Source organism: Streptomyces sp. NPDC001700, assembly GCF_053596435.1.
In genome coordinates, this window is record NZ_JBSFGE010000003.1 from 393291 (window position 1) to 507847 (window position 114557).

The window sequence follows — 114557 nt, forward strand, 5'->3', positions numbered from 1 at the left end:
TCGGTGACCCCCATCGAACCCGGCGACCTCTGGCAGCCCCCGGTCGTCCACCTCGACGACCCGCTCACCAAGGCGGCCGCCCGGCTGGCCTCGGACGGCGCCCGCTGGGCCGTCGTCCTGGACGACGCGGACCATCTGCACGGCTGGATCCCGGCGGACGCCGCCGACGGATCGCAGGGCACCGTCCGGGACCACGCCCGCCGGATGGAGGCGTGGCTCCCGGTGGGGGCGCCGCTCAAGCAGGCGTTCAGCACGATGCTCCAGCACGACGCGGGCTGGATCGCCGTCCTGGACGGCGACCGCTTCCTCGGCGTCCTCACCCCGGCCCGCCTCCACGAGGCCCTGCGCCGCTCGATCGACGCCGACGCGGGCGGCATCGCCCGAGGCGACGTAGACCTCCAGACGATCACCGACGCGTAGCGAAGCCGCCTGCGGCGGGCCATTCCCCACCCCGCCGCTCCGGTAGCCGGTCCCGGTCCGCGGAGCGCGTGCGCCGCGCACCCCACGACCGGGGTCCGCGGCGGAGTCCGTCACGCGGCGGAGCCGCAGATCGGATGCTGCGGGAAGGGGCGGGGCTGGGGAAAGGTCAGTCCGCGTGGAGGCGGGTGCTCAGCCATTCCAGGGTGGGGGACACCTCGCGCTTCCAGGTGTTGAAGTTGTGGCCCCCGGTGCCGAGGATGATCGACGAGATGCGGGTCGGCTCGCCCCGGTGGTTCAGCTCGCGGACCTTCTCCACGAACCGCATCGTCGCCCGGTAGTTCTTCTCACCGCGCTCGCTGCTGCTCACCAGCAGCGAGACCGGCGGGGCAGGGCGGTGGTCGAGGCGCCACATCAGGTTGTTCTCGCGCTCCAGCCGGCGGCTGCCGCCGAAGAGGTCGCCCGTGGTCGCGTCGAGGGGGGCCTTGTAAAAGGGGGACAGCCCGGCGGCGGCGGAGAAGGCGTCGGGGTGGCGCATCGCCATCTTCAGGGCGCAGTAGCCGCCGGTGGAGTTGCCGACGACGCCCCAGTTACGGGCCTCGGTGCCCACCCGGTAGTGCGCGGAGACGGCCTTCGGCACGTCCTTGGTGAAGAACGTCTCGGTCTGCGGCCCGCCGGGGACGTCCATGCACTCCGTGTCCCGTGGCGGCGCCACCGTCGGCCGCATCATGACCAGGATGGTCGGCCGCATTCTCCCCTCTTTGACCAGCTTCTGGGACTTCTGGGGGTATTTCAGGCCATTGATAAGGGCCTCGGTGGTGCCCGGGTAGCCGGTCAGCACGAGGGCCGCCGGGAACCTGCGTTCGGCGTACCGGGGCTGGAAGTACTCCGGCGGCAGATAGACGTAGCCGGGGCTGGCGATCCGCGAGACCGGCCCCCGGAAGTGCACCTTGTCGACGCGCCCGCCGGTCTCCGGCGACGAGCCGCCCGAGACGTTGAGCTTGCGGCTCTCGGTGACCTTCACCCGGGTGCCGGGGTTGTCGTGGTCCACCACCACCCCCATCTCGTCCTCGGTCCCGAACAGGTCGGCCCAGGAGCCGTAAAAACCAAAAGACTGATTGGCGAACAATCCAAAAGCGGCGAACACCGCCACCTGAGTTGCCGCTAGCATGCCGACCCGGCCGAGCACGGCGGTCACCCCGCGTCCGGCCAGCCGCGGCCACAGCCATATCGTGGCCGTGAACAGCAGCAGCGCCGCGACGACAGCCATGATCACGACGTTGTTGCTCGTGAGACCCATCACTATCTTTCTGCCGGGCGGCCGGTCCTCCGTACCGCGGGGACGCCTCCCGGCGGGAGCCGGGGGCGGAACCCCGCCGCCTCGAACTGCATCTAGATAGACGCAAATCGTGCGGAAGCTGCGTCAGAGAACCAAAGATCCTTTGACCGAAGCGACGGGAATGCGAATGTCTGACAGTCCAGATGCCGAAAAGTCCGGAGGGGTTCCCAACCGGATACGGCGTGTACTGCGCGGGCCGCGTCCGGAGACGGTGCCCACGGCCGTCGGCACGGCCTGCACACTGATCGGGCTCGTGGACATCGTTTTCCCGCGGCTGCGGCACAGCAAGGTGCACGCGCTGGCGGAGGTGCTGCCCGGCGCGGTCAGCTCCCTGGCCGCCGCGGCGTCGATCGTGGTCGGGCTGCTGCTGCTCATGCTGGCGCACGGCCTCAAGCGCCGTAAGCGCCGCGCCTGGGTCGCGGCGGTGGTGCTGCTGCCGGTCGGCGCGGCGGCTCAGCTGCTGTACCGGCACTCCGTCCTCGGCACCGTCTTCTCGCTCGTCCTGATGGGCGTGCTGCTCCGCTACCGCCGCGAGTTCGCCGCCCTGCCCGACCCGCGCAGCCGCTGGATGGCGCTGGCCAACTTCGTGGTCATGGGCGGGGTGAGCCTCGGCGTCGGACTGCTCATCGTGCGCTCGCACCCGGACACCATCGAGGGCGCGCCGTCGCTGGCGGCGCAGCTGGAGCACGTGCTGTGGGGGCTGATCGGCTTCGAGGGGCCGGTCGGCTACCGCGACGGCGCGGACTACACGGTCGGCTACTCGCTGGGCGCGCTCGGTCTGCTGACCGTCGCCACCACCGCGTACCTCGCCTTCCGCCCCGAGCACCCGGCCGCCCGGCTGACCCCCTCCGACGAGGAGAAGCTGCGGGAGCTGCTGGCCACCCACGGACGCCGGGACTCGCTCGGCCACTTCGCGCTCCGCCGCGACAAGGCGGTGATCTTCTCGCCCAGCGGCAAGTCCGCCGTCTGCTACCGCGTGGTCTCCGGTGTGATGCTCGCCAGCGGCGACCCGGTCGGCGACGTGGAGGCGTGGCCGGGCGCGATCGCCGCGTTCATGGAGGAGGCGCGGGCGCACTCCTGGACCCCCGCGGTGATGGGGTGCAGCGAGACCGGCGGCGAGGTGTGGACCCGGGAGACCGGTCTGGACGCGCTGGAGCTGGGCGACGAGGCGATCGTGGACGTCGCCGACTTCACCCTCTCCGGGCGCGCCATGCGCAACGTTCGCCAGATGGTCAAGCGCATCGAGCGGGCCGGTTACGAGACGAGGGTGCGGCGCGTCGCCGACCTCGGCCCGGACGAGCTGGAGGCCGTCCGGCGCGCCGCGGAGGACTGGCGGGGCACCGACACCGAGCGCGGCTTCTCGATGGCGCTGGGCCGGATCGGCGACCCGGCGGACGGCGAGTCGGTGATCGCGACCGCCCACAAGGCCGCCGCCTACGACACCGCTGGGGACGGCGCCGAGGAGGGTCCGTACGGGGACCTCAAGGCCGTACTGCACTTCGTGCCCTGGGGCCCGGACGGCATGTCGCTGGACCTGATGCGGCGCGACCGGAGCGCCGACCCGGGCATGAACGAACTGCTGATCGTCGCCGCCCTGCAGGCCGCCCCGGCGCTGGACGTCACCCGGGTGTCGCTGAACTTCGCGATGTTCCGCTCGGCGCTGGCGCGCGGCGAGAAGCTGGGCGCGGGCCCGGTGCTGCGCGGCTGGCGGGGGCTGCTGGTGTTCCTGTCCCGCTGGTTCCAGATCGAGTCGCTGTACAAGTTCAACGCCAAGTTCCGGCCGCGCTGGGAGCCGCGCTTCGTGGTCTTCCGCAACACCCGGGACCTGCCGCGCATCGGCCTGGCCGCGATGCAGGCCGAGGGGTTCGTCTCACTCGCCCTGCCCCGGCTGCTGCGCCGCGGGCGGCGCGCCGAGCCCCGGCCCTGCGCACACCAGGCCCCGGCCCGCCGCCGCGAACTGGAGCAGGCCGCCTAGGGGGTGCCCGCACAGTCGCGTCGGGTCAGCCCGCGGCGCCTGGTGCGTGCGATCGCAAGGCGGAGGGTCGTCCTCGCGGGGGCACCTCCCGGACGGAGTCTGGGGGCGGGCCTACTTGGACGGGCCCGACAACGCAGCGAGCGTGCGTGCCAGGCGTCGCGGGCCCGGCGGGACTGTGCGGGCACCCCCTAAGAGCGCCCAGCCCCCCGCGTCCCGCGTCCGGGCTGCCGGTACGTCTAGCCTTAAGGTCATGAGGACGTTGCGCGAGCGGGGCCGAGTGACCGGACTGCCGGAATGGGACCGGTGTGCGGTCATGGGCGTGGTGAACGTCACGCCCGACTCCTTCTCCGACGGCGGCCAGTGGTTCGACACCGAGCTGGCCGTCAAGCACGGGCTTGACCTGGTCGCGGCCGGGGCCGACCTGGTGGACGTCGGAGGCGAGTCGACCAGGCCGGGCGCGGCGCGCGTCGACGAGGCCGAGGAGCTGCGCCGGGTGGTCCCGGTGGTCCGGGAGCTGGCCGCGGCAGGGGCCCTGATCAGCGTGGACACCATGCGGGCCACGGTGGCCGAGCGGGCGGTCGAGGCGGGCGCGCGGCTGGTCAACGATGTGAGCGGCGGCCGCGCGGACCCGGCGATGGTCCCGGCGGTGGCCGCCGCCGAGGTGCCCTTCGTGGTGATGCACTGGCGCGGCCAGTCGATCGACATGAACAACCGGGCGGTGTACGAGGACGTGGTCGGCGAGGTCGTCGCCGAGCTGCGCACCAGCGTGGAGGCGGCCGTCGCGGGCGGCATCGCCCCGGAGCGGATCGTGCTCGACCCGGGGCTGGGCTTCGCCAAGGACGCCGACCACGACCTGGCGCTGGTCGCCCATCTGGCCGCGCTGCGCCAACTCGGCCGCCCGCTGCTGGTGGCGGCCTCCCGGAAGCGGTTCCTCGGGCGCGTCCTGGCCGGGGACGGAAGCGCCCCGCCACCCGCCCGGGAGCGGGACGCCGCGACCGCCGCGGTGACCGCGATCGCCGCCCGCGAGGGCGCGTGGGCGGTCCGGGTGCACGAGGTGCGGGCGAGTGCGGACGCGGTGCGGGTGGCCCGGGCCATCGAGACGGCCGAGGCCGGATATCTCGACAACGCGGCGAACGCGGCGGGAGCGCTGTGACTTCCCTTACGGACAACGAGCGAGTGGCGCTGGTGAACACCGCGCTGTACGAGGCCATGGAGCAGGGCGACCACGGGGCGCTGGACCGGCTGTGGCTGGACTCCGCCGAGACCGACGTGTCCTGTGTGCACCCGGGCTGGCCGGTGCTGCGCGGCCGGGGCGAGGTGCTCCGTTCGTACGCGCTGATCATGGCGAACACGGACTACATCCAGTTCTTCCTGACCGACGTCGAGGTGTCGGTGATGTCCGACACCGCGCTGGTGACCTGCACCGAGAACATCCTCAGCGGCGCCCCGGCCGAGGAGGAGGGGCAGCTGGGCCCGCTGGTCGGCCAGCTGGTGGTGGCGACGAACGTGTTCCGGCGCACCGACGACGGCTGGAAGGTGTGGTCGCACCACGGCTCCCCGGTGCTCGCGGAGCGTGACGACGAGGGCCCGGAGGGTCCCGAGGACGACGACCGGCTGATGCCGGGCTGAGTCCCTGAACCCGGCCCCGCGATGGCTCGAATGGGGTCCGTTCGAGCCGCGCGAGGTGCGGGTAGGTGAAGGTGGCGCGGGGCTGAGGGAGGCATCCGCCGCGACCCCGTGGGCATGTGCCGCCGACATTCGCAGGTAGATTCGAGGAGGTTCCCCGCCGACGGCAGGGGGTCACTGGTGCGTTCCGGACCGGCCGGGGCGTGCCCGCGTAACCGACGACCAGCAGGAGTGATTCGGGTGGATCGTGTCGCGCTGCGCGGCCTGAGGGCTCATGGGCACCACGGTGTGTTCGCGCAGGAGCGCGAGGAGGGCCAGACGTTCGTCGTGGACCTCGTGCTCGGCCTGGACACCCGTCCCGCCGCCGCCGACGACGACCTGACCAAGACCGTCCACTACGGCGTGGTGGCGGAGGAGGTCGTGGCCGTGGTGCGGGGCGAGCCGGTCGAGCTGATCGAGACCCTTGCCGAACGGATAGCGGACACCTGCCTGAAGCATGATGTGGTGCGCGAGGTCGAGGTCGTCGTCCACAAGCCGCAGGCCCCGATCACCGTTCCCTTCGACGATGTCACCATCACCATTACCCGGAGCCGAGTATGAGCAGCAGCGACCCGACCGTGCAGCCCGTTCCCGCCTCCGTGGTGGAGAAGGTGGACGCCGCCGATGTGACCCTGTCCAACCCCAAACGGGCAGTGATCTCCCTCGGCAGCAACCTGGGCAACCGCCTGGAGACCATCCAAGGCGCGGTGGACGCGCTGGAGGACACCCCGGGCCTGCGCGTCAAGGCCGTTTCCCCGGTGTACGAGACGGAGCCGTGGGGCGTGGAGCCGGGCACCCAGGCGACGTACTTCAACGCGGTGGTGCTGGTGAAGACCACGCTGCCGCCGTCCTCGCTGCTGGAGCGCGGCCACGCCATCGAGGAGGCGTTCGAGCGGGTACGGGACGAGCAGTGGGGTCCGCGCACCATCGACGTGGACATCGTGGCGTACCAGGACGTGGTCTCCGACGATCCGCTGCTGACCCTGCCGCATCCGCGCGCCCACCAGCGGGCCTTCGTCCTGGTGCCGTGGAACGACGTGGACCCGCAGGCCGAGTTCCCCGGGCGCGGCGCGGTCTCGGCGCTGCTGGACCAGGTGGGCGAGGACGGCGTCCAGGTCCGCGCGGACCTGGAACTGCGACTGCCCGAATAGACGTTGACCAGTAGACGTTGACCAATAGACGTTGGCCAGTTGATGGTGACCAGGTGACCAGTTGATGCGTGGAGGGGCGACCTCTCGGTGAGGCAACTTCGGATCGGGGTGCTGGTCGGGCTGTTCGCCGTGGCCGGTGTGGTGTCGTGGGCGGGATCCCGGCTGTGGGACACGCTGGGCTCGCTGCCGAGCGTTCCGGTGGCGGCGCCGATCGTGCTGGCCCTGATCGCGGTCGTGCTGGTCGCGACCGCGATCTCGCTGCGGTCGCGGCTGCGCGCCCAGCGGGACCGGGAGCCGGACGCGAAGGGCGTGGACCCGATGGTGGCCGCCCGCGCGGTGGTTTTCGGCCAGGCGAGCGCGCTGGTGGCGGCGCTGATCTCGGGGATGTACGGCGGGGTCGGCGTCTTCCTGGTCCTGGAGCAGCTGGACGTACCGGCCCGCCAGGACCAGGCCATCTACGCGGGCGCTTCGGTGCTGGCCGGGGCGGGTGTGGTGGCCGCCGCGTTCTTCCTGGAGCGGGTCTGCAAGCTCCCGGAGGACGACGAGGAGAACGGCCGGGGCCCGGGCGCCTCGGCCCGCGCCTGACGCGCCTGAAGAGGCGCTGAGGGCGCTCTGAGCGCCCTCAGCGGGCCATGATGAGGCTCATGGCCTCGGCCCGGGTGGCCGGATCGCGCAGCTGGCCCCGGACGGCCGAGGTGATGGTCTTGGCGCCGGGCTTGCGCACCCCGCGCATCGTCATGCACATGTGCTCGCACTCGACCACGACGATCGCCCCGCGCGGTTCCAGTATCCGCATCAGCGAGTCGGCGACCTGGGTGGTCAGCCGCTCCTGGACCTGCGGGCGGCGGGCGAAGACGTCCACCAGCCGGGCCAGCTTCGACAGCCCGGTGATCTTGCCGTCGTGGGACGGGATGTAGCCGACGTGGGCGACCCCCACGAAGGGCACCAGGTGGTGCTCGCACGAGGACATCACCTCGATGTCCTTGACCAGCACCATCTCATCGTGGCCGAGATCGAACGTCGTGGTCAGCACGTCCTCCGGCTCCTGCCGCAGCCCCGCGAAGATCTCCTTGTACGCGCGGGCCACCCGCCCCGGCGTCTCCCGCAGCCCCTCCCGGTCCGGGTCCTCGCCGACGGCGATCAGAAGCTCGCGGATCGCGCTCTCGGCGCGCTTCTCGTCGAACACGCCGAGGGTGCTCTCGCCGTCCAGCGTCACCGGGTCCGTCATGGAGCTGCCTCGTTCCTCACGTGCACAAAATGCGGAATGCCGCGTCCCCAAGGCTAAAACCTGGGTGACGCGGCATTCATTCCGGGTCCTTCCCGAGGCCCGAGGGCCCCGGGAAGGCCGGGATCAGCTCTCGGAGCCGGAGCCCGACTCCTCGGGCTGCTCGGCGCCGTCCTCGGGCGTGGTGGCCTTGGTGAGCGAGGCCGCCGAGGTGGGCTGGGCACCGTTCGCCGGGGCCAGCTCCCGGGGGGAGAGCACCGGCGGGCGGGTGGAGGGCGTACGCCGGGAGGAGCCGGTCCACGCCGGGCGGGCCGGACGCTTGTGGATCGCGGCGAAGATCTCGGCGATCTCCTCCTTGTTCAGCGTCTCCTTCTCCAGGAGCGCCAGCACCAGGTTGTCGAGGACGTCGCGGTTCTCGACGAGGATCTCCCACGCTTCGTTGTGCGCGGCCTCGATGAGCTTCTTGACCTCCTCGTCCACCAGTGCGGCGACCTCTTCCGAGTAGTCGCGCTGGTGAGCCATCTCACGGCCCAGGAACGGCTCGGAGTTGTCGGAGCCGAACTTGATCGCGCCGAGCCGCTCGGTCATGCCGTACTGCGTGACCATCGCGCGGGCCGTCGCGGTCGCCTTCTCGATGTCGTTCGAGGCGCCCGTGGTCGGGTCGTGGAAGACCAGTTCCTCGGCCGCCCGGCCGCCCATCATGTAGGCGAGCTGGTCCAGCATCTCGTTGCGCGTGGTCGAGTACTTGTCCTCGTCCGGCAGGACCATGGTGTAACCCAGGGCCCGGCCTCGGGAGAGGATCGTGACCTTGTGCACGGGATCGCTGTTCGGAGACGCCGCCGCGACCAGGGCGTGACCGCCCTCGTGGTACGCGGTGATCTTCTTCTCCTTGTCGCTCATGATCCGGGTCCGCTTCTGCGGTCCGGCCACGACGCGGTCGATCGCCTCGTCCAGATAGTGGTTGTCGATCAGCTTCTTGTCGCCGCGGGCCGTCAGCAGGGCGGCCTCGTTCAGCACGTTCGACAGATCGGCACCGGTGAAGCCGGGGGTACGGCGGGCGACGGCCGACAGGTCGACGTCCGGCGCGACCGGCTTGCCCTTCTGGTGAACCTTGAGGATCTCCAGACGGCCCTGCATGTCCGGGCGGTCGACGGCGATCTGCCGGTCGAAACGGCCGGGACGCAGCAGCGCCGGGTCCAGGATGTCCGGCCGGTTGGTGGCGGCGATCAGAATGACGCCGCCCTTCACGTCGAAGCCGTCCATCTCCACGAGCAGCTGGTTCAGCGTCTGCTCGCGCTCGTCGTGACCGCCGCCCATGCCCGCGCCGCGGTGCCGGCCGACGGCGTCGATCTCGTCGACGAAGACGATGGCCGGGGCGTTGGTCTTGGCCTGCTCGAACAGGTCACGGACCCGGGAGGCACCCACACCGACGAACATCTCGACGAAGTCGGAACCGGAGATCGAGTAGAACGGGACGCCCGCCTCGCCCGCGACAGCGCGCGCGAGCAGGGTCTTACCCGTACCGGGCGGGCCGTACAGCAGCACACCCTTGGGGATCTTGGCTCCGACGGCCTGGAATTTCGCCGGCTCCTGCAGGAACTCCTTGATCTCCTGGAGTTCCTCGACCGCCTCGTCCGACCCCGCCACATCGGTGAAGGTCGTCTTCGGCGTGTCCTTGGTGATCAGCTTGGCCTTCGACTTCCCGAAGTTCATCACCCGGGAGCCGCCGCCCTGCATCTGGTTCATCAGGAACAGGAAGACCACGACGATCAGCACGAACGGGAGCAGCGAGAGCAGAATCCCGACGAACGGGTTCTGCTTCGAAGTCGATACGTTGTACCCGTCGGGGATCCCGCTGTCCTTCTGGGCATTCGCCTGAAGGGTCCTGGCGAGATCGACACCCTGGTCACCGATGTAGGTCGCCTGGAGCTTGTTGCTCCCCGAGACCTTGGCGACATTGTCCTTGAGTTCGACCTTGATCTTGTGCTCGTCGCCGGTCGTCAGCTCGGCGGACTGGACCTGGTTCCTGTTGATCGCCTTGACGACCTGGCTGGTGTCCACCGACTTGTAGCCGCCGGACGAGCCGACGACCTGCATCAACACGACCACGGCGAGGACGGCCAGCACGATCCACATGACCGGCCCACGGAAGTAGCGCTTCACGTCCATCCATACGGGGCGAAACCGCCCCGTCCCTCCTGCCACAGTGAGGCACGGCAGCCCTGGAGGGGCGCCTGTGCGTGCGGTGTATTGCGGTGTATTTAGTGGTGTATGAGCTGTGTAATCCTCAGTCTCGAAAAAGACTGACCTTCGGACGGTACCCCAGCATTGTCACCCGACGCCGCCGTGGAGCGTTAACACATCCGCCTTCCCCTGCTCCAACGGCGGAAGACCGCGCCAGGTTCCCAGGGGGAGGCGGCGTGCCTCAGCCGCCGTAGACGTGCGGGGCCAGGGTCCCGACGAACCGCAGGTTGCGGTACTTCTCCGAGTAGTCGAGGCCGTATCCGACGACGAACTCGTTCGGGATGTCGAAGCCGACCCACTTCACGTCGATGGCGACCTTGGCCGCCTCCGGCTTGCGCAGCAGCGTGCACACGTTCAGTGAGGCGGGCTCGCGGGACCCCAGGTTCGACAGCAGCCAGGACAGCGTCAGACCGGAGTCGATGATGTCCTCGACGATCAGGACGTGCTTGCCCTTGATGTCGGTGTCCAGGTCCTTGAGGATCCGCACCACGCCCGAGGACTGGGTGCCCGCGCCGTACGACGACACGGCCATCCAGTCCATCGTGACAGGCGTCGAGAGGGCTCGCGCCAGGTCCGCCATCACCATCACCGCGCCCTTGAGGACGCCGACGATGAGCAGGTCCTTGCCCTCGTACTCGGCGTCGACGCGGGCGGCCAGCTCGGCCAGCTTCTCGTTGATCTCTTGCTCGGTGATGAGGACCGACTTGAGGTCGGTGCCCATGTCCTTGTCGTCCACCCGCGCCACTCTCGTTCGACGTAACCGGCTCATCTGGCTCGGGCGGATCAGCCCTGCCGGATGACCAGTCTGCCACCCTCCCGGCGGACTTCGACGCGGCCGGGGAGGTTGATGGCCCGCTGACCCCGCCAGCCGGTGATCAGCCGGTCGACTTCCTCGATGTGACGGGCGAAGAGCGAACCCGCGGGCGCGCCCGCGGCGATGGCGGCGCGGCGCAGCACCCGGCGGCGCACGGCGGGGGGCAGCCCGTGCAGCCCGACGGTGTCCAGCTCGACGGCGTCCGGCTCACCGGACCCGGCCCCGGGGGCGGGGGCCGGGGCGGTGCGCAGGACGTCGGCCTCCGCGCGGGCGGCCCAGGCGTCGAGGGCGTCGGCGTCGTCGCGGGAGAGCTGGGCGGTGCGGGCGAGGGCCTCGACGACGCCCTTGCCGAGGGCCTTCTCCAGGACCGGCAGGGCCTCGTGGCGGACCCGGGAGCGGGTGTAGGCCGGGTCCACGTTGTGCGGGTCGTCCCAGACGGGCAGCGCCTGGATCAGGCAGGCCTGACGGACGGTGTGCCGGTCGAGCTGGAGGAAGGGGCGGCGGTAGCGGCCGCCGGTGCCGGAGACGCGGGCCATGCCGGAGAGCGAGCGGGTGCCGGAGCCGCGGGCGAGGCCCAGCAGAACCGTCTCGGCCTGGTCGTCGCGGGTGTGGCCGAGCAGCACGGCCGCGGCGTCGTAGCGCTCGGCGGCGGCGTCGAGGGCGGCGTAGCGGGCGTCCCGGGCGGCGGCCTCGGGACCGCCGTCCCGGCCGACGGACACGGCGATGGACTCGACGGGGGCCAGGCCCAGTTCCCGCATCCGGTCGGCGACCTCGGCGGCGCGCAGGTCGGAGCCGGGCTGGAGGCCGTGGTCGACGGTGACGCCGCCGGCGCGCAGACCGAGCCGGGGGGCCTCGAAGGCGAGCGCGGAGGCGAGGGCCATGGAGTCGGCGCCGCCGGAGACGGCGGCGAGCACGAGGGGGCGGGCCGCACGGGGGGCGGAGCCGCGGGGGGCGGGCGCCTGGGCCGGGGAGCCGGGGGGAGCCGGGGAGGGCGGCGCGGTGGCGGAGGTGGCCGGGGAGGCGACGAGGACGTCGTGGAGGACGCGGCGGACCGCCAGGCGTATCGCGGCGACCGCTGGATGGGGACCCATGTCCGTTTCCCATCTGTCATGCGAGGGGGTGCCTCGGGGGGCGTACGAGAATGTCGTTACGCGGGGGGATTCGTCACGCTGTGTATGTCGATGGTGACAGAAGCGAGCTGTTCCCCGAGCATCGCACGCCTACCCGTCGCTAACGGTCCCTCGGACGAGTGATTAACGGGAGCATTCGTCCGTTCCCAAGTGAGCCGGTTTCACGACTCCGCCTTACGGTGCACCCGCGCGACCCACTCCGCGGGTTTGCTGATCTCCGATTTGGTCGGGAGCGTGTTCGGGGACGTCCAGACCCGGTTGAAGCCGTCCATACCGACCTGTTCCACCACGGACCGCACGAACCGCTCACCGTCACGGTACTGCCGCAGCTTGGCGTCGAGCCCCAGCAGCTTGCGCAGTGCCTGGTCGAGGCGGCCCGCGCCGCTCGCCCGCCGCTTCTGGAACTTCTCGCGGATCTCGGCCACGGAGGGCACGACGTCCGGCCCGACCCCGTCCATCACGTAGTCCGCGTGCCCCTCCAGCAGCGACATCACGGCGGTCAACCGGGCCAGGATCTCGCGCTGGGCCGGGGTCTGGACCAGCTCGATGATGCTGGACGCGCCGCCGCGCTCCGCGGCCTCCTCGCCGTCCGGCCGCCCGCCGCCCAGCGACTGGACGGCCTCCCGGATCCGCTCCAGCAAGGTGGCCGGATCCACGTCGGTCTCGCCCAGGAACGCCTGGATCTCGGACTCGATGTGGTCGCGCAGCCAGGGCACCGCCGTGAACTGCGTACGGTGCGTCTCCTCGTGCAGCGAGACCCACAGCCGGAAGTCGTGCGGGGCCACGTCCAGCTCGCGCTCCACGTGGACGATGTTGGGCGCCACCAGCAGCAGCCGCCCGCCGCCCGCGGCTCCTGCGGGCAGCTCGCGGGTGGCCGGGGCGAACGTCTCGTACTGGCCGAGCACCCGGGAGGCCAGGAACGACAGCAGCATCCCCAGCTCCACGCCGGTGACCTTGCCGCCGACCGCGCCCAGCACCGCCCCGCCGGGCAGTCCGCCGCGCCGGTCCTGCATCTTGCCCAGCAGCGGCGACAGGATCTGGCGGAAGCCCGCGACGTTGGCCCGGATCCAGCCCGCGCGGTCCACGACGAGGACGGGGGTATCGGCGGCCGGACCGCCGGGGACGGCCATCCGGGTGAAGGCGCGGACGTGCTCCTCCGAGGATTTCGCGTGCCGACGCAACTCCGCGACGACGGCGCGCGCCTCGTCCCGGCTGACCTCCGGGCCCGGGCGCACCAGCCGGGTCGCGGTCGCGACGGCCAGGTTCCAGTCGACCATCTCCACACCACCGATGCTCGTCATGGCTTCACGGTACGTGGCCCGCGCCGCATCCGGGAGGAGACGAGTCCCCCGCACACCCGGCCGCCCCCGGCCCGACCGGGCGACGCGTCACCCGCGGCCCCCTCGTCGCCCTCGTCTCACCGGCATCCGCAGTTGGCGAGCGCCGAGGCCATCGTGTCCAGGGCGCGCTGGGCGCCGGTGGGGTCCGTGGTGCCGTTGGTCATGAAGGCGAAGACCAGCAGCCGCCCGTCGGCGTCGACCACGCTGCCCGCCAGCGTGTTGACCCCGGTCAGGGTGCCGGTCTTGGCGCGCACCACGCCGCGGCCGACGGTGTCCGCGTCGTAGCGGGTGCGCAGGGTGCCGCTGAATCCGGCCACCGGCAGCCCGGTGAGCAGCGGCCGCAGCTCGGGGTGGCCGATGTCCGAGGCCTGCACCAGGACCCGGGCGAGCAGCGCGGCGGAGACGCGGTCGTCGCGGTCGAGCCCGCTGCCGTCCGCGATCCGGGCGCCGGAGACCGGCAGCCCGAGCTTCTTCAGCCGGGCGGTGACGGCCTTCGCCGCGCCGCCGAAGCTCGCGGTCTCGCCGGAGGCGACGGCGGTCTGCCGGGCCAGCGCCTCGGCGATGTCGTTGTCGCTGTTGGTCAGCATCCGCTCGACGAGCGCGGACAGCGGCTGGGAGCGGACGGTGGCCAGCGGCTGGGGGCGCTTTCCGGCCGTCTCGCTCTTCGGTTCCCCGGTCACCTCGACGCCTCGGTCGCGCAGCATCTCAGCGAACGCTCCGGCCGCGTCGGCGGCGGGGTCCTCGGAGCGCGCGGCCGGGCCGTGGTCGCTGTCGTCCAGCCTGCCCTCGTCGGCCATCAGCGCGGTGACGGGCGAGATGTTCTCGTTGGGGCCGATGGGGTGCAGCTCAGGACCGGAGTACAGCGAGGTGTCGTACCCGAGCCGGATGGACTCCGTGCCGCGCTTCTTCAGGGCGCGGGCGGTGTCGTCGGCGAGGCGGCGCAGCGAGGCGGGGGCCTCGTCGCCCTTGGCGTCGCGGGCGGTGAGGGTCGGGTCGCCGCCGCCCACGAGTACGACGCGATCGCCGCTCCGGACCACGGTGGTCTTGATCCGGTAGTCGGGGCCGAGGGCGGAGAGCGCGGCGGCGCCGGTCGCCAGCTTGATGGTCGACGCGGGCACCACGGCGCCCTTCGCGCCGGTCCCGAACACCTGCTGTCCCGTCGTCACATCCACGACGGACGCGGAGCGCTCGCCGCCCAGCGCGGGGTCGTCCAGCAGCGGTTCGAGGGCGTCGGCGAGCCCGCCGCCGGTCGGCGGCGGCACCGCGTCCTCGCCGCTGTCCGGCGACGGTACGGCGCCGGGCGCGCCGAGGGCGGCCAGCACGGGCGAGGCGCTGGGGGCGGGGCTGCCGGGGTGACGCTCGCCACCCGGGTCCGGGCCCCGGGCCGCGCGGGCGCGTTCGGCCGTACGCTGACCGGTGTCCCAGGGCCCGGCGGCGAGCACGGACCCGGCGGCGACGGCGAGGCCGACCGTTCCGGATACGGCCACCAGCCGCCAGGTGCGGCGCTGTTGGGGCGGGGTGCGCTGCCAGCGGTCGCGGAGCCCGGAGCGGTGCCACAGGTCGCGGACCCGGCCGTGCCACGGCCGTTCGCGGACCGGGCGGTTCCACCAGAGGTCGCGGAGCCGGACCCCGACGGCGGCGACGTGGCGCCACTGGTCCCGCACGAGGGTGCGCCCGCGCGCGAGCAACTCCCTGAACTGCCGTGATCTGGCTTCAGGCACGACGGACCAGCCCCTTTCGCCACCACACACCTGCGTGGGGGACACTTAATCACCAGACGTATGTGTTGATCATGGAGGAGCCACCCGTGGAGTTCGACGTCACCATCGAGATCCCGAAGGGTTCGCGGAACAAGTACGAGGTGGACCACGAGACGGGGCGCATCCGTCTCGACCGTCGACTCTTCACTTCGACCAGCTACCCCGCGGACTACGGCTTTGTCGAGAACACCCTCGGCGAGGACGGCGACCCGCTGGACGCCCTGGTCATTCTCGACGAGCCGACGTTCCCCGGCTGCCTGATCAAGTGCCGTGCGATCGGCATGTTCAGGATGACCGACGAGGCGGGCGGCGACGACAAGCTGCTGTGCGTGCCCGCGTCGGACCCGCGGGTCGAGCACCTGCGTGACATTCACCACGTGTCCGAGTTCGACCGCCTGGAGATCCAGCACTTCTTCGAGGTCTACAAGGACCTGGAGCCCGGCAAGTCGGTCGAGGGGGCCAACTGGGTGGGCCGCGCCGAGGCCGAGGCCGAGGTGGAGGCGTCCATCAAGCGCCTGGAGGCGTCGGGCGGCCACTGAGCCACCCCATTCGAACGGGCCGGTCACACGACCGGCCCGTTCGGCGTTTACGCAGGTCAGAAGCGGGCCAGCAGCGGGTCAGAAGCCGCGGGTCCGCTTGGCCGCGCGACGCCCTGAGGGGTCGTCCCCGCCACCCGGGACCTTGAGGAACAGCCGGGCCGCCTCGCCACCCAGGTTCACCCCGATGGCGATCGCCAGGGCCAGTGCCGCCGCCTGGGTGAGATGGGGGATGCCGCGGTCCAGATTTCCCTGGGCGAGCGCGAGCAGTCCGAAGTACGTCGCGCTACCGGGCAGCAGCGGCCCGATCGCCGCCGTGACGTACGGCAGCGCGGACGCGTAGCGGTAGCGGGAGAGCAGCTGCCCGAAGAGGCCGACCAGCCCGGCGGCCACGGTCGTGGCGGCGACGGGCGGGACGTCGGCGGTGTCGGTGAGCGCGCCGTAGACCACCCAGGCGACCCCGCCGTTGAGCGTGGCGAACAGCACGGTGTGACGTTCCTGCTGGAGCAGGATGCAGAACGTCAGCGCCAGCAGCATCGCCGCCAGTATCTGGACGATCGGCTCCGGCTGGCCCACCAGCGCCGCCTCCGGGTTCAGCTTGGCGTTCAGCTGGAGCCCGCCGTACAGCACGGTGAGCACGCCGCAGACGATGCCGACGATCAGGTAGCCGACCTCCAGCAGCCGGGCCGCGGCGGTGATGTAATACCCGGTCAGCCCGTCCTGGACGCTCGCCACCAGGGCCCGCCCGGGGATCAGCGCGAACAGTCCACCGGTGATCACCGCGGACGACTGGAGTCCGGCGCCCAGGAGGCTGAGCGCGATGCCCATCGCGGCGGGCGGCATCGCCGCGACCACGAACTGGTAGAACTCCGGCAGCCCGCGCCCCGACGCCAGCCACGCCAGCCGGTCGCCCAGCATCGCGCCGATCGCCGCCGCGAAGAAGACCGGCCACGCGCCGCCGACCAGCATGCTCGCCGCTCCGGCCAGCCCGCCCGCGGCCACGGTGAGCGCCCAGCCGGGGTACGGGTGGCGGTTACGGCGGATCTCGGCGAGCCGCCGGTACGCCTCCTCCAGCGTGAAGTCGTCCTGTGAGGTGATGTCGTCCACGAGCCGGAAGACGGCCGACAGCCGGGTGTAGTCGGTGCCCCGGCGGCGCACCGTACGGCTGGCGGTGACCGGGTCGTCCACCAGCGAGGGCTGGTAGCTGACCGACAGCAGGGTGAAGGTCACCGTGGGCTCGCAGCGGTCGAGCCCGTACGCGTGCGCCACGCCGAGCATCGCCGCCTCGACGTCCTCGGCGCCCTCACCGCCCGCGAGCAGCAGCTCGGCGATACGGAGGACGAGGTCGAGCACGCGCGGGACGGCCGGGCCCGTGTCGTCCTCCGGCTCGGAGCGCTGCTCCGGGGTCGGGCGCTCGCTGATCGGCATCCGCAGCATCGTGCGCATCCGGTCCTGCCAGGGCGCGTCCTTGGTCAGCCGGACCATGGGTATGCCGTTCGGCGGCGTGAAGGCCGGGAAGCCGCCGGTGGTCTGGTTGGACGAGGTGGTGACCCCGGCGGGCGGCACGAAGGCCGAGCTTTCCGGCTCGGGAGCGGAGCACTCGGTGGTCAGCCCCTCGGGAATGGCGAATTCCGAGGTCGGGTGCTCGCCATCAGGCGAGGGCCGCCTCGGTACCCCCTGCGGCGGCGTGAAGGCGCTGCGCGCCTCGTCGGACTGCGGCTTGCGGTCCGCCGCCGTGTCCGCCTCCTGCGTGCCCGCGCCACGCTGCCCGTACTGTCGCTCCGACCCCACTGCCTCGCTCCTCGACCGCCTCCCCGTGCACTTCTGTGGCAGCCACGATGCAACATCGGCGGCCACCGAAGCCCATTGTGCGGGGAGGTGGCCGCCGAGTGGGAGTGGGGGCGGCGTGTGCGACGGGTGTGTAGGGCAGTGAGCCCTGTGAAGTGACGGTGAAGATCCGCGGGGCGCGCGGGGCGGGTCGGCGCTGGGCGTACGGGCTCTAGCGCTTGGCGTGGCGGCCGCGCGGGCCCTGCTGGTCGGCCGCGGGCCCGGCCGGGGCCTCGGCGGCTTCCTTCTTGGACTTGCTACGAGCCCGCAAAAATTCGATCACAATCGGGATGACGGACAGCACGACGATGCCGATCAGGATCAGCTCGATGTGCTTGTGGACGAAATCGACCTTGCCGAGCGCCGCGCCCAGCAGGGTCACGCCTGTGCCCCACAGCACACCGCCGACGATGTTGAAGATGATGAACGAGCGGTAGTTCATCCGGCTCACGCCCGCGATGATCGGCGTGAACGTGCGCACGATGGGCACGAAACGGGCCAGGATCAGCGACTTCGGGCCGTGCTTCTCGAAGAACTCATGCGCCTTCTCCACGTTCTCCTGCTTGAAGAGCTTGGAGTCCGGGCGCTTGAACAGCGCGGGCCCGACCTTCCGGCCGAAGAGATATCCGACCTGGTCACCGACGATCGCCGCGACGGCGACGGCCGTGCACACCAGCCACAGATCCTGCTTGATCACATCGGTGGTGACCAGCAGACCGGTGGTGAACAGCAGCGAGTCGCCCGGCAGGAAGAAGCCGATGAGCAGGCCGGACTCCGCGAAGACGATGGCCAGCACGCCGAGCAGCCCGAAGGTTTCGATCAGATAGTCCGGGTCCAGCCACTGAGGGCCGAGCGCGAGGGTGGTCACGGGTCACAGGCTCCTGGGTCGAGGGATGCAGGCTCGTGCTCGTGCGAGGCCCGGCCGCAGGGTCGGGGTACGGACTGCTGCGGGGTACATCGCTTCGCAGTGTGCCGCCCAAAGCTATCAACGCCCTGTGGGTGCCCGTGGTTCCCGCTGGCCGCCCGCCGCCCCTCGCCCGCCACCCCTCGCCCAGAAGGCACCCGCTACCCGTGGCGCTCCGCGTTGGCCCGGATCGCGTCCCGGAGGTACGCGGCCAGCCCCGGCTTGGCCTTGTCGATGTTCTCGGTGAAGCGCTGGTCCGTCACATAATTCTCGGCGATGCAGGCGTGGAGCTGGTGGGAGCAGTCGTAGTGGTTCCGGCTGATCCCCTCCCGGTGCTCCTCGGCGAGGTCCATCGCGGCCTCGGACTCCGGCGCGGCGCCCGACTCCATCAGCGCGACGAAGCGGTCGTTGAGCGCGTCGGCCTCGGCCTGGATCCGCTGCCAGTCCTCCTTGGTGTACGTGGCCGCCTTGCGCTGGGACTCCCGGTACGCCTCGGTGTTCCCCCAGCGCTCCTCCACCTCGCCCGCGTACTGGTCCGGGTCGAAGTCGCCGAAGACCTCGAACTTCTCCTCGGGGGTCAGATTGATGCCCATCTTCCGTGCCTCCATGGCGCGTTCGACGGCGGCGGCCATCTTCTCCAGCTGCCCGATCCGGTCGGTCAGCAGCGCGTGCTGGCGCCGCAGATGGACCCGCGGGTCCACGTCCGGGTCGTCGAGGAGGACCGCCACCTCGTCGAGCGGAAAGCCGAGTTCCCGGTAGAACAGGATGCTCTGCAGCCGGTCGAGGTCGGCGTCGTCGTACCGCCGGTGCCCGGCCGTGCTGCGGGCGCTCGGGCGCAGCAGCCCGATCTCGTCGTAGTGGTGCAGCGTGCGCACCGTAACGCCCGCGAGGTCCGCGACCCGTCCCACCGAGTAGCTCATGCCCTGGTCCGCTCTCCCTGGTGGTGATGTACGGGGTGTTCCGTACGCGCTTCACGGTGGCGCCTCACGTCACGTGAGGTGCAAGTCCGCATGCCGAAATCATCCGGGCGGAATCCGCGCCGCCTGGCATCCTGCCGGGTGTGCTGGGGATAACCGATCTTTCGACGTATCTGGCGGGCCTCGCCCTGATCATCCTGCTGCCGGGCCCGAACTCGCTCTATGTGGTGTCCGTCGCCGCGCGCCGCGGTCCGCGTACCGCGTACCAGGCGGCGGCCGGGGTGCTGTGCGGGGACGCGGTGCTGATGGCGCTGTCCGCGGGCGGCGTGGCGTCGCTGCTGCAGGCGAGCCCGGCGCTCTTCGCCGTGGTGAAGTTCGCCGGTGCGGGCTATCTGACCTGGCTCGCGGTGGGCCTGCTGCGCGGGGCGCGGAAGCTGTGGCGCCAGGGGCCGGGCGGCGTGCCCGAGGCCTCCGACGGGCCTTCCGAGGGCGGTGCGGGGGCCGGTCCGTCCGGGGTGGTCGAGCGGCCCTACCGGCGGGCCCTGATCGTGAGCCTGCTGAACCCGAAGGCGATCCTGTTCTTCATCTCCTTCTTCGTGCAGTTCGTGGATCCGGAGTACGCCCATCCGGCGCTGTCGTTCGTGACGCTGGGCGCGTGGGCGGAGCTGTTCAGCATCACCTATCTGTCGATGCTGATCTTCGGTGGTACGTATCTCGCGGCCCTCTTCCGGCGGCGCAAGCGGCTGACGGCCGGGCTGTCGGCGGGCGCGGGGGCGGCGTTCCTGGGGTTCGCGGCGAAGCTGTCGGTCAGCAGCGCGGGCTGACGGCGCGGGCTGACGGCGCGGGAAGCACGCCGTTTGGGCTGTATGTCCGTAATTTAACGGGCATGGCACTTCACGGCGGCAGGCGCGGCGAGACAAAGCGGCCCGACATCTCGGTCAACCCCTTCTACGGCGTGGCCGATCCGGTCAGCGGCATGACGACGAACCCGCCGCGCCGCTGCCTCCCGGACGGGCCCATGGCGCCCTCCGCCGCGTACCAGCTGGTGCACGACGAGCTGATGCTCGACGGCAACGCCCGTCAGAATCTCGCCACCTTCGTCACCACGTGGATGGAGGGACAGGCCGGGCGGCTGATGTCCGACTGCCGCGACAAGAACATGATCGACAAGGACGAGTACCCGCGCACCGCGGAGCTGGAGCACCGCTGCGTGACCATCCTGGCCGACCTGTGGCACGCCCCCGACCCGACGACGGTGATGGGCTGCTCCACGACCGGTTCGAGCGAGGCGTGCATGCTCGCCGGGCTGGCCTTCAAGCGGCGCTGGGCCAAGCGGAATCCCGTCCGCTATCCGGCCACCGCGCGGCCGAATCTGGTCATGGGGATCAACACCCAGGTGTGCTGGGAGAAGTTCTGCGCCTACTGGGAGGTGGAGCCGCGGCAGGTCCCCATGGAGGGCGAGCGGTTCCACCTCGACCCGCGGGCCGCCGCCGAGCTGTGCGACGAGAACACCATCGGGGTCGTCACCGTGCTCGGCTCGACCTTCGACGGATCGTACGAGCCGGTCGCCGACGTGTGCGCGGCCCTGGACGACCTCCAGGAGCGCACCGGGCTCGACGTACCGGTCCATGTGGACGGCGCCTCGGGCGCCATGGTGGCACCGTTCCTCGACCCGGATCTGCTGTGGGACTTCCGGCTGCCCCGGGTCTCCTCCATCAACACCTCGGGGCACAAGTACGGCCTGGTCTACCCGGGCGTGGGCTGGGCGCTGTGGCGCACCCCGGAGTGCCTGCCCGAGGAACTGGTCTTCCGGGTCAACTACCTGGGCGGCGAGATGCCGACCTTCGCGCTCAACTTCTCCCGGCCCGGCGCCCAGGTGGCCGCCCAGTACTACACCTTCCTGCGGCTGGGCCGGGACGGCTTCCGCGCCGTCCAGCAGACCTCCCGCGACGTGGCCTGCTCGCTCTCGACACGGATCGCGGAGCTGGGCGACTTCAGGATGCTCACGCGCGGCGACCAGCTGCCGGTCTTCGCCTTCACGACGGCGGCGGAGGTCACCAGCTTCGACGTGTACGACGTGTCGCGGCGGCTGCGCGAACACGGCTGGCTGGTGCCCGCGTACTCGTTCCCCGCGCACCGCGAGGACCTGTCCGTGCTGCGGGTGGTGTGCCGCAACGGCTTCTCGGCGGACCTGTCCGACCTGTTCCTGGACGATCTGCGGACGCTCCTGCCCGAACTGCGGAAGCAGCCGGGGCCGATGGGCCGGTCCGAGACCGTCGCCACGGCCTTCCACCACTAGGTGCGGCGTCCTTCAGGGGTCAGCGCGCCTGCGCGGTGGTGCGGAGCAGCTCGACCCTGCGCCGTACGGCCTCCAGGGCGCCCGGTCTGCGGCCCGGCACCCGGCCCCGCAGATCGATCAGCATCGGCGCGAGGGCATGCGCCCGAGCCGGTTCCTGGACGAACTGCCACTGGTGGTGGGCCCGGTCCACAGCCCCCTCCACCTCGGGGTGCCCGGTCGCCTCGCCGTTGCCCAGCCGGGCGTCGGCCACCGACAGCCACAGCTCACACGCGCGGGCCGGGTCCCCGGCGATCCGGGCGAGGTCGGCGCGGACCTCCAGCCAGTGGATCGCCTCGGAGGAGCGCGGACCGGCCGCCCTGAGGGCCTCCTGCTCCCAGGCGGCGGCCATCGAGGCGGCCTCGCTGTGCCGCCCGGCGTGCGCGGCCTCGAATATCGCGCCGTGCGGATCGGGGGCGGGCGCGGCGGCCCCGGGCGGTGCGGCGGGCGGGGGCGGCGAGGCGGGTGGCGTGGCGTCGCCCGGTACGGCGGGTACGGCCGATGCCCGGAACTGCTGGGGGTGTTGGGGCTTCTGGGGCTCGCGGGTCCCGTGCGCGTGCTGTGGTTCGTACGCGCCGGGCGCGCCGGGCGCGCCGTACGCCCCCGACGCCTCGTAGGCGCCGGGCGCCTCGTACGCCCGCGACACGTCGTACGCCCGCGAGGCCTCGTACGCCGCGTAGCCCTCCACCGGGGCGCCCAGCAGCAGCCCAGGTCCGGCGCCCAGACCCGCCTCGGCGGCGGCCTGCTGGTGCAGCAGGGCGAACTCCGGGCCGTCCGCGGCGCCGCGCAGCAGCCCGGCGAGGGCGCGGCTGTAGACCGGCGCCGCGGTCCGCCGCTTGGGCGGGGCCGGGGCGATCGTCCCGTACAGGGTCAGCCCGGAGGCGAGCGTGTCGACCGCCAGCCGCCCGTCGGACAGCCGCGGCCAGGTCGTCTCGTCGGCCACCAGATCGGCGAGCACCGTGGTGCTGCCCGGCGGCCGCCCGGCCAGCTCGGCGGCCAGCCAGTGCCACGGCAGCGCGCTGTAGCGGGCGGTCCTCGGCGTCGTACGGGCCAGCGCGAAGTGCGGCAGCCGCTGCTTGTGATCGAGGGTGAGCTGACCCGCGAGGTAGATGAGCACCGGCCCCGGATGGGCGGCCGCCGTCCGCAGATGCGTCAGCACGGTCTGCGGATCGGCGGGGTCCACGAGTTGGACGACGCTGGCGCCGCCGGGCGTGCCCAGCAGCGCGGCCGGCGGCACGGCCGCGAGCTGTGGCAGCGCGGCGGCCGCGTCCATCAGCCGCTGCTTGCCCATCGGCCCGGCGGCGAGGAGCAGGGCGTAACCGGGCCTGCTCGTCCGTGCCGCCCCCATGCCCGCCGTGTCGTTCCCCATACGTGCACCGTATCCGCATCCGGCGACGGTGGGTGGGGCTGTGACATACGTGGCATCGGGGACGACCCGTCGGCCACTCAGCGGCTGAGCCCCCGGTAACGGCCCGCGGAGAGCGGGAAGAAGACCAGCGGGAGCGCCAACGGGCGGTGGACAGCGGTACGGAGAGAGTCTTACTCGCGGGAGTCCTCGGTGTCATCCGGGTCCGAGGGCTCCGCGTACGGGTTCGGCGCTCCCTCCGGCAGGACGTCCACCGAGCGCTCCCCCTCGCCCGCCATGACGTACGCCCCGCCCTCAAGGCGCTCGATCAGCCCGCGGGTCCACTCGGCTCCGCTGTCGGCCGAGTGGACCCAGAACTTCATGATCTCGCCGATGTGGCCCCACTCATCGGGGCTGTCCCCCGGCGGCGACCAGTGCCGGGTGACCTCGGCCCGCCACCCCTCCAGCGCGGCCACCCGCTCCTTCAGCAGCGTGATGGCCTCGGCGCGCGGCAGGTCGACGATGAAGCCGACCCCGGCCGTCAGCTCGTCGATCTTCTGGTCGTGCCGCAGCAGGGCGTCCCGGAGCAGCTTGAAGTACTCCGTCTCGCCCGCCGCGGTCAGCTCGTACTCGGTGCGCGGCGGGCCGCCCGCGGTGCTCGGGGCCACGTCGTGGGCGCGCATCAGGCCTTGCTTCGCCATCTGCTTGAGCGCGTGGTAGATCGATCCGGGCTTGGCGTTGGACCATTCGTGCGCGCCCCAGAACTCCAGGTCGTTACGGACCTGATAGCCGTGTGCCCGCCCGTGCTGGCGGACCGCCCCCAGCACCAGCAGCCGGATCGCTGACATGTGCCCGTCTCCCCATCCTGCCCCCGCTTGACCTGCGCTGGGGTCCAGATTAGGGGTGTCAGCCCTCCATGAGCGACCAATCGGGCTCGGGCATCGCACCGGTCTCGAAGACCAGATCGAACGCGCCCTTCCCGTCGATCGTCTCGCGGATGACGTCCGCGTGCCCCGCGTGCCGGGCGACCTCCTCGATCATGTGGAGGACCAGCCAGCGCCAGGTGCGGGTGCCGCCCTCGTCCCAGGGCATGCGGGGCGCCTCGAACGTCTCGTCCATCGAGGACAGCGCGAGCACGGCCTCGTCGGTCGCGCGCGCCGCCGCCTCGTACCGCTCCAGCAGCACCGGCACCGTCTCGTCGGCCGTGGGGACGAATCCGGCCTCGAATTCCGCCAGCGCCTCCTTCGACAGCCGCTCCGCATGGCCCTGGCCCGTGCGGACCCAGCCCAGTTCGCCGTCGGTCACATGCTTGATCAGCCCGGCCAGCGACAGCGCGCTGGCGCTCGGCGCGCTGCGGGCCTGCTCCTCGGTCAGACCGTGCACGGCGCGCCGGATGCCGCCGCGCTGCGCGTCCAGATAGGCCAGCAGCGCGGAGCGCTCGTCCTTACAGGCTTCGGAGTTCACGACGGTGGGCATGGCTGCCGCCTCTCATCAGGAGGACGCCCGGGGCGGGCGCCCTTCGATGAACACCACATTAGGAAGGCTTGCGGTCAGCTTCTGTCCGCAAGCCTTCCCGGGGTGGCGCCTCAGAACGGGAACTGGCTGCGGCCGTGCTGGATCGAGATCCACTTGGTGGTGGTGAAGTCGTCGACCATCGATTCCCCGTTGAGCCGCCCGAGCCCCGAGTGCTTCTCGCCGCCGAAGGGCACGATCGGCTCGTCGTGCACGGTGCTGTCGTTCACATGGATCATGCCGGTGTGGACGCGCTTGGCGAGCCGCACCCCGCGCTCGATGTCGCCGGTGTGCACGGCGCCGCTGAGGCCGTAGTCGGTGTCGTTGGCGATCCGTACGGCCTCTTCGTCACCGTCGAACGGGATCAGCACCACGACCGGGCCGAAGACCTCCTGCCGGAGGATCGCCGAGCCCTCGGGCACGTCGCCGAGCACGCTCGGCTCGACCAGGGTGCCCTCGGTGCGCCCCCGCACCAGCGCGGTCGCGCCGTCGGCGATCGTCTGGTCGACGAGCGCGGTGATGGCCTCGGCCTGGCCCTCGTTGATCAGCGGGCCGATGTGGGTGGCCGGATCGCCCGGGTCGCCCACCGTCAGCGTCTTCACCTTGGCGACGAACTTCTCGGTGAACGCGCGCTCCACCGACCGGTCCACCAGCACCCGGTTGGCCGCCATGCAGACCTGCCCCTGGTGGACGAAGCGGCTGAACACCGCGGCGTCCACCGCGTAGTCGAGGTCGGCGTCGTCCAGCACGATCAGGGCGCTGTTGCCGCCCAGCTCCAGGATGGACCGCTTGAAGTGCGAGGCCGCGACGGTGGCGACGTGGCGGCCGACCTTGTCGGAGCCGGTGAACGAGATGACCTTCGGGACCGGGTGCTCGACCAGGGCGTCGCCGATCTCCGCGATGTCGGTGATGACCACGTTGAGCAGCCCGGCCGGGAGTCCGGCCTCCTCGAAGATCTTCGCGACCAGACCGCCGCCGCATATCGGGGTGTTCTGGTGCGGTTTGAGGACGACGGCGTTGCCGAGGGCCAGCGCCGGGGCGACCGACTTCAGCGACAGCAGGAAGGGGAAGTTGAACGGGCTGATCACGCCGACGACGCCGACCGGCACCCGGTAGAGGCGGTTCTCCTTGCCGTCGTCGGGCGACGGCAGGATGCGGCCCTCGGGGCGCAGCGCCAGCTGGACCGCCTCGCGCAGGAACTCCTTGGCGAGGTGCAGTTCGAAGCCCGCCTTGACGTGGGTGCCGCCGCACTCCGCGATGATCGCCTCGGTCAGCTCCTTCTCGCGCTCCTCGATGACGCGCAGCGCGCGCTCGAAGACCGCCCGCCGGGCGTACGGGTTGCGGGCCGCCCACTCCGGCTGGGCCCGCTCGGCGGTGCGGTAGGCGAGGTCGACCTCGTCGACGGTGGCCACGGTGATGGAGGCCAGCTTCTCCCCGTCGTACGGGTTGAAGTCGACGATGTCCCAGGAACCGCTGCCGGTGCGCCACTCACCGCCGATGTACTGAAAGGCCAACTCGGAGAAGTAGGACATGCCATCCCTATCTGGAGGACGCGGGACCGCATCCGGGAACCCGCGCACGCGTGGGGGGTATTCCTGACAGAACGTCATCCTACTGATCGGTCAGACCTCGCGCAGGAGCCCCCCGAGCAGGTCGCGGCTCTTCTCCGGGGACAGAGCGTCCGCGCCGAGCCGCCCCAACACCCGCTCGTACTGCCCCACTTCATCGGGTTTGTCGAGGTAGAGGGCGCTGGTGAGCTGTTCCAGATAGACGATGTCCGGGAGGTCTGACTCCGGGAACCGGAGCAGGGTGAACGCACCGCTCTCCCCCGCGTGCCCGCCGAAGGCGAACGGCATCACCTGGAGCGTCACGTTCGGCTGCTCGGAGACGGAGATGAGGTGCCGTATCTGGGCGCGCATCACCTCCGGCCCGCCGTACGGGCGGCGCAGCGCGGCCTCGTCCAGCACCACGTGGAACGCCGGAGCCCGCTCGGAGACCAGCAGCTTCTGCCGCTCCAGCCGCAGCGCGACCCGCTTGTCCACCTCGGAGTCGCACGCCTGCGGCTGGCCCCGGGTGACCACGGCGTGGGCGTAGCCCTCGGTCTGCAGCAGGCCGTGGATGAACTGGACCTCGTAGACGGCGATGTGCGAGGCGGCGCCCTCCAGGCCGACGTACGTCTGGAACCAGCCCGGCAGCACATCGCCGTAACTGTGCCACCACCCGGTCAGGTTGGCCTCGCGGGCGAGCCCGAGCAGCGGCGCCCGCTCCGCCTCCTCGGTGACGCCGTAGAGGGTGAGCAGGTCCTCGATATCGCGCGCCTTGAAGCCCACCCGGCCCAGTTCCATCCGGCTGATCTTGGATTCGGAGGCGCGGATCGAGTAGCCCGCCGCCTCGCGGGTGATGCCCCGGGCCTCGCGCAGCCGCCTGAGTTGGGAGCCCAGGAGAATGCGGCGCACCACCGATCCGCTCGACTCGCTCGCTGCCATCTGTCCGTGACCCTCCCTGTACGGAATGCACTCTTCCGGCGTTGGGGCCCCCGCACCCGGCAGGCCGAAGTCTGCCACTTTCCGGGCTTCGGTCTGTGCCCATGCCGTTACCCGGGTGGGAGGACTACGCACATCTACGTAGGCAGAAAGTGCGGCAAAGCGTAATGCAGTATCCCAATTCTACTGCGTGCACGTGCATTTGCCCTTGCATCTGCCGTCGGCATTCGAAACCATGGGGGTCGCGCACGTGCAAGCTCGTACGAGATCTGGCCAGGATTCGTCAGGGCCACGGATGCAGGAGTGCTCGCATGGGGAGCGAAGGTTCGGCCCTGCTGGAACCGCAGTGGAGAGGGCTTCCCGCGATCGATCCTTCCGCCGTCTCCGGCGCCGTCTCCTGTGCGCTCCCCGCGCGCTACGACGCGGTCAAGGGGGCGCGGCAGTTCACCGGGACCACGCTGCGCCAGTGGGGTCTGCCCGAGCTGCTGGACGAGGTCGCCCTCGTCGTCTCCGAACTGGTCACCAACGCGCTGCGGCACGCGGTCGCCGGGGTGCGGCCGGGCGCCCAGCCTGAGGGCGACGGCCACGAACCGCCCCTGGTGCGGCTCCACTTGATGTACTCCGCCTCACGGCTGGTGTGTGCCGTACGCGACCCCAGCGAGGACGGGCCGGTCACCGGGGAGGCCGGTTCCTGCGCGGAGTCGGGGCGGGGGCTGTATCTGGTGGAGTCGTTCACCGACGGCTGGGGCTGGCACCCACTGGCGGGCACGCTGCCCGGCAAGATCGTCTGGGCCCTGTTCCGGCTGCCCCGGCCCTGACGTATCGGGGCCGCTCAGTGGGGCGTCGCCTCCGGTGGCGCCGTCGTGATGCCCAGCGAGTGCAGCTGGAAGAGGCGCGACACATCGTGGGCGGTGACGATCCCCTCCAGATGCCCGTCGTCCACCACCAGCACCGGCATCCCCGCGACCCCCGGCCGGGCCCGCTCCAGCACCTCGCTCAGCAGCTCGTCCGACGTCGCGACCGTGCACCGCGCGATCGGCGTCGCCACCTCGCGCACCCGCCGCTCCTCCCGCATCCCGGCCGGTACCGCCGCCAGCGCGCGCAGCGCCACGACACCGCTGGGCCTGCCCTCGAAGTCCAGCAGCGGCAGCGTCGAATGGCGGGAGTGCGCCGCCACCTCGTCGATGAACCGCCCCACCGGCAGCCAGTCGGCACCCGTCGCGACCGGGGACGACATCGCGTCGCCCGCCCGCACCCCGCGCAGCGCGGTGTTCACACCGGCCCGCTGCCGCTCCGCGTTGGCGATCACCATGATGAACAGCCCGACGAGCGCGAGCCACAGCCCGCCGCCCTCGCCGCGCACGAACGAGAACCAGCCGATCGCGATGAGCAGGATCCCGAAGATCTGGCCGCTGCGCCCGGCCGCCCGCTCGGCCCGCTCCCGGTCGCCCGTACGCCACCACAGCACGGCCTGCACCACCCGGCCGCCGTCCAGCGGGGCCGCGGGTACCAGGTTGAACACCCCGAGCAGCAGATTGGCCCAGCCCAGCCAGATCAGCACCGCCGCGGGCACCCCCCACCCGGCCAGCGCGTTGGCCCCGATCCCGGCGCCGACGGCGACGCCGCCGATGGCCAGGCTGGTGAGCGGGCCGCTGATGGCCACGAGCAGGGCGATCCGGGCGGTGCGCGGCCGCCCCATCTGGGTCATGCCGCCGAGCGCCCACAGGGTGACGTCCTCGACCGAGACGCCCTTGCCGCGCGCGGTGACCGCGTGCGCGGCCTCATGCAGCAGCAGGCTCCCCATCAGCAGAAGGGCGCCGATCACGCTCGCGACCACGTACACGAGTCCGGTCCGGCCGGGCGTCCAGGCGGGCAGCGTCTCGCGGCCGAGCCCATAGGCAAGCAGGACGATCAGCACCGGAGCGCTCCAGTGCATCCGGAGGGGCACCCCGAGGACATGTCCGACGCGGACCGAGCCGTTCATCGCTCACCCGCCGTCTCACATCAGTAGGACCCCCACCGATCACTACCAGTGTCGCTCACACGCGCTCTCTCACGCACGGCCTGCCGGGTCGTGCGCCAGGTGATCGAATTCCCCGTCCTTGACGCCGAGCAGCATCGCCTCGACCTCGGCGGGGGTGTAGACGAGCGCCGGTCCGTCCGGGAAGCGGGAGTTCCGTACGGCCACGTGCCCGCCGGGCAGCTTGGCGAACTCGACACAGGATCCCTGGGAATTGCTGTGCCTGCTCTTCTGCCAGACGACCCCTTGAAGGTCCGCGGCCGCCATGCCGTTGTACGGGTGGTCGCGCACAGGGCTCTCCACTGTTAGTGCAACTGTCAACTGACTCGGATCATAGCCGCATTCCTGTGCATATGCATGGGCAAATGCACGTGCAAGAGTCCCACCCGGATGATCATCGCGTCTTCTGCCCCGCGCGGAGCGCGTCAGTCGTCATGGGGCAGTCGTCATAAAAGACGATGAGGACGCCCCGCGGGTTGGCCCGCGGGACGTCCTCTGTCGTGCAGGTGGCGGCGGGCGGCGTCAGCGCCGGAGGGCCGCCGGGGTGCCGGAGGGCTCGGCCAGGGCGGTGGACGTGGAGGCGGGGACGCCGAAGTTCGGGGTGCCGTCCGCGTTCCAGTTCACCTTCTGCGCCCGGGTGGTACGGGAGCCGCTGCAGCCGTCCGTGGCCTTGGCGTTGGCGTGGTAGGCCATCCAGACCTCCTTGCCGTCGGGCGAGGGGAAGAAGAAGTTGTGGCCCGGCCCGTACACCCCGGCCGCGTCATTGCGCTGGAAGACCGGGTTGGCGAACTTCTTCCACGCGCCCGCCGCCAGCGGATCGCTCCCGGTCAGCTCCATCAGCCCGAGCTTGTAGTCCGGGGTGTCGCAGTGCGAGGCGGAGAAGGTGAGGAAGGTCCGGCCGCCGTGCTGCAGGATGACCGGCCCCTCGTTGACCGCGCTGCCCGACTTCTCCCAGCCGTAGGAGGGCGTGGCGATCCGTACACCGGCGCCGGTCGGGGTCCACGGGTTGCTCATCCGGACCGCGTAGAGGTTCTGCGAACCGCCCTCCCAGAAGGAGTACAGCATGTAGAGGCGGCCGTCCGGCATCGACAGATAGCTGCTGTCGATCATCCAGCGGTTGTCGCCGTACGGATCGACCTGGCCCTTGTACGTGTACGGGCCCAGCGGATTGGAACCGGCGCTCTCCAGCACATGGACGTGCTGGTGGTCGATGTTCGCCGAGACGCCCGCGCTGTACGTCAGATACCAGCGCAGCCCGTTCGGGCCGTTCAGCCGGTGCAGTTCGGGCGCCCAGAAGTTGCAGCAGCGGGACGCCACGGTCTCGCGGTACACGGTGGTGGGCGCCGCGCTCTTCAGCCCGCCGAGCGTGGGCGACCGGCGCATCTCCCAGTGGGAGGCCCAGGTGGTGCCCAGGTGGTAGTAGTACCCGGCGTAGCGGATGATCGTCGGGTCCGCGCCGTTCTGCGTCACGACCGGATTGGTGAAGCTCCCGGCCCTCACCTCTGGGGAAGCGGCCGGTGCGGCCAGCGCGGCCTTCGTGTCCGGTGCGGCCTTCGCCGCCGGTTCGGCCTTCGCGGCGGAGGCGTTGCCCGTCTGCAGCAGGGCGACGAGCGCGAGCAGCGCGGCCGCCAGCAGCGGCAGCGCTCTGGTGCGGATGCGGGTCATGGAAGGCTCCAGGGTTCGAGAGGCCCGGGCAGCCACGCGCTCCGCCCGGTCGATATTTCGAACACGATCCGTCATTGCGAACGGACCGTAGAGCCGCCCGGTCGAGGGGTCAACCCCTTTCGCAACGGTGGCCGTTGCTGCCCAAGCCGCTGTCGGGCCGTTGTCAGACCCCCCTGCCAGACTCACGGTCATGAGGTGGGCAGCGGCAGAGACGGGCGACGGGGGTGTCCGTCTCTGCCCGCTGGACGCCACGGGGAAGGCCGCCGGGCCGGTCACCGAGGTCCCGGCGGCGCGGGGCGGGATCGCCGAAGCCGTGCGGTCCCACCCGGAGGCCGACCGGTGGGTGTGGCGGTCCACCGCCGAGGTCTACCCCCGGCTGCTGAAGGCCGGGGTCCGGGTCGAGCGGTGCTACGACGTGGAGGCGGCCGAGGCCCTGCTGCTCGGCCACGAGGGGCGCTCGGGCGCCCCGCGCTCGCTCGCCGCGGCCTGGGCCCGGCTGCGCGGACTGCCGGTGCCCGAGGATCCGCCGGTCCGGGCCGCCCAGACCCAGCCGTCGCTGTTCGAGCCCGGCCCGCCGCCGCTGCCGCCCGGCACCGACCCGCTCGACGTGCTGCTCGCGGTGTACCAGGCGCAGCTGGCCCGTACCGAGGAGGCCGGGCACCCGGACCGGATGCGGCTGCTGACCACCGCCGAATCGGCCGGGACCCTGGTCGCCGCCGAGATGCGGCGCGCCGGGGTGCCCTGGCGGGCCGACCGCCACCGGGAGTTGCTGGACGAGCTGCTGGGCGAGCGCTATCCGGGCGGGCTTGAGCCGCGGCGGATGGCCGAGCTGGCCGACGAGGTGTCCCGCGCCTTCGGGGAGGGGGTGCGGGTGCGGCCCGATCTGCCCGCCGACGTCATCCGGGCGTTCGGGCGCGCCGGGATCGCGCTCACCTCCACCCGGGCGTGGGAGCTGAAGGAGATCGACCATCCGGCGGTGGAGCCGCTGCTGCGGTACAAGAAGCTCTACCGGCTTCATACGGCCCACGGCTGGTCCTGGCTCCAGTCCTGGGTGCGCGACGGCCGCTTCCGCCCCGAATACCTGCCCGGCGGCACCGTCTCCGGCCGCTGGACCACCCACGGCGGCGGGGCCCTCCAGATCCCCAAGGTGGTGCGGCGCGCGGTCGTCGCCGACCCGGGCTGGCGGCTGGTCGTCGCCGACGCCGACCAGATGGAGCCCCGGGTGCTCGCCGCGATCTCCCGCGACCCGGGGCTGATGGAGGTCGCGGGCACCGGCCGGGATCTGTACGCGGAGCTGTCCGACCGCGCCTTCGCGGGCCGCCGCGACCAGGCCAAGCTCGCGCTGCTCGGCGCCGTCTACGGGCAGACCTCGGGCGACGGCCTCAAGCACCTCGCCGCGCTCCGCCGCCGCTTCCCGGCGGCCGTGGCCTACGTGGACGACGCGGCCCGCGCGGGCGAGGAGGGGCGGCTGGTGCGCACCTGGCTGGGCCGCACCTGCCCACCGGCCGGTGGCGCCGCCGCCGACCCGGCCGACGAGGCGGGCCTGCCGCGCGATCTGGAGGAGGAGCCGCGTTACGGCAGCACCCCGAGCGCCCGCGCCCGCGGCCGCTTCACCCGGAACTTCGTGGTCCAGGGCAGCGCGGCCGACTGGGCGGTGCTGATGCTCGCGGCGCTGCGCCGCGCCCTGGCCGCCGCCGGGCTCCGCGCCGAGCTGGTCTTCTTCCAGCACGACGAGGTGATCGTGCACTGCCCGGAGCCGGAGGTGGCGGCGGTGCGGCAGGCGATCGCGGAGGCGGGCGAAGCGGCGGGCACCATCGCCTTCGGCCACACCCCGGTCCGCTTCCCCCTCACGGTGGCGGCGGTGGAGTGCTACGCGGACGCCAAGGGCTAGGGGTGGCGGCGCTCGCCCGACCGGCGCACCTCCGGAGGCAGCGACCGCGTCCGGCCGCACACGATGGCATATGAGCATCAGCCTTGAGCGGCTGCGTCGCTGCTCCATCGCCGTGGACCTCGGAGCGTCCAGGACCCGCGTCTACCTCAAGCGCACCGGCCTGATCGTCGACGAGCCCACCGTCGCCGCCGTCAACACCCGCACCGGCGCGGTGATCGCGGTCGGGGCGTTCGCCGAGCGCATGGCGGGCCGTACGCCCGCCCACATCCGGGTCGTGCGCCCGGTGGCGGGCGGCACCGTCGTCGACATCGCCATGGCGCAGCGCATGCTGCGGCTGCTCCTCGGCAGCAAGCTGCGCCGCGCCTGGCGCCGCAAACCGAGGCCGAGCGCCGCCGTCTGCGTACCGCACGACGCCGATCCGCTCGCCCAGCGCGCCGCCCTGGAGACCCTCGCCGGGCTCGGCGCCAAGCGGGTCGAGCTGGTGGACACGCTGATCGCCGCCGCCGTGGGCTGCGGGCTGCCCGTGGAACGGCCCGAGGCGACCATGATCGTGGTGTGCGGCGCGGCCACCACCCAGGTCGCGGTGTTGTCGCTGGGCTCGATCGTGGCCGCCGAGCGGGTCCCGGTCGGCGGCGAGACGGTCGACCACGCCGTCGTCCAGCACCTGCGCAACGCGCACGCGCTGACGCTGCCCAGCCAGGCCGTCCGCCCGCTGCACCTGGTCCTCGGCGACACGGCGCTGGCCTCGCTCGGCACCGAGGTGCACGGCCGCGACGTGGCCACCGGGCTCGCCCGGTCCGTCACGGTCGACGTCGAGGGCGTACGCAACGCCATCCGCACCCCGCTGACCGGCATCCTCGACGCGATCAGCGCCGTGCTGCGCCAATGCCCGCCCGACCTGGTGGCCGACCTCGCCGACCGCGGCATCATGCTGGCGGGCGGCAGCGCGGTGCTGCCCGGTCTGGACACCCTGCTGCGGGATGCGACCGGTGTCCCGGTGAACATCGCGGACAACCCGGGTGTGTGCGCGGTGGAAGGGCTCGGCGCAATGCTGGAGGGCAAGGTCCAGCCGCATGTGCTCAGCTCGGCCATCACCTGAGGCCCCTTCACCCACCTCCCCCTCCGGGCAACTCCAGGAACTGATCGGAACTTTCTTCCCGACGCGTTGAGTGGCCGCCCCCTCCCGTCCGTACGAAGGGAGGAAGAGGCCGACATGGCCACCCCACCCCCCCGGGGCACAGACCGGGAGTCGTCAGTTGATGTTGTCCAACTCAGGTCCTGTCCTGGAGGTTCTGGTGCACGACGACGCCGCCGTGGCCGATGAGCGTCCGTCCAGATCGCAGCGCGGTACACCGGACGAGCAACTCATGCGTGCGCTCTACCAGGAGCACGCCGGACCGTTGCTCGCGTTCGTACTGCGTCTGGTCGCGGGCGATCGCCATCGCGCGGAGGACGTCGTGCAGGAGACCCTGGTCCGCGCCTGGCGGAACGCGGACCAGCTGTCCCGGGCCACCGGTTCCATCCGGCCCTGGCTGGTCACGGTCGCGCGGCGCATCGTCATCGACGGACACCGCAGCAGGCAGGCCAGGCCCCAGGAGGTCGACCCGTCTCCACTGGAACTCATGCCGGCGGAGGACGAGATCGACCGGGCACTACGGCTGATGACACTTTCCGACGCGATGCACGACCTCAGCGACGCCCACCGCGAGGTGCTCGTCGAGACCTACTTCAAGGGTCGTACGGTCAATGAAGCGGCGGAAACGCTCGGCATACCCAGCGGGACGGTTCGGTCCCGGGTCTTCTACGCGCTGCGCTCCATGAAGCTCGCGCTTGAGGAGAGAGGAGTGACGGCATGACAGCGCAGGCGCACCACGCGGGACACGACGCCGTTGGCGCGTATGTGCTCGGCGTGCTCGACGAGGCGGAGGCCACGTACTTCGAGGAGCACCTGGCAGGTTGCGACCAGTGCGGCCGCCAGCTCGACGAACTGACCGGGCTGGAACCCCTGCTCGCGGATCTCGCGGCCGATATCCCCGGCATCCACGGGGCACCCGGCCGGACCGCGATCACGGGCCACACCCCGCACGCGTTCACCGCCACCCCCACCGCTATCGACACCCTGACGGCCAAGCCGGGACCCGCCCTGCTGAACCGCATGGTCGGCGAGGTCGCCGCGGCGCGCAGCAAGCGCAAGCGGCGCGGCCTCTACCTGGTCGCGGCGGCGGCCGCCCTGATCATCGGCGGACCGCTCGGCACGATGGCCGTCACCTCGGGTTCGGACTCCGGCGCCGAGCCGCCGGTCGCGTCCGCGGCCAGCGAGAGCCAGCTCTTCGCGGGCATGACGGACAAGGTCGAGGCCACCGACCCGGACACCAAGGTGACCGCGGCGATCGCCATGGAGGAGAAGATGTGGGGCCTCGACGGGATGCTCAGGCTGGGCAACGTCAAGGGCCCGCTGAGCTGCAGCCTGGTCGCGGTCTCCCACGACGGCAAGAAGCAGACCATGACGACGTGGTCCGTGCCCGAGCGGGGATACGGGATCAAGAACAGCCCTGACGCGGCCGCCAGAGCCCCGCTGTGGGCGCACGGCGGAACGGGCATGAAGCGTTCCGACGTCGACCACTTCGAGGTCGTGACGTCCGAGGGCAAGGTGCTGGTCTCCGTCGACGCGTAACCAGGCGACCGGTACCACCCGGCCCATCGGCTTCCCGTCGCTGTGCCACTCGGATCGCCGACCATCCCGTGCGGCGCTGTGAGCGAGATGTTACACAGGGTGTGATATGTCGCTTTCGCGTCCCCGGGGGGTCCGGATCCGAGGAGGCACACGTGGCTGACCCGGACGCCCATCAGCAACGCATGTTCACCCAGTACGTGCTGCCCGAGATCGAAGTGCTGCTGCGCGTGGCGATGTCTCTGACCGCTCAGCGCGCCGACGCCGAAGATCTCGTGCAGGACACGTTACTACGGGCGTACCGGGCAGTCGGCCGTTTTGACGGGAGACATCCTCGGGCCTGGTTGCTGACGATCATGCGCCACGCGGAGGTGAGCCGCCGCCGCCAGCGACGGCCCCGCCTGCTGGACGACCCGGACACCGAGCTGGAACGGCTCTCCCCGGCCCGCGGCGCCACCCCGGAGGAGCTGGTGGTGGACACCGCGTTCGACGAGGCCGTGGACGCCGCGTTCACCGCACTGCCGCTCCGCGACCAGCAGGTCGTACGGCTGGTGCATGTGGACGGGCTGTCGTACGCGGAAGCGGCGCAGGTGCTGGACGTCCCCAAGGGGACGGTGATGAGCAGGCTGCACCGGGCCCGCAAACGCATCCGGAACCAGCTGCTGGCCGCGGGGCGCACGGGACGGGAACCAGAGCGAGGTGAGGCATGAGCCGATGGACATGGTGGCGCGAGACCGAGCGGCGCCGGACGAGGGAGTGCCCGGTGGGCGCGCCGATGCTCCAGGCGTACCTCGACGGCGAACTGGACGCGTCGGACGCGGGACGGGTGCGGGCCCATGTGGCGGAATGCCACCGCTGCGCCCGTGAGCTGTCCCTCTACCAGCGGGTCACCAGCGCGCTGGCCTCCCGGGAGGTGACCGACGAAGCGGCGCTGGCGCGGCTGAAGGAGTTCGCGGCCTCGATCGCGTCGATCGCGGAGCGGGAGAGCGGCCGGGAGCCGGGGCCGGGCCAGGATCCACTGCCGGGTTCGGGGCCGGGCTCGGGGCCGGGGTCGCGTCCGGTACCGAAGGCCGGAGGCTGACGGACGGCCGCCGCACCGCCGCGCCCAGCAGCACGGCCGCGGTGAGCAGGGTCCCGGAGACGAGGGCGACATCGGCCAGGTTGAACACCGGGCCGCGCCCCGCCACCGTGATCCAGTCGACCACCGCGCCGCGCAGCGGGCCCGGCGGCCGCACCGCCCGGTCGGCGCCGTTGCCGACCGAGCCCCCGGCGATCAGCGCCATGCCGAACGCCAGGCCGCGGCTGTGGGCCCGCATCCCCGCGCAGACGGCGGCCCCGGTGGCGACCGCGCCGGTGAGGGTGATCATGGTGATCAGCACCGGGCGGCCGTGCCCCAGCCCGAAGGCCACCCCGGCGTTGTGCACCAGCAGCGCCTGGAACGGCCCCAGCCGGGCCTGCGGCCCGGAGGTACCGCTCCAGGCGGCCAGCGCGAGCGCCTTGGTCACCTGGTCGGCCGCGATCACCAGGAGCGCGACCAGCGGAAAGAGCAGGCGACCGGGGTGCTGGTGCGGGTTCATGGGCGGCCTCCCTGGATGCCGGGGCCGGTCCGCGGGCGCGGGCGGGGGCCCAGGGAGGAAACCCGGCGAAGGCACGTCCCGCTTCCCTCCATACGGGACTTTCCAGACTTTCCGGGCGGTCGGCGAGGGCGTGCGGACGGGCGCGCACACGACGGAGGGCCCGCAGGCGGCTGCCTGCGGGCCCTCGCTGTCACATCACCATGATCGGCTAGATGCCGGAAGGGGTCACTCCGACGCCTTCCCCTTCGGCTCCAGCATCGGCATCTGGTACTTGGACAGCATCTTCATCTTGTTCTTGTCGAGCGTCTTCCAGTCCTTGTTCAGCACACCGCCGGTGTCGCCCGAGTCCGGGTTCCAGGTCCAGTAGGTGTAGCTGATGCCGTTCTTCTTGAGGTAGTCCATCAGGGCGTTCTGCCAGATGGCTTCCTTGCTGTTACCAGCGGTCTTACGGCCACCGAACTCACCCAGCAGCAGCGGTCCGATGTTCTGCTGCTTGATGTAGGCCCAGTGCTTCTTCCAGATGGCGGGCATGTTCTTCGGGAAGTCCTTCGCCTGGAACCAGTTCTGGTTGAAGACGCCCGGACCGTAGTCATGGGCCGAGTAGACGACCTTGTTGCCCTCGTCCAGCTTCACCGGGTACTTCTTCACACCCTGGAGGTCGCCACCCCACCAGAACTGCTCGTTCTTGTGGCGGTCGGTGCCCTCGACGAAGATCAGCCAGTTCTTGTTGACCTTGTGGATCGCGTTACCGGCCTTGGTGGCCGCCATACGCCAGTCGGTCTTCTTGTTGCCGTCACCCCACGTGGCCTGGCCACGCGGCTCATTGTGAAGGTCGGCGCCGACCACTCGCTCGTTGCCCTTGTAGCGCTTGGCCAGCTTGACCCAGTCGCTCAGCCACTTCTCCTCGGTGAGGCTCTGGGAGTACCACAGCTCACTCTGGCTGTACTGGTCCGGGCGGTGCTGGTCCAGGATCACCATCATGCCGCGGTCGGTGGCACCCTTGACGACCTTGTCCATGATCTGCTGGCCGGTGAGGCCCTTGAGGTCGGGGTTCTTCTTGTAGTCGATCCCGTTGGGCTTGCTCTTGGCGTCGAACATCTCGTTCGCGTAGGGGAGCCGCATGGTGTTGAAGCCCTGCTTGGCCATCTGGTCCAGCATGGAGTCCAGGCCACGGGTCCACAGGCCGTGCGGCGCGAAGGTGCCGGTCTCGAAGCCGAACCAGTTCACACCGGTCATGACGACCTTGCGGCCGTTGGAGTCGACGATGTCGCCCTTCTTGGTCGACAGCGGGAACTTCACATCCGAGCCCGCGGGCTTGCCCGGGGCGGCCGAGGACGAGGAGCCCGCGTCGTCGGAGTTCATGGCGAACGCCGTGACAGTGCCGCCCACGGCAGCGACAGCGACGACGGCCGTAGCGATACCCATACGCAGACGGCGGGAGCGCGGAGCGCGCTTCGTCTCGGTGGTCTCGGGGTTGGTCGGGACGTTGTTCTGGTCCATGGGGGAATTCATTCGGTGATACTCCTGAGGAATTCGCGTACTTCGGTCTTGAGGATGCTGGGGGTGTTCGTCGGAGATTCCAGGCATTCCATTTGGGGGTCGGATACGGCGGTCAGCCGGACAATCCGCGCCTGTGGAAGGAGGTCGCCGATCAGGCGGTCCAGCCCCTGCGCTTTCCAGCTGGGCTCGTCCACATCGATCAGCACCACATCCGGTTGCGCTGCTCGGGCCAGAGAAATTGCCTCCCTGGCCGATCCGGCAATTCCGGACAACTCCAGTTCCGGCTCCTCGATCACGAGATCAGCGAGAGCACTCAACACCTGGGCGTGGTGCTCCACGACGAGAACTCTTTGCATCGATGGAGCTCCTTCGGGCTTTCTTGTCCTGTCACTCATCGACATTAGGAAAGCCCGGGGCTCGAAACACCGTACGCATGAGCGAAATCCAGCTACCTCAATTGCAGGAATTCAGGGCACACCAAACGGCCGAATTCCGGATACCTCAGTTGAGGTAGCGGAATTCGGCCGTTTTATATGGGTTATGTCCGTTTTGCGGGGGTGGTGGGGGCCGCTACAGGGGCCCTGGAGCGGGTCTCAGCCCGTCAGCCGGTACGCGTAGCCGGGTACGAAGACGCCCGCACCGGCCGCGCAGCCGTCCGCCTGCCCCGGCTGTTTGACCCACAGGAAGGCGTCGACCCCGGGGATGCCGGTGGCCGCGGTGGGGGCCCGGCCCAGCCTGCGGCCGGGCGGATCGCAGAACTGGTGCTTGGGCGTAGGGCCCGCCCCGTTGCGGCTGGTGTCGACCACGACTCCCAGCCGGGGGCGGCGCAGCTCGGCCAGGACGGAGAGGCCGTAGCGCACCTCGTCGCGGGTGGCGTTGAAGTTGGAGACGTTGACCGCGATGCCGTCCCCGTACCGGCCGATTCCGGCGTGCCGCAGCCGCGCGGCCATGGTGCGGGCGGGCTGCCAGCCGGAGTTCCCGGCGTCGTAGTAGACCCGGGCGCGCGGGGCCCGCTCCCGGAGCGTCCGGGCCGCGTACGCCAGGGCGGCGAACCGCTCCGCGCGCTGCCGCTTGCGCAGACAGCCCAGGTGGGCGAGGGCGTCCGGTTCGAGGACGACCAGGGCGGGCCGGTCGCCGATGCCCCGGGTGAAGGCGTCGATCCAGCGCCGGTAGGCGACCCCCGCGTCCCCGCTGCCGCCCGCGCTGTACTGCTCGCAGTCGCGCTGCGGGATGGCGTACGCGACCAGGACGGGCAGCCGCCGCCGGGCCGTGGCCGCGTCGACCAGCCCCCGGGCCCGCTCCTCGACCAGCGACTCGTTGGTCTCCGTGAACCACGCGGCCTGCGGCTGGTCGGCGATGCGCTGACGGATGGCCGCCGCCCGCCGGTCGCGCGGATGGGCGCGCGCCCAGGACGCGGCGGGGTTGTGCGGGTCGGTGTAGAAGCGCGTCGTCGCGGGATAGAACGGCTTGGTCACGGAGGGTGGCGTCCTGAAGGCATGGGTGGCCGCGGGCTCCGGCAGCGTGCCCGCCGTGGTGATGGCCATCACGACCTCGGTTATCAGCACCATGACCAGCACATGGGCCATGCCGCGGCTCAGCCGGGCGGTCCTGCGCGACCGCGCCGGCGGGCGGGCCCGGTCGGCGCGGTCACGCGGTCCGGTGAACATCCCCGCCTCAGCCGTTGTGGGAGTTGCCGGGCGGGGGGCGGCGGCGGCTGATGAGCACCACCGCCAGCACCGCGAGCACGACCAGCACACCGGCCACGATCCCTATCGTGACCAGGGCGGAGGTATCCCCGGCCGCCTGGGAGGCGGCGGCCGCCTTGGTGCGGTGCGGGGAGGGGGCCGCGGTGGGCTCGGCGGAGGGCGGTGGCGCGGCCCGGTCCGCGAGCGCCTTGGCGGGGGCGATCACCCCGTAGCCGTAGCGCGGATCGTGGCCCGCCGCCCCCTTCCGGTCGGCCGTGTCGATCAGCTTCCGGACGATCTGGCGGGAGTTCCAGCGGGGGTGCTCGGAGCGCAGCAGCGCCGCTCCGGCGGCGACCCAGGGCGCGGCGTAGCCGGTGCCGTCGCCGGTCCAGTAGTCGTTGTTACCGGCCGTGGTGAGGATCGCGACGCCGGGCGCGGCCAGCGTGATGGTCCCGCCGTGGTGGGACGAGGTCCATACGGCGCCCTTCTTGTCGGTGGCCACGACGGCGACCACGCCGGGGAGGGCGGCCGGGTAGGTGGGCTTGTTGCCGTCCTTGCCGTTGTCCCCGGCGCCCGCCACGACCACGGCGTCCTGGGCGGCGGCGTACTTCACCGCGGACTTCAGGTCGGCGTTCGGGCGCTTGAAGGCCACGGCGACGTGGATGATGTGCGCGCCATGGCTCGCCGCGTGGCGGATGGCCCGGGCGGTGGCCTTGGCCTGGGGTTTTCCGTCGCGGTACACCCCGAGCGGCATGACCCGGGCCCGGGGCGCGAGCCCGTACACCCCGTCGCCGCGGTAATTGCGGCCGGTGCCGGCGATGATTCCGGCGGCGTGGGTGGACTGCTCGTCGTGGTTTCCGTCGTCCCGGGTGACGGGGCTGCCGCCACCCGCGAAATCCTTTCCGGCGGCGACCCGGCCGCGCAGATCCGGATGGGAGGCGTCTACTCCGGTGCCGACGACCGCGACGGTCACTCCGGCACCCTTGCTGATTTTCCACGCACGTTTCGCGTCGAGCGCGGTGAGCGCCCATTCGGAATCGTGCAACCCACCGCTATCGGAATCACTTGCCGCAGCCGGCGTGGCCAGTGCGAGGGTCATCGCTGCGATGACCGCTCCGGCCCGGCCGGCGAATGGATGGCGTGACATCACGTGACCTGACATTACGTCACCTACTCTCGTCGCACGGGACGCAAGGCCGTCGGGCCCCTTTCATCTTGGGCAGCCCCCGGAAGTACTGGCACCCACGGGCGAGGGAGTGGCCGTTCCCCTCTTCGGGGGAAGCGGTCTGGTGCCCAAAACCCGGCGCTCCCCGAAATGGGGGAGGAAAGGGATCCGCCGAAGGTGCACTCACCGCTCCCCCGAGCGCGGGTACTACCTCCTTTGCGGGTGACGCACTCTGGGACTCGACGGCGATAAGAGCCTCCTGTCAAGGGAGTCGCGATGCAGCGTTTCCGAACGTTCAGTGAGCGCGCGGGAGAGCCGGGCGATCCAGCGGACGTCACCACTCACCGGCGGAACGGGACCTCGGTCCGGACCCGCTCGCCGCGGAAACGGATGGCGGGTATGACCGGTCTGGCGCTGCGCTTCGCCGTGGTCGGCGGGGCCGGTGCGGTGGTGAACTCGGCGGCGCTTTTCGCGCTCTACCACTGGGGCGGACTGCCGCTTCTGGTGGCGTCCGCCATCGCGGTGGAACTCGCCGTGGTCCACAACTATCTGCTCAACGACCGGTGGACCTTCGCCGTGCACACCCCGTCGGCCAGACGTTTCGTCAAGTTCAACGTAACCGTACTGGGCGGACTCGCGGTCAACGTCGTCATCGTCTGGTCGCTGGTCCGCGCCGGAATGTATCTCCTGCTGGCGAATTGCCTCGGCATCTCCGCCGCGTTCGCGGTCAACTTCGCCTCCAGTACGGGATGGGTATGGGGGAGGCGGAGCCGATGATTATCCCGATCATCTACCTGGTGCTGGTCCTGGTGTCGATCCTGCTCACCGTGCAGTCGACCCACGTCCTCTATCTCATGCTCTACACCTGGGACCGGGCGGACGCCGAACGGAAGGCGAGGGCGCCGGAAACCTTCATTCCGCCGCGGCTCTCCTTCAGCGTGCTGCTGCCCGCCCGGCATGAGGAAGACGTCATCCAGTCCACCATCGAGCGAGTGGTGCGCGCCGACTATCCGGCCGAATTGCTGGAGGTCTTCGTGATCTGCTCGCAGGACGACGACGGCACCATCAAGAAGGCCGAGGAGAAGATCGACCAGCTGGCCCGGGAAGGGCTGCACAACGTGCGGGTCGTGGTCTTCGACGACGAGCCGGTCAACAAGCCGCACGGGCTCAACACCGCCCTGCCGCAGACCGCCAACCAGGTCGTGACCATCTTCGACGCCGAGGACGACATCCACCCGAAGATCTTCCGGCTCATCAACACCGTGATGGTGAAGGAGCGGGTCCGGGTGGTGCAGGCGGGCGTGCAGCTCATGAACTACCAGTCCAACTGGTATTCCACGCTGAACGTCCTGGAGTACTTCTTCTGGTTCAAGAGCCGGCTGCACTACCACGCCCACCACGGCTCCATCCCGCTCGGCGGCAACACCGTCTTCTTCTCCCGCGAGCTGCTGCTGCGGCTCGGCGGCTGGGACGACCGCAACCTCACCGAGGACGCCGACATGGGCCTGCGGATCTCGGCCATGGGCGAGCGGGTGCGGGTGGTCTACGACGACCGGTACGTGACCAAGGAGGAGACCCCGCCCACCCTCGGCCACTTCATCCGGCAGCGCACCCGCTGGAGCCAGGGCTTCATGCAGACCCTGAAGAAGGGCACCTGGAAGAAGATGCCGACGCGCAAACAGCGCTGGCTGGCCTTCTACGTGCTGGTCTTCCCGCGCGGTCAGGCGCTGCTCGGCCTCTATCTGCCGATCTCGCTCGGCATGATCCTGATCCTCAAGGTGCCGGTGCTGATCGCGCTCTGCTCGTATCTGCCCGTACTGCTGCTGGTCGCGCACTTCCTGGTGCAGGTGGTCGGCCTGTACGAGTTCACCGACGCCCATGGCCTGGAGGCCTCGCCGAAGGAGGTCCTCCGGATGGCGATCGCCTGGTTCCCGTTCCAGATGGTCCTGGCGTACGCGGCGCTGCGGGCCATGCGGCGGCAGCTGGCCGGCCGCCACGACTGGGAGAAGACACAGCACGTGGGCGCCCACCGGGGCCAGACCGAGGAGGCGGAGTCGCGTGTCGCATGACCCCTCGAACCCGGTCGCCGTCGACCAGAACGCCGACCAGAACGCTGGCCAGGCCACCGACCAGGGCACGGCCGCCCCGCAGCGGCCGCCCGGACGGCGCCGCCGCCGGTTCTCCGTGGAGCGCGGCTGGTTCCCGCCGCTGGGGAACGTCGGGAAGATCGCCCTGGCCATCTCCCTGCTGACCGGCGCGCTCACCCACGGCTACCACCTGTTCCGCTACCCCCTCTACCTCACCGACGAGGGCATCTACATGCAGCGGGCCTGGTCGCTGGTACGCGAGACCAGCCTCTCGCCCTACACCTACGACTACGACCACGCCCCGGCGGGCTGGATCACGCTGGCGGGCTGGGTCTTCCCACTGCCGCAGCAGTTCGAGACGTTCGGCAACGCGATCAACACCGGTCGCTTCCTGATGCTGCTCGTGCATGTCGCGAGCGTCTATCTGCTGTTCGAGATCACCCGGCGGCTTTCGGGGTCCACGCTGGCCGCCACCATCGCCGCGTTCTTCTTCAACGTCTCGCCGATCGCGGTCTACTACCAGCGCCAGGTACTGCTGGACAACCTGATGATGTTCTGGCTGCTGCTGAGCCTGTTCGCCCTGCTGCGCCGGGAGACCACCATCAGATCGGTGTTCGGCGGCGGGATAGCGCTCGGGCTCGCGCTGATCACCAAGGAAAACGCGATCTTCTTCGTGCCGAGTTTCATCTATCTGCTCTACCGGCGGATCAAGGGGTCGGCGAGCCACCGGTTCCTGCGGACGCTCTGGCCGTTCGCCGCGGCGGCCCCGATCGGCGCCTATGTGACGTACGCGGTGCTCAAGAACGAGCTGCTGCCGAGCAGTTTCGACTTCGACCTGGACAATCCGCCCGCCGACCACGTCTCGCTGCTCTACACCCTGTGGTGGCAGCTCAACCGCAGCCAGGGCAATCTGCTCAGCCACGACGGGCTGCTGTACACGAGCTGGCTGATGCGCGACTCGTACATGCTGATCGCCGGGTTCGTGGCGATGCTGCTGTGCCTGTGGTGGGGGCTGCGGGACCGGCAGCGGAACCTGGGCTACCTGATCGTCGGGACCCTGGCCTTCGGCTACACCTTCTATCTGCTGCGCGGCAGCGTGGTGCTGGACTTCTACGTCACCCCGCTGATCCCCATGTTCGCGATCAGCATCGGGATGGCCGTGGACCGGCTGCTGAAGGCCTCGTTCAAAAACCGCTTCATGCGCGGAGCCCATTCCCTCGTCCGGGTCGGTGTGCCCTCACTGGTCGCGGTCGTCCTGCTGATGTCGCCGTCCTCCGGATATCTGGTGCACACCAATACCGAGGGCGTCGTGCAAATCGCGGACCAGTACCAGTCGCGGATCAACCTCACCAAAATGCAGCATGATCAGATCGCCTGGGTGCGCAAGCACGTCCCACCCAATTCGCGCATCATCATGGACGACGATCTATGGGGACAGCTGCACGATGTGCGCCCCTTCTATCCGTACGCGCATTCGCACTGGAACGCCGCGTCCGACCCCGATGTGCGCGACAAGCTCTTCAAAAAGAAATGGCAGAACATCGACTACATCATCATGTCGAACAAGATGCGCAAGTCGATGGCCACCAACAACTCCGATGGCCGCGAGAACTGGATTCTCAAGGCTCTGCAGAATTCCGACCGGGTCTGGTCGAGAATCCAGGGCAACATCAAGCTCGAAATCTACCGGGTGCAATAGCCGCGGGAAGAGGAGGTGAAGGCCATGCCTGAGTACGACGACTGGGATGATGTTCCGGAGGACAGGGATGTTCCCGAGTACGAGGAGAAATCCCCGGCCGGGGGCGACCCGGGAAACAAGAACAAGAAGAAGTTCACCTGGAAGACCGTCCTGCTCGCTCTCGTGGTCTTCGCGATCGTCGGATCGCTCGTGCAGGTGATCGCGCGCGGTGGCTTCGGTGGCGCCCTCGACACCACCGGCAACGGAGGCGGCGGCGCACCGAAGAAGGGGCATCCGCAGGAGCGGCAGGAGGTACGGCCGCCCAAGCAGCCCAAGACCATCAAGCTGGGCAACCAGCGCATTCCGCAGGCGTCCGGCCCGATCATCGTGCTCAACCCGGGCCTGGTGACCCCCGGCGGCAAGGCGACGGTCGAGGGCGGCGGCTTCGGCAAGAAGTCCACCGTGGACCTGCTGCTCAAGGCGCGGGCGTCGGACACCAAGGGCCGGACGATCGGCAGCGTCAAGACCGACCGCTACGGCTCGATCTACGCCCGGTTCACCGTGCCCGAGTCGAACAGCGGGCGGCCCGCCACCCTGGTCGCCCAGCAGCGCGGCAGCACCAACGCGGCCGAGGCCAAGGTGATCACCGGCGGCGCGGTCGGCACCGCGCGGATCAACAAGATGGTCGGCCGTCCCGGTGACATCGTCATGGTCAGCGCCCATGGCTTCCGGCCCGGTGAGTCGATCGACGTGTTCTGGGGCCGGACCACCGGCACCCCCGTCACCACGCTGCACACCGACAGCGGCGGCAGCGTGGGCCGCGCGGACATCAAGGTCGGGGTGGCCCCGACCGGCAACAGCACGCTGGTCCTGGTGGGCAAGCGCAGCAAGACCACGGCCACCGCGCCCTTCCAGATGCTGGCCATGTACCCGTCTATGAAGTCCAAGCCGTACGCGCTCAAGGCCGGTCAGCGGATCACGCTGTCCGCCAACAAGTTCGCGCCCGGCGAGCGGGTGCTGGTCTACATCAACCGCAACAGCGGGCTGCCCGCCTTCACCGCCCAGGCGAACGGCATGGGCCAGATCCGCGACGTGGCGTTCAACGTGCCGTTCGGGCTCAAGGGGCGCCAGACGCTGATGGCGATCGGCGACCAGAGCCGGGCCGTGGTGCGCTCCGGGTTCACCGTGCTGCCGTACTCCCCGTCCGCCGAGCCCAGCGCCTTCGGCGGCAGGGCGGGCACCACGCTGAGCTTCTACGTCGCGGGCTTCGCCCCGGGCGAGACGGTGGTCGCGTACGCCGGGTCCGGCTCCACCGGGCAGCGGAAGATCGGGACCTTCCAGGTGGACGAGCGCGGCAAGGCCTCGGCGGTGGGCTCGTACCGGATCACCGCGGCCGACGAGAACGGCGTCGCCTTCCAGCTCATCGGCCAGAAGAGCGGTGGCATCGCGAAGGCGAGCATCAACATGTCCTCGGGCCACGGACAGAACGACTAGGACAGACGCCCGAGCGGGAACGTGGGCCGGTCCGTCCGGCCGCCCCAAGAGGCCGGGGCCCACGTTCGCGATAGTCCGGAGATGTACCATGCGTCCTGGAGTGTCCTATGAGTATTATTTTCGGCCCGAACTCGCGAAGAGTCCTCCAGTTCCTGACCCATATCGAGGACCTCTCTCCCGAAGAAATCGACCGGGTGGCCGATCTGTGGAAGCAGACCTCCAGCCAGACCCGGGCCGAGGGATGGGCGGAGGTCCACCGCACCACGACCGACGAGGAGCGGTACCGCATCCTCGTGGCCGCCTCCGTGGCGCGCCGCGCCGCGCTGGACGCGGCCAAGAACCACCGCCGTCACGACTGGGCCTTCTGGGCCGCGGTGTGGGACGCCGCGGCGGCGGTCGCCGTGTGCGATCGCATCGGAAGCCACTACAACGTGCTGGTCGCGCCGCTCGCCGCGGTCATGCCGTCGCTGTCGCACTGCCGGCGCGATGAACTCAGCGTCCGCGAGCTGCAGGGTGCCGTCCTCAAGGGAGGTGGGTAGCGATGGGTGACGACCGCATCGACGTTGTAGTGGCCGATGACGACCCGGCGGTCCGGGAAGCCCTCGCCGACCTCATCGACTCCCACCCCGACCTGGAGCTGGTGGGGCTCGCCATCGACCACGAGCAGGCCGTGCACGAGGCGGTCGAGCACCACCCCCGCGTCGTGATCATGGACGTGCACATGCCCAAGGGCGACGCCCCGGGCAGCGTCCGCGCCATCCGTGACCAGGCCCCCGACGCCCGCGTGGTCGCGCTGTCCGCCCACGGCGACCGCGAGACCGTGCTCAACATGCTGGCCGTCGGAGCCACCGGCTACCTGGTCAAGGGCACCCCCGCCGAGGAAATACTCGAAGCGATCAACCGGGCCGCCCGCGACCAGTTCTCCATGTCCGCCGATCTGCTCACCGACTGCGCCGAGCCGCTGCGCCGCGCCGACCGCGCCTCCTGGCGCTTCGAGGACCTGGTGGGCGGGCGGCTGGAGGAGTCGTACGTGGACCTCCTCGGCCACGCCCCCTGCGGCGTGCTGGTCCTCGGCTCCCGCGGCCGGATCGAGTTCGCGAACGCCCACGTACGGCACATGTTCGGCTACAGCTCGACCGAGCTGCGCGACAAGCGGCTGCGGGACCTCGTCCCCGAGCGCTACCGCACCGCCTCCGAACAGCTCGTCGGCCGGGTCTTCAGCGCGCCCTCCGCGATGGCGGGCCGCCGCCGGGACGGCACCGAGTTCCCCGCCCAGTTCAGCGGCGGCCATCTGCAGGGCAAGCGGGCCCGCGGCGTCGTCTTCGTCGCCGACCTGAGCCAGCTGCGGGCCGCCGAGAGCCGGTTCCGCCAGCTCATCGAGTCCTCGCCGGACGCGATGATGATCGTCGACGCCGCCGGGCGCATCCAGGCCGCCAACAACCGCACCGAAGGCCTCTTCGGCTACGACCGCGACCACCTCATCGGCCGCGCCGTCGAGGCGCTGCTGCCCGACCAGCCGCTGACCGTCTCGCTGCGCGAATGGGACGAGGCCGAGGAGCCGCTCGGGCACAGCATGGAGCTGGTCGGCCGCCGCAGCGACGCCAAGCAGTTCCCGGCCGACGTCAGCGTCAGCCCGCTGCGCACCGAGGAGGGGCTGCTGTCCGTCCTGACCGTCCGGGACATCACCGAGGTGCAGCGCGCCCAGTTCGTCCTGGAACGCAGCCTGGAGCTGCTGGAGGTCACCGACCGGGACCGGCAGGCCCTGCTCAGCCATCTCGTCCACGCCCAGGAGGCGGAGCGCGGGCGGATCGCCGCGGACATCCACGACGACACCATCCAGGTGATCACCGCGGCCAGCCTCCGGCTCCAGCAGCTGCGGCGGCGGCTGCGGGACCCGGAGGAGCAGCGGGTGATGGACAAGCTGGACGAGACCCTGAAGCTCTCGCTGAGCCGACTGCGCCAGCTGATCTTCGACCTCCGGCCGTCCAGCCTGGAGCACGGCTGCCTGGCCGCCGCGCTGCGCGGGCTGCTGGAGCAGATCCGTACCGAGACCGGGCTCACCTACCGCCTGGAGGACCGGCTCGCGGCCAAGCCGCCCGCCGAGACCATGGCGCTGATCTACCGGACCGCGCAGGAAGCCCTGATGAACGTGCGCAAGCACGCCCGCGCGAAGACGGTGCACGTCCAGCTGCTCGGGCTCGACGAGGGCTGTCTCGTACGGATCGTCGACGACGGCAGGGGCTACAACCCGCTGGAGGTCGAGTCCCGCCCGGGCCACCTCGGGCTGTCCCTCATCCAGGAACGCGCCCAGATCGCGGGCGGCTGGTGCCGTATCGAGAGCGCGCCGGGCACGGGCACCACCGTCGAGTTCTGGGTGCCGCTGGGCGAACCGCCGGTCCCGGCCCTCGGCGCGCCGTCCATCGGCTCCCCCTCATCGGAAGGGGAACCGGAACCGTGACCGCCCCGGCGGAGCTGACCAAGGTCCTGATCGTCGAGGACCACCGGGTGGTCGCCGAGGGGCTGTGGGCGCTGCTGGCCGAGTACGGGGACCTGACCGTCGTCGGGTGGGCCGACTCGGTCGCCGAGACCGTGCCCATGGCCAAGGAGCTGTCGCCCGATGTTGCCCTGATCGACTTCCGGCTGCCCGACGGCACGGGGGCCGACGCGGCCGCGGGCATCCGGGCGCACGATCCGTCCTGCGCGATCGTGATCCTCAGCGCCGACGCCAGCGACTCGGCGCTGCTGGCCGCGGTCGAGGCGGGCGCCTGCGGCTATCTGCTGAAGTCGGCGAGCGGCGACGAGATCGCCTCGGCCATCCGCTCCGCCGCCGAGGGCGAGACCCTGATCCCGGCCAGCACCCTGGTCGAGGTGCTGTCCCGGAACCGCGAGTCCGCGCGCTCGACCGCCGAGCAGACCGGGCGGCTGGAGAGCCTGACCCGGCGCGAGCAGGAGATCCTCACCCTGATGAGCCAGGGCCTGGACAACCGGGCGGTCGCGGAGCGGGTGAGCATCAGCTACGCGACCGTCCGCACCCATGTGCGCAAGATCCTGGAGAAGCTTGAGGTGCGCTCGCAGCTGGAGGCGGTGGCCAAGGCCACCGAGTGGGGCTTCAGGCCCGTAGACCCGGAGTGAGGCTTTCGGCCCCTCGGGCCCCTCCGCCAACCGGGGGCGGACGAATGGGGGACAAAATCCCCCGACTGATGGAATTCCGGACACCGCTCACCGGGTTCCCTTCCCGTACGCCTAGCTGGACGCTCCGTTCCGTTGTTCCCGTCGTTCTCCTTCTCGTGGGCAGGTGAGTCAACGTGGCGCTTCGCGTTCTGATCGCAGACGATCACGCGGTGGTCCGGCAGGGCCTGCGCATGATCCTTGGGCTCGACGACGAGATCAAGGTGGTCGGCGAGACGACCAACGGCCGCGAGGCCGTACGGCTGGCCCGGGAGCTGTGCCCCGACGTCGTCCTCATGGACCTGCTGATGCCCGTGATGGACGGGGTGTCGGCCACGGCGGAGATCCGCCAGGACATCCCCGAGGTCGAGGTCGTGGCGCTGACCAGCTCCCTCGACGACGCGATGGTGATGGGCGCGGTACGGGCCGGGGCGATCGGCTTCCTGCTGAAGAACGCCGAGGCCGACGACCTGCGGAACGCGGTGAAGTCCGCGGCCGCCGGACAGATCCATGTCTCCCCCGCCGCCATCTCCCGGCTGATGGGCCAGGTCCGCGAGCCGAGCGGGCCCGAACAGCTCACCGAGCGGGAGACCGAGGTGCTGACCATGCTGGCCCGGGGCAAGGCCAACAAGGAGATCGCCCGCGATCTGCGGATCGGCCAGCAGACCGTGAAGACGTACGTGAGCCACATCCTGACCAAACTCGGCGTCCACAGCCGGACCCAGGCGGCGGTGTACGCGGTGCAGTCGGGCCTGGTACCGGCCGGTGAGCTGACCCCGCCCGAGGCGCTGGAGTCCACGACGAGGGAGCAGTGGTGGTCGGCGTGATCGCTTTCGGGATACACGGGCACGAGCACGGACACGGTGAGGGCCGCGGCTTCCCGTTCCGGTGGCGGCGGCGCCGCGCGGCGCTCGCCGAGGTCACCGAGCGGGTCCTGGCGGGCGACCCCGGCGACGAGGTGCTGCGGCTGATCGCCCACCGGCTGCGGGAGCTGCTGGGCGCCGACCTGGCGCGGGTGATGGTGCTGGAGCCGGGCGACGTCCTGGCCGTACGCGCCGTCGACGGCACCCCGGACGCCATCCCGCGCGGGCTGCTGACCCCGGGCGGGTCCGCGCCCGCCCGCAAGGCGATCCGCGCCGGACGGCCCACGGTCTCCGGCGGCCTCGGCCTCTTCCACCGCGTCCCGCACGACGCGGCCCTGGCCTCCGTACTGGACGCGCCGCTGCTGGTGCGCGGCCAGGCGGCGGGCGTGATCGAGGTGGCGACGCGGCGCGGCGGACGGCGGCTCACCCGCGCCGATGTGCGGACCGTCCGGATGTTCGCGGAGCCCGCCGGGCTCGCCGTGGCCCGGCTCCGCGGCCGCGAACAGCTGCGCCGGGTGGCCGCCACCACGGCCGCGGCCGCCGGGCAGGGTTCCGTACGGCGCACGCTGGACGCCCTGGCCGGGGGCGCGGTGGCCCGTACCACCGCCGCGAGCTGCACCGTCTACCTCCTGGAGCCCGGCCCGGGCGCCATCCTGCGCATGGCGGGCGGCGGCCACGGGCATACCCCGCCGTCCCGTAAGCCCGCGCTGGAGGCGATCGCGGGCGCCACGCCCGTGATCCACGAGGGCCTGTCCGGGGCCGGACAGACTCCGGCGCGGGGCGCGGTGGCCGCCTGGCCGCTGCTGCGCGAGACCACCGTGATCGGCGCGATGTGCTGCCACTTCCCGGCGGGCCGCCGCCCCGGCGAGACCGATATGACCGTCCTGGAGGTGATCGCGGGCCATGCGGCGTGCGCGGTGGAGCACGACCGGCAGCGCGCGGCGGCCCGTGAGACGGCCGTACGGGAGGAACGGCAGCGGGTCTCCCGGGAGCTGCACGACTCGGTCTCGCAGGCCCTTTACGGCATCGCCCTGGGCGCCCGTACCGCCCGCGAGCTGCTGGAACGCGATCTGGCCGAGCCGACTGGCGTGGCCGAGCTGGCCCAGCTCGCCGAGCCGATCGAGTACATCAGGCGGCTCGCGGACGTCGCGATCGCCGAGACCCGGACCCTGCTGTGCCAGCTGCGGCCCGAGTCCCTGGAGGCCGAGGGCCTGGTCGCCGCGCTCACCCAGCACGTGGAGACGCTGCGGGACCGGTACGGCATCACGGCCGAGGCCATGCTCGGGTCCGAGCCGGAGACCACGCCGGAGGCCAAGCACGCCCTGTACCGGATCGCGCAGGAGTCGCTGCACAACATCGCCAAGCACTCCCGGGCCCGGAACGTCACCCTCCACCTGCTCAGCGGCCCCGGAACGGTCACCCTGACCGTGGCCGACGACGGCGTGGGCTTCGACTCCCAGGGCACCTTCCCCGGCCATCTGGGCCTGCTCTCGATGCGCGAACGGGCCCGTGAGGTGGGCGGCACCCTGCTCGTGGACAGCCGCCCGGGACAGGGCAGCCGGATCCGTGCCACGGTCCCGGCCGAACCCTAAGGACATATGAGACATTACTGACCCCCTACGAGAGGACCCCCGAGTGACCGTCGCCGGAAACCACACGCTCCGGAACCCCACGCGGGAACCGGACCTGCGGGCCGCGCTGGCGGCGGTCGAGGACGCCCTCGTGGAGGCGACGCGCAGCGACATGCCGTTCATGGCCGAGGCCGCACGGCATCTGGCGCGCCCGGGCGGCCGCCGGTTACGGCCACTGCTGGTGCTGCTGGCCGCCCGGTTCGGCGACCCGGACGCGCCGGGCGTGGTGCCCGCGGCGGTCGTCGTCGAGCTGACCCATCTGGCGACGCACTACCACGACGACGTACGGCACGAGACGAACGCCTCGGTCGCCGTGCTCATCGGCGACTTCCTCTTCGCCCGGGCCTCAGGGCTCCTGGCCGGTCTCGGACCGAGGGCCGTACGGCTCCAGGCCGACGCGTTCACCTGCCTGGTCACCGGCCAGATCCTGGAGACGACCGGCCCCCGCGACGGCCACGACCCCGTCGCCCACCACCTGCGCACCCTGGCCGCCCGCAGCGGCGCCCTCACCGCCGCCTCCGGCCGCCTCGGCGCGCTGACCTCCGGCGCCCCCGAGGAGATCGCGGACGCGCTCGCGGTGTACGGCGAACGCCTGGGCGTGGCCCGCCACCTGGCCGCCGAACTGCGCTCCCCGGTCCACGGCGCCCCCACCCTCCCGGTCCTCCTCTCCGGCGACCCGACAGCCCCGGCCCTGGCGGAGGCCCGCCACGAGGTACACCGCCAATGCGCCGCGGCCCGCAAGGCGCTCACCTCCCTCCCCACCGGCCCAGCCCGCACAGCCCTGACGGAACTGTGCGAAGCGGTGACCCAGGAGATCTGACTCCCGAGGCACGCCCCGGGCCCCGTCACCCGAGCCCGCCTACGCCCAAAACGGCGGCCTCCGGAACCCCGACGCCCAAGCCCACCGACACACTGCGCCCCGCGGTCGACGCCCCGAAGCCGCCGAGCGTTCTGACGGCCGATATCGGAGACCGCCAACGCCCGGAACCCGTAATACCCGGGACTCCCAACGCCCGGGCGGCCGACCTCCCGGACAGTCCACGGCCAGGACGGCCGAATACCCAGCTCAGGCCCCCACGCTCAGGACGGCTGATCACCCCGCGACAGCGCCTCCCGGAAGCGCCGCAACCGGGCCAACACCCCAGGGGGCCACCGCCTCCCGCCGACATACCGCCCGCGCCATGACCCGCCGCACCGCCGCACCGCCGCGCCCCAAGCGCCCCCACGCTAGGACGGCCAACACCCGGGACCCTGGCACCCCGGCGCGCCCATGCCCAGGACCGCCGACACGCCCGCCGAGCAACGCCCAACGGCCGATACCCGGGCCCCCGACGCCCGGACGGCGACCTCCAGGGCCGCCCCAGCCAGGATGGCCGGTACGCCGCATAGGCCGACGCTCAGGACGGCTGATCACCACGCGACAGCGCCTCGCCGAAGCGCCGCAGCCGGGCCAGCGCCCCCGGGTCCAGCGCCTCCCGCCGACGTACCAGCGCCCGCGCCATGGCCCACCGCACCCCCGCGCCCGCGCACCGGCACTCGTCCACGCCCCCGCGAGCGCCACCGCACCGACCCTCGCCCGCGCCCCCGCACGGGTACCGGCACCGGCACTCGTCCACGCCCGCGCCCGCGCCACCGCACCGGCAGGCCTCCGCGCCACCGCTCCGTCGTCCCCTGTGCGTCCTCACCCCACGGAAACCCCCGCCCACCGCCGTCCGATTCCACCCCCGGGAAGCCGGGGCACTCCGGGGAAGCCGGGGCACCCAGGGACCCGGCCTACGGGGGCCACCAGTTGTGGCTGGCCATCAGCATCACCTGCAGCTGCACGCTCGCCGAGTAGTAGCGGCCCGGGTCCGGCGGGGACGCCGCCATCCACGCCCACAGCGCGTCCAGCCACTCCTGCCCGCCGCCGCCCACCAGCGCCGCCACCGCGAACGGCGCGACGAACGCGCCCGCCGCGCCCTCCCCGTACGCCGCGCCGTCCAGCCGGTATCCGCACCGGATGCGGCCCGGGTCGCCGTGCGTCGCCGCGCGCATCCAGCGCCCCATCCGGGTGGCCGCCGCCCGGGACCGCGCGTCGCCGCTCACCGCCGCGTCCGTACCGAGCCGCCAGGGATCGCGGCAGGCGTTCCAGTGCAGGTCACCGTCGTGCTCGCTCTCCAGCACCCGCCCCGGCGCGGGCTTCGGATCGCTTCCCGCGTCCACCACGAAGTCCGGCAGCAGCCCCGTGTCCGGCGCGTACCGCCGCTGCAGGTCCCCGGCCAGCGACAGATGCGTGTCCAGCACCGCGCCCCACCGCGGATCCCCCGTCGCCGCGTGGAACGCCCTGAAGTGGCCGGGCATCCAGTCCGAGGTGCGGGAGACCTCGTCGAAGTGGCCCGAGGACCAGTCGCCCAGCTTGATCGGCCCGCCCGCCACGGGCAGCCCCGCCTCCCGGATGGCGTCGATGCGCCGTATCGCCAGCGCTCGGTAGCCGTCGGCGTCGCCGTCGCCGTCACTGTCACCGTCGCCCCACTGCCGGTCCGCGAGCAGCAGCCCGTACGCGATGTCCAGGTCACCGTCGGTCGCGGAATTGGCCCCTCCGACGTCCCGGCCCGCCCCATCCTGCTGGGCGGCGTGCAGACCGGGATGACCGGCGGACGGATGCGCGAGGACATACCGGAGGATCCCGTCGAAAACCTCCCGGGCCTCGGGGTCCGCGCCCGCCATCAGCGCGCTGATCACCATCCCGTACCCCTGCGCCTCGGCGACGTACGGATACGCGGCATCGGGGGCGTACACCGCGTACATGCCATCGCCACGCGGCCGTACGAAGTACCGCTTCCACAGCCGGTAGTGCTCCAGCACCACCCCATCGGCCCCCGCCGCACCGCCGGAGAGCCGCAGCGTGCCGGGGGCGTACGGGAACGCATGGCCGCCGAACGGAACGGCAGCCCGCCCCGCGCTCATCGCAGCGACCGGTGCCGCGCCCGCCGCGCCCCGTGCACGGCCAGGAAGATCAGGTCGGCCACGAACACCGCCACCCCGACGACCAGCAGATACCCCAGCCCGTGCACCACCGTGCCGATGAGCCCGAGCACCATCGCCACGATCACGAAGAAGAGGAAGAGAGCCACCGCGCGACACCTCCCCGGCCGGTAGGGGGCGAGCGTCAGCGGCGGGCGAGCCGCCGTTCGCCCGCGCTCGCCTGGTACGCCTTGCCGTAATACTGGAAGATCGCGCCCTCCTCCTCGGCGGGCAGCACATCGTCCACACCGAGCGACGGCGCCTTCTTCACCAGCGACCGCGCGTACGACACCTTCACATAGCCCGGCCCCACGATCGCGTCGTCCACGGGGACGAAAACCAGGCGGTGCCGCATGGGCGCCCCGGTCCGTACCGTCGCCATCTGCGGCTCGTCGGTGGACGTGGACACATAGACCGACTCCAACGCGCCGATCTTGCGCCCCTCGTCGTCCACGACATCGCGGTCGCGCCACTCACGGATATCAGCCGGCTGGATCATGACCATCACCCTCTGCCTGCCCTGGCCGCCACCCTCTACCCCTCCAGGCTGCGCCTCGCGGCGGCGTTCGACAACTGACCGAAATGATCAGGCGTGTGCGCGGAGGGCAGGGGTACTCGGGCGGCGGAGGTTGATAATCATGGTCCCCCTTCTCGTGGTACTGCTCCTCGCGCTCCTTCTCTTCGGTGCCGGGTTCGCCCTGAAGGCACTGTGGTGGATCGCCGTGATCGTTCTCGCGGTCTGGCTGCTCGGCTTCATCGTCCGTCCCACGACGGGCGGCCGCCGTGGCCGCTGGTATCGCTGGTAGCACACCACAAAAAGAGTGGGGCCCGACCGGATTCCCGGTCGGGCCCCACTCATATGCCCCTAGAGCGACCAGCGCCCTAGTCGGCCAACATCCCACGCCGCAGCCGCGTCAGCGCCTTCGTGAGCAGCCGCGACACATGCATCTGCGAGACACCCAGCTCCGCGCCGATCTCGGACTGGGTCATCTCCTCGCCGAACCGCATCTGGAGGATGCGCCGGTCCCGTTCACCGAGCTGCTCCACCAGCGGCTTGAGAGCGTGCAGGTTCTCCACGACCTCCATGGCCGGGTCGACCTCACCGATCCGGTCCGCGTACGTGGTGACGCGGGTCGTACCGGTCTCGGGATCAGCGGGCGCGTCCAGCGACGAGGTGCTGTAGCCATTGCTGGCCACCAGCCCGTCGAGGACCTCCTCCTCGCTCAGCTCCAGATGCTCGGCCAACTCAGTCGTCGTCGGCGACCGGTCGAACCGCTGGAACAGCTCCTCGTTCGCCTTGGCCAGATCGATCCGCAACTCCTGCAGCCGACGCGGCACATGCACCGCCCAGCTGGTGTCACGGAAGAACCGCTTGATCTCACCGACGATGTACGGAACGGCGAAGGTCGTGAACTCCACCTCGCGGCTCAGGTCGAACCGGTCGATCGCCTTGATCAGCCCGATCGTCCCGACCTGAACGACGTCTTCCATCTCCACCGAGCGATTCCGGAACCGCCGGGCGGCGTACCGCACCAGCGAGAGATTCAGCTCGATCAGGGTGTTGCGCACGTACTGATAGTCGTGCGTCCCCTCTTCCAACTCGGTCAGACGGTCAAGGAAGACCTTGGTCAGCGCTCGAGCGTCCTGTGGCGTCACCTTGGTCGGGTCCGCTACGGCCGGCAGGCCCACCACCGCGCACGTCCGCTCAGCCTCCCCCGCCGTCAGCTCCGACGAATCCACGGTTGCCGTGCCGTTCACTTCGCCCTCCCTGCCCTTCGGCTTGTTTCAGCTGAACGAGGACCCGCCTACCCATCATTCACACCCCCATGCCCATTTTCCTGGAGCGATGACGACGCTCCGCGGACGACCTGCGCACTTCAGCCCCCAACTGACGTAGACAGCCGCCCCGTTGGGCCTCCCCCGCAAAGACCACCACCCCGCGACGAACCACCGGCCTTCCCCAACTCGTCTACGACGGTGATCAGCTAAGGAAGGTGAGAGCCAGATGGGCCCCCTGTTCAGCGTGTTGATGGTCGTCGCGACCTTCATAACGATCGCCACATTCTTCACCAAAGCGGCCAAATCCGAATCAAGGGACACCCCCCTGAACGGCAACCGCCGCAAGCGCGGCTCCGGCAGCTGGTGGACCGGCGGAGGCGGAGACTCCTCCTGCGGCGGCGGCTCCTCCTGCGGCGGAAGCTCATCCTGCGGCGGAGGGGGCGGCGGAGGCGGTGGCGGAGGAGGCGGCTGAACCGAACTCCGTCGCCCCGGAACCTCGTACGGAGCACCCCCCGAGACTGTGTAGACTTGGCGAAGCTGCTGCTGCCGATCAGGCACCAGCATGCCGCCTTAGCTCAGTCGGCCAGAGCGACGCACTCGTAATGCGTAGGTCAAGGGTTCGATTCCCTTAGGCGGCTCACCTGAAGCCCAGGTCACACACATCGTGTGACCTGGGCTTTTTGCGTGGGTTCCGCCGGGCGGTCAGGTGCAGCGGCGGTGGGTGGGGGTGCGGCCGGTGAGGAGGTAGGTGTTGATCGCGGTGTCGACGCAGCGGCTGCCTCGGGCGTAGGCGGTGTGGCCGTCGCCGTCGTAGGTGAGGAGGGTGGCGGAGGTGAGCTGGGAGGCGAGGGCGCGGGCCCAGCGGTACGGGGTGGCGGGGTCGCGGGTGGTGCCGACGACGACGATCGGGGCGGCGCCCTTGGCGCGGAGGCGGTGGGGGCGGCCGGTCGCGGGGACGGGCCAGTAGCCGCAGTTCAGGGCGGACCAGGCCAGGGACCTGCCGAAGACGGGGGACGCCTTCTCGAAGGCGGGGAGGGACGTGCGGACGTCGGCGGGGGTGCGGAAGGCGGGTGGCAGGTCGAGGCAGTTGACGGCGGGGTTGGCGTACATGAGGTTGGCGTAACGGCCGTCGGTGTCGCGTTCGTAGTAGAGGTCGGCGAGGTTCAGCAGGCCCTCGCCGTCGCCGCGCCGGGCCGCGCGGAGGGCGGTGCGCAGTTGGGGCCAGGCGCCCTCGTCGTACATCGCGGTGATCACGCCGATGGTGGCGAGGGATTCGGTCAGGGCACGGGAGCCGCCGGTGGGGACCGGGTGGGAGTCGATGCGGCGGAAGAGGGCGCTGAGCTGCTTGCGGGCGCCCGCCACGGAGCCGGTGCCGAGGGGGCAGCCGGAGCGGCGGAGGCAGTCCCGGGCGAAGGCGGTGAAGGCGGTTTCGAAACCGGCGGTCTGGTCGCGGTTCATGCGCCGGGAGGTCAGCGTGGGGTCGAGGGCGCCGTCGAGGACGAGGCGGCCGACGCGGGCCGGGTAGAGGTCGGCGTAGGTGGCGCCGAGGAAGGTGCCGTAGGAGGCGCCGACGTAGGCGAGTCTGCGGTCGCCGAGGGCCGCGCGCAGCAGATCCATGTCGCGCGCCGCCTCGACGGTCGAGACATGGCGGAGGACTCGGCCGGAGCGTTCGGCGCAGCCGCGCGCGAACTTCTTGTACGCGGCGACGAGGCGGCGGGTTTCGGCGGCGTCGTCGGGGGTCTGGTCGGTCCGGGTGAAGGCGTCCATCTGCCGGTTGCTCAGGCAGGTGACGGGTTCGCTCCCGGCCACGCCGCGCGGGTCCATGGCGACCAGGTCGTACCGCGAGCGGACCGCCGACGGGTAGCCGATCGCCGCGAAGCTCTGCAGATAGCCGATCGCGGAGCCGCCGGGGCCGCCGGGGTTCACCTGGAGCGAGCCGATGCGGCGGGCGGGGCGGGTGGCCTTCTTCCGGGAGACCTCCAGCTTCACGTCGTGGCCGGTGCCGGGCCGGGCGTAGTCGAGCGGGGCCTTGAGCGTGGCGCAGTCGAAGCCCGCGCCGCCGGGGCACTTGTGCCAGCTCAGGGTCTGTTCGTAGTAGGGCTTGAGGGCGGCGGGGACGGTTTTCGGCATGGAGGCGGCGGCCTCCGGCGCCGGGGCTCCGGCGGAGCAGCCGGAGAACAGCAGAGCGGCGCCTGCGACGGCGACGCCGATGGTGGTGAGCGTGCTGCTGCGGCTGGTGGCCATCGGCGGGTCCCTCGGGTCGCGGGTGCCGCCGAGAAGTCGACGGCGATACGGAGGGTATCCGTCCGGCTACGCTCCATCGCCCGCGTCCTCACTCGTACGGGTGAGGACGCACGGGACGCACGGGACGCACGGCTGAGGGCGCACAGGGAAGGGCACGCGCCCCAAGGCCCCGCCGGGCTCGGCGCCAGGGCCCCGCCGGGCGCTCAGCCCGCGCGCAGTGCCATGGTCATCGCCTCCACCGCCAGCAGCGGCGCCACATTGCGGTCCAGCGCCTCGCGACAGGCCGAGATCGCCTCGATCCTGCGCAGCGTCCGCTCCGGCTTCGAGCCCGAGGCCACCCGCTCCAGGGCGTCCCGTACGTCGGTGTTGGCGAGCGCGACCTGGGAGCCGAGCTGGAGGGCCAGCACGTCCCGGTAGAAGCCCGTCAGCTCGGTCAGGGCCAGGTCGAGGGTGTCGCGCTGGGTGCGCGTCGCGCGGCGCTTCTGGCGGTCCTGCAGGTCTTTCATGGCCCCGGCCGTGCCGCGCGGCAGCCGCCCGCCCGTACCGGCGGCGGCGCCGAGCGCGGCGCGCAGCTCCTCGGTCTCCTTGGCGTCGACCTCCTCCGCGACCTGCTTGGCGTCCTCGGCCGCCGCGTCGACCAGCTCCTGCGCCCCCTTGAGGCAACCGCCCACGTCGTCGACGCGCAGCGGGAGCTTCAGCACCGCCTTGCGGCGGGTCCGGGCCCGCTCGTCGGTGGCCAGGCGACGCGCGCGGCCGATGTGCCCCTGGGTGGCGCGGGCGGCGGAGGCGGCCAGCTCGGGGTCGATGCCGTCACGGCGGACGAGGATGTCCGCGACGGCGTCCACCGGGGGCGTACGGAGGGTCAGGAGGCGGCAGCGGGAGCGGATGGTGGGCAACACGTCCTCCAGGGAGGGCGCGCACAGCAGCCATACGGTGCGCGGCGCGGGCTCCTCGACGGCCTTCAGCAGCACGTTGCCCGCGCCCTCGGTGAGCCGGTCGGCGTCCTCCATGACGATCACCTGCCACCGGCCGCTCGCGGGGGAGAGCTGGGCGCGGCGGACGAGTTCGCGGGTCTCCTTGACGCCGATGGTGAGCATGTCCGTACGCACCACCTCCACATCGGCGTGCGTACCGACCAGCGCGGTGTGGCAGCCGTCGCAGAAGCCGCAGCCGGGGGCGCCGCCGAGCGCCCGGTCAGGGCTCACGCACTGCAGCGCGGCGGCGAAGGCGCGGGCGGCGGTGGCCCGGCCGGAACCGGGCGGGCCGGTGAACAGCCAGGCGTGCGTCATCTTCGAGGACGCCATGGGCTCGGAGACGGGCTCGGCCGACTTACCAGCAGTGACCAGCGCGTCCGCGTCGCCCGCGGCAGCGGTCAGCTGGGCCGCTACTCGGTCCTGTCCGACCAGGTCGTCCCATACCGCCATGGCTGCCTCCGCCGTTCGTGCCCAACGCGTCCCATTGTGGGGCACCCCACCGACAACGCCGCGAGGCGGTCAGCGGCGACGCCGACCGCCGCCGCCCTCGTCGTCGCGGTCACCGAGGAGTTCGTCGGCGAGCGTCGGGAGGTCGTCCAGCGGGGTCTCCTCCGCCCAATCCGGACGCGGGCGCCGACGGCGCGACTGGTCCTGGCCCTGACCCTGGCCCTGGCCCTGCGGCTGGTGCTGGTCGTACTGCGGCAGCTCCCGCGTACGGTCGCTCTCCTGCGCCTGGTCCTGGGTCTGGCCCTGCTCCTGCTGCTCCTTGCGGAACATCCACGGCGGAACCCGGTCGGCCGGATCGGCGGGCCGCTCCTCCTGTGCGGGACGACGCTCGTCCCGTACGGGCGGCAGGACAGCCGTCTCGTCGGTCGCGGAGGACGGCGCCTGCGGCTGAGGCAGGACCGTGGTCTCGTCGGCGTCCGGATCCCGCTGGGGGCGCACGGGCGGGAGTACGGCCGTCTCGTCAACGCCCGGCCCGTCCGCGCCCGGCCCGTCCGCGTCACGCTCACGGGGATCACGGGCCGTCCGCGGGTCAAAGCGCGGCGTACGCACCGTCTCCGCCACATCGGCCGGCTCCGGCGCACCCGCCGACTCCCGCGTCTCCGGCGCATCGGACGGCTCCGGCGCCTCCGGCACCTTCGGCAGCTCCGTCTCCAACGTCGGGGCGTCCGCCGCCATCCGCGCCTGCTCCGACCGCAGCAGCGCCTCCTCCATCTTGCGCTGCTCCTCCTGGCGGCGCGCCGCAGCCTCGGCCCGCTCCTGGGCCTGCGCCTCCGCCTTGAGGCGCAGCCGCTCCTGCTCGGCGGCGCGGGCGCGGTCCTCGGCCTCGATGCGCTTGCGGTCCTCCTCGGCCCGGCGGCGCGCGTCCTCGGCTCGCTTGCTGGCCTCCTCCGCCTGCCGCTCGGCCTCGCGCTGCCGCGCCTCCTCCAGCTCGCGGCGCTTGCGCTCCTCCTCCTCGGCGCGCGCCTTGGCCAGCGCCTCCTGGCGCTCGCGCTCCAGCCGCTCCTCCTCCGCCTTGCGGGCGGCCTCCTCCTCGGCCTTGCGGCGCGCCTCTTCCTCCGCCGCCTTCCGGGCCTCCTCCTGGGCCTTCAGCTCCGCCTCCGACAGCGGCAGCATCTGGTCCAGGCGGCGGCGTACGACCGTGGTGACCGCCTCCGGCACCTGCCCGGCGTCCACCACCAGGTAGCGGGCCGGGTCGGCGGCGGCGAGGGCGAGGAACCCGGAGCGCACCCGCTGGTGGAACTCGGCGGGCTCGGACTCCAGCCGGTCCGGGGCCTCGGTGAAGCGCTCGCGTGCGGTCTCCGGGGAGACGTCCAGCAGCACCGTCAGATGCGGCACCAGGCCGTCGGTCGCCCAGCGGGAGATGCGGGCGATCTCGGTCGCGGCGAGGTCGCGGCCCGCGCCCTGGTAGGCGACGGACGAGTCGATGTAGCGGTCGGAGATGACGACCGCGCCGCGCTCCAGGGCGGGACGGACCACCGAGTCGACGTGTTCGGCGCGGTCCGCCGCGTACAGCAGCGCCTCCGCGCGGTGCGAGATCCCCGCCGACGAGACGTCGAGCAGGATCGAGCGCAGCCGCTTGCCGATGGCGGTCGCGCCCGGCTCGCGGGTGACCACCACCTCGTGACCCTTGGCCCTGACCCATTCGGCCAGCGCCTCGACCTGCGTGGACTTGCCCGCGCCGTCACCGCCCTCGACGGCGATGAAGAAGCCGGTCTCGGCCGGGGCCTCGTCCGCGCCCCCGCCGCGCAGCAGCGCCTCGCGCAGGTCGCGGCGGAGCGGGACGCCCTGCCGGTCGTCGGTGCGGCCGAGGACCAGCGCGGCGATGGGCAGCAGCAGCGCGCCGACGAGCATGAGCGTGAAGGCCGCGCCGCCGTGGGCGAACACGAAGTCGCCGCTGCCGAGCCGGTGCGGTCCGATCACGGCGGCGAGCAGCGGGGCGACGACCGCGCCGAGCCCGACCGCGACGCGGACGACGGCGTGCAAGTGCTCGGTCATCCGGTGACGGCGCGACTCCTCCAGCTCCTGGTCCAGGAGGGAGTGGCCGGTGTTCGCCGCGACACCGGCCGACAGACCGGCGAGCAGCGCGATCATCAGGACGGTCGTCGCGTCGTGCACCAGGCCCGCCGCGAGCAGCGCGAGACCGGTCAGCGCGACCGACAGGGCGAGCAGGCGGCGCCGCGAGAGCCCCGGGAGCACCTTGGGCGCCGAGCGGATGCCGATCGCCGGGCCGCCGCTGAGCACGAGGACGAGCAGCGAGAAGCCGACCGGGCCGCCGCCCAGGTCCACGGCCTGCAGCGCGGCGACGCCGACGGCCGCGGCGATCGCGGCCGCCACTCCGGCGCAGGCGAGGATCAGCAGCGGCGCCGCGCCGGTACGGCCCTTGTCGGCACCGGTGCCGGAGGCGGCGCGCGGACGGCGCAGTCCTTCGAGCGGGGAGCGCGTACGGGGCGTCTGCGCGCCGGGCAGCTCCACGAAGTAGAGGACCGAGATGGACGCCGCGAACAGCCCGGCGCCGACGTACGAGCCGAGCGCGGCCTGATGGGCGTGGAACCAGCTGACGCCCGTCCCCAGCAGCCTGCCGATGAGCATGACAACGAGAAGCCCGGCGGCGGCCAGCGGCACGCTGAGGAAGTTCGTCCGCAGCGAGAGCCGCCGCAGCGCGTCCATGTGGTCCGGCAGCGGACGTACGGCTGCACCCTCGACGGGCGGCGCGGGGAGCAGCGCGGGGGCCGCGTCGTCCTTGGCGATGGTCCAGAAGCGTTCGGCGACACCCACGACGAAGGTCGTGATGAGCAGCCAGGCGATGGCGTCGTCGGGCGTCCAGTCGATCCACAGCGGTGCGATGAGCAGCAGGACGAGCCGCAGCCCATCCGCGCCGATCATGGTCCAGCGGCGGTCCAGCGGGCCGGACGGACCGATGAGCGCGGAGAGCGGGCCGAGGAGGGCCGCGCCGAACAGCAGGGTCGCCAGGAGCCGCATGCCCAGCACGGCCGCGACCGCCAGCGCCGCCCCTCGATATCCTCCGCCGAAGGAGCCGGCGGCCACCGCGGCCTGGAGCGACAGCAGTACGAGCACCAGCACGGCCAGCGCGTCCGCGGTACCGCCGACGAGTTGGGCGCTCCAGAGCCGTCGTAGCGGCGGATAGCGCAGGAGGGCTCGGACGGCACGCTCGCGGGAGTCCGCGGCAAGGGCGCCGGAAGTGGGGGTCACGTCCGTAGGCTGCTCTCGCGTCATCCCGCCAGCCTATCCGGATCACGTGAATCCACGTCCCCCCGGCCGAACAAACGGGCGGGGGCACGCGGATGACATGGCCGCGACCAGGCGTTTACTCCGCCTTGGCCGCCGTTTTCCCGGCCGTGGCCGTCTTGGTCGCGGTGGTCTTCTTCGCGGCCGTCTTCTTGGCCGGGGCCTTCTTCGCCGCGGTCGTGGTCTTCTTCGCCGCGGTCTTCTTGGCGGCCGTCTTGGTGGCCGTCTTCTTCGCGGTGGTGGTCTTCTTCGCCGCCGTCTTCTTGGCCGGGGCCTTCTTCGCCGCCGCCTTCTTGGCGGTCTTCTTGGCCGGGCCCTTGGCGCGCTTCTCCGCCAGCAGCTCATAGCCGCGCTCGGCCGTGATCGTCTCGACGTCGTCGTCCCGGCGCAGCGTCGCGTTGGTCTCGCCGTCCGTGACGTACGGGCCGAAGCGGCCGTCCTTGACCACGACCGGCTTCTCGCTGACCGGGTCGGTGCCCAGCTCCTTCAGCGGCGGCTTGGCGGCGGCCCGGCCGCGCTGCTTGGGCTGCGCGTAGATCGCCAGCGCCTCGTCGACCGTGATGGTGAAGAGCTGCTCCTCGCTCTCCAGCGAGCGCGAGTCGGTGCCCTTCTTCAGATACGGGCCGTAGCGGCCGTTCTGCGCGGTGATCTCGGTGCCCTCGGGGTCGGTGCCGACCACGCGCGGCAGCGACATCAGCTTGAGCGCGTCCTCCAGGGTCACCGTGTCCAGGGACATCGACTTGAAGAGCGAGGCGGTGCGCGGCTTGACCGCGTTCTTGCCGGTCTTCGGGGTGCCGTCGGGCAGCACCTCGGTGACGTACGGACCGTAGCGGCCGTCCTTGGCGATGATCGGGCGCCCGCTGTGCGGGTCGGTGCCCAGCTCGAAGTCGCCGCTCGGCTTGGCGAGCAGCTCCTCCGCGAACGCCACGGTCAGCTCGTCCGGCGGCAGCTCGTCGGGGACGTCGGCGCGGTGGCCGGTCTCGCCCTCGGTCTGGGACGGGCGCTCGACGTACGGGCCGTAGCGGCCGACGCGCAGCATGATCCCGTCGCCCACGGGGAAGGACGAGATCTCCCGGGCGTCGATCGCGCCCAGGTCGGTGACCAGCTCCTTCAGACCGCCGAGGTGGTCGCCGTCGCCGTTTCCGGCCTCGGCCGCGGCGTTCGCGCCCGCGTCGCCGCCGTCGGCGCCCTCCGCGCCCTCACCGAAGTAGAACCGCTTGAGCCACGGCACGGCCTGGGCCTCGCCGCGAGCGATGCGGTCGAGGTCGTCCTCCATCTTCGCGGTGAAGTCGTAGTCGACCAGTCGGCCGAAGTGCTTCTCCAGCAGGTTGACCACGGCGAAGCTCAGGAAGGACGGCACCAGCGCGGTGCCCTTCTTGAACACATAGCCGCGGTCGAGGATGGTGCCGAGGATCGTGGCGTACGTCGACGGACGGCCGATCTCGCGCTCTTCCAGCTCCTTGACCAGCGACGCCTCGGTGTAGCGGGCCGGGGCCTTGGTGGCGTGGCCGTCGGCGGTGATCTCCTCCGCGGTGAGCCGGTCGCCCTCGGAGACCTGCGGCAGACGGCGCTCGCGGTCGTCCAGCTCGGCGTTCGGGTCGTCGGCGCCCTCCACGTAGGCCTTCATGAAGCCGTGGAAGGTGATCGTCTTACCGGAGGCGGAGAATTCCGCGTCCCGGCCGTCGCTCGCCCGGCCGCCGATCTTGACGGTGACGGAGTTGCCGACCGCGTCCTTCATCTGGGAGGCGACGGTCCGCTTCCAGATCAGCTCGTAGAGCCGGAACTGGTCACCGGTGAGACCGGTCTCCGCCGGGGTGCGGAAACGATCACCCGAAGGGCGGATGGCCTCGTGCGCCTCCTGCGCGTTCTTCACCTTGCCCGCGTACGTCCGCGGCTTGTCCGGCAGGTAGTCGGCGCCGTACAGCTGCGTGACCTGCGCCCGGGCCGCCGCCACCGCCGTGTCCGAGAGGATGGTGGAGTCGGTGCGCATATAGGTGATGTAGCCGTTCTCATACAGCTTCTGCGCGACCTGCATGGTGGCCTTGGCGCCGAAGCCGAGCTTGCGGCTGGCCTCCTGCTGCAGCGTCGTCGTACGGAACGGGGCGTACGGCGAGCGGCGGTACGGCTTGGACTCGACGGACCGCACCGAGAAGGCGGTGTCCGCGAGGGCGGCGGCCAGGGCGCGGGCGTCCGCCTCGTCCAGGTGGAGGACGTTCGACCCGTCCTTGAGGACACCGAGCGAGGTGAAGTCGCGGCCCTGGGCGACCCGGCGGCCGTCGACTGCGGACAGCCGGGCGCCGAAGGTGCCCGGATCGCTGACGTCACCGGCGCGGCCGGTGGCGAAGGTGCCGGTCAGGTCCCAGTACTCGGCGGAGCGGAAGGCGATGCGCTCGCGCTCGCGCTCGACGACGAGCCGGGTGGCCACCGACTGGACGCGGCCCGCGGACAGCCCCCGCATGACCTTCTTCCACAGGACCGGCGAGACCTCGTAGCCGTAGAGGCGGTCGAGGATGCGGCGCGTCTCCTGGGCGTCGACCAGGCGCTTGTTCAGCTCACGCGGATTGGCGACGGCCTCGCGGATCGCGTCCTTGGTGATCTCGTGGAAGACCATCCGGCGGACCGGGACCTTGGGCTTGAGGACCTCCTGGAGGTGCCAGGCGATGGCCTCGCCCTCCCGGTCCTCATCGGTGGCGAGGAAGAGTTCGTCGGACTCGGCGAGCAGCTCCTTGAGCTTCTTGACCTGGCTCTTCTTGTCCGCGTTCACCACGTAGATGGGCTGGAAGTCCCGCTCGACGTCCACACCGAGCCGACGGACCTCGCCGGTGTACTTGTCAGGTACCTCGGCCGCACCGTTCGGCAGGTCCCGGATGTGCCCGACGCTCGCCTCGACCACGTAGCCCGGGCCCAGGTAGCCCTTGATCGTCTTCGCCTTGGCAGGCGACTCGACGATAACGAGTCGGCGGCCGCCCTGTGCGGTCTCGCTGGTGGTCGGGGACAACTTCGCTCTTCTCTCCGGTCGACGCTCGGTGAACGGGCGCTGCAGCGCGGGTAACGCGTACACGGCCCTCTACGGTGACGCTGCGGAGTGTGACGGTACATCCCGCCCCCGTGTCAAACGGAAAAAGCCCGCAACGCCACTCGAACGGTAACCCGACAAGCGTCCTGTCTGCCGCCCGGACCGGCACAAGCCTCGCGGAAGGCGCCCTGTCAGGCGTAACCGAGGCACCAGATCCCGCCGCCCAGGGAGGCGGCGGCGAAGAGAAGGGAGAGGGTCGCGGAAGCGACGGGACTCACACCGTCGGCGACCGGCGCGCGCAGCCGCAGCCGCACCGCTGTCCACAGCAGCAGGGCCGCGCCGAACAACACGAATGCCGTTCCGGCGAAGATCGCAGGTCCGCTCTCCATGACCGGAGCGTGACACGCGCCGGAGGCGTCCGGACGAACCCCGGGTGAACGGTGCGCGACCGCCCTTTCCGGACGCGTTCACCACCCGGGCGGCGGCTTCCCGCCAGGCGGGGGCAAGGGGGCGCGCGCCCCACGCCCCCGGCGTACGCCCCGCGTGTGCTACGGAACCTCGTCGGCCACCGGCTGCAGAAAGCCCTGTTCGACCAGGAGCCGGATGGACTCCGGGGTGCGGTCGCGCAGCACCACCGGGTCTTCCCCGAGCAGCTGGGCGATCGCGTCCAGGATCCGGCCCGCGCTCAGCGTGCCGTCGCACACCCCCGCGAACCCCGCGCTCACCGTGTCGACCTTGGTCGCGCGCCGCATGCCCCGGTTCTGCCGGAGCACCACGTGCTCGGGGTCCTCCATGCCGGGCAGCCCGACCTGCTCCTGGACGACCTCGTCGGCGAGCCGGAAGCGGGCCGTCAGCAGCGCCGCGTCATCGTGCGCGCGCAGGAAGTCCTGCCGGTCGAAGTGGGCCGCCACGGCCTCCCCCAGCGGCTGCTCGACCGGATGTGGCCACTCCTCCACCGTCACCGACGGCCGGTCGGCGCCGGACTTGCGCAGTGTGATCCAGCCGAAGCCGATGGCCGTGGTCCTGCTCGCCTCGAACTCGTCCAGCCAGGCGTCGTAGCGCGCCGCGTACGCCTCGGGCCCGGCGAGGTGCTCGCCCGCGTCCCGCAGCCACAGCTCGGCGTACTGCGCGACGTCCTGCACCTCGCGCTGCACGATCCAGGCGTCGCAGCCGGGCGGCACCCAGGAGGCCAGCCGCTCGCGCCAGTCCTCCCCCTGGACGTGCTGCCAGTTGGCGAGCAGCTGGCACCAGCCGCCGTCGCCGAGATGCTCCGCCGACTGCTGGACGAGGGTGCGGCACAGATCGTCCCCGGCCATGCCGCCGTCCCGGTAGACCAGCCGGTCGTCCTCGGCCGAGCGGGGCGAGATCACGAACGGCGGGTTGGACACGATCAGGTCGTACGTCTCGCCGCCGACCGGCTCGAAGAGCGACCCCTCGCGCAGATCCGGCTCCGGCGCCCCGGACAGGGCGAGGGTGAGCCGGGCCATGTCGAGGGCGCGCGGATTGGGGTCGGTGGCGGTGACACGGGCGGCGTGGCGGCTCGCGTGCAGCGCCTGGATGCCGGAGCCGGTGCCGAGGTCGAGGGCGCGCTTGACGGGCGTACGGATGGTGAGCCCGGCCAGCGTGGTGGACGCGCCGCCGACGCCGAGGACGAGCCGCGCGCGCTCCTCGGCCCCACGGGCGCCGCCGGGTCCGCCGATGCCCGCGGCGCCGCCGACCGCGCAGCCGAGGTCGGAGACGATCCACCAGTCCTGGCCCTCGGGGCCGCCGTAGGGGCGCACATCCACGCTCGCGCGCACCTCGGAGCCGTCCGGCACGAGCCAGCCGTCGGTGAGGCAGTCGGGCACCGGCAGGGCCTCGGCCGCCCGTTCGTGGGGGACCGAGCGCTGCAGCAGAAAGAGCCGCACCAGGATTTCCAGCGGGCTGCCGCCCCGGGCCGCGCGCAGCGCGGGGACGGTCTCGCCGCGGGCCAGGGCGGCGTAGGCGGACGCGCCGAGCAGATCCAGCAGGCCGTCAGCGGTGAACGAGGCGGCCAGCAGTGCTTCGCGCAGGCGGGCGGTGCGCTCGGGGTCGGGGATCGGGAGGCGGGACGAGGGCTGGTGCGTACTCACGCCCCCATTGTCGGGGCAACCGCCGACCGTCGGCGACGACGGGCGGCGGCCTGTGGACAAGCCACCCTGTGGATAACTCGGCAACTCGACAACAGGGGCGTGCGGCCAGGCCTTCTCGCCTCCGTGGAACTGGCCTCCGTGGCTGCCCTCCGTAGGGCTGGCCTACGTGGCTGGCCTCCGCGGGCTGGCCTACGTGGGGCTGGTGGCGCCCGTCTTCGGCTTCTGGCAGCCGGGCTGCTTCGACATCGCGGTGCCGACCTTGCCCTCCTGGAGCTGCTTCAGGGCGTTGTCACCCGACGTGCTGAGCTTGTCGAGGTCGTCGGCGACGCCCTTGAGGCCTTCGGCGAACTTGGACTTGTCCGAGGTCTCGAGCTTGTCGACGGTCGTCTTCAGGTCGTTGTACGCCCCGGATGTGGCGTTCAGCTCCTTGACGGCCTGCTTCTGGGTCTGCTCGCCGTTGTCGACGGGCGGGGCGCCCGCCTTCTGCACCGCCTTGGCGAGCGCCGTGTAGGACTCGGAGATCTGCTGGAACGCCTTGGAGTCCGTCTGCTGGAGCTTCTTGGTGTCCTGCTCGTCGGACGCCGCCTGGATGGAGGCGTTGGCGCCCTGAATCTTTTTCAGCTGCGGCTGCACCTCGTCACAGACCGATTTGGCCCAGTCGTTGACCTTCTTGTCGCCATCATCGCCGCCGCCGCAGCCGCTCAGCGCCAGTACGAGTGCCGCACCGCCGGACAGTGCCACAAGCTTCTTGTTCACCGGATTGGTCCCTTCCATGGCTCTCGGCCCCGGAACATACACGGCCAAGCCGCTCCGACCGTCTGCCGAGCATCCTGTATGGATACTTTTAAAGCCATTTGAACCAAGCTCGGTGTGCCATCCGCCTCATCGTGTTCTCCGCGGCAACCAGGAGACAGACCGGCGGCCAGACCGGCGGAAGGCCGGACACGGCTGCGGGCGGACGGCGTGCTCTCGCACACCGTCCGCCCGCATGCCGCGGGGGCTCATACGGCCCCCTGACCGCTCCCGGGTCAGGACACCACCGCCGCGTCGGCCGACTTCGCGACGCGTTCGGAGTTGTCTTCCTCACCCACGGCGATTCCGCGCCGCTTGGAGACGTAGACGGCGCCAACGATGATCGCGACGGCCAGCGCGGCGATCACCGCCCGGAGCCCCGGGCTCGCGTTGTCGCCGTAACTGAACTTCACGACCGCCGGGGCGATCAGCAGCGCCACCAGGTTCATGACCTTCAGCAGCGGGTTGATCGCGGGACCCGCGGTGTCCTTGAACGGGTCGCCGACCGTGTCGCCGATCACCGTCGCGGCGTGGGCCTCGCTGCCCTTGCCGCCGTGGTGCCCGTCCTCCACCAGCTTCTTCGCGTTGTCCCAGGCGCCTCCGGAGTTCGCGAGGAAGACCGCCATCAGGGTGCCGGTGCCGATCGCCCCGGCCAGGAACGAACCGAGCGCGCCGACCCCGAAGGCGAAGCCGACGGCGATCGGCGCCAGGACCGCCAGCAGACCGGGGGTGGCCAGCTCGCGCAGCGCGTCCTTGGTGCAGATGTCGACGACGCGCCCGTACTCCGGCTTCTCGGTGTAGTTCATGATCCCGGGCTTCTCCCGGAACTGCCGCCGCACCTCGAAGACCACCGCACCGGCCGACCGCGACACCGCGTTGATCGCCAGCCCCGAGAAGAGGAAGACGACGGCGGCGCCGAGCACGAGCCCGACCAGGTTGTTGGGCTGCGAGATGTCCAGGCTGAGGTTCATCTGCCCGGTCGCGGAGATGTGCACATCGGAGACGGCCTCCGCGATGGCGTCGCGGTACGAGCCGAAGAGCGCCGCCGCGGCGAGCACCGCCGTCGCGATGGCGATGCCCTTGGTGATCGCCTTGGTGGTGTTGCCGACCGCGTCGAGGTCGGTGAGCACCTGGGCGCCCGCGCCCTCGACATCGCCGGACATCTCGGCGATGCCCTGCGCGTTGTCGGAGACCGGGCCGAAGGTGTCCATCGCGACGATGACGCCGACGGTGGTGAGCAGACCGGTCCCGGCGAGCGCGACCGCGAACAGCGCCAGCATGATCGAGGTGCCGCCGAGCAGGAACGCGCCGTAGACGCTGAGCCCGATCAGCACCGCCGAGTAGACGGCGGACTCCAGCCCCACCGAGATGCCGGAGAGCACCACGGTGGCCGGGCCGGTCAGCGAGGTCTTGCCGATGTCCCGCACGGGACGCCGGGTGGTCTCGGTGAAGTAGCCCGTGAGCTGCTGGATGAGCGCGGCGAGCACGATGCCGATGGCGACGGCGACCAGCGCGAGGACGCGCGGATCACCGCTGTGGCCGAGGATCTCGCGGTTGGTGACACCGTCGAGGTCGGCGTAGCTGGACGGCAGATAGGCGAAGACCGCGGCCGCCACCAGCGCCATCGAGATCACCGCGGAGATGAAGAAGCCGCGGTTGATGGCCGTCATCCCGCTGCGGTCGGAGCGGCGCGGGGCCACGGCGAAGATCCCGATCATGGCCGTGAGCACGCCGATGGCCGGGACGAGCAGGGGGAAGGCGAGGCCCGCGTCGCCGAAGGCCGCCTTGCCGAGGATCAGCGCGGCGACCAGGGTCACGGCGTACGACTCGAACAGGTCGGCGGCCATGCCCGCGCAGTCGCCGACGTTGTCGCCCACGTTGTCCGCGATGGTCGCGGCGTTGCGCGGGTCGTCCTCGGGGATTCCCTGCTCGACCTTGCCGACCAGGTCGGCACCGACGTCGGCGGCCTTGGTGAAGATGCCGCCGCCGACCCTCATGAACATGGCGATCAGCGCGGCACCGAGGCCGAAGCCCTCCAGCACCTTGGGCGCGTCGGCCGCGTACACGAGCACCACACAGGAGGCGCCCAGCAGGCCGAGGCCCACGGTGAACATGCCGACCACGCCGCCGGTGCGGAATGCGATCTTCATCGCCTTGTGCGAGACGGCCGTCAGATCCACTCCCGGCTTCCCGGGAGCGGACGAAGCGGAATCTCCGTTGACCGGGGTGGCGGGTCCCTCGGGGGTCGCTTCCCGGGCCGCGGCGGCGACGCGCACATTGCTGCGCACCGCGAGCCACATCCCGATATAGCCGGTGGCCGCCGAGAATCCCGCGCCGATCAGAAAGAACGCCGACCGCCCGATGCGCTGCGCCCAGTCATCCGCCGGCAACAACAGGAGCAGGAAGAACACGACCACGGCGAATCCGCCGAGGGTCCGCAGCTGCCGGGCCAGATAGGCATTCGCACCTTCCTGAACGGCCTCGGCGATCTTCTTCATACTGTCCGTGCCCTCGCCGGCCGCGAGCACTTGTCGTACCAGCACCACGGCGACAGCGAGCGCCGCGATCGCGACCGCGGCGATCACCATCACGATCACACGGTTGCCGTCGGTCAGCTCTGCGGCGGCCAGGGTCGTGGTGAGATCCAGCTGATGAGGGGTGAGAGGCCCCGCCATTCGTCCTCCTTGACGTTTGGCACATGGGCGCGCAGCAGTTCTGCGACCGCAGAAGAGCCGCCACGCTCAGGCGTCCTGAGCTCAAGATGTGGACGGATTGTAAGTAGCGTCACACGATCAAAACAGGGCGCCGGAATGGGAATTCGCCTGCACCAGCGAAGATCAATAGGTTTGGGCCAGGAAATTCCTCCGGAAGGACGAAGGTCAACAATTCCCTGACGGGTGTGGAATGATCTCCATAAACGATCTCAGTGCACTATGAAAAGTGCTGTTCAGAGCGGCTTTCCGGCCACTCGGAAGGACGAACGGAACGACGGCAGGAGCGACGCCCCGGAACGACGACCGGGCCGGCCGTCACAGGGACGGCCGACCCGGAGGTCACGGCAGATTGAGCGGAATGGAGGCGGATCGTTACGGCACGAGCGACTGGGGCGAGGCCGGCCAGCTCATGCGGATCACACCGCCGGTCTCGCTGGTCGTCACCTCGACGTCGTCGACGAGCCCGCTGATGACCGCGAGGCCCATCTCGTCCTCGCTCTCGGCCTCGGCCGCGCCGTCGCCGTCCACGTCCGGATGGGAGCCGGGAGTGTGCCCCGCCGAGGTCGGGGACTCATCGCCGACCTCGATGGAGAACTTCTTCTCCTCCTCGGTGAGCGCCACCCGAACCGGGGCGTCCACCCCGTTGCTCAGGTGCAGCCCCACCGCACGGGTACAGGCCTCGCCTACCGCGAGCCGCACCTCGTCGAGCACGGCCTCGTCCACCCCCGCCCTGCGCGCCACGGCAGCCGCGACCAGCCGGGCGGTCCTGACGTGCTCGGGAAGCGCGCTGAAGCGGAGTTCGACGGTGGCCATGCCATCCCCCTCGGGCGTATGGGCGTGCAGATCAGGGGGCCGGGCGAAACCGCCCGGAACCCCCTTGTTGGTCTTCCCGCGGCGACTGGTCAGTCAGTCGCCGCGACAGCGTCCTCGACCGAGGTGTGAATGGGGAACACCTTGGTCAGGCCGGTGATACGGAAGATCTTGAGAATGCGCTCCTGGTTGCACACCAGACGCAGTGAGCCCTCATGGGCACGTACGCGCTTGAGCCCGCCGACGAGCACGCCGAGCCCGGTGGAGTCGAGAAAGTCGACGCCCTCCATGTCGACGACCAGGTGGTAGCTACCGTCGTTGACAAGCTCGACCAGCTGCTCGCGCAGCTTGGGCGCGGTATATACATCAATCTCGCCACCGACCTCGACGACCGTGCGGTCGCCAACGGTCCGAGTCGACAGGGACAGGTCCACGGATCCTCCAGCACCTTGCATCGAGCGGTCGCCCCCCATGGATCGGCAGCCGCGATGGCATTCAATCACTTACCAGCAGGCGTGCACGACGCCTTGAGCCCATTGTCCGTCAGACCGGTGACACACTCGGTGTCGATGGCCCACAACCAACTCCCGCGGCAGGCGGGCATACGCCCCTCGCCCCGGGCCGTTCTCGACCGGCTCGGCACCGGAGCGGGCCGAGGCGCGCGCATCACTCATACGGAGCACTTGCCCCCGCGTCTCGGCAGCCATGCCGACTGGCCGTCGCCGATCCGGCCGGAAGTCATCGACGCCGTCCGGGCCGCCGGAATCGAGCGCCCGTGGGCCCACCAGGCGCGCACGGCCGCCCACGTTCTGCGCGGGGAATCGGTGGTCGTGGCCACCGGCACTGCCTCCGGCAAGTCCCTGGCCTACCTCGCCCCCGTGCTCAGCACCCTGCTGGACGGCTCGGAGGAGCCCAGCGGGCGGGGCACGACCGCCCTGTACCTCTCGCCCACCAAGGCGCTCGCCGCCGACCAGCGCCGCGCGGTGGCCGACCTCACCGCCCCGCTGGGCACCGGGGTGCGGGCGGCGGTGTACGACGGCGACACGCCGGTGGAGGAGCGCGAGTGGGTCCGCCAGTACGCGAACTACGTGCTCACCAACCCCGACATGCTCCACCGGGGCATCCTGCCGGGCCACCCCAGATGGTCCTCCTTCCTGCGCGCGCTGCGCTATGTCGTCATCGACGAGTGCCACACCTACCGAGGCGTCTTCGGCTCCCATGTCGCCCAGGTGCTGCGCAGGCTCCGGCGGGTCTGCGCCCGCTACGGCTCCTCGCCCGTCTTCCTGCTCGCCTCGGCCACCTCCGCCGACCCGGCCGTGGCGGCGACCCGGCTGACCGGGGTGCCGGTCGCGGCGATCACCGAGGACTCCTCGCCCCGCGGCGAGGTGGTCTTCGCCCTGTGGGAGCCGCCGCTGACCGAGCTGCACGGCGAGCAGGGCGCCCCCGTCCGCCGCACGGCCACCGCCGAGTCCGCGGACCTGCTCACCGACCTGGCCGTCCAGGGCGTCCGCACCGTCACCTTCGTGCGCTCCCGGCGCGGCGCCGAGCTGATCGCCCTGATCGCCCAGGAGCGGCTGGCGGATGTCGACCGGTCCCTGCCCGACCGGGTGGCCGCCTACCGAGGTGGATATCTTCCCGAGGAGCGCCGCGCCCTGGAGCGGGCCCTGCACTCCGGTGACCTCCTCGGCCTCGCCGCCACCACCGCCCTCGAACTCGGCATGGACATCGCCGGTCTGGACGCCGTCGTCCTGGCCGGCTATCCCGGCACCCGCGCCTCCCTGTGGCAGCAGGCGGGGCGGGCCGGACGCACCGGGCAGGGGGCCCTCGCGATCCTGGTCGCCCGGGACGACCCGCTGGACACCTATCTCGTCCACCACCCGGACGCCCTCTTCCGGCAGCCCGTCGAGTCCACCGTCCTGGACCCCGACAACCCGTACGTCCTCGCGCCGCACCTGTGCGCGGCCGCCGCCGAGCTGCCCCTCACCGAGGCGGACCTGGATCTCTTCGGCCCCGCCACCGAGGAGCTGCTGCCGCAGCTGGAGCAGCGCAAACTGCTGCGCCGCCGCGCGACCGCCTGGCACTGGACCCGCCGCGAGCGCGCCGCCGACCTCACCGACATCCGCGGGGAAGGCGGCAGCCCGGTCCAGGTCGTGGAGGCGGCGACCGGGCGGCTGCTGGGCACCGTGGACGCCTCGGCCGCCCACACCGCCGTCCACGAGGGCGCCGTCCACCTCCACCAGGGCCGGAGCTATCTCGTCCGGCAACTCGACCTGGAGGACTCGGTCGCGCTGGTGGAGGAGGCCAGTCCGCCGTACTCGACCACCGCCCGCGACACCACCGCGATCTCCATCCTGGAGACCACCACCGAGATCCCGTGGGGGGACGCGCGGCTGTGCTTCGGCTCCGTCGAGGTCACCAACCAGGTCGTCTCCTTCCTGCGCCGCAAGCTGATCACCGGTGAGGTGCTGGGCGAGACCAAGCTCGACCTCCCGCCCCGCACCCTGCGCACCCGGGCCGTGTGGTGGACGGTGACCGAGGACCAGCTGGACGACGCCCGGGTCCACCCCCAGGCCCTCGGCGGCGCCCTGCACGCCGCCGAGCACGCCTCCATCGGCATGCTGCCGCTCTTCGCGACCTGCGACCGCTGGGACATCGGCGGGGTGTCGGTCCCCCTGCACCCCGACACGCTGCTGCCGACCGTCTTCGTGTACGACGGCCACCCCGGCGGGGCGGGCTTCGCCGAGCGCGCCTTCCACACGGCCGCCCGCTGGCTGACGGCCACCCGCGAGGCGATCGCGGCCTGCGAGTGCGAGGCGGGCTGCCCGTCCTGCATCCAGTCCCCGAAGTGCGGCAACGGGAACGATCCGCTCGACAAGAGGGCCGCCATCCGCCTGCTGACGACGCTCCTGGCCAAGGCCCCGGACCAGCCGCCCGCCACCGACTGACCGGCCCCCGCCACCCGCTGCCGGGGCCCGCGCGGCCCGCTCCCCCGGATGCCCGCCATGTCCGGGCACGGACCCGGGCGTGTCGGCGGGGCCCGCCCGCGACCGGACCCGGAGGGCGAACGGCCCGGCCCGCACCTCCGCCGTGAGATCCGCGATCTCACCGCTCAGGGCGCACCGCACCACGCGCGCGCCCTGAGCGGACGCCACCCGCCGGGCGAGGCGGCACGCCGCACCGGGCCCCTCCAGGCCGTGGTCCGCCGCAGCGAGCGCCGCCAGGTCGGCGGCCCCACCGGCCCGGTGGCGCGCCACCATGACCTGCCCTGCCGTCAGCACGACCGCGAACACCGCGCACAGCGCCGTCGCAGCGAGCGCCGCCCACACCGTCGCCGACCCACGATCGCCCGCCCCGCGGACCGATCGCCTCACGGGGCCGCCCGGGTCCCGCGCGGGACCCGTCTCGCAGGGCCATCTACCGCCCCGCGCACGGCCCTCAGAGGGCCGCCCCCGCCCCGCGCGCCAATCCCCACGGGACCGTCCCCCACCCAGCGCCGCGAACGCCTCAGAGGCCCGTCTGCCGCCCCGCCCCGGTCGCGCCTCACCAGGACGTCTCCCGCCCCGCCAGGCGCACTTCTCGGGACCGTCCCCCACCCAGCGCGGCGAACGCCTCGTGGGGCCCTCAGCCGCCCCGCACACGGATCGCCTCACCGGACCCTCCCCCGACCCGCGTCGACCGCTCCTACCGTGTCCTCGGCGAGGGCGACCGCCTCCGCGTGCAGCCGGAGCGCCAGCGGGCCGGGGCCGACCGCATGGGTCCGGACCCGCACCCGCACCAGGTCTCCGTCCCGCCACAGCTCGACCCGCGCGCCACGCGGCGCGGCCGCCCGGGCCGCGTCCATCGCGGCGTCCCGAGGCTCCGACCTCGCCGCCGCCCGAGCCCCGGCCCGGGCCGCGTCCACGCAACTCAGCTGCGCGGACGCGGCCATCAGGCCCCAGATCAGCATCAGGGCGAACAGGACCAGCACCGGCAGCGTGACGGCCGTCTCCGCGGTGACGAATCCCCGGTCGGACCGGGTGCGGGCCGCGCGCGCACGAGCCCGCCCGGCCGGCCGCCCCGCCGTGGGCGATGCCTCAGAACGGCCCATCGAGAGCCCGTCCGATCACCGATTGCAGCGCACTGCGGACGGCCCCGCTGGTCACCACCTTGTACAGCACCGCCGCGAAGGCACATCCCACCAGCGTCCCCATCGCGTACTCGACGGTGGCCATGCCCGCCTCGGCCCGCATACGCGCCGCCGCCCGTCGCCGGGCCCACCACTGCTTCATCATTTCGGTCCCCCTCGTAGTCGTCAGATGTCGTGCGGAATACAGGCACCTCGCGCCGCAGCGGGTCAGAGGCGCCCGCGCTCAGGGGTGGCCCGCCAGACCGCCCGCCAGCCCGGTCATCACCGGGGCCACCCCGATCAGCAGATACGCGGGCAGGAAGCAGGCCCCGAGCGGGGCGGTGGCCAGCACGCTCGCCCGGTCGGCGCGTCGGCCCGCCTCCCTGCCCTGCTCGGCGCGGCAGTCGGCGGCGAGCCGGGACACCGGTTCCACGGCGGGGGCGCCGGTGGTCCCGGCGTGCTCCAGGGCGCGTGCCAGCCTGCCCGCGCCGGGCAACGCGCCAAGCCGCCCCCAGGCGTCGGCGGGCTCCCCTCCCAGCCGCAGCTCCGCAGCGGTCCGGACCAACCGCTCGCCGACCGGGCCACCGAGCGATTTGCCCACCGCGTCCGCCGCCGAGCGCGGGTCCGCTCCGGCGGCCAGACAGGCCGCCAGCAGGTCGGCGGCCAGCGGGATCTGCCGCGCCGCCTCGGCCGTACCGTCCCCGGCGCCGCCGGTCCGCCCGCCGGTCCGCCCGGCGGCGGCCTGCCGCCGGTGCCACTGCCGGACGCCATACGCGGCCGCCAGCCCCAGCGCGCATCCCAGCAGCCCTCCGACGAGGACGACACCGGCCAGCAGGACGCCGATCGAGGCCGCCCAGGCCAGGGCCGCGCCCTCGTCCGCCCGGGCGCGCCACCGCGCCCAGGGCCGGGCTCGCTTCCGGACCACACCGGAGTCCGCGTGTGGTCCCCCGCCGGGCAGCAGCGCCGCCAGACGCCGCCCGGCGGCGCGCTCCCGCCGGGCCTCCACCACCGCCATCGCCCCATACACGACGGCGGCCATGAGGGGCAGCACGATCCCCAGCCTGTGGACAAGCGCCGCGCTCATCGGACGGGTGCCTTTCCGGGAGCGAGCGCCACCCGCATCGACCGTCTGAGCCAGGCGAAGCCCGCCCACTCCAGCAGACAGCCGACCGCGAGACAGCCCAGCCCCACCGGGGTGTGCAGCAGCTGATGCAGTGGCTCGGTGCCCAGCGCGGTGCCCATCAGCAGCCCGAAGACCGGTAGCACGGCCAGCACCGCGATGGTGGCCTTGGGCCCCGCCAGCCTGGCGCGCATGATCTCCCGCTGCTCGCGCTCGGCGCGCAGCGCCGACGCCACCCGGTCGAGCCCGGCGGCAAGCCCCGCACCCTCGTCGACGGCCACCTGCCAGCAGGCCGCGACCCCGGTCAGCCCCTCCGCGCCGGGCTGCCGGGCCGCCCTGCGCAGCGCCTCGGGCACATCCCCGCCGAACCGGGCGGCCGCGGACACCAGCCCCCAGCGCTCCCCCAGGTCTCCCGAAGGCACGGACAGCAGCGCCTCGCCGGGCTGCCGCCCGGCCCGCAGCTCGCCCGCCACGGTGCCGCACAGCTCGATCACCCCCGCGGCACGCCGGTCGTGGGCCCGGACGCGCTCCCGGGTCCGCAGCCACCGGCCGACGAGCGGCACGGCCGCCACCGCGACGAACAGCGGCAGGACCGACGCGCCCAGCACCGCGAGCACGCAGCCGAGCGGCAGGCACAGCAGCTCACGTCCCATCCGCCCGCCGTATCTGACCCGCCAGCTCTCCTTGAGCCAGGCGACCGTCTCGGACAGCCGCCGCACCGGGTCCGGCCCGGTGGGCACGGCGGGCCCGCCGCCCGCGAACAGCAGCCTGGCCCGGCGCAGCTCCCGGTCCCGCCCGGAGAGCAGCCACGCGGCCACTCCCGCGCAGAGCAGCGCCGCCCCGAGGGCCAGCACCCCGGGGTTCCCTCCGGTGCCGGTCATAACGCGCCTCCGCCCCGGGTGCACAGCTCCTTGAGCCGCTGCCAGCCCGACGCCCGCTCGAAGCCCCGCGGGCTCCACACGGCGGCGGGCACGGTGGTGACGAAGCCCGCGCGGTCCCGGTCCAGCACATGCAGCTCGGCGATCCTGCGCCGCCCGCCGCGGTCCCGCACCAGATGGACCACGACCGACAAGGCGGCCGCCAGCTGGCTGTGCAACGCGGCCCGGTCCAGGCCCGCGGTCGAGCCGAGCGCCTCCAGCCGGGCCGGTACGTCCCCCGCCGTATTGGCGTGGACGGTGCCGCAGCCGCCCTCATGCCCGGTGTTCAGGGCGCCCAGGAGATCGGTGACCTCGGGGCCCCGCACCTCACCGACCACGAGCCGGTCGGGCCGCATCCGCAGCGCCTGGCGCACCAGGTCCCGCAGGGTGACCTGACCCCGGCCCTCCTGGTTGGCGGGGCGGGTCTCCAGCCGGACCACATGGGGGTGGTCCGGCCGCAGCTCCGCCGAGTCCTCGGCGAGGACGATCCGCTCCTCCCGGCCGACCAGTCCCAGCAGGGTGCTCAGCAACGTCGTCTTGCCGGACCCGGTGCCGCCGCTCACCACGAACGACAGCCGGGCGGCCAGCATGGCCCGCAGCAGCTCCGCACCGCCGGGCGGCACGGTCCCGGCGGTTACCAGCTCGGACAGGGAGAACGCCCGGGGACGCACCACCCGCAGCGACAGGCAGGTGGATCCGACGGCCACCGGCGGGAGCACCGCGTGCAGCCGTGTCCCACCCGGCAGCCGGGCGTCCACCCAGGGCCGGGCGTCATCCAGCCGCCGCCCGGCCACCGCGGCGAGCCGCTGGGCGAGCCTGCGCACGGCGGCCGCGTCGGCGAAGGTGACGCCCGTCCGCTCCAGCCCCGCGCCGCGGTCCACCCACACCTCGTCGGGGGCGGTGACCAGCACGTCCGTGACATCGGGCGCGGCGAGCAGCGGCTCCAGGGGGCCGGTACCGACCAGTTCGGAGCGCAGGGCGGTGACCACGCCGAGCACTTCGGTGTCGCCCATCAGCCGCCCCTCCTCCCGCAGGGCAGCCGCCACCTGGGAGGGAGTCGGATCCGCACCGCTCTCCGCCAGCCGCAGCCGCACCGCGTCCAGCAGGTCCGGAGTTTCGACGCTCATGCGGTGACACCCCCCGCGCCGGGCAGGGCCCGGTCCCAGAACTCGGCGCAGAACCGGCCGAGCGGGCCGCGTGCGCTGCCGCCCGGGGGCTCGCCGCCGTCGAGTGCGTCCAGCAGCCCCGGCTCCGGCGGCAGTTGACCGGCCAGCGGCAGCCCGAGCAGCCGGGCGATCTCCTCGTCGTCCAGCTCGGGCCCGCACGGGCCGCGCACCACCGCGCGCAGGTCGCTCAGCACCATGCCCACCATGGACGCCACCCGGTGAGCGGCCGCGACGGCGCGCAGCTCCGCCGGGACCACCAGCAGACCGAGGTCCACCTGCGCGAGGGCCTCGGCCGCCGACTCGTCCACCCGGCGCGGCAGGTCCACCACCACGACCCCGCCGCGCCGCCGGGCGGCGGCCAGCACCGCGCGCATCGCCGAGGGCGGGATGACGACCGAATCGCCCCTGTCCCAGCTCAGCACCCGCAGGGAATGCAGCTCGGGCAGCGACTCCTCCAGCGCGCTCCCGGCGACCCGGCCACGCGATTCGGCGAACGCGGGCCATCGCAGCCCCTCCGACCCCTCGCCGCCGAGCAGCACATCGAGGCCACCACCCAGCGGGTCGCCGTCGATGAGCATGGTGCGGCGGCCCGAGCGGGCCGCCGTGACCGCCAGGGCGCAGGCGAGGGTCGAGGCCCCGGCCCCACCACGGCCACCGATGACGCCGATGGTCAGGGCCTGCTGGCCAACTCCCTCCGCCACATCGGCGATCCGGTCCACGAGCCAGGTCTCGGCGTCGGGCAGGAACGCCACATTGTCGGCGCCGAGCTCCACTGCCCGGCGCCAGATGCCGTGGTCGTCGAGATCCCGCCCGATGAGCAGCACGCCCGCTCTGCGGACGCGGCCCCGGAGCCTGGCCGCCGCGTCGTCCCCGACGAGGATCAGCGGCGCGCCCTCCCAGCTGCCCCGGCGCGTGGGTGCGCCATGGGCCACTTCGACCTCTGCTCCGGCGGCCGCGCACAGCCTCAGCAGATCGTCGAGAAGCTGTTCGTCCTCGGTGATGATCAGCGGTCTGCCGCGCTGTCCTTCTGGCGGTGATGACCGTTCCGGTGTGATGGATGCAGTCACGATCCCCTCCCCATTTCGTTACGCGCTCTCACTCACGCGAACGGCGAGTGCAAACAACGCGGAGAATCACCGTGTCGCGATCCTGAAAATCTTGGGGATCTTGGTTCAAAACCGTGGACAACTCATCAGTTGTGAATATCCCAGTCACCTAAACCAGTGACTTCCGGAGCGCAGCCTAGCGATTACGCACGGTAACCAATCAGGCTGTTGGGGAGCAGGCGTCACCCAGGCCCGGATGAGGGGAGCAAGATCTCGTGAAAGCGCCGGAAAAGCGTCCGGACATGCGACGACCCCCGCCGGGGGGGAGAGCGGGGGTCGTCCCCACGGCCGACTCGGGGGGGGAGGAGTCGGGCCGGGTTAGCACGGTCGCGAACGATCCGTGACTTCCATGGTGTACCCGAGAGCCTTCTCAGGCAAACCCACGCGCCTCAGCTTACGCCGAATGGTGGGCCCTATGCTCAGCGTCGTGGAAAACCACTCCTTGCCCCGGACAGCCGCCTTCTTTGACCTGGACAAGACGGTCATTGCGAAGTCAAGCACGCTCACCTTCAGCAAGTCCTTCTACCGGGGTGGGCTGATCAACCGTCGGGCCGTACTGCGTACTGCTTATGCCCAGTTCGTCTTCCTCGCAGGCCGCGCCGATCACGACCAGATGGAGCGGTTGCGCGAGTACCTCTCAGCACTCTGCCGTGGCTGGAATGTCCAGCAGGTGAAGGAGATCGTCGCGGAGACTCTGCACGATCTGATCGACCCCATCATCTACGACGAGGCGGCTTCCCTCATCGAGGAACACCACGCCGCCGGACGCGATGTGGTGATTGTCAGCACCTCGGGAGCGGAAGTCGTGGAGCCCATCGGCGAGCTGCTGGGCGCGGACCGGGTGGTGGCCACCCGCATGGTCGTCGAGGACGGGGTCTTCACCGGGGAAGTCGAGTACTACGCCTACGGACCGACGAAGGCGGAGGCGATCGCCGAGCTGGCCGAGTCCGAGGGATACGACTTGTCACGCTGCTACGCCTACAGCGACTCGGGGACCGACCTCCCGATGCTGGAGTCGGTCGGCCATCCGCACGCGGTGAACCCGGACCGGGCCCTGCGCCGCGAAGCGGTCGCCCGCGGCTGGCCGGTCCTCTCCTTCGACCGCCCGGTGCGGTTGAAGCAGCGGCTGCCCTCACTCTCCATGCCGCCGCGACCGGTGCTGGCCGCGGTCGCGGCGGTGGGCGCGGCCGCCGCCACCGCCGGGCTGGTGTGGTACGCCAGTCGGCGGCGCACCCCTTATGCCCGCGTTTGACCCCATCGCAAAGATCTGCGTGGAGGGGTTCCACTTGGCTCCGCGCAGGAGTAGAAAGGAATCGACGGCCCGCGAGACCAGGGGTATCCGGGAGGATCTCCCCAGACGCACCAAGGCCCCACGGACCGAGCACGGATGCCGGGCACCCACGCGACGCCGACCCGTCGATTACGGGCCAGCCGCACCAGGTGACGGGCGAAGATCCCGGCCTGATGGGCGAATTCTGTGCACGCACTGGTAACCCGGCGGACGTGCCAGCGGCGGCACCCTCGTGGTGCCGCCGCAACTCTGTCCGGGCCCAGAGCACTCCGGAGTCGAAGCGCTCCGGAGCACGACCGCCCTCAGGCGGCCCCCCGCTGCATCGCCTCGCACACGGCCGTGCTCTCCCGCACACCCAGCTCAACCGCCCGCCCGCAGTGCGCGATCCAGGCCGCCATGCCCTCGGGCGTCCCGGACACATAGCTCTCCAGCCCGGCCACACACACGGCGGCGCCCTGCTCCGCGTGGCCCACCTCCGCCGGACAGATGGATTTCGGGTCGAGTCCGCTGCCGACCAGCACGATCCGCTCGGCCGCACGCGCCACCAGGCCGTTGTAGGACGAGAAGGGCCGCAGCGCGAGCAGTTCACCGTGCACCACCGCCGCCGTCACCAGCGCCGGGGCCTCACTGCCCGCGAGCAGCAGCCGCGCCAAGCCGTCGAGCCGCGCCGCCACCTCGTCGGCATCCGGCGGCTCCGGCCCGACCAGAGGCTCCCGCACCGGTTCGCCCGCCAGCCGGGGCCGTCCGACCCTGTCGTCCTCGTCCGCCCCTCCGGCCGCGACCAGATGCAGCCGGGCCAGCACCCGCAGCGGCGACTGCCGCCAGACGCTCAGCAGCTGACCGGCCTCGGCGGTCACTCGCAGCGCCGCGCCCACCGTGTGCGGCTCCCCGTCGCCCCCGAAGTCGGTGCGGCGGCGGACCTCTTCGAGCGCCCAGTCGGCACCGGCCAGCGCCGCGGAGCCACGCGCCCCGCGCAGCGCCGCCTCGGAGGTGACCTCATTGCTGCGGCGGCGCATCACCCGGTGGCCGTAGACCCGGTCCACCGCCGTCCGTACGGCCTCCACGGACTCGGCCACACCGGGCAGCGCCGCCAGGGTGGCGAGCGGATCTGCTGACGTACTCATGAGTACGACCCTACGCACCCATGGCCCGGTGCCCCTCGTTGGAGTGGTTTTCTTCACGTAAATCCCTCATGGGAGAGGATCACTCACCTACGCTTTCTGAACATGAAGATCGCTTTCGTAGGCAAGGGCGGCAGCGGCAAGACGACGCTGTCGTCGCTGTTCATCCGCCACCTCGCCGCCACCCGCGCCCCGGTCGTCGCGGTCGACGCCGACATCAACCAGCACCTGGGTGCGGCGCTCGGGCTCGACGAGGCGGAGGCCGCCGCGCTGCCCGCCATGGGCGCCCATCTCCCCCTGATCAAGGACTACTTGCGCGGGACCAACCCCCGGATCGCCTCCGCCGAGACCATGATCAAGACAACGCCGCCGGGCGAGGGGTCGCGGCTGCTGCGGATCGGCGAGGACAACCCCGTCTACACGGCGTGCGCCCGGACCGTCCCGCTCGGCGACGGGGAGGTGCGGCTGATGGCGACCGGGCCCTTCACCGAATCCGATCTCGGCGTCGCCTGCTACCACTCCAAGGTCGGCGCGGTCGAGCTGTGTCTCAACCATCTGGTCGATGGACGCGGGGAGTTCGTGGTTGTCGACATGACGGCGGGCAGCGACTCCTTCGCCTCCGGGCTCTTCACCCGCTTCGACATGACGTTCCTGGTCGCCGAGCCCACCCGCAAGGGCATCGCGGTCTACCGCCAGTACAAGGAGTACGCCCGCGACTTCGACGTCGCGCTGCGCGTGGTCGGCAACAAGGTGCAGGGCCCGGACGACCTCGCCTTTCTCCGCGCCGAGGTGGGCGACGACCTGCTGGTCACCGTCGGCCACTCCGACTGGGTCCGGGCGATGGAGAAGGGCCGCGCACCGCGCTTCGCGGAGCTGGAAGGGCCCAACCGCGAGGCGCTGCGCACGCTGCACGACGCGGCGGACGCCTCCTACGAGCGGCGGGACTGGCAGCGCTACACCCGCCAGATGGTGCACTTCCACCTGAAGAACGCGCAGAGCTGGGGGAACGCGAAGACGGGTGCCGACCTGGCGGCACAGGTCGATCCGGCCTTCGCGCTCGACGAGTCCGCCCCGGCCGCGCGGGCGGCGGCCGCTCCCGCTCCCGCCTAGCCACCCGCCCTGGGGCAGTCATCTCACCTGACTATTCACCCCATAGAGGGAACAACAGCCCGCCCCCACCCAAAAGACTTCCCGTCGACTTTACCCGGCATTACCATTCATTTACCAATGCTTGGGAGTCAGCACCGCAGTACGCCGTGACCCACGGCCGCGCCCTGCCGCGACCGCGAAGCCCCGGAGGAGACGGGAATGTTGAAGCTCTTGGACCAGATCGTGCTCGCCGCGATCGCGCTCACCGGGATCGTGCTCGCCGTCCGCGTCTCGCTGCGCCGCCTCCACCGGCCGCGGCGCTCGGCCGCCGAGCCGTCCGCACCGCCCGCCTGCCGTCCGTGGACGCCCTGGCGCGACCACCACTGCACCCGCCCCGCCCCGGCGGCCGCGGACGGCCGCGGGCACGGACAAGGGCAGAGCCACGGAAACGGCGCGGGGCAGCTGCTGGGCGGGGTGAGCGCCTTCCAGCGCAACACCGCGCCGCTGGTGCGCGACGAGCTGGCGCGGCTCGCCCGGGAGGGACAGCGGCCCACCCAGCTGTTCCTCACCTGCGCGGACTCCCGGCTGGTGACCAGCATGATCACCTCCAGCGGCCCCGGCGATCTGTTCACCGTTCGCAACGTCGGCAATCTGGTGCCGCCTCCTGGTGAGGACGCCTCCTGCGACTCGGTGGGCGCGGCCATCGAGTACGCGGTGGAGGTGCTGAGGGTCAGCAGCATCACCGTGTGCGGGCACTCCGGATGCGGGGCGATGCAGGCGCTGCTCGGCTCGGCGGCCGCGCCACCCGGGGCGCAGACGCCGCTGGCGCGCTGGCTTCGCCATGGCAGGCCCGGGCTGGCGCGGATGGAGCGAATCGGGCGGCTGGGGCGCGGCGAGGTCGCGCTGGCCGACCGGCCGGTGGCCGACGATGTGGAGCGGCTGGCGCTGATCAATGTGATGCAGCAATTGGAGCATCTGATGGCGCACGCCTGCGTCGCGCGACGGGTGGCCGAGGGAGGGCTGGTGCTGCACGGGATGTACTTCCATGTGGCAGAGGCTCAGGCGTACGTACTGGAGGCCGGATCGGCCAGATTCCTGGCCATCCGGCCGGAGGACGGCGCGCCGGTGGCCGTCTGCGCAGCGGGTCCGGCCGCCGCCCTGGAGCCCGGGAAAGGGGGAGCCACGGAAGCGCTGGAGGCGATCTGAGCACAGGCCTGAACACAAGACCTGTTACAGGTCTAAACCAATTTACGCTGACAGCGCCTTGTCAGGGCCCACCCAGGGCTGATGAGCTATGGCGGGGACACAACGGACACCCTGGGAATGGGAGATGTCGTGAGCAACGAAAGCCTGGCCAGCCTTCTTCGGGAGGAGCGCCGCTTCGCGCCGCCGGCCGATCTGGCCGCGAACGCCAATGTGACGGCTGAGGCGTACGAGCGTGCGAAGGCGGACCGCCTGGGCTTCTGGGCCGAGCAGGCCCGTCGGCTGACCTGGGCGACCGAGCCGACCGAAACGCTCGACTGGTCGAACCCGCCCTTCGCGAAGTGGTTCGCCGACGGCAAGCTCAACGTGGCGTACAACTGCGTCGACCGCCATGTGGAGAACGGGCTCGGCGACCGGGTCGCCCTCCACTTCGAGGGGGAGCCGGGCGACACCCGTTCCCTGACCTACGCCGAGCTGCAGCGGGAGGTCTCCCAGGCGGCGCACGCACTGACCGAGCTGGGGGTCCAGGCGGGCGACCGGGTCGCCATCTACCTGCCGATGATCACCGAGACCGTCGTCGCGATGCTGGCCTGCGCCCGCATCGGCGCCCCGCACTCCGTGGTCTTCGGCGGCTTCTCGGCCGACGCCCTCGCCACCCGTATCAACGACGCCGACGCCCGCGTGATCATCACCGCCGACGGTGGCTACCGCCGCGGCAAGCCGTCCGCGCTCAAGCCCGCCGTCGACGAGGCCCTGACCCGTCCCGGCACCGAGAGCGTGCGCAGCGTGCTGGTCGTCCGCCGCACCGGCCAGGAGGTGGCCTGGACCGAGGGCCGCGACGTCTGGTGGCACGAGATCGTGGACCGCCAGCCCGAGCAGCACACGCCCGAGGCGTTCGACGCCGAGCACCCGCTGTTCATCCTCTACACCTCCGGCACCACCGGTAAGCCGAAGGGCATCCTCCACACCACCGGCGGCTACCTCACCCAGGTGTCGTACACCCACCACGCCGTCTTCGACCTCAAGCCGGAGTCGGACGTCTTCTGGTGCACCGCCGACGTCGGCTGGGTCACCGGCCACTCGTACATCGTCTACGGGCCGCTCTCCAACGGAGCGACCGAAGTGCTCTACGAGGGCACGCCGGACACCCCGCACCAGGGCCGCTGGTGGGAGATCGTCCAGAAGTACGGGGTCACCATCCTGTACACCGCCCCGACCGCGATCCGCGCGTGCATGAAGTGGGGCGACGACATCCCGGCCAAGTTCGACCTGTCGTCGCTGCGCGTCCTCGGCTCGGTCGGTGAGCCGATCAACCCCGAGGCATGGGTCTGGTACCGCAAGAACATCGGCGCGGACACGACGCCGATCGTCGACACCTGGTGGCAGACCGAGACCGGCGGCATGATGATCAGCCCGCTGCCGGGCGTCACCGCGACGAAGCCCGGTTCGGCCCAGGTGGCGCTTCCCGGCATCGCCGCCACCGTCGTCGACGACGACGCGAACGAGGTGCCGAACGGGGCGGGCGGCTATCTGGTCCTCACCGAGCCGTGGCCGTCGATGCTCCGCACCATCTGGGGCGACGACCAGCGCTACCTGGACACCTACTGGTCCCGCTTCGAGAACCGCTACTTCGCGGGCGACGGCGCCAAGAAGGACGACGACGGCGACATCTGGCTGCTCGGCCGGGTCGACGACGTGATGCTGGTGTCCGGCCACAACATCTCGACGACCGAGGTCGAGTCGTCCCTCGTCTCGCACCCCAAGGTCGCCGAGGCCGCCGTCGTCGGGGCCACCGACCCGCAGACCACCCAGGCGATCTGCGCCTTCGTCATCCTGCGCGGCAGCGCGGCCGAGGAGGAGGGCCTGGTCGAGGAGTTGCGGGCGCATGTCGCCAAGCAGCTCGGCCCGATCGCCAAGCCCAAGCGGATCATGCCGGTGGCCGAGCTGCCCAAGACCCGGTCCGGCAAGATCATGCGCCGCCTGCTGCGCGATGTCGCCGAGAACCGCGCGCTGGGTGACGTCAGCACGCTCACCGACTCCTCCGTCATGGAGCTGATCCAGAGCAAGCTGCCGTCCGCGGCCAGCGAAGACTGACCGGCAAAGGTACCGAGGGGCGCTCCCGCCACGCGGGGGCGCCCCTCGTCCGTTCCGGTTAGGGTGAGTACCTGCCGCGTTAATAACGCGACAAGATGACAAGGGCGCGCCGGGAAGTCTGGTCGGCACACGGCACACGTGTGTCCGCACCCGCCCGACGACCCAGGAGGCCCCGCCCGTGGCCGCGCCCACCAGCCGCAAGTTCCTCGGCCGCCCCTCGCTCCCCGAGCGGACGTTCATCACCGACGCGCTGCGCACCGAGACCGTCGGCGGCATCATCCTTCTCGTCGCCGCGATCGCCGCGCTGATCATGGCGAACACCCCGCTCAGCGGCGTCTACGGCGACATCAAGGACTTCTCCTTCGGTCCCCAGGCGCTGCATCTGCGGCTGTCCGTCGAGTCGTGGGCCACGGACGGCCTGCTCACCATCTTCTTCTTCGTCGCCGGCATCGAGCTGAAGCGCGAGCTGGTCGCGGGTGAGCTGCGCGATCCGAGGGCCGCCGCGCTGCCCGTGGTCGCCGCACTGTGCGGCATGATCGCGCCCGCCCTCGTCTACGTCGTCGTCAACGCGACCGGCGGCGGCAACCTGAAGGGCTGGGCCGTACCGACCGCCACCGACATCGCCTTCGCGCTCGCCGTTCTCGCCGTCATCGGCACCGCGCTGCCCGCCGCCCTGCGCGCGTTCCTGCTCACCCTCGCGGTCGTCGACGACCTCGGCGCGATCCTGATCATCGCGGTCTTCTTCACCAAGCACATCGACTTCATCGCGCTCGGCCTGGCCTTCGCCGGGCTAGCCCTCTTCTATCTGCTGCACCACAAGGGCGTACGCGGCGCGTACATCTACCTCCCGCTCGCCCTGGTGATCTGGGCGCTGATGCACGCGAGCGGGGTGCACGCCACCGTCGCGGGCGTCGCGATGGGGCTGATGCTGCGCTGCACCGTACGGGAGGGCGAGGACCGTTCCCCCGCCGAGCGCGTCGAGCACCGGGTGCGCCCGCTGTCGGCCGGGCTCGCCGTGCCGGTGTTCGCCCTCTTCGCCGCCGGTGTCCCGGTGACCGGCGACGCCGTCGCGGACGTCTTCACCCGTCCCGAGACGCTCGGCGTCGTCCTCGGCCTGGTGGTGGGCAAGGCCGTGGGGGTCTTCGGCGGTTCGTGGTGCGCCGCCCGGTTCACCAGGGCCGAGCTGAACGAGGACCTGGAGTGGGCCGATGTGTTCGCCGTCGCGACCCTCGCCGGAATCGGCTTCACCGTTTCCCTCCTCATCGGCGAACTGGCCTTCCCCGGCGACCCGGCGCTCGCCGAGGAGGTCAAGTCGGCGGTCCTCATCGGCTCGCTGTGCGCCGCGCTGCTCGCGGGCGTCCTCCTCAAGCTGCGCAACAACCGCTACCAGCGGCTGTACCAGGACGAGGAGCGGGACGAGGACATGGACGGCATCCCCGACGTCTATGAACTCGACACCCCCGAATACCACCTCCGCATGGCCGCCATCCACGAGGCGAAAGCCGCGGAGCACCGGCGGCTTGCCGAAGTGGCCGCCGGGGACCACTCCGGTGACGATGGTCCGGCATGATCTGAGACGCCATGATCTGAGAGGCTTGAAAACCCGAAAGACGACCGGAAGACGTACAAGAGCAGAGGGAGATGGCGATGAGCGCAGCCGACGACGGCGGCAACCGCAGCCTCGGCCAGCTGGTGGCGACGGCGACCACCGAGCTGTCCGCGCTGGTGCACGACGAGATCGCGCTGGCCAAGGCCGAGCTCCGGGTGGGCGCCAAGAAGGCGGCGGTCGGCAGCGGCGCCGGTGTGGCGGCCGGGGTGCTGATCCTGTTCTCGCTTCCGGTGCTGAGTTTCGCCCTCGCCTACGGGATGCGTTCCTGGACCGGTCTCGGCCTCGCCTGGTGCTTCCTGATCGTGGGCGGCATCTACTGGCTGATCGCCGGAATCCTGGGCCTGCTCGCGCTGCTGAAGTTCAAGAAGGTCAAGGCGCCGAAGCGGTCCATGGCCTCGTCCAAGGAGACGGCGGCGGTCCTCGGGAACGTCAAGCCGCATCCGCGGGCAGCGGGGAACGGCGGCCGCTCCGTACGGGATGTGACACGCTCGTCGGCATGACCGTCCCTGATATCTCCGCTTCGGTCGTTCGGCTGGACGGCCCCTGGACCCACCGGGACGTCGCGGCCAACGGCGCACGCTTCCACATCGCCGAGATGGGCGACGGCCCGCTGGTGCTGCTGCTCCACGGGTTTCCGCAGTTCTGGTGGACCTGGCGGCACCAGCTGACCGCGCTCGCCGACGCGGGCTACCGGGCGGTCGCGATGGACCTGCGCGGAGTGGGCGGCAGCGACCGTACGCCGCGGGGGTACGACCCCGCCAACCTCGCCCTCGACGTCACCGGGGTGATCCGCTCGCTCGGTGAGCCGGACGCCGCCCTGGTCGGCCATGACCTGGGCGGATATCTGGCGTGGACGGCCGCGGTCATGCGGCCGAAGCTGGTGCGGCGGCTCGCGGTGGCCTCCATGCCGCATCCGCGCCGCTGGCGTTCGGCGATGCTCGGGGACGTCAGGCAGAGCGCCGCCGGCTCCCATATCTGGGGCTTCCAGCGGCCGTGGCTGCCCGAGCGCCAGCTCGTCGCGGACGAGGGGGCGGCTGTGGGGCGGCTGATCCGGGACTGGTCCGGGCCGCGGCTGCCCGAGGACGAGGCGGTGGACGTCTACCGGCGGGCGATGATCATCCCCTCGACGGCCCACTGCTCGATCGAGCCGTACCGCTGGATGGTGCGGTCGCTGGGGCGTCCGGACGGTTTCCAGTTCAACCGCCGGATGAAGCGTCCGGTGCGGGTGCCGACCCTGCATCTGCACGGGTCACTCGACCCGGTGATGCGCACCCGCAGCGCGGCGGGGTCGGGGCAGTACGTGGAGGCGCCGTACCGCTGGCGGCTCTTCGACGGCCTCGGACACTTTCCGCACGAGGAGGACCCAAACGCCTTCTCCACGGAACTGATCAACTGGCTCAAGGACCCGGAACCGGACCGCTGAGCCGACGCCGCACCGGGCCGCTCAGCCGGTCGCGTACGAACAGATGTTTTTCGAACAGCCACTTGCCCGGCGCATAGGCCAATTGCCGCAGTCACCGGCGATTACCGACCTTGGGCCACGGGCAAAGTGCGGAGTATGGGCTGGACGCACGACTACCGTGACGCACCAAGCGGCCGCGGCCCCGAAGCCGCCGCTGCTGCCAATGCCGCACTGAGCGTTTCCGAGCGCGGCGGCTCCGGGCCTATCCAAGGCCAAGACCCCAATATCGTCGGGATTCCCCGCATCATCCGGCGCCGTGCCCGCTGGGTCTCGGCGCGGCTGCGCCATCCACGCAGCCGGTAGGCGAGCACCCGCACACCTACCGGCGTCGCACTCCCCTCCCCGGAGGGGCTAGAGGGCACATCCCTGGCTGTCCACCGGCTGGTCGGCCGTACGCCCCTGCTCGGCGTCCTTGCGCACCTCGTCCGCCGTCAGCGCGTACCCGGTGTCCGCGTCGTCGAGCGACTTGGCGAAGACCACGCCGGACACCCGGCCTTCCGGGGTGAGCAGCGGTCCGCCGGAGTTGCCCTGGCGGACGGTCGCGTACAGCGAGTACACATCGCGCTGCACGGTGCCACGGTGGTAGATGTCCGGGCCGTTGGCCGTGATGCGGCCGCGGACGCGGGCCGCGCGCACGTCGAACGCGCCGTTCTCCGGGAACCCGGCCACGATCGCGTCGTCGCCGGTGCCCGCGTCTCCCCGCGTGAACTGGAGCGCGGGGGCCTGCAGCGCGGGCACGTCGAGGACCGCGATGTCGCGCTTCCAGTCGTAGAGCACGACCTTCGCGTCGTACAGCCGTCCCTCGCCGCCTATCTGGACGGTCGGGTCGTCGACCCCGCCGACCACATGGGCGTTGGTCATGACCCGGTTCTCCGCGTAGACGAAGCCGGTGCCCTCCAGGACCTTGCCGCAGCTCGGGGCGGTGCCGACGACCTTCACGATGCTCTTCTGGGCCTGCGTGGCCACCGGGGACTGCGCGAGCGCCGGATCGGGCTGCGGCACCGAGGTGATCGGCTCGTTCGAGAACGGCGAGAAGACCTGCGGGAAGCCGCCCTGCGCGAGCACCGTGGAGAAGTCGGAGAACCAGGTGTTGGCCTGCTCCGGGACCACGCGCGAGACCCCGAACATCACCTTGGACTCGCGGACCTCCTTGCTCACCGTGGGGAGCGAGGTCCCCGCCACGAGGGAGCCGAGCAGCCAGGCGACCAGCAGCATGGCCAGGACGTTCACCATCGCGCCGCCGGTCGCGTCCAGGGCGCGCGCGGGTGACCAGGTGATGTACCGGCGGAGCTTGTTTCCCAGGTGAGTGGTGGCCGCCTGACCGACCGAGGCGCACACGATCACCAGCACGATCGCCACGATGGCACCGAACGTGCCGGGCGATGCCCGGTCGGTGGTGCCGTCCCAGATGACCGGCAGCAGATAGACCGCGACCAGGCCACCGCCGATGAATCCGATCACCGACAGCACGCCGACGACGAAGCCCTGGCGATAGCCGATGATCGCGAACCATACGGCGGCGAGCAGCAGCAGGATGTCCAGCACATTCACCGGGACACCGTCTCACGCGCGCCAGTCGAGTGGGACGTGGTTCGCGCGGTCCCATGGTCGTTCCCAGCCCGCGTAATGCAGTATGCGATCGATCACACCGGCTGTGAAACCCCAGACCAGAGCCCCTCCGACCAGGAACGCGGGCCCCCGGTGGCCACTGGGGTGAACCGTCGTCGCCCGATTCGCCGGATCCGTGAGATCCGCCACGGGAACCGTGAAGACCCGGGCCGTCTCGGCAGGGTCCACCGGCCCGACCGGGCTCGGCCGCCGCCACCAGCCCAGGACGGGCGTCACGACGAAGCCGCTCACCGGGATGTAGAGGCGCGGCAGGACGGCGAAGACCTGGACACCCGAGGGGTCGAGCCCCGTCTCCTCCTCGGCCTCGCGCAGCGCCGCACGCAGCGGACCCTCCCCGTCCGGATCGCCGTCCTCCGGGTCGAGCGCGCCACCGGGGAAGGACGGCTGGCCCGCGTGCGAGCGCAGCGACCCGGACCGCTCCATCAGCAGCAGCTCGGGCCCGCCGGGGCCCTCCCCGAAGAGCACCAGCACGGCGGAGGGGCGGCCTCCGCCCTGCGGCGGCGGCAGGAACCGGCTCAGCTGGTGCGGCTCGATCGTCTCGGCCGCCCGCGCCACCGGGAGCAGCCACTCGGGCAACCCCTGGGAACTGACCCCCACGCCTCCGCCGTACGTGCTCGTCATCCGGCCGCTCCCAGCGGGGCGGCCGGGGGCCCCGGGTAGTCGGCGGGCGGGCGCAGCCGCTGCCCCGGCTGGCCGCCCATCTCGTACTTCAGCAGCTTCTTCGCCTTGTCCGGGTCGGTCTCGCCCTCCCCGTACGCCGGGCAGAGCGGGGCGATCGGGCAGGCGCCGCAGGCGGGCTTGCGGGCGTGGCAGACGCGGCGGCCGTGGAAGATGACGCGGTGCGAGAGCATCGTCCACTCGCTCTTCGGGAAGAGCGCGGCGATCTCCGCCTCGACCTTCTCCGGGTCCTCCTGCTCGGTCCACTTCCAGCGCCGCACCAGCCGCCCGAAGTGGGTGTCCACGGTGAGCCCCGGCACCCCGAACGCGTTGCCGAGGACCACGTTGGCCGTCTTGCGGCCGACGCCGGGCAGCGTGACCAGGTCCTTCAGGCGGCCCGGCACCTCGCCGTCGAAGCGGTCGCGCAGCGCGGCCGAGAGGCCCAGCAGGGACTTGGCCTTGGCGCGGAAGAAGCCGGTGGGCCGGATCAGCTGCTCCAGCGCCTCGGGGTCGGCGGCCGCCATGTCCTCGGGGGTCGGGTAGGCGGCGAAGAGCGCGGGGGTGGTCTGGTTGACCCGCAGGTCGGTGGTCTGGGCGGACAGGACCGTGGCGACCAGGAGCTGGAACGAGTTCTCGAAATCCAGCTCGGGGTGGGCATACGGGTAGACGTCGGCCAGCTCGCGGTTGATGCGCCGGGCGCGGCGCACGAGCGCGAGCTGGGACTCCGGCCGGGAGGGCTTCGCGGGCTTGGTGACTTTGGGTGCCTTCGCCGCTTTCGTCGGCTCGGCAGGCCCCTGTTCGCCCACAGCGGAATTACGAGATGCGGTCACCCGTTCAGCCCCCTTGCCCCGTGCTCTCACCGGCGTATTGGACACCCGGCCAGCCTAAGCCCAGCCACCGACATCCGGCCGGGCTACCGATCAGACCCCGCCCAATCGGACCCCTGCCGCACGGTCCGGCAGGCCAGTGCGTCAAACTTGTGATTGATCGCACTGTTTTACCGTCCGGCATCATGGGGACGACGGTCCCCTGTGCATGTCGACAAGGAGAGACTCGTGGACGACGTTCTGCGGCGCGCCCCGCTCTTCGCGGCGCTCGATGACGAGCAGGCCGCTGAGCTGCGCGCCTCCATGGGAGAGGCCACCCTCGCGCGGGGTGACGCCCTCTTCCACGAAGGGGACCCGGGCGACCGCCTGTACGTGGTCACCGAGGGCAAGGTGAAGCTCCACCGCACCTCTCCCGACGGCCGCGAGAACATGCTGGCCGTGCTGGGCCCAGGCGAGCTGATCGGTGAGCTGTCGCTCTTCGACCCCGGCCCGCGCACAGCCACCGCCAGCGCCCTCACCGAGGTCAAGCTGCTCGGCCTCGGCCACGGCGACCTCCAGCCGTGGCTCAACGCCCGCCCCGAGGTCGCGTCCGCGCTGCTGCGCGCCGTGGCCCGGCGCCTGCGCAAGACCAACGACCAGATGTCCGACCTCGTCTTCTCCGACGTGCCCGGCCGGGTCGCCCGCGCCCTGCTCGACCTGTCGCGCCGCTTCGGCGTGCAGTCCGAGGAGGGCATCCACGTCGTCCACGACCTGACCCAGGAGGAGCTGGCCCAGCTGGTCGGCGCCTCCCGCGAGACCGTCAACAAGGCGCTCGCCGACTTCGCGGGCCGCGGCTGGCTGCGGCTGGAGGCACGCGCCGTGATCCTGCTGGACGTCGAGCGGCTGGCCAAGCGGTCCCGCTGACGCACAGCGCGTACAGCCCGTAAAAAGCGCGAAGGGCCCCGGCCGGGGATTCCGGCCGGGGCCCTTCGCGCGTCTTCGCGCGCCGCGCTCAGATCAGCCCGTGCTCGCGCAGATAGTCCAGCTGGGCGCGTACCGACAGCTCGGCAGCGGGCCACAGCGAGCGGTCCACGTCCACGTACACCTGCGCCACGACCTCCGCAGCCGTCCGGTGGCCGCTCTCGACGGCCGTCTCCACCTGCGCGAGGCGGTTGGCCCGGTGCGCCAGGTAGTACTCCACCGCGCCCCGAGCGTCGTTCAGCACCGGCCCGTGGCCCGGCAGCACCGTGCCGACGCCGTCGTCCACCGCGAGCGACCGCAGCCGCCGCAGCGAGTCCAGGTAGTCGCCGAGCCGCCCGTCCGGGTGCGCGACGACCGTCGTACCGCGCCCCAGCACCGTGTCGCCCGTCAGGACGGCGGAGTCGGCCGGGAGGTGGAAGGACAGCGAGTCGGCGGTGTGGCCGGGCGTGGGCACCACCCGCAGCTCCAGCCCGCCGGTGGTGATGACGTCGCCCTGCTCCAGCCCCTCGTCGCCCAGCCGCAGCTCCGGGTCCAGCGCCCGGACCCGCGTCCCGGTCAGCTCGGCGAAGCGGACCGCGCCCTCCGCGTGGTCGGGGTGGCCGTGGGTCAGCAGCGTCAGCCCGATCCGCTTCCCGGCCCGCTCCGCCGTCGCGATCACGTTCCGGAGGTGGCCGTCGTCCAGCGGGCCGGGGTCGATGACGACGGCGAGGTCGGAGTCCGGCTCGGCGACGATCCAGGTGTTGGTGCCGTCCAGCGTCATGGGCGACGGATTCGGCGCGAGGACGCACACGGCGCGGTCGGTCGCCGGGCCGCCGATCGCGCCGCCGCGCGGCTGACCGGGCAGGGATGCCGCGTACGTCATGCCGTGGACTCCCCCGCAGCGCCCGGGATGTGCTTGGTGAACTCGTCGTGGCCCGGCCAGCTCAGCACCAGCTCGTCGCCGTCCAGCCGGGCCTGGGCGAGCACCGGGGTGAGGTCCTGGTCCGGGGCGGCCACCAGCGCGTCGTGGACCGTGCCGTGCGGCCGCAGCTGCCGCAGCGTCGCGATGGTCGGCGGCATCATCAGCAGCTCGCCCCGGTCGTAGCCGTCGGCCGCGTCCCCGGGGTGGATCCAGACGGTACGGTCCGCCTCCGTGGAGGCGTTGCGCGTACGCTGCCCCCGCGGCAGCGCAGCCACAAAGAACCAGGTGTCGTAGCGGCGCGGCTCGAACTCCGGGGTGATCCAGCGCGCCCAGCCGCCGAGCAGGTCCGAGCGGAGCACCAGGCCGCGCCGGTCGAGGAATTCGGCGAACGACAGGTCCCGGGCGACCAGCGACAGCCGGTCCGTCTCCCAGTCGTCGCCCGTGGTGTCCGCGACGACCGTGTGCGGGGTCGGGCCCGCGAGGAGCACGCCGGCCTCCTCGAAGGTCTCCCGGACCGCCGCGCACACGATGGCCTGCGCATGCGTCGCGTCGCTCTCGTCGAGGCCCAGCCGCCGCGCCCACTGGGCGCGCGAGGGCCCGGCCCAGGCGACCATCCGCTCGTCGCGCGGGTCCACCGAGCCACCCGGATAGGCGTACGCGCCTCCGGCGAAGGCCATGGAGGCGCGTCTGCGCAGCATGTACACGGCGAGTCCGGCGGCCTGGCCGCCCCGCTCGCCGTCCGTCGCGCCCTGTTCCCCGTTCGCCCCGTGATCCCCCTCCTGCCCGCCCGGCACGCCGTCCGGTCCGTCCCGCAGCAGCAGCACGGTGGCGGCCCGGCGCGGCGTCACCGGCGTCAGCTCACCGGCGGACAACAACCGGATGCGCTCTGGCCACTCGGGTGGATACCACTGGCCATTCGTAGTGGACATGGCCGGATGCTATGCGTTTGCGGGCGGATGTTCGAGGGGCCCTGGCCGGGGCCCGGGCCGCGCAAGGGCCCCTGACGGGCCGTACAGGGCCGGACCGCGGGCGAGCGGGCCCGGGCCACGGATGGGCTAGTCCGCGACCTCGACCTGGATCTCCACCTCGACGGGCGCGTCCAGCGGCAGCACCGCCACGCCGACCGCGCTGCGCGCGTGCACGCCCGCGTCGCCCAGCGCCTCGCCCAGCAGCTCGCTGGCGCCGTTGACGACGCCCGGCTGCCCGGTGAAGTCCGGGGCCGAGGCGACGAAGCCGACGACCTTCACGACCCGCACGACCTTGTCCAGGTCGCCGACCACCGACTTCACGGCGGCCAGCGCGTTCAGCGCGCAGATGCGCGCCAGCTCCTTGGCCTCCTCCGGGGTCACCTCGGCGCCGACCTTGCCGGTCACGCCCAGCTTCCCGTCGACCAGCGGCAGCTGGCCCGCGGTGTAGACGTACGGCCCGGTACGGATCGCCGGGACGTAACTGGCGAGCGGCGCCGCGACCCCCGGCAGCGTCAGGCCGAGCCCGGCGAGCTTGTCCTCGACGGCGCTCACGCCTTCTCCCGCTTCAGGTAGGCCACCAGCTGCTCGGGGTTGTTCGGCCCGGGAACTACCTGGACCAGCTCCCAGCCGTCCTCGCCCCAGGTGTCCAGAATCTGCTTCGTGGCGTGTACGAGCAGCGGCACGGTCGCGTATTCCCACTTCGTCATGCAGCCGACTGTAATGCCTCACTCCTGGGGCCTGGTGCGTAGCCCGTGGGGGGACTGGTTAGGCTCCCAATGTGAGCAGGCTCCATGTCGTCAGTGGCAAGGGCGGAACCGGCAAGACCACGGTCGCCGCCGCACTCGCGCTGGCCCTCGCGGCCGATGGCAGGCGCACGCTGCTGGTCGAGGTCGAAGGCCGCCAGGGCATCGCACAGCTCTTCGAAACGGAACCGCTTCCCTATGAGGAACGCAAAATCGCGACCGCGCCGGGCGGCGGCGAAGTCCACGCCCTCGCGATCGATCCGGAGTTCGCACTCCTGGACTATCTCCACATGTTCTACAAGCTGGGCTCGGCGGGGCGCGCCCTGAAGAAGCTCGGCGCGATCGACTTCGCGACCACCATCGCGCCGGGGCTGCGGGACGTCCTGCTGACCGGCAAGGCGTGCGAGGCGGTGCGCCGCAAGGGCAAGGACGGCCGCTTCGTCTACGACTCCGTGATCATGGACGCCCCGCCGACCGGCCGGATCACCCGCTTCCTGAACGTCAACCACGAGGTGGCGGGGCTGGCCAGGACCGGCCCGATACACAACCAGGCCCAGGCCGTGATGCGCGTCCTGAAGTCGCCCCAGACGGCCGTCCACATGGTGACGCTGCTGGAGGAGATGCCGGTCCAGGAGACCGCGGACGGCATCGCGGAGCTGCGCTCGGACGGCCTTCCGACGGGCGCGGTCATCGTCAACATGGTGCGGCCCGCGATCCTCGACCACGAGGCCGTCGACGACGCCGCCAACGGCCGTCGCGCGGCCGTCGCCAAGGCGCTCTCGCAGGCCGGGCTGGGCGGCGCGCGCCGAGGTGGCCTCGCCGAGCGGCTGGTCGACCCGCTGCTGGAGCAGGCGCGCGAGCACGCCGAGCGCGTCGCCCTGGAGCGGGCACAGCGGTCCGAGCTGGGCGGTCTCGACCTGCCGCTGCACGAGCTGGAGCTGCTGACGGACGGCGTCGACCTGGCCGGGCTGTACCGGCTGGCGGGCGATCTGCGCAAGCAGTGGCCGTCGTGAGCGGCACCGCGGTCGTGAGCGGCACGGGCACGGCGCGCGGCACCGGCCGCGCGCCCCGTACGGGCGACACCAACGGCACGAGCCGTACGCAGGAGGCGGCATGAGCATGGACGTGGCACCCCGGCTGGAGACCGACGCGCTGCTGGACGACCCGCAGACCCGCATCGTGGTGTGCTGCGGCTCCGGCGGCGTCGGCAAGACCACCACGGCCGCCGCGCTGGGCGTACGGGCCGCCGAGCGCGGCCGGAAGGTCGTCGTCCTCACCATCGACCCGGCCCGCAGGCTCGCGCAGTCCATGGGCATCGACGCGCTCGACAACGTCCCGAGGCGGGTGGCGGGCGTCGGGGACGAGGCGGGCGGCGAACTGCACGCCATGATGCTGGACATGAAGCGGACCTTCGACGAGTTCGTCGAGGCGCACGCCGACCCCGAGCGCGCCCGCGCGATCCTGGCGAACCCCTTCTACCAGTCGCTCTCGGCCGGTTTCGCGGGCACGCAGGAGTACATGGCCATGGAGAAGCTCGGCCAGCTGCGGGCCCGCGAGGAATGGGACCTGATCATCGTCGACACGCCGCCGAGCCGGTCGGCGCTGGACTTCCTGGACGCCCCCAAGCGGCTCGGTTCGTTCCTGGACGGGAAGTTCATCCGGGTGCTGATGGCCCCGGCGAAGGTCGGTGGCCGGGCCGGGATGAAGTTCCTCAACGTGGGCGTATCGATGATGACGGGCACGGTCAGCAAGGTCCTCGGCGGGCAGCTGATGCGCGATGTGCAAACGTTCGCGGCTGCGATGGACACCATGTTCGGCGGGTTCCGCACTCGCGCCGAGGCCACCTACCGGCTGCTGCAGGCGCCCGGTACGGCCTTCCTGGTGGTGGCCGCCCCGGAGCGGGACGCGCTGCGGGAGGCCGCCTACTTCGTCGAGCGGCTGGCCGCGGATCAGATGCCGCTGGCCGGTCTCGTACTGAACCGGGTGCACGGCAGCGGCGCCGAACAACTGTCGGCGGAACGGGCCCTGGCTGCGGCGGAGACGCTGATCCTGAAGAGCGCCGCCGCTGCGGATCCGCCGGGGGAGGGTAGCGTTCCGGCCAACCCCGGCGAGGGCGCGGAAAATCTTGGTGCCGACGGATTTGTCGATCCCGACTCAGGGAATGCTCAAGCCCGGAACGCCTCAGCGGCGGACAATTCCACGGCAGCGGACCCCGACGTCTCCCCCACGTCGGCGGAGCGGCTGGCTGCGGGACTGCTCCGGCTGCACGCGGAGCGTATGCAGGTGCTCGGACGCGAGCAGCGCACACACGACCGCTTCACGGCGTTGCACCCCGAGGTTCCCGTGGCCCAAGTGGCCGCGCTCCCTGGAGACGTACACGACCTGGCAGGACTGCGGGCCATCGGCGACCGCCTCGCGGCGGTTCCGGCGGACCAGTCCGAGCGCACGGCAGGCTGACGCCCAGCCCTGGCGACAGGCAGGCAGAAGGCGGCGGGCAGGCTGACGCCTACCCAAGTGCCCCTGGGGCGCGTACACATGGCGCCGCGTACCGATGTACGCGTACGCGCGCGCCCCAAGCCGTGGCGTACCCACGCAAGGGTGCCCACGCACAGGTGCCCACGTACAGGTGCCCACGCACAGGTGCTCCCGGCACGGCTACGCCGCGCGGCTGACACGGCCGTCATGACGCGTACGTACACGCAAGGCGCGCACGCCGCGCAGGCCCATGGCGGGCCGACGTCACGGCCGGGACGGGCCAGGACGGTGCAGCGTCACAGCGTCCGCCGCGGATCCCCAATCGTCCGCACCGTCGCGCTCCGCCCTATCCGTCCGTGCACGTCGTCGTCCGTGGCGTGGCGGGCTGCCCCAAGGTCCGCAGGCCCCCAGCCCGTGAACCACCTTGCCCGGCCACGACCGGCCGCGACCACAGTCGCGGCCGTACTCGTGTCGTGCACCCTTCCTCGTCCCGTCGTAGATGAGAGAACAAGCCCGTGACGAGGGGTGGGTGAGATGAAGTTGTGGTGATGCGATGCGACCTCGTCGCGCACCGGCCTGTCGGCCGACCGCTGTCCGACGCGCTATCCGACGGCAGCGAAGCGCTCGTACTCTTCGTCATCGAAGGGCAGAATGCCCGCGCCGCGCTCGTACTCGGTGCGTGCCGTCTCCAGCAGCCTTCGCCAGGAGGTCACCGTCGGGCGGCGGCGCAGCAACGCCCGCCGCTCCCGCTCGGTCATCCCTCCCCACACACCGAACTCGACACGGTTGTCCAAGGCATCCGCAAGGCACTCGGTGCGCACCGGGCATCCGGTGCAGACCGCTTTGGCCCTGTTCTGTGCCGCGCCCTGGACGAACAGTTCATCTGGATCAGTAGTGCGGCAGGCGGCCTGCGCACTCCAGTCGGTTACCCAGCCCATGCTGGCGCCGTCCTCTCCCGAATCGGAGCTCCCCCACGGCGACAAACGGCATATTCACCGTCGCCAGTTGAGGACGTTACGGAAGGCGAGCAAGCCGCAACACCCCCTGCAGGCCCAATCTTGGATGGCCCGAACGGACTATGGGTACGCGGCAGATCACCCAACGGAGTGAGCTGACGACATTTGCGATTACTGGTGCAAAGCAGGGCAGTTCACGCAGCGAACACCGGGCAGCTCGGGACACGGGGCCACAATCCGGGCACGCCTCAACACTCACTCGAGTGGGGCCGGGGATGTGGTGCGATCTCGTGCGATGTGACACAGCAGTACATGCGTGGCTGGCGTGAAACAGCGTATGCGAACACGCGGTCCCCTGTCCGGCGATTCGCCACGTAGGCTGCCTCTTATGGGTTACACGCGCTCGGGCGGAGGGCTGTCCACCGCTCAACAGGCCGCCAAGTTCCTCGGCGTCAGTGCGCTGGCCGGCGCCGTGATGGCCGGGCTCGCGCTTCCCGCTGTCGGGGCGTTCGGCCTCACCGCCAAGGAAACGGTCCAGGAATTCGACGATATTCCGGCCAATCTCAAAACGCCCCCGCTCAGCGAGCGGACCACCATCCTGGACGCGAAGGGCGGCGAGATCGCGAAGGTCTACTCGCGTGACCGCACCATCGTGAAGCTGGGCGACGTCTCCCCGTACATGCGCAAGGCGATCGTCGCGATCGAGGACGCGCGCTTTTACCAGCACGGGGCGGTCGACCTCAAGGGCATCCTGCGCGCCGCCAACAGGAACGCGCAGAGCGGCGGCGTCTCACAGGGCGCTTCCACCCTCACCCAGCAGTACGTGAAGAACGTCTTCGTCGAGGAGGCGGGCAACAGCAAGGAGAAGTTCGCCGAGGCCACCCAGCAGTCGATAGGCCGCAAGATCAAGGAACTGAAGTACGCGATCCAGGTCGAGAAGGAACTCGGCAAGCGCCGGATCCTGGAGAACTACCTCAACATCACGTACTTCGGGCAGCAGGCCTACGGCATCGAGGCCGCCTCCCAGCGCTACTTCAGCACGTCCGCCAAGAACCTGAAGGTGGAGCAGGCCGCGCTGCTGGCCGGTCTCGTCCAGTCGCCGAGCCGCTACGACCCGGTCACCAACCCGGAGACCGCGAAGACCCGCCGCGACACCGTGCTGCAGCGCATGGCCGACATGAAGGACATCACCGCGGCCCAGGCCGCCGCGGCCAAGAAGAAGCCGCTCGGCCTCGACGTCAGCATGCCCCGCAGCGGCTGCATCACGGCCGTCAAGGGCGCCGGGTTCTACTGCGACTACGTCCGCCAGATCTTCCTCAACGACCCGGTCTTCGGGAAGACGTCGGCGGCGCGCGCCAAGCGCTGGAACCAGGGCGGCCTGACGATCCGTACGACGCTGGACCCGCAGGCGCAGGAATCGGTCCAGAAGTCGATCAAGTCGCACGTCTACCAGTCCGACAAGGCCGCCACCGCCGTCTCGCTCGTCGAGCCGGGCACCGGCAAGGTCCTGGGCATGGGCCAGTCCAAGCCGTACGGCTTCGGCAAGGACCAGACGCAGATCAACCTCTCCGCGGACCACAACATGGGCGGCTCGAACTACGGCTTCCAGGTGGGGTCCACGTTCAAGCCGATCACCGCCGCGGCCGCCCTGGAGCGGGGCACGAAGCCGTACAAGAGCTACTCCTCGCCGTACAAGATGGAGTACCCGAGCCCGGTCAGCACCTGCAAGGGCACCTGGACCAACGGCGAGGGCGCGACCGTCGAGAACGAGAACGAGTCGGAGCGCGGCCCGTACGGGATGAAGGAGGCGACCGCGAAGTCGGTCAACACCTACTTCGTCCAGATGATCAGCGACATCGGCGTCTGCCCGGTCACCGAGCTGGCCGACAAGATGGGCGTGGAGCGGGCCGACGGCAAGGAGCACCACCAGGTGCCCTCGCTCACCCTCGGTACCGAGGGCTTCTCCCCGCTGACCATGGCCAACGCGTACGCGACGTTCGCCAACCGCGGCGTCTACTGCTCCCCGGTCTTCATCGACTCGATCACCGGCCCCGGCGGCAAGAAGCTGAAGGTGCCGCAGTCGAAGTGCTCGCGCGCGATGTCCGAGAAGACCGCGGACACGATCAACACCCTGCTGCGCGGTGTGGTCGAGGACGGCACCGGCAAGCAGGCCGGTCTGCAGAGCCGCCCGAGCGCCGGTAAGACGGGTACGACGGACGAGCGGAAGGCCGCGTGGTTCGTCGGCTACACCCCGAACCTCGCGGGCGCGGTGTGGGTCGGCGGCGGCCCCGGCGCCAGCGGCCTCAAGATGGAGAACATCACCATCGGCGGTGTCCCCCACGACAAGGTGTACGGCGGTGACACCCCCGGCCCCATCTGGAAGGACGCGATGAGCGGCGCGCTGAACGGCAAGGACGCGCCGGACTTCGTCAGCGTGCCGATCAAGGACCCCAACGCGCGCAAGCCCTCCCCGCCCAAGAAGCCGGGCCGCGAGAAGCCCGGCCGTGAGAAGCCCGGGAACGGCGGCGGCCGGGACAACCCGTGGCCGGACATCTCCCTCCCGCCGGGCGTGATCGGCGGCAACGGGAACGGCGGCAATGGGAACGGCGGCTTCGAGTGGCCGCGGTAGCGGTCGCTGCGGCTGGCTGAACAGCCTACTGAGCGCGGGAGGGGCCCGGACGAGAGATCGTCCGGGCCCCTCCTTCTTCGTCGTACGCGCTACCCGCCCGCGAGCTGGCGCTTCACCGCGGCGGCGACCCGGCCGCCCTCCGCCCGGCCCGCGATCTTCGGGTTCACGATCTTCATCACCGCGCCCATCGCCCGCGGCCCCTCGGCGCCGCCCGCGACGGCCTCCCGTACCGCCTCCGCGACCAGCGCGTTCAGCTCGTCGTCCGTCAGCGGCTGCGGCAGATACCCGGCGAGCACCTCGCCCTCGGCCCGCTCCCGCTCCGCCTGCTCCGCCCGGCCGCCCTTGTCGAAGGCCTCGGCCGCCTCGCGGCGCTTCTTCGCCTCGCGCGCGATGATCTTCTCCACGTCGGCGTCGGACAGCTCCCGGGCGCTCTCGCCCGCGACCTCTTCCTTCGAGATCGCGGTGATGGTGAGCCGGAGCGTGGACGAGCGCAGCTCATCGCGCGCCTTGATCGCTGCGGTGAGATCGTCGTGCAGCCTGGACTTGAGCGTGGTGGTCATGGCGTCGAGTCTGCCAGCACTGGCCGGGAATCACCCGAAGATTTCTCCCCCGGCGGCGTTCTGCGACCATGGAGACCATGCGCGCGCGATACGGAGTACCTCTGGGAATCACGGCGGTCGGCGCAGCCGGTCTCGCCTACGCCGTCGGCTTCGAAGTGCGGTCCTTCAGGCTCCGCCGCATCACCGTGCCCGTGCTGCCGCGCGGCATGCGGCCGCTGCGCGTCCTGCAGGTCTCCGACATCCACATGGTGAGCGGGCAGCGCAAGAAGCAGCGCTGGCTCCAGTCGCTCGCCGGTCTGCGCCCCGACTTCGTCGTGAACACCGGCGACAACCTCTCCGACCCGGAAGGCGTCCCGGAGGTCCTCGACGCGCTGGGCCCGCTGATGGAGTTCCCCGGCGCGTACGTCTTCGGCTCCAACGACTACTACGGACCGAAGCTGCGCAACCCCGCCCGCTATCTGCTGGAAAAGGCCAGCGGCCGCCACGGTCTGAACGGCAACGCCCCGGCCGTCGGTGCCGTCCACAACCCGTGGACGGAGCTGCGCGACGCCTTCGACGCGGCCGGCTGGGTCGGCCTCTCGAACACCCGCGGGCGGCTCAAGCTGGACGATGTGGAGATCGCCCTCACCGGCCTCGACGACCCCCACATCAAGCGCGACCGCTACGCCGAGGTCACCGGCGGCCCGGAATCCGGCGCGGACCTCTCCCTCGCCGTGGTCCACGCCCCGTACCTCCGCGTCCTCGACGCCTTCACGGCCGACCGCTACCCCCTGATCCTCGCGGGCCACACCCACGGCGGACAGCTGTGCATCCCCTTCTACGGCGCCCTGGTCACCAACTGCGACCTGGACACCCGCCGGGTCAAGGGCCTCTCCACCCACGAGGCCGGGGGCCACACCTCCTACCTCCACGTCTCCGCCGGCTGCGGCACCAACCGCTACACCCCCGTCCGCTTCGCCTGCCCCCCGGAAGCCACCCTCCTCACCCTCACCCCCCAAACCCCCTGACCCCCTCCGGGGGCCCCGACCTGCGAGGCCCCCGGAACCGGATTTCGTGTCTGGCCACAGGTCCGCTAAAGTAGAGCTCGTTGCTTCGGGGTGTAGCGCAGCTTGGCAGCGCGCTTCGTTCGGGACGAAGAGGTCGTGGGTTCAAATCCCGCCACCCCGACACAGGTCAGAGGGCCTATCCGCTTCTCGCGGGTAGGCCCTCTGAGTGCTTTGGGGGCCAAACAGGGGGCCAAGCGCTTTTGGTCAGGCGCTGATGGCGCCCTCTCCCGGGTCGCGCGCCTCGTCCTCCTCCTGGTCCTCAGCGAAGATCACATCCATCGCTTCGGCACCCTTAGTGATCACGGGCCGCAACTGCTTTCGGTAGACGACCTCTGTGGTGGTCTGGCTGCTGTGTCCGACCAGCAGCGCGATGGTCTCCAGTGGGACGCCATGGTCGGAGAGCAGGGACACGAAGCTGGTCCGCGTCTCCCTGGTCGTCCACTCGTGCGGCTTCAGGTCGATGCCCGGCATCTTGGCCGCTTTGGCGATGATGGCGCGGAAGTCGCGCCGGACGTTGGCCGCATCGATCGGCTCGCCGCTCCGGGTCGTGAAGACGAGGCCGGTCGGGCTCCACTCCTTCCCCTTCGAAGCGCGCTCCTGCTTCTGCCATCGCATGTGCTCTTCGAGCACTTCGACCACCATCTTCGGCAGAGCGATGGTCCTGCGGCTCTTCCTGGTTTTGGTCTCGCCGTGCTTCCGAACCGAGCGCCACACCGCGACATGCGGCGGGATGCCATCCTTCGTGTCCAGGAAGACGTGATCCCAGGTGAGGGGCCGTGCCTCCTCTGTGCGTACGCCGCTGAGGAACGAGAGCACGAGGTAGGCGTACAGCCTCGACGGTCGGGCAGCGACAAGTACGGCCCTCGCTTGCTCAAGATTTAGTGCCTTGCTCGGGCGACCGGGGCGCCCCTCCGGAGCGGTGACGAGCATGGCAACGTTCCGTGCCGCCTTGTCTCGGCGCTGTGCATGCTCGATGGAACGCCGCAGGATCGCGAGCAGATCGCGGAGGCTGCGCGTAGCAAGGAACTCGGACCGGTCGTCCAGCCAGTCGTCGACGTCGTCCGCGCTCAGATCCTTCAGTTTCGCCTTGCCGATGAACGGGATCAGGTGCTTGTCCGCCACCGAGCGGTTCTTGCCGATGGTCTGCTTCTCGTCGCGTCCCTTAAGGCCGCGCGCCAACCAGTCGTTCACCGCGTCGGCCACGGTGTAGTTGGCAGGCGCCTTGACGCCTGACTGCACCTCCTTCTTCAAGTCCCGGATCTTCTGCCGAACTTCGGTCTTCGTCTTTCCGTAGACCTTCGGGCGGCGGCGCTTGCCGTTCGGGGCGTACCCCAGGGAGACAGCGCCCACATAGCGGTTCTTCTTCTCGTCCCAGTAGATCGTGTCTTCACCGTGGCCAGCCCTGCGGGCGCGCTTCGGCGTCTCGGTCATGCTGTTGTGTGCCTCTCCATGGAGAGGGCCGCGCCGTTCTGGCGCGGCCCATCGAGCTGGAGTCATCAGGCGGCGGACGCCTCAGCCTTGAGCAGTTCGACGTACTCATCGATGTACTCGGTGGGCACGAGGCGGCGGCGGCCGATACGAACGGTGCGAAGTCGTCCCAGACGGATCTGCTCGTACGCAGTGGATCGCTTGATGTCGAGGATTTCGGCAGCGGCTTCAACCCGGAAAAGGCGCCGCTGCGGTGTGGATGCATCAGGGGCTGTTGCCATGCGGCGACCTCTCCTGGATGGCGCGTCGGGTGCCCCCGGGCCCCCTCTACCGCAAGTCCGCTACGGGGCGGGTGCGTGAGGCGATTTCGGGGGCCTCTCGGGGGCGTGCGTCTGTCCGAAGCGCGGTATTCTGCGTCATGGCGTCACGCACGTCATTTGTGGCTCTGACCTGCTGTTGTGCAATGACGCGGGCAGCTTGGGGCGTGTCACATCGCGGGGTGGGGCTCTGTCACCCGTGACGCAGGTGACGCGGGATGACGCAGGTTTGGACGTCCGCGTCACCGCTGTAGCCGCTGGTCAGGGCCCAGGTTCGGGTGGCTGGTGACCTGGGTGACGCAAGTTCTCTCCTCTTAGGAAAAAGAAGAGGGGGCGGTGTCTGTGGTGGTGCGGTGCTGCTCAGGACCTGAAGAAGGAGCCGCTTCGCGGCGCGTCTGGTGCAGCGGCGGCAAGCCGCCGGAACAGCAAGAGGAGCACCGTCCGGGCGCGGGGTGCTCCTCTTGCTTGTTCGGTGTGGCGCCGTGGTGGCGTGGGTCAGAATGCCGGGTCCTGCTGGTGCGGGGGCGGTGTCGCGGGGCGGGTCATCTCGATGTAGCGGGCGGCGCTGGTGCGGCCCCAGTCGATGAGGACGCCGCGTGCGGCGAGGGTCGGCTGGAGGCGCTTGAGCCGGTCGGAGAGGACCTTGCCGGTGGTGGGCCAGCCCTTGGGCAGGGGACGGCACTCCTCGCCGCTGTAGAGGCCGGTGAGGCAGTGCAGCCATTCCGAGGACGTCATGCGGACTTCCGCGCCCGCATCGAGCCCGGTGGCGTGCTTCAAGACCGTCTGCGCGAGGAGGTCTCCCTCGATGACATCGTCGTTGAGGTCATCGAGGCTGGCCCGGTACGCGGCCAGCGAGCCGAACCCGGTAGCCGCATCGAGTTGCGCGCGCAGGTGGGCGAAGTCGGCCATCCGCAGGTCGGTGGGGGTCTCCGCCTGCGCGGCCCGCACCTTCACTGTCAGGTCCAGCAGGGAGCCGAGAACGACCGGAAGGATCTCCGCGTACTCCGTCCACAGCTCTGCCTCGGTCCGCCGCACCCGAGGTCGCACGAGACGGAGCGGGAGGAGACGTTCAGCGAGGTCGGGCCGGATGACACCGACGTCGATACCGGTCAGCAGCATGGGGCGCCGGTAACGGGAGCGGACGACGTCCCCGTCAGTGAAGAGCGCGCGCTTGATGCTCTCGGCACCGGTCACGATGCAGCACATGAGGTCGGACAGGTCCGGGGGAAGGTGGGAGAGGTTGTCCAGGGCGGTGACCCATCCGGCGGCGACGGCCGTGATCATGTTCTCCTCGTCCTTCGGCGCCCGGCGCAGGTCACCGCTCATCCCCTCGGTGATCCGCACGAGCATCCGGCCGCCCGTGGACTTGCCCGCCCCCTGGGGGCCGGTGAGGAACGGCGCGGGCACGGGCACGGACGGCTCCAGGCACCCGATCAGCCAGGCGATGGCCAGGCACTCGGTCTCGGCGCTGGCGAAGTTGCACAGGCGGAGCAGGAGATCGATGCCTTTGCCATTGGTGTCCTGGGCGGGCAGGGGGAGTTCGCCGGTGAGCTGGGTGCGCCGCCAGCAGACTTCCTGCGGGTCGGGGGTGAGGATGTCCCAGCCGGTCGGGTGGATGCGGACGGACTGCCCGTCGTTGCGGCCCAGGTCCAGCCAGGTCGCGCCGTCGAATCCGGGCGCGACGCGGATGTGGGTGGGCTGTACGTCCTCGGCCAGCGCGAGTGCTTCGATCAAGTCCAACGCCTCCTTGAGAGCGGTTCCGTTGAAAACGCCGCGCCCGTCCTTGTACAGGCCGACCATGAGTTCCTGGCGGTGGCTTCCCGTGGTGCCCTGCGAGCGGATCGGGCGGGCCACGGGGTGGCCGTTCTTCTGCGCGTACACGGTTCCGTCGACGGTCCGGAAGTACCGGAAGTGCGCCTGTGCGTAGTCCGTGATGATCTCGCGGGCGGGGTTCTTCTCGTCGTCGGACATCGGTCACAGTCCCAACTTGGCGCGGGCGTTGGTCCAGGCGTCGGTGCAGTGCCGGGGCGATTCGCCCTTGGCCTGCGCGGCGGTGAACAGCCGCGCGACGTGGGTTTCGGTGAGGCAGCCGCACCGGCCGTGCGCGGAGAGCACGGCGAGGAAGGTCCGGTACACGGTGGCGTGGACCGCGCTGCGGGCCTCGGCGATGCGCTGCTCCGCCATGGCGATGCCACGCTCCAGGTAGGACGGCGTGCGGTGACGGCACTCCCCGCCCCCGACCAGCGCGGGCACCGTGATGGCCTGCGGGGCCGACCGAGCCGTGGAGGCTTCCTTCACGGCCAGCGCGCGCACGACCTCCGGCAACGCCGTCATGGTCCCGGTGCCGGGACCGAGCCAGCGGGCGTAGGCCATCGTGGACTTGAGATCGACCCCCTCACGGACGCCGTTCACCGAGCGCATCGCACCCAGGTAGATCCAGTGCTCCCCACGGGTGGTGGGCACGGTCCGGGTGGTGGGGAGGGCTTGGCGAGCCCAGGCGACGGCCGCCGGGTTGTCGAGGTCCACCACGGTCAACCCGGCGCCGCCGGGGTGGTAGGCGACCGTCACAGCCTCCCGCCACGCCGACGCCCACGCGAGCGAGGCGATGACGGACAGGTCGGCGGTGGCGGCTGCCCAGGCGTGGCAGGGGGCGTGGCACTGGCAGGGGCCCGGGTCCTTCATGTTCGGCCGCCCGCCACAGACGGCCCTGCCGGTACGGGCGTCCTTCGCGCAGGTGCGGCAATTCCCGAACGGCACCTTGCCCCGGCGTAGGGGCAGCACCGGCAGGCCGAACGCGGCCAGCTCCAGCGCGGTCCGCAGGGGCGAGAGCGCGGGACGCTCTCGTCGGATCAGGGTGGGTTGGGTCATGCTGGATGTCTCCAGTTCTGTGGATCGAGCGGGAGACCGGGGCGGCCCCGATTCATTGGCGTGAGAGGGGGCCGCCCTAGCCGTGTCTAGGCAGCAAGTACGGGCTGTTGCCATCGGGGCAGGCCGTCGAGGACGCGTAGGCGCCAGGCCAGCGCGTAGTCGAGGCAGTTGGCGCAGTTCTTGTGCGTGTGGCCGGACATGGGCGGGCGGCGGCGGGCGTGGTAGCTCCATGCGGCGGAGTCTGCGGAGGCCATCAGGTGGCCAACGCGTTGCAGGCCGAGGGTCTTGAAGCCGAACCCGTGCAGCCGTATGCCGTATCCGGCGAGGGTGGTGACGATGGCGGCGGCTTCGCGTGTGGCCTGCCTGCGACAGACGGAGCCCAGACCCACGGTGGGTTCCCGGGTCAGGTCGACTCCTGCCCGCTCGTACAGCGCCACGCAGCGTTCGTAGTCCGGGAGCTCCCAGCCCTGGAGCACTGGAACGATCGGCAGGTCCGGCGCCATCTCCCGCAGCTCCAGATAGTTGGCCACGGTGCGGCGCTGATGCTCCGCGATGCTCAGGTGGGTGCCGACAAAGTGCTGTCCGCCGACCGTGCCGCCCTGGATCATGATCGGCTCACACATCCAGTCCTGCGGAGCGGCCCAGTCGAACGGGCCGACGCACTCCCAGATGCGGCGCAGGTCATCGACGTACTGACGCGGCGCCCGGGTCCACAAGCCGTGACGCTGGAGCTCCGAGAAACCGCCCGAGTCCACCGCGTACGGACCACGGGCCGGGTCCAGCTTGACCGCCTTCACGAAGTGCTCCGACTTCAAGAACAGCGGCTTGTCGGTTAAGCGCACCCAGTGCCGCTTGTGGGTGGTCAGGTAGAACCGCACGGCGCCCCCTCAGCCACGGAAGTGGTTGCGCTTGATCACGGCCTTACGGATGTGGACCGTCGTTCCGCCGCTCCGGCCGCGACTGGTGCCGAGAACTTGCATGGCGATGAAGCCGCCGAAGATGACGGCGGCGAAGATGACGAGCTGCTGGACGAACGCGGCGAGCGCGGCGATGAACGTGGTGAGCAGGAACAGGCCGCCGCAGACCGCGCCGAAGCCGATGCCGCCGAGGGCGATGTTCACCGCCGTCCGGGAGACAGCCGGACGTGCCTCGGCGGGCGCCAGGGTGGGGGTGAGCGTGTAGCCGGTGACGATGCGGCCGTCCGGGAGCTGGATGGTCTGGACGGCCGGGGCCGGGCCCGGCTGGACCGGCATCAGGGGTGCGGCGGTCGGGGGCGGTGGGATGGGCTGGGGGTGGTGGACTTCGACGGTCGCGGGCCGGTCGAGGTCGGTCATCGTGGTTCCCTCCGGGATGCCCTCGGGCCCGCGCCGGGGTGGCGCGGGCCCGTGGGGGTCGGGTGTTACGCGTGGGTGTTAGGGCGTGTGAGGGGGCGGTGTTAGGCCCGCCTAACGGTGCGCCTGCCTAGGGGTTTGGGTGTTAGGCGGGCGTAACGCGTTACGGGTGTTAGGCGACGGCCAGGGCCGGGACGATGCGCCACCGGCCGGTCTGGTTGGTGGCCTCCAGACGCCCGTCGAGGGCCGCTTCCTTCAGCCGCAGGGACACCCAGGACCGGGAGAGGTTGTTCCGGTCGCACCAGTCGGTGAAGTCCTTCGGCCCGACGACCATGCGGCCCTCGTCCTCGAACTCGGCCAGCGCGTCGTCGAAGAGGCGGCGGGCCTCCTCCGGGGAGGGCTTGTGGCCGGTCTCCTGTCCGAACATCGGGGCGTCGTCGCCCGGCTCGGAGTCGGGCAGCTCCTCCTCGGGGTCGATCCCTTCGTCCTCGGGGTCGAGCAGAGAGCCCGTCATCTCGTCCTCGTCTTCGTCGGCCAGGAGGTGGGCGTTCTCGTCGCTGTCGTTGGTCTGCCGCTGGGTGTATGCGGTGCCCGCGACCGACGCGGCGGCCTTCTCCGTGACCGGGTCGACCCGGGCGCCGTTGCGGACCGCCCATTGGGACACGGTCTCCATCAGGGAGGTCGCGGTGTCGGTGAACCAGCGGGTCCGGCCCGGGCTGGAGTACCGCTCCTCCGCCACGCCCGGGGTGACCAGGTAGCAGTAGCCGGGGCGCCGGTTGGACCAGCGCTCGGGAGCCGCGCCCGCGTCGATCACCGTGTCGGGGAGCATGAACCCGGCTGCCGTGGCGTTGGGGACGCCGAAGCACAGCCGGGCGCCCAGCGCGTCACGGGTGGTCGTGCTGATCTGGTCGTGGCTGGGCCGCTGGAGAGACGATCAGTGCCATGCCCGCCGACCGGGCCAGGTTGGCGATGGAGTTGAAGGCGTCGTCCCCGAGGAGGCCGAGGGAGACCCCGGCCTCCTCGAACCACGCGATGTGGAACGGCAGCCCGGGGCAGCCGCACGCCGTGCCGTCCTTGCGGCACGAGTGCTTGGGATCGGTCTGCGGCTGTGCGGCAGCGGCCTCCCACTGCCGGTAGCCGTGCCGCCCCAGCCACTCGGTGCGGGCCGTGATGGTGGCCTTCACGGCCTCGACCATGACCTCGGTGGCGGTGCCGCCTTCGACTGCCCAGTCGATGGCGGGCAGCAGGGGTCGGAAGTCCTGGAACCCCTTGGGGTCCGACAGCCACATGACCACGTCGGTGCGGCTGAGGATCTCGGTCATGAGGTTGAGTGCGCCGTCGCCCTTGCCCGATCCGGTCATGCCCGCGATCAGGAGGTGGGTCGCGTTGCGCCCGGCCTCCTTGTCCCCGGGCAGCCACAGCAGCAGCGGGGACCCGTCGTCGTAGACACCGATCACCAGTGGGTCGGTGATCGAACCTCCGGCGAGGGACGGGCCGTTCTCCTCCCAACGCACGGTGTCGGCCAGCATGTCGCGCGGGACGATGACCAGCTCGCCGCGCCGCGCGGACTCCGGGTCGGGCATGTAGCGCACTGCGGTGGGCGGGAGGTCCAGCGCGGAGGCGATCCGGGGCAGGGTCTTGGTGACGTCGTCGTTGGTCTGCTCCCCGGCCTCCAGCCCCAGCTGGGCTGTGACGCGGTTGGGCTCGACCTCGGTCCGCCCGATGCTGGCCTTGGCCAGACCCACCTTCGCCAGCAGGCCCTTGTCGGCACCGGCGCCTTCCTCGGCGGCGTCGGGGTTGTGGCGCAGGATCATGCGCACGTTCCACGACAGCGCGAGGCTGGGCCCGGCCATCAGGTACAGGTCATCGAGAGGCCCTGCGGTCGGCCCCGCCAGGCACGCCCCGGTGAGCCAGGCCGATCCTGCGGCCACGGTGATGGCTGAGTGGAGACGGCGCTGTGCGCTGGTGCCTCGGCCCGCCCACCAGGTGGCGCCGGTCAGGGCCACGGACGCCAGGGTCAGGCCGACTCCGGCCCCGGAGCTGTCGGCCCACCGCAGGTGTCCGAGGGCTCCCGCCAGTCCGGTACCGGCGACGCCGAGCCACGGGGGGGGAGGTGGGGCTTGGCGCGGTGCATCAGGTACCTGCCGATGCCGGCAGAATCGGCCCCGCCCCTGAGCTGGTCTTCGTGCTGCTGGTGTGCGTTGCGCTCAGCCATCGCCGAGCCTCCTTACTGCTGGGCCCAGTCCATGCGCGCCTGCTGGGGGCGCCGGGCACGGTGACGGACGCGGTTGATCTCTTCCTCGTACTGCTGCTGGAAGGTGGAGTAGGCGGCCGCGGCCTCCTTGGCCGCGTCCCGCAGGTTGTCGGCGGACTTCTGGAGCTTCCGGGCGACCTTCTGCGCGCGGATGCGGGAGCCGAACGGCTTGCCCTCCGGGTCCGGCACCGCGGCCAGCACGCCCTTGAGGATTTCGGCGCCCATGGCCACCTCGATCGACATGGTCACCGCCGCCGCCCGCAGGGTGTTGCAGTAGTTCCGCAACTGGGCGGGGGAGGTGAACTCCGGGGAGGCCAGCACCGATTCGGCGTGCGACCGGGACTGCCCCGCGCGGGCCGTGCGCTGCCCGTTCTTGTTGGTGGTCCGGTTGACGGTGACGTTGATGGGCGGGACGAATGAGCCGCCCATGGCGCCGACGAAACCGCCCGCGGCGGCTCCGACGTCGGCGAACTTGTTCGACTTGCCGTTGCCGTTGTCGGTGCGGCCGTTGGTCG

Annotated in this window: 100 protein-coding genes, 2 tRNA genes and 4 pseudogenes (2 of these 106 cut by a window edge); 44 read left to right on the forward strand and 62 right to left on the reverse strand. The window is 71.4% G+C overall.

What is annotated here, in order from left to right:
• A protein-coding gene (locus ACWC5C_RS07510; protein ID WP_450874529.1) for a betaine/proline/choline family ABC transporter ATP-binding protein crosses the window boundary here: on the forward strand, window positions 1–420 show its end. The gene continues 738 nt to the left of window position 1, outside the view; only the last 420 of its 1158 coding nucleotides appear in the window; its start codon lies beyond the left edge, outside the window; its stop codon occupies window positions 418–420.
• Window positions 421–586: 166 nt separating this feature from the next.
• On the opposite strand, the gene ACWC5C_RS07515 is transcribed toward ACWC5C_RS07510, so the two are convergent.
• Complete coding sequence (locus ACWC5C_RS07515) at window positions 587–1717, reverse strand: alpha/beta hydrolase (protein ID WP_450874530.1); 1131 nt, start codon at window positions 1715–1717, stop codon at window positions 587–589.
• Window positions 1718–1883: 166 nt separating this feature from the next.
• Here ACWC5C_RS07515 and ACWC5C_RS07520 point away from each other — a divergent pair, with 166 nt between their 5' ends.
• From ACWC5C_RS07520 to ACWC5C_RS07545, 6 genes are all read left to right on the forward strand, one after another.
• The gene (locus ACWC5C_RS07520) at window positions 1884–3731 is read left to right on the forward strand and encodes a phosphatidylglycerol lysyltransferase domain-containing protein (RefSeq protein WP_450874531.1); all 1848 of its coding nucleotides are present in this window, start codon (window positions 1884–1886) and stop codon (window positions 3729–3731) included.
• Window positions 3732–3981: 250 nt separating this feature from the next.
• Complete coding sequence (gene folP, locus ACWC5C_RS07525; protein WP_450874532.1) at window positions 3982–4884, forward strand: dihydropteroate synthase; 903 nt, start codon at window positions 3982–3984, stop codon at window positions 4882–4884.
• Window positions 4881–5360 (forward strand): nuclear transport factor 2 family protein, encoded by a 480-nt coding sequence (locus ACWC5C_RS07530; RefSeq protein ID WP_385436337.1) that lies wholly within the window; start codon window positions 4881–4883, stop codon window positions 5358–5360. Before folP ends, ACWC5C_RS07530 begins: the two co-directional genes overlap by 4 nt.
• Before the next feature lie 237 nt (window positions 5361–5597).
• Window positions 5598–5957 (forward strand): dihydroneopterin aldolase, encoded by a 360-nt coding sequence (folB, locus tag ACWC5C_RS07535; RefSeq protein ID WP_450874533.1) that lies wholly within the window; start codon window positions 5598–5600, stop codon window positions 5955–5957.
• On the forward strand, window positions 5954–6547 hold the full coding sequence (folK, locus tag ACWC5C_RS07540) for a 2-amino-4-hydroxy-6-hydroxymethyldihydropteridine diphosphokinase (protein ID WP_450874534.1): 594 nt from the start codon (window positions 5954–5956) through the stop codon (window positions 6545–6547). The genes folB and folK overlap by 4 nt, the downstream gene beginning before the upstream one ends.
• 87 nt (window positions 6548–6634) lie before the next feature.
• Window positions 6635–7132 (forward strand): DUF3180 domain-containing protein, encoded by a 498-nt coding sequence (locus ACWC5C_RS07545; RefSeq protein WP_450874535.1) that lies wholly within the window; start codon window positions 6635–6637, stop codon window positions 7130–7132.
• Window positions 7133–7169: 37 nt separating this feature from the next.
• Here ACWC5C_RS07545 and folE read toward each other — a convergent pair whose 3' ends face one another.
• The 6 genes from folE to dacB all read right to left on the reverse strand — a co-directional run bounded on the left by folE (window position 7170) and on the right by dacB (window position 14859).
• Complete coding sequence (gene folE, locus ACWC5C_RS07550; RefSeq protein ID WP_385436333.1) at window positions 7170–7775, reverse strand: GTP cyclohydrolase I FolE; 606 nt, start codon at window positions 7773–7775, stop codon at window positions 7170–7172.
• Between the two features lie 123 nt (window positions 7776–7898).
• Window positions 7899–9941 carry an ATP-dependent zinc metalloprotease FtsH gene (gene ftsH / locus ACWC5C_RS07555; RefSeq protein WP_385436332.1) on the reverse strand — a complete coding sequence of 681 codons (2043 nt, stop codon included), beginning with the start codon at window positions 9939–9941 and terminating at the stop codon, window positions 7899–7901.
• A 256-nt stretch (window positions 9942–10197) separates the two neighbouring features.
• Window positions 10198–10737 carry a hypoxanthine phosphoribosyltransferase gene (hpt, locus tag ACWC5C_RS07560; protein WP_385436369.1) on the reverse strand — a complete coding sequence of 180 codons (540 nt, stop codon included), beginning with the start codon at window positions 10735–10737 and terminating at the stop codon, window positions 10198–10200.
• Window positions 10738–10799: 62 nt separating this feature from the next.
• The gene (gene tilS / locus ACWC5C_RS07565; protein ID WP_450874536.1) at window positions 10800–11921 is read right to left on the reverse strand and encodes a tRNA lysidine(34) synthetase TilS; all 1122 of its coding nucleotides are present in this window, start codon (window positions 11919–11921) and stop codon (window positions 10800–10802) included.
• A 200-nt stretch (window positions 11922–12121) separates the two neighbouring features.
• Window positions 12122–13261: a zinc-dependent metalloprotease gene (locus tag ACWC5C_RS07570; RefSeq protein ID WP_450874537.1), complete on the reverse strand. Its 1140-nt coding sequence runs from the start codon at window positions 13259–13261 to the stop codon at window positions 12122–12124.
• A 116-nt stretch (window positions 13262–13377) separates the two neighbouring features.
• Complete coding sequence (dacB, locus tag ACWC5C_RS07575; RefSeq protein ID WP_450874714.1) at window positions 13378–14859, reverse strand: D-alanyl-D-alanine carboxypeptidase/D-alanyl-D-alanine endopeptidase; 1482 nt, start codon at window positions 14857–14859, stop codon at window positions 13378–13380.
• 248 nt (window positions 14860–15107) lie between these two features.
• On the opposite strand from dacB, the gene ACWC5C_RS07580 reads away from it, so the two are divergent.
• A complete protein-coding gene (locus ACWC5C_RS07580; RefSeq protein WP_009716864.1) occupies window positions 15108–15599 on the forward strand; it encodes an inorganic diphosphatase in 492 nt (163 codons plus the stop codon).
• Between the two features lie 78 nt (window positions 15600–15677).
• On the opposite strand, the gene ACWC5C_RS07585 is transcribed toward ACWC5C_RS07580, so the two are convergent.
• From ACWC5C_RS07585 to ACWC5C_RS07595, 3 genes are all read right to left on the reverse strand, one after another.
• Window positions 15678–17387, reverse strand: coding sequence for a threonine/serine ThrE exporter family protein (locus ACWC5C_RS07585; protein WP_450874538.1), 1710 nt, complete (start codon window positions 17385–17387; stop codon window positions 15678–15680).
• 208 nt (window positions 17388–17595) lie between these two features.
• On the reverse strand, window positions 17596–18291 hold the full coding sequence (locus ACWC5C_RS07590; protein WP_450874539.1) for a DedA family protein: 696 nt from the start codon (window positions 18289–18291) through the stop codon (window positions 17596–17598).
• 197 nt (window positions 18292–18488) lie between these two features.
• Window positions 18489–19247, reverse strand: coding sequence for a MerR family transcriptional regulator (locus ACWC5C_RS07595; protein ID WP_450874540.1), 759 nt, complete (start codon window positions 19245–19247; stop codon window positions 18489–18491).
• 140 nt (window positions 19248–19387) lie between these two features.
• On the opposite strand from ACWC5C_RS07595, the gene leuE reads away from it, so the two are divergent.
• On the forward strand, window positions 19388–20068 hold the full coding sequence (gene leuE / locus ACWC5C_RS07600; protein WP_450874541.1) for a leucine efflux protein LeuE: 681 nt from the start codon (window positions 19388–19390) through the stop codon (window positions 20066–20068).
• A 62-nt stretch (window positions 20069–20130) separates the two neighbouring features.
• Window positions 20131–21543 carry a glutamate decarboxylase gene (locus tag ACWC5C_RS07605; protein WP_450874542.1) on the forward strand — a complete coding sequence of 471 codons (1413 nt, stop codon included), beginning with the start codon at window positions 20131–20133 and terminating at the stop codon, window positions 21541–21543.
• 19 nt (window positions 21544–21562) lie between these two features.
• Here ACWC5C_RS07605 and ACWC5C_RS07610 read toward each other — a convergent pair whose 3' ends face one another.
• The 5 genes from ACWC5C_RS07610 to ACWC5C_RS07630 form a co-directional block, all read right to left on the reverse strand.
• Window positions 21563–22948 carry a hypothetical protein gene (locus tag ACWC5C_RS07610; RefSeq protein ID WP_450874543.1) on the reverse strand — a complete coding sequence of 462 codons (1386 nt, stop codon included), beginning with the start codon at window positions 22946–22948 and terminating at the stop codon, window positions 21563–21565.
• Between the two features lie 170 nt (window positions 22949–23118).
• Entirely contained in the window at window positions 23119–23772 is a 654-nt protein-coding gene (locus tag ACWC5C_RS07615) for a PadR family transcriptional regulator (protein WP_450874544.1), read from the reverse strand.
• 58 nt (window positions 23773–23830) lie between these two features.
• A complete protein-coding gene (locus tag ACWC5C_RS07620) occupies window positions 23831–24400 on the reverse strand; it encodes a DinB family protein (protein WP_450874545.1) in 570 nt (189 codons plus the stop codon).
• 110 nt (window positions 24401–24510) lie between these two features.
• Entirely contained in the window at window positions 24511–25968 is a 1458-nt protein-coding gene (locus tag ACWC5C_RS07625; protein ID WP_450874546.1) for an aldehyde dehydrogenase family protein, read from the reverse strand.
• A gap of 90 nt (window positions 25969–26058) precedes the next feature.
• The gene (locus ACWC5C_RS07630; RefSeq protein WP_450874547.1) at window positions 26059–26922 is read right to left on the reverse strand and encodes a helix-turn-helix domain-containing protein; all 864 of its coding nucleotides are present in this window, start codon (window positions 26920–26922) and stop codon (window positions 26059–26061) included.
• A 308-nt stretch (window positions 26923–27230) separates the two neighbouring features.
• Here ACWC5C_RS07630 and ACWC5C_RS07635 point away from each other — a divergent pair, with 308 nt between their 5' ends.
• Window positions 27231–27737, forward strand: a complete 507-nt coding sequence (locus ACWC5C_RS07635; protein ID WP_450874548.1) for an ATP-binding protein — start codon at window positions 27231–27233, stop codon at window positions 27735–27737.
• A gap of 14 nt (window positions 27738–27751) precedes the next feature.
• Here the strand turns inward: ACWC5C_RS07635 and ACWC5C_RS07640 are convergent, their stop codons facing one another.
• The 3 genes from ACWC5C_RS07640 to ACWC5C_RS07650 all read right to left on the reverse strand — a co-directional run bounded on the left by ACWC5C_RS07640 (window position 27752) and on the right by ACWC5C_RS07650 (window position 30604).
• Window positions 27752–28903 carry a site-2 protease family protein gene (locus ACWC5C_RS07640; protein ID WP_450874549.1) on the reverse strand — a complete coding sequence of 384 codons (1152 nt, stop codon included), beginning with the start codon at window positions 28901–28903 and terminating at the stop codon, window positions 27752–27754.
• A 69-nt stretch (window positions 28904–28972) separates the two neighbouring features.
• Window positions 28973–29206: a DUF397 domain-containing protein gene (locus ACWC5C_RS07645; protein ID WP_385436367.1), complete on the reverse strand. Its 234-nt coding sequence runs from the start codon at window positions 29204–29206 to the stop codon at window positions 28973–28975.
• Window positions 29207–29461: 255 nt separating this feature from the next.
• The gene (locus tag ACWC5C_RS07650) at window positions 29462–30604 is read right to left on the reverse strand and encodes a glycoside hydrolase family 43 protein (RefSeq protein WP_450874550.1); all 1143 of its coding nucleotides are present in this window, start codon (window positions 30602–30604) and stop codon (window positions 29462–29464) included.
• A 190-nt stretch (window positions 30605–30794) separates the two neighbouring features.
• Between ACWC5C_RS07650 and ACWC5C_RS07655 the strand changes: the two genes are divergently transcribed.
• The 6 genes and pseudogenes from ACWC5C_RS07655 to ACWC5C_RS07680 form a co-directional block, all read left to right on the forward strand.
• Window positions 30795–32495 carry a bifunctional 3'-5' exonuclease/DNA polymerase gene (locus tag ACWC5C_RS07655; protein ID WP_450874551.1) on the forward strand — a complete coding sequence of 567 codons (1701 nt, stop codon included), beginning with the start codon at window positions 30795–30797 and terminating at the stop codon, window positions 32493–32495.
• 70 nt (window positions 32496–32565) lie between these two features.
• Window positions 32566–33594, forward strand: coding sequence for a rod shape-determining protein (locus tag ACWC5C_RS07660; RefSeq protein WP_450874552.1), 1029 nt, complete (start codon window positions 32566–32568; stop codon window positions 33592–33594).
• Window positions 33595–33754: 160 nt separating this feature from the next.
• On the forward strand, window positions 33755–34351 hold the full coding sequence (locus ACWC5C_RS07665; RefSeq protein ID WP_050799946.1) for a sigma-70 family RNA polymerase sigma factor: 597 nt from the start codon (window positions 33755–33757) through the stop codon (window positions 34349–34351).
• On the forward strand, window positions 34348–35169 hold the full coding sequence (locus ACWC5C_RS07670) for a zf-HC2 domain-containing protein (protein WP_450874553.1): 822 nt from the start codon (window positions 34348–34350) through the stop codon (window positions 35167–35169). The genes ACWC5C_RS07665 and ACWC5C_RS07670 overlap by 4 nt, the downstream gene beginning before the upstream one ends.
• A gap of 152 nt (window positions 35170–35321) precedes the next feature.
• A complete protein-coding gene (locus ACWC5C_RS07675) occupies window positions 35322–35876 on the forward strand; it encodes an RNA polymerase sigma factor (RefSeq protein WP_358614826.1) in 555 nt (184 codons plus the stop codon).
• 65 nt (window positions 35877–35941) lie between these two features.
• A pseudogene (locus ACWC5C_RS07680) lies at window positions 35942–36016 on the forward strand (zf-HC2 domain-containing protein); the annotation flags it as partial.
• A 37-nt stretch (window positions 36017–36053) separates the two neighbouring features.
• On the opposite strand, the gene ACWC5C_RS07685 reads toward ACWC5C_RS07680, so the two are convergent.
• From ACWC5C_RS07685 to ACWC5C_RS07705, 5 genes are all read right to left on the reverse strand, one after another.
• On the reverse strand, window positions 36054–36743 hold the full coding sequence (locus ACWC5C_RS07685; RefSeq protein ID WP_450874554.1) for a signal peptidase II: 690 nt from the start codon (window positions 36741–36743) through the stop codon (window positions 36054–36056).
• Window positions 36744–36968: 225 nt separating this feature from the next.
• Window positions 36969–38255 (reverse strand): glycoside hydrolase family 5 protein, encoded by a 1287-nt coding sequence (locus tag ACWC5C_RS07690; protein WP_385436310.1) that lies wholly within the window; start codon window positions 38253–38255, stop codon window positions 36969–36971.
• Window positions 38252–38599 (reverse strand): DNA-binding response regulator, encoded by a 348-nt coding sequence (locus ACWC5C_RS07695; RefSeq protein WP_450874555.1) that lies wholly within the window; start codon window positions 38597–38599, stop codon window positions 38252–38254. Before ACWC5C_RS07695 ends, ACWC5C_RS07690 begins: the two co-directional genes overlap by 4 nt.
• 237 nt (window positions 38600–38836) lie before the next feature.
• Window positions 38837–39910: a glycoside hydrolase family 6 protein gene (locus ACWC5C_RS07700; protein WP_450874556.1), complete on the reverse strand. Its 1074-nt coding sequence runs from the start codon at window positions 39908–39910 to the stop codon at window positions 38837–38839.
• Window positions 39911–39917: 7 nt separating this feature from the next.
• On the reverse strand, window positions 39918–40973 hold the full coding sequence (locus tag ACWC5C_RS07705) for a S8 family serine peptidase (RefSeq protein ID WP_450874557.1): 1056 nt from the start codon (window positions 40971–40973) through the stop codon (window positions 39918–39920).
• A gap of 519 nt (window positions 40974–41492) precedes the next feature.
• On the opposite strand from ACWC5C_RS07705, the gene ACWC5C_RS07710 reads away from it, so the two are divergent.
• From ACWC5C_RS07710 to ACWC5C_RS07755, 10 genes are all read left to right on the forward strand, one after another.
• Window positions 41493–41870 carry a GtrA family protein gene (locus ACWC5C_RS07710; RefSeq protein ID WP_450874558.1) on the forward strand — a complete coding sequence of 126 codons (378 nt, stop codon included), beginning with the start codon at window positions 41493–41495 and terminating at the stop codon, window positions 41868–41870.
• Window positions 41867–43162, forward strand: a complete 1296-nt coding sequence (locus ACWC5C_RS07715) for a glycosyltransferase (RefSeq protein ID WP_450874559.1) — start codon at window positions 41867–41869, stop codon at window positions 43160–43162. Before ACWC5C_RS07710 ends, ACWC5C_RS07715 begins: the two co-directional genes overlap by 4 nt.
• Complete coding sequence (locus ACWC5C_RS07720) at window positions 43152–44879, forward strand: ArnT family glycosyltransferase (RefSeq protein ID WP_450874560.1); 1728 nt, start codon at window positions 43152–43154, stop codon at window positions 44877–44879. Before ACWC5C_RS07715 ends, ACWC5C_RS07720 begins: the two co-directional genes overlap by 11 nt.
• Window positions 44880–44903: 24 nt before the next feature.
• Window positions 44904–46352 (forward strand): hypothetical protein, encoded by a 1449-nt coding sequence (locus ACWC5C_RS07725; RefSeq protein WP_385436303.1) that lies wholly within the window; start codon window positions 44904–44906, stop codon window positions 46350–46352.
• A gap of 107 nt (window positions 46353–46459) precedes the next feature.
• Window positions 46460–46891 carry a hypothetical protein gene (locus ACWC5C_RS07730; RefSeq protein ID WP_385436302.1) on the forward strand — a complete coding sequence of 144 codons (432 nt, stop codon included), beginning with the start codon at window positions 46460–46462 and terminating at the stop codon, window positions 46889–46891.
• Between the two features lie 2 nt (window positions 46892–46893).
• Entirely contained in the window at window positions 46894–48810 is a 1917-nt protein-coding gene (locus tag ACWC5C_RS07735) for a PAS domain S-box protein (RefSeq protein ID WP_450874561.1), read from the forward strand.
• Window positions 48807–49484 (forward strand): response regulator, encoded by a 678-nt coding sequence (locus tag ACWC5C_RS07740; protein WP_450874562.1) that lies wholly within the window; start codon window positions 48807–48809, stop codon window positions 49482–49484. Before ACWC5C_RS07735 ends, ACWC5C_RS07740 begins: the two co-directional genes overlap by 4 nt.
• Before the next feature lie 173 nt (window positions 49485–49657).
• On the forward strand, window positions 49658–50347 hold the full coding sequence (locus ACWC5C_RS07745) for a response regulator (RefSeq protein ID WP_450874563.1): 690 nt from the start codon (window positions 49658–49660) through the stop codon (window positions 50345–50347).
• Window positions 50344–51975, forward strand: a complete 1632-nt coding sequence (locus tag ACWC5C_RS07750; RefSeq protein ID WP_450874564.1) for a GAF domain-containing sensor histidine kinase — start codon at window positions 50344–50346, stop codon at window positions 51973–51975. Before ACWC5C_RS07745 ends, ACWC5C_RS07750 begins: the two co-directional genes overlap by 4 nt.
• 43 nt (window positions 51976–52018) lie before the next feature.
• Window positions 52019–52834: a polyprenyl synthetase family protein gene (locus ACWC5C_RS07755; protein WP_450874565.1), complete on the forward strand. Its 816-nt coding sequence runs from the start codon at window positions 52019–52021 to the stop codon at window positions 52832–52834.
• Between the two features lie 953 nt (window positions 52835–53787).
• Here ACWC5C_RS07755 and ACWC5C_RS07760 read toward each other — a convergent pair.
• From ACWC5C_RS07760 to ACWC5C_RS07770, 3 genes are read right to left on the reverse strand one after another with little or no spacing between them, the layout of a single operon-like run.
• Window positions 53788–54960 carry a glycosyl hydrolase family 8 gene (locus tag ACWC5C_RS07760; protein WP_450874566.1) on the reverse strand — a complete coding sequence of 391 codons (1173 nt, stop codon included), beginning with the start codon at window positions 54958–54960 and terminating at the stop codon, window positions 53788–53790.
• Window positions 54957–55127 (reverse strand): hypothetical protein, encoded by a 171-nt coding sequence (locus ACWC5C_RS07765; protein ID WP_450874567.1) that lies wholly within the window; start codon window positions 55125–55127, stop codon window positions 54957–54959. The genes ACWC5C_RS07760 and ACWC5C_RS07765 overlap by 4 nt, the downstream gene beginning before the upstream one ends.
• A 35-nt stretch (window positions 55128–55162) precedes the next feature.
• Window positions 55163–55516 carry a PRC-barrel domain-containing protein gene (locus ACWC5C_RS07770; protein ID WP_450874568.1) on the reverse strand — a complete coding sequence of 118 codons (354 nt, stop codon included), beginning with the start codon at window positions 55514–55516 and terminating at the stop codon, window positions 55163–55165.
• Between the two features lie 139 nt (window positions 55517–55655).
• Here ACWC5C_RS07770 and ACWC5C_RS07775 point away from each other — a divergent pair, with 139 nt between their 5' ends.
• Window positions 55656–55823, forward strand: coding sequence for a hypothetical protein (locus ACWC5C_RS07775; RefSeq protein WP_009716824.1), 168 nt, complete (start codon window positions 55656–55658; stop codon window positions 55821–55823).
• A 76-nt stretch (window positions 55824–55899) separates the two neighbouring features.
• Here ACWC5C_RS07775 and ACWC5C_RS07780 read toward each other — a convergent pair whose 3' ends face one another.
• Complete coding sequence (locus ACWC5C_RS07780) at window positions 55900–56775, reverse strand: RNA polymerase sigma factor SigF (protein WP_450874569.1); 876 nt, start codon at window positions 56773–56775, stop codon at window positions 55900–55902.
• 585 nt (window positions 56776–57360) lie between these two features.
• On the opposite strand from ACWC5C_RS07780, the gene ACWC5C_RS07785 reads away from it, so the two are divergent.
• Window positions 57361–57434: transfer RNA gene (locus tag ACWC5C_RS07785), tRNA-Thr, on the forward strand.
• Between the two features lie 64 nt (window positions 57435–57498).
• On the opposite strand, the gene ACWC5C_RS07790 is transcribed toward ACWC5C_RS07785, so the two are convergent.
• From ACWC5C_RS07790 to bldG, 10 genes are all read right to left on the reverse strand, one after another.
• Window positions 57499–59040, reverse strand: coding sequence for an alpha/beta hydrolase (locus ACWC5C_RS07790; protein ID WP_450874570.1), 1542 nt, complete (start codon window positions 59038–59040; stop codon window positions 57499–57501).
• Between the two features lie 203 nt (window positions 59041–59243).
• A complete protein-coding gene (locus ACWC5C_RS07795) occupies window positions 59244–60464 on the reverse strand; it encodes a DNA polymerase III subunit delta' (protein WP_450874571.1) in 1221 nt (406 codons plus the stop codon).
• Window positions 60465–60533: 69 nt separating this feature from the next.
• On the reverse strand, window positions 60534–63755 hold the full coding sequence (tmk, locus tag ACWC5C_RS07800; protein WP_450874572.1) for a dTMP kinase: 3222 nt from the start codon (window positions 63753–63755) through the stop codon (window positions 60534–60536).
• Window positions 63756–63846: 91 nt separating this feature from the next.
• Window positions 63847–66765, reverse strand: coding sequence for a type I DNA topoisomerase (topA, locus tag ACWC5C_RS07805; protein WP_450874573.1), 2919 nt, complete (start codon window positions 66763–66765; stop codon window positions 63847–63849).
• 209 nt (window positions 66766–66974) lie between these two features.
• Complete coding sequence (locus ACWC5C_RS07810) at window positions 66975–67172, reverse strand: hypothetical protein (protein ID WP_385436268.1); 198 nt, start codon at window positions 67170–67172, stop codon at window positions 66975–66977.
• A 159-nt stretch (window positions 67173–67331) separates the two neighbouring features.
• Window positions 67332–68894 (reverse strand): DUF7059 domain-containing protein, encoded by a 1563-nt coding sequence (locus ACWC5C_RS07815; RefSeq protein WP_450874574.1) that lies wholly within the window; start codon window positions 68892–68894, stop codon window positions 67332–67334.
• 189 nt (window positions 68895–69083) lie between these two features.
• Window positions 69084–69650, reverse strand: coding sequence for a small secreted protein (locus ACWC5C_RS07820; protein WP_450874575.1), 567 nt, complete (start codon window positions 69648–69650; stop codon window positions 69084–69086).
• Between the two features lie 272 nt (window positions 69651–69922).
• Entirely contained in the window at window positions 69923–72361 is a 2439-nt protein-coding gene (locus ACWC5C_RS07825) for a sodium-translocating pyrophosphatase (RefSeq protein ID WP_450874576.1), read from the reverse strand.
• A 411-nt stretch (window positions 72362–72772) separates the two neighbouring features.
• Complete coding sequence (locus tag ACWC5C_RS07830; RefSeq protein ID WP_450874577.1) at window positions 72773–73213, reverse strand: ATP-binding protein; 441 nt, start codon at window positions 73211–73213, stop codon at window positions 72773–72775.
• 89 nt (window positions 73214–73302) lie between these two features.
• The gene (bldG, locus tag ACWC5C_RS07835) at window positions 73303–73644 is read right to left on the reverse strand and encodes an anti-sigma factor antagonist BldG (protein ID WP_009716787.1); all 342 of its coding nucleotides are present in this window, start codon (window positions 73642–73644) and stop codon (window positions 73303–73305) included.
• 54 nt (window positions 73645–73698) lie between these two features.
• Between bldG and ACWC5C_RS07840 the strand changes: the two genes are divergently transcribed.
• On the forward strand, window positions 73699–76155 hold the full coding sequence (locus ACWC5C_RS07840) for a DEAD/DEAH box helicase (RefSeq protein ID WP_450874578.1): 2457 nt from the start codon (window positions 73699–73701) through the stop codon (window positions 76153–76155).
• A gap of 147 nt (window positions 76156–76302) precedes the next feature.
• Here ACWC5C_RS07840 and ACWC5C_RS07845 read toward each other — a convergent pair.
• From ACWC5C_RS07845 to ssd, 7 genes and pseudogenes are all read right to left on the reverse strand, one after another.
• Window positions 76303–76860: pseudogene (locus ACWC5C_RS07845) on the reverse strand (Rv3654c family TadE-like protein); the annotation flags it as partial.
• Window positions 76857–77297 carry a TadE family type IV pilus minor pilin gene (locus tag ACWC5C_RS07850; protein ID WP_450874579.1) on the reverse strand — a complete coding sequence of 147 codons (441 nt, stop codon included), beginning with the start codon at window positions 77295–77297 and terminating at the stop codon, window positions 76857–76859. The pseudogene ACWC5C_RS07845 and the gene ACWC5C_RS07850, both read right to left, overlap by 4 nt.
• Window positions 77284–77481, reverse strand: a complete 198-nt coding sequence (locus ACWC5C_RS07855) for a DUF4244 domain-containing protein (protein WP_450874580.1) — start codon at window positions 77479–77481, stop codon at window positions 77284–77286. The genes ACWC5C_RS07850 and ACWC5C_RS07855 overlap by 14 nt, the downstream gene beginning before the upstream one ends.
• A gap of 78 nt (window positions 77482–77559) precedes the next feature.
• Window positions 77560–78399, reverse strand: a complete 840-nt coding sequence (locus tag ACWC5C_RS07860) for a type II secretion system F family protein (RefSeq protein ID WP_450874581.1) — start codon at window positions 78397–78399, stop codon at window positions 77560–77562.
• Window positions 78396–79316 carry a type II secretion system F family protein gene (locus ACWC5C_RS07865; protein WP_450874582.1) on the reverse strand — a complete coding sequence of 307 codons (921 nt, stop codon included), beginning with the start codon at window positions 79314–79316 and terminating at the stop codon, window positions 78396–78398. Before ACWC5C_RS07865 ends, ACWC5C_RS07860 begins: the two co-directional genes overlap by 4 nt.
• Window positions 79313–80479 carry a TadA family conjugal transfer-associated ATPase gene (locus ACWC5C_RS07870; RefSeq protein WP_450874583.1) on the reverse strand — a complete coding sequence of 389 codons (1167 nt, stop codon included), beginning with the start codon at window positions 80477–80479 and terminating at the stop codon, window positions 79313–79315. The genes ACWC5C_RS07865 and ACWC5C_RS07870 overlap by 4 nt, the downstream gene beginning before the upstream one ends.
• A complete protein-coding gene (gene ssd / locus ACWC5C_RS07875) occupies window positions 80476–81585 on the reverse strand; it encodes a septum site-determining protein Ssd (RefSeq protein WP_450874584.1) in 1110 nt (369 codons plus the stop codon). The genes ACWC5C_RS07870 and ssd overlap by 4 nt, the downstream gene beginning before the upstream one ends.
• A 454-nt stretch (window positions 81586–82039) precedes the next feature.
• Here ssd and ACWC5C_RS07880 point away from each other — a divergent pair, with 454 nt between their 5' ends.
• Window positions 82040–82876 (forward strand): HAD family hydrolase, encoded by an 837-nt coding sequence (locus tag ACWC5C_RS07880; RefSeq protein WP_450874585.1) that lies wholly within the window; start codon window positions 82040–82042, stop codon window positions 82874–82876.
• Between the two features lie 341 nt (window positions 82877–83217).
• On the opposite strand, the gene ACWC5C_RS07885 is transcribed toward ACWC5C_RS07880, so the two are convergent.
• Entirely contained in the window at window positions 83218–84039 is an 822-nt protein-coding gene (locus ACWC5C_RS07885) for an oxidoreductase (protein ID WP_450874586.1), read from the reverse strand.
• A gap of 102 nt (window positions 84040–84141) precedes the next feature.
• Between ACWC5C_RS07885 and ACWC5C_RS07890 the strand changes: the two genes are divergently transcribed.
• The 7 genes and pseudogenes from ACWC5C_RS07890 (at window position 84142) to ACWC5C_RS07920 (ending at window position 91796) form a co-directional block, all read left to right on the forward strand.
• Complete coding sequence (locus tag ACWC5C_RS07890; protein WP_450874587.1) at window positions 84142–85146, forward strand: ATP-binding protein; 1005 nt, start codon at window positions 84142–84144, stop codon at window positions 85144–85146.
• A 294-nt stretch (window positions 85147–85440) separates the two neighbouring features.
• A pseudogene (locus tag ACWC5C_RS07895) lies at window positions 85441–86331 on the forward strand (carbonic anhydrase); the annotation flags it as partial.
• Window positions 86332–86460: 129 nt separating this feature from the next.
• Complete coding sequence (gene acs, locus ACWC5C_RS07900) at window positions 86461–88422, forward strand: acetate--CoA ligase (RefSeq protein ID WP_450874588.1); 1962 nt, start codon at window positions 86461–86463, stop codon at window positions 88420–88422.
• Between the two features lie 178 nt (window positions 88423–88600).
• Window positions 88601–89992 carry a Na+/H+ antiporter NhaA gene (gene nhaA, locus ACWC5C_RS07905; RefSeq protein WP_450874589.1) on the forward strand — a complete coding sequence of 464 codons (1392 nt, stop codon included), beginning with the start codon at window positions 88601–88603 and terminating at the stop codon, window positions 89990–89992.
• A 77-nt stretch (window positions 89993–90069) separates the two neighbouring features.
• The gene (locus tag ACWC5C_RS07910) at window positions 90070–90531 is read left to right on the forward strand and encodes a phage holin family protein (protein WP_385436239.1); all 462 of its coding nucleotides are present in this window, start codon (window positions 90070–90072) and stop codon (window positions 90529–90531) included.
• Complete coding sequence (locus ACWC5C_RS07915) at window positions 90528–91454, forward strand: alpha/beta fold hydrolase (protein WP_450874590.1); 927 nt, start codon at window positions 90528–90530, stop codon at window positions 91452–91454. The genes ACWC5C_RS07910 and ACWC5C_RS07915 overlap by 4 nt, the downstream gene beginning before the upstream one ends.
• A 135-nt stretch (window positions 91455–91589) precedes the next feature.
• Complete coding sequence (locus ACWC5C_RS07920) at window positions 91590–91796, forward strand: hypothetical protein (RefSeq protein WP_450874591.1); 207 nt, start codon at window positions 91590–91592, stop codon at window positions 91794–91796.
• 48 nt (window positions 91797–91844) lie between these two features.
• Here the strand turns inward: ACWC5C_RS07920 and ACWC5C_RS07925 are convergent, their stop codons facing one another.
• From ACWC5C_RS07925 to nth, 3 genes are read right to left on the reverse strand one after another with little or no spacing between them, the layout of a single operon-like run.
• A complete protein-coding gene (locus ACWC5C_RS07925) occupies window positions 91845–93044 on the reverse strand; it encodes a MarP family serine protease (RefSeq protein WP_450874592.1) in 1200 nt (399 codons plus the stop codon).
• 12 nt (window positions 93045–93056) lie between these two features.
• A complete protein-coding gene (locus tag ACWC5C_RS07930) occupies window positions 93057–93743 on the reverse strand; it encodes an NUDIX hydrolase (protein WP_450874593.1) in 687 nt (228 codons plus the stop codon).
• Window positions 93740–94609, reverse strand: coding sequence for an endonuclease III (gene nth / locus ACWC5C_RS07935; protein WP_450874594.1), 870 nt, complete (start codon window positions 94607–94609; stop codon window positions 93740–93742). The genes ACWC5C_RS07930 and nth overlap by 4 nt, the downstream gene beginning before the upstream one ends.
• A gap of 225 nt (window positions 94610–94834) precedes the next feature.
• On the opposite strand from nth, the gene ACWC5C_RS07940 reads away from it, so the two are divergent.
• Entirely contained in the window at window positions 94835–95509 is a 675-nt protein-coding gene (locus ACWC5C_RS07940) for a Crp/Fnr family transcriptional regulator (RefSeq protein ID WP_009716739.1), read from the forward strand.
• An 88-nt stretch (window positions 95510–95597) separates the two neighbouring features.
• Here ACWC5C_RS07940 and ACWC5C_RS07945 read toward each other — a convergent pair whose 3' ends face one another.
• The 4 genes from ACWC5C_RS07945 to ACWC5C_RS07960 form a co-directional block, all read right to left on the reverse strand.
• On the reverse strand, window positions 95598–96428 hold the full coding sequence (locus tag ACWC5C_RS07945; protein WP_450874595.1) for an MBL fold metallo-hydrolase: 831 nt from the start codon (window positions 96426–96428) through the stop codon (window positions 95598–95600).
• The gene (locus tag ACWC5C_RS07950) at window positions 96425–97396 is read right to left on the reverse strand and encodes an NUDIX hydrolase (protein ID WP_450874596.1); all 972 of its coding nucleotides are present in this window, start codon (window positions 97394–97396) and stop codon (window positions 96425–96427) included. The genes ACWC5C_RS07945 and ACWC5C_RS07950 overlap by 4 nt, the downstream gene beginning before the upstream one ends.
• A 126-nt stretch (window positions 97397–97522) precedes the next feature.
• Window positions 97523–97987 (reverse strand): RidA family protein, encoded by a 465-nt coding sequence (locus ACWC5C_RS07955; RefSeq protein WP_450874597.1) that lies wholly within the window; start codon window positions 97985–97987, stop codon window positions 97523–97525.
• Window positions 97984–98142: a DUF4177 domain-containing protein gene (locus ACWC5C_RS07960; protein ID WP_003967454.1), complete on the reverse strand. Its 159-nt coding sequence runs from the start codon at window positions 98140–98142 to the stop codon at window positions 97984–97986. The genes ACWC5C_RS07955 and ACWC5C_RS07960 overlap by 4 nt, the downstream gene beginning before the upstream one ends.
• Before the next feature lie 71 nt (window positions 98143–98213).
• On the opposite strand from ACWC5C_RS07960, the gene ACWC5C_RS07965 reads away from it, so the two are divergent.
• Window positions 98214–99191 carry an ArsA-related P-loop ATPase gene (locus tag ACWC5C_RS07965; protein ID WP_450874598.1) on the forward strand — a complete coding sequence of 326 codons (978 nt, stop codon included), beginning with the start codon at window positions 98214–98216 and terminating at the stop codon, window positions 99189–99191.
• A 100-nt stretch (window positions 99192–99291) separates the two neighbouring features.
• The gene (locus tag ACWC5C_RS07970) at window positions 99292–100635 is read left to right on the forward strand and encodes an ArsA family ATPase (protein WP_450874599.1); all 1344 of its coding nucleotides are present in this window, start codon (window positions 99292–99294) and stop codon (window positions 100633–100635) included.
• A 620-nt stretch (window positions 100636–101255) separates the two neighbouring features.
• Here the strand turns inward: ACWC5C_RS07970 and ACWC5C_RS07975 are convergent.
• Window positions 101256–101591 (reverse strand): WhiB family transcriptional regulator, encoded by a 336-nt coding sequence (locus ACWC5C_RS07975; RefSeq protein WP_063730272.1) that lies wholly within the window; start codon window positions 101589–101591, stop codon window positions 101256–101258.
• A 406-nt stretch (window positions 101592–101997) separates the two neighbouring features.
• Here ACWC5C_RS07975 and ACWC5C_RS07980 point away from each other — a divergent pair, with 406 nt between their 5' ends.
• Window positions 101998–104238, forward strand: a complete 2241-nt coding sequence (locus ACWC5C_RS07980) for a transglycosylase domain-containing protein (protein WP_450874600.1) — start codon at window positions 101998–102000, stop codon at window positions 104236–104238.
• 89 nt (window positions 104239–104327) lie between these two features.
• Here the strand turns inward: ACWC5C_RS07980 and ACWC5C_RS07985 are convergent, their stop codons facing one another.
• Window positions 104328–104798 (reverse strand): GatB/YqeY domain-containing protein, encoded by a 471-nt coding sequence (locus tag ACWC5C_RS07985; protein WP_385436226.1) that lies wholly within the window; start codon window positions 104796–104798, stop codon window positions 104328–104330.
• A 77-nt stretch (window positions 104799–104875) separates the two neighbouring features.
• Here ACWC5C_RS07985 and ACWC5C_RS07990 point away from each other — a divergent pair, with 77 nt between their 5' ends.
• Window positions 104876–105805: a metallophosphoesterase gene (locus tag ACWC5C_RS07990; RefSeq protein ID WP_450874601.1), complete on the forward strand. Its 930-nt coding sequence runs from the start codon at window positions 104876–104878 to the stop codon at window positions 105803–105805.
• Window positions 105806–105891: 86 nt separating this feature from the next.
• A tRNA-Pro gene (locus ACWC5C_RS07995) sits at window positions 105892–105965 on the forward strand.
• Window positions 105966–106048: 83 nt separating this feature from the next.
• Here ACWC5C_RS07995 and ACWC5C_RS08000 read toward each other — a convergent pair.
• The 8 genes and pseudogenes from ACWC5C_RS08000 to traA all read right to left on the reverse strand — a co-directional run.
• Window positions 106049–107275, reverse strand: a complete 1227-nt coding sequence (locus ACWC5C_RS08000; protein WP_450874602.1) for a site-specific integrase — start codon at window positions 107273–107275, stop codon at window positions 106049–106051.
• 65 nt (window positions 107276–107340) lie between these two features.
• Window positions 107341–107553: a helix-turn-helix domain-containing protein gene (locus ACWC5C_RS08005; protein ID WP_450874603.1), complete on the reverse strand. Its 213-nt coding sequence runs from the start codon at window positions 107551–107553 to the stop codon at window positions 107341–107343.
• A 531-nt stretch (window positions 107554–108084) separates the two neighbouring features.
• Complete coding sequence (locus ACWC5C_RS08010) at window positions 108085–109560, reverse strand: ATP-binding protein (RefSeq protein WP_450874604.1); 1476 nt, start codon at window positions 109558–109560, stop codon at window positions 108085–108087.
• A gap of 3 nt (window positions 109561–109563) precedes the next feature.
• Window positions 109564–110457 carry a bifunctional DNA primase/polymerase gene (locus ACWC5C_RS08015; RefSeq protein WP_450874605.1) on the reverse strand — a complete coding sequence of 298 codons (894 nt, stop codon included), beginning with the start codon at window positions 110455–110457 and terminating at the stop codon, window positions 109564–109566.
• Window positions 110458–110543: 86 nt separating this feature from the next.
• Window positions 110544–111335, reverse strand: a complete 792-nt coding sequence (locus ACWC5C_RS08020) for a deazapurine DNA modification protein DpdA family protein (RefSeq protein ID WP_450874606.1) — start codon at window positions 111333–111335, stop codon at window positions 110544–110546.
• A gap of 9 nt (window positions 111336–111344) precedes the next feature.
• Entirely contained in the window at window positions 111345–111791 is a 447-nt protein-coding gene (locus ACWC5C_RS08025; RefSeq protein WP_450874607.1) for a hypothetical protein, read from the reverse strand.
• Between the two features lie 169 nt (window positions 111792–111960).
• A pseudogene (gene traB / locus ACWC5C_RS08030) lies at window positions 111961–113922 on the reverse strand (plasmid transfer protein TraB).
• A 93-nt stretch (window positions 113923–114015) separates the two neighbouring features.
• On the reverse strand, window positions 114016–114557 hold the 3' portion of the coding sequence (traA, locus tag ACWC5C_RS08035) for a plasmid transfer protein TraA (RefSeq protein WP_450874608.1). Its footprint extends 34 nt past the window's final position; only the last 542 of its 576 coding nucleotides appear in the window; its start codon lies off the right edge, out of view; the stop codon is at window positions 114016–114018.

Bases quoted from the DNA above. Each gene is read 5' to 3' on its own strand.
- ACWC5C_RS07595 (WP_450874540.1), bottom strand. From the start codon at position 19,247: ATGAGCTACTCGGTGGGACGGGTCGCGGACCTCGCGGGCGTTACGGTG.
- ACWC5C_RS07760 (WP_450874566.1), bottom strand. From the start codon at position 54,960: ATGAGCGCGGGGCGGGCTGCCGTTCCGTTCGGCGGCCATGCGTTCCCG.
- ACWC5C_RS07830 (WP_450874577.1), bottom strand. From the start codon at position 73,213: ATGGCCACCGTCGAACTCCGCTTCAGCGCGCTTCCCGAGCACGTCAGG.
- ACWC5C_RS07825 (WP_450874576.1), bottom strand. From the start codon at position 72,361: ATGGCGGGGCCTCTCACCCCTCATCAGCTGGATCTCACCACGACCCTG.
- ACWC5C_RS07980 (WP_450874600.1), top strand. From the start codon at position 101,998: ATGGGTTACACGCGCTCGGGCGGAGGGCTGTCCACCGCTCAACAGGCC.
- ACWC5C_RS07885 (WP_450874586.1), bottom strand. From the start codon at position 84,039: ATGAGTACGTCAGCAGATCCGCTCGCCACCCTGGCGGCGCTGCCCGGT.
- ACWC5C_RS07910 (WP_385436239.1), top strand. From the start codon at position 90,070: ATGAGCGCAGCCGACGACGGCGGCAACCGCAGCCTCGGCCAGCTGGTG.
- ACWC5C_RS07855 (WP_450874580.1), bottom strand. From the start codon at position 77,481: ATGATGAAGCAGTGGTGGGCCCGGCGACGGGCGGCGGCGCGTATGCGG.
- ACWC5C_RS07730 (WP_385436302.1), top strand. From the start codon at position 46,460: ATGAGTATTATTTTCGGCCCGAACTCGCGAAGAGTCCTCCAGTTCCTG.
- ACWC5C_RS07655 (WP_450874551.1), top strand. From the start codon at position 30,795: ATGAGGTGGGCAGCGGCAGAGACGGGCGACGGGGGTGTCCGTCTCTGC.
- ACWC5C_RS07610 (WP_450874543.1), bottom strand. From the start codon at position 22,948: ATGGGGAACGACACGGCGGGCATGGGGGCGGCACGGACGAGCAGGCCC.
- ACWC5C_RS07865 (WP_450874582.1), bottom strand. From the start codon at position 79,316: ATGACCGGCACCGGAGGGAACCCCGGGGTGCTGGCCCTCGGGGCGGCG.
- ACWC5C_RS07915 (WP_450874590.1), top strand. From the start codon at position 90,528: ATGACCGTCCCTGATATCTCCGCTTCGGTCGTTCGGCTGGACGGCCCC.
- ACWC5C_RS07685 (WP_450874554.1), bottom strand. From the start codon at position 36,743: ATGAACCCGCACCAGCACCCCGGTCGCCTGCTCTTTCCGCTGGTCGCG.
- ACWC5C_RS07880 (WP_450874585.1), top strand. From the start codon at position 82,040: ATGCTCAGCGTCGTGGAAAACCACTCCTTGCCCCGGACAGCCGCCTTC.
- ACWC5C_RS07990 (WP_450874601.1), top strand. From the start codon at position 104,876: ATGCGCGCGCGATACGGAGTACCTCTGGGAATCACGGCGGTCGGCGCA.
- ACWC5C_RS07810 (WP_385436268.1), bottom strand. From the start codon at position 67,172: ATGGAGAGCGGACCTGCGATCTTCGCCGGAACGGCATTCGTGTTGTTC.
- ACWC5C_RS07615 (WP_450874544.1), bottom strand. From the start codon at position 23,772: ATGTCAGCGATCCGGCTGCTGGTGCTGGGGGCGGTCCGCCAGCACGGG.
- ACWC5C_RS08000 (WP_450874602.1), bottom strand. From the start codon at position 107,275: ATGACCGAGACGCCGAAGCGCGCCCGCAGGGCTGGCCACGGTGAAGAC.
- ACWC5C_RS07970 (WP_450874599.1), top strand. From the start codon at position 99,292: ATGAGCATGGACGTGGCACCCCGGCTGGAGACCGACGCGCTGCTGGAC.
- tmk (WP_450874572.1), bottom strand. From the start codon at position 63,755: ATGACGCGAGAGCAGCCTACGGACGTGACCCCCACTTCCGGCGCCCTT.
- ACWC5C_RS08010 (WP_450874604.1), bottom strand. From the start codon at position 109,560: ATGTCCGACGACGAGAAGAACCCCGCCCGCGAGATCATCACGGACTAC.
- ACWC5C_RS07620 (WP_450874545.1), bottom strand. From the start codon at position 24,400: ATGCCCACCGTCGTGAACTCCGAAGCCTGTAAGGACGAGCGCTCCGCG.
- ACWC5C_RS07870 (WP_450874583.1), bottom strand. From the start codon at position 80,479: ATGAGCGTCGAAACTCCGGACCTGCTGGACGCGGTGCGGCTGCGGCTG.
- ACWC5C_RS07725 (WP_385436303.1), top strand. From the start codon at position 44,904: ATGCCTGAGTACGACGACTGGGATGATGTTCCGGAGGACAGGGATGTT.
- ACWC5C_RS07640 (WP_450874549.1), bottom strand. From the start codon at position 28,903: ATGAACGGCTCGGTCCGCGTCGGACATGTCCTCGGGGTGCCCCTCCGG.
- ftsH (WP_385436332.1), bottom strand. From the start codon at position 9,941: ATGGACGTGAAGCGCTACTTCCGTGGGCCGGTCATGTGGATCGTGCTG.
- ACWC5C_RS07570 (WP_450874537.1), bottom strand. From the start codon at position 13,261: ATGACGAGCATCGGTGGTGTGGAGATGGTCGACTGGAACCTGGCCGTC.
- ACWC5C_RS08015 (WP_450874605.1), bottom strand. From the start codon at position 110,457: ATGACCCAACCCACCCTGATCCGACGAGAGCGTCCCGCGCTCTCGCCC.
- hpt (WP_385436369.1), bottom strand. From the start codon at position 10,737: ATGGGCACCGACCTCAAGTCGGTCCTCATCACCGAGCAAGAGATCAAC.
- ACWC5C_RS07605 (WP_450874542.1), top strand. From the start codon at position 20,131: ATGGCACTTCACGGCGGCAGGCGCGGCGAGACAAAGCGGCCCGACATC.
- ACWC5C_RS07645 (WP_385436367.1), bottom strand. From the start codon at position 29,206: ATGGCGGCCGCGGACCTTCAAGGGGTCGTCTGGCAGAAGAGCAGGCAC.
- ACWC5C_RS07790 (WP_450874570.1), bottom strand. From the start codon at position 59,040: ATGGCCACCAGCCGCAGCAGCACGCTCACCACCATCGGCGTCGCCGTC.
- ACWC5C_RS07625 (WP_450874546.1), bottom strand. From the start codon at position 25,968: ATGTCCTACTTCTCCGAGTTGGCCTTTCAGTACATCGGCGGTGAGTGG.
- ACWC5C_RS07735 (WP_450874561.1), top strand. From the start codon at position 46,894: ATGGGTGACGACCGCATCGACGTTGTAGTGGCCGATGACGACCCGGCG.
- ACWC5C_RS07930 (WP_450874593.1), bottom strand. From the start codon at position 93,743: ATGACGAGCACGTACGGCGGAGGCGTGGGGGTCAGTTCCCAGGGGTTG.
- folP (WP_450874532.1), top strand. From the start codon at position 3,982: ATGAGGACGTTGCGCGAGCGGGGCCGAGTGACCGGACTGCCGGAATGG.
- ACWC5C_RS07775 (WP_009716824.1), top strand. From the start codon at position 55,656: ATGGTCCCCCTTCTCGTGGTACTGCTCCTCGCGCTCCTTCTCTTCGGT.
- ACWC5C_RS08005 (WP_450874603.1), bottom strand. From the start codon at position 107,553: ATGGCAACAGCCCCTGATGCATCCACACCGCAGCGGCGCCTTTTCCGG.
- folE (WP_385436333.1), bottom strand. From the start codon at position 7,775: ATGACGGACCCGGTGACGCTGGACGGCGAGAGCACCCTCGGCGTGTTC.
- ACWC5C_RS07690 (WP_385436310.1), bottom strand. From the start codon at position 38,255: ATGAATTCCCCCATGGACCAGAACAACGTCCCGACCAACCCCGAGACC.
- tilS (WP_450874536.1), bottom strand. From the start codon at position 11,921: ATGGGTCCCCATCCAGCGGTCGCCGCGATACGCCTGGCGGTCCGCCGC.
- ACWC5C_RS07860 (WP_450874581.1), bottom strand. From the start codon at position 78,399: ATGAGCGCGGCGCTTGTCCACAGGCTGGGGATCGTGCTGCCCCTCATG.
- ACWC5C_RS07695 (WP_450874555.1), bottom strand. From the start codon at position 38,599: ATGCAAAGAGTTCTCGTCGTGGAGCACCACGCCCAGGTGTTGAGTGCT.
- ACWC5C_RS07975 (WP_063730272.1), bottom strand. From the start codon at position 101,591: ATGGGCTGGGTAACCGACTGGAGTGCGCAGGCCGCCTGCCGCACTACT.
- ACWC5C_RS07985 (WP_385436226.1), bottom strand. From the start codon at position 104,798: ATGACCACCACGCTCAAGTCCAGGCTGCACGACGATCTCACCGCAGCG.
- ACWC5C_RS07795 (WP_450874571.1), bottom strand. From the start codon at position 60,464: ATGGCGGTATGGGACGACCTGGTCGGACAGGACCGAGTAGCGGCCCAG.
- ACWC5C_RS07920 (WP_450874591.1), top strand. From the start codon at position 91,590: ATGGGCTGGACGCACGACTACCGTGACGCACCAAGCGGCCGCGGCCCC.
- ACWC5C_RS07710 (WP_450874558.1), top strand. From the start codon at position 41,493: ATGACCGGTCTGGCGCTGCGCTTCGCCGTGGTCGGCGGGGCCGGTGCG.
- ACWC5C_RS07665 (WP_050799946.1), top strand. From the start codon at position 33,755: ATGTTGTCCAACTCAGGTCCTGTCCTGGAGGTTCTGGTGCACGACGAC.
- ACWC5C_RS07515 (WP_450874530.1), bottom strand. From the start codon at position 1,717: ATGGGTCTCACGAGCAACAACGTCGTGATCATGGCTGTCGTCGCGGCG.
- ACWC5C_RS07660 (WP_450874552.1), top strand. From the start codon at position 32,566: ATGAGCATCAGCCTTGAGCGGCTGCGTCGCTGCTCCATCGCCGTGGAC.
- ACWC5C_RS07890 (WP_450874587.1), top strand. From the start codon at position 84,142: ATGAAGATCGCTTTCGTAGGCAAGGGCGGCAGCGGCAAGACGACGCTG.
- ACWC5C_RS07520 (WP_450874531.1), top strand. From the start codon at position 1,884: ATGTCTGACAGTCCAGATGCCGAAAAGTCCGGAGGGGTTCCCAACCGG.
- ACWC5C_RS07945 (WP_450874595.1), bottom strand. From the start codon at position 96,428: ATGACGTACGCGGCATCCCTGCCCGGTCAGCCGCGCGGCGGCGCGATC.
- ACWC5C_RS07715 (WP_450874559.1), top strand. From the start codon at position 41,867: ATGATTATCCCGATCATCTACCTGGTGCTGGTCCTGGTGTCGATCCTG.
- ACWC5C_RS07950 (WP_450874596.1), bottom strand. From the start codon at position 97,396: ATGTCCACTACGAATGGCCAGTGGTATCCACCCGAGTGGCCAGAGCGC.
- ACWC5C_RS07635 (WP_450874548.1), top strand. From the start codon at position 27,231: ATGGGGAGCGAAGGTTCGGCCCTGCTGGAACCGCAGTGGAGAGGGCTT.
- ACWC5C_RS07960 (WP_003967454.1), bottom strand. From the start codon at position 98,142: ATGACGAAGTGGGAATACGCGACCGTGCCGCTGCTCGTACACGCCACG.
- ACWC5C_RS08025 (WP_450874607.1), bottom strand. From the start codon at position 111,791: ATGACCGACCTCGACCGGCCCGCGACCGTCGAAGTCCACCACCCCCAG.
- ACWC5C_RS07850 (WP_450874579.1), bottom strand. From the start codon at position 77,297: ATGGGCCGTTCTGAGGCATCGCCCACGGCGGGGCGGCCGGCCGGGCGG.
- ACWC5C_RS07770 (WP_450874568.1), bottom strand. From the start codon at position 55,516: ATGATCCAGCCGGCTGATATCCGTGAGTGGCGCGACCGCGATGTCGTG.
- ACWC5C_RS07670 (WP_450874553.1), top strand. From the start codon at position 34,348: ATGACAGCGCAGGCGCACCACGCGGGACACGACGCCGTTGGCGCGTAT.
- folK (WP_450874534.1), top strand. From the start codon at position 5,954: ATGAGCAGCAGCGACCCGACCGTGCAGCCCGTTCCCGCCTCCGTGGTG.
- ACWC5C_RS07650 (WP_450874550.1), bottom strand. From the start codon at position 30,604: ATGACCCGCATCCGCACCAGAGCGCTGCCGCTGCTGGCGGCCGCGCTG.
- ACWC5C_RS07630 (WP_450874547.1), bottom strand. From the start codon at position 26,922: ATGGCAGCGAGCGAGTCGAGCGGATCGGTGGTGCGCCGCATTCTCCTG.
- ACWC5C_RS07700 (WP_450874556.1), bottom strand. From the start codon at position 39,910: ATGTTCACCGGACCGCGTGACCGCGCCGACCGGGCCCGCCCGCCGGCG.
- ACWC5C_RS07840 (WP_450874578.1), top strand. From the start codon at position 73,699: ATGGCATTCAATCACTTACCAGCAGGCGTGCACGACGCCTTGAGCCCA.